This window comes from Amorphus sp. 3PC139-8, from assembly GCF_040750475.1.
Taxonomy (GTDB): Bacteria; Pseudomonadota; Alphaproteobacteria; order Rhizobiales; family Amorphaceae; genus Amorphus.
Genome location: NZ_JABJVY010000008.1, coordinates 114,927 through 195,994 on the forward strand (window position 1 = coordinate 114,927; position 81,068 = coordinate 195,994).

An 81,068-nucleotide genomic window follows, 5' to 3' on the forward strand; every position below is an offset into this window, starting at 1 on the left:
CTCGGAGCCTATGCCGCCGGTCTCTTCTCCATCCACGTCTCGGCGGAACCGGTCATCGGCCTTCTGGTTGCCGGGGCGGTGGCGGGTGTGCTCGGCTTCCTGTCGAGCTTCCTGGTGTTGCGCGGCAGCGACCTCACCCGGTTGATGATCACGCTCGGCGTCGCCCTGATGCTCTTGGAAGTCGCCAACCAGGCGCGCTCCATCACCGGCGGCGCCGACGGCCTGTCCGGCATGATGATGGACCCGATCCTGGGCTTGTTCCCGTTCGACCTGTGGGGCAAGACCGCCTACATCTACTCCCTCACCACGCTGTTCATTCTGTTCCTGATCGCCCGGCGCCTGGTCGGCTCGCCCTTCGGTCTGTCGCTGAAGGCGGTGAAGGGCAACTGGACCCGGGCGACGGCGGTCGGGGTGGCCGGCAATCGCCGGCTGATCGCGATCTACACGATCGCCGCCGTCTATGCCGGCATCGCCGGCGGCCTGCTTGCCCAGACCGCCCAGTTCGTTTCGCTGGACGTGCTCGCCTTCCAGCGTTCCGCCGACGGGCTGTTGGTGCTGGTCATCGGCGGCACCGGCTATCTCTATGGCGGACTGATCGGCGCGGTTGTTTTCAAGCTGATGCACGACATCGTTTCCGCGCTCACGCCGCAATATTGGCTGTTCTGGGTTGGCCTGCTCCTGGTGGTGATCGTCATGCTCGGCCGCGAGCGCATCTTTGCCGGACCGCGCCAGGTCGTCGTGTGGATCGGCAACCGGTTCGGCGCTGGACGGAGGGGCGAGCGATGACCGTGATCCTCGAAACCGTCTCGCTGGTGCGACGCTTCGGTGGACTGGTCGCCACCAACGACGTCTCCATGACGCTTACGGAAGGCGCCCGCCACGCGCTGATCGGCCCGAACGGCGCGGGCAAGACCACGTTCGTCAATCTGCTGACCGGCGTGATCAAGCCAACGTCCGGAACGATCCTCCTGGAAGGGGCCGACATCACGCGCGAGCCCGCCCACAAGCGCGCCGGCCGCGGCATGGCGCGCACCTTCCAGATCAATCAGCTCTTTTCCGATCTGACCCCGCTGGAGACCGTTACCTTCGCGATCCTGGAACGCGAAGGCCATGGCATCGATCCGGTCCGCTCCGTCGCCGGCCACCGCGCCGCCATCGAGGAGGCCGCCTCTATCCTGGAGCGGTTCCGCCTCGGCGACAGCATGGACCTGAAGACGTCCGATCTCGCCTACGGCAAGCAGCGGCTTTTGGAAATCGCGGTCGCGATCGCGGCCAAACCGAAGGTCCTGCTTCTGGACGAACCCGCCGCCGGCGTGCCGGAAGAAGAGCGTCACGAGATCCTGGACATCGTCAACGCGCTGCCGACCTCCGTCGCCGTGCTTTTGATCGAACACGACATGGACCTGGTGTTTTCCTTCGCCAATCGGATCTCCGTGCTGGTGGCCGGCGCGCTTCTGGTGGAGGGAACCGTCGCCGAGGTCTCGGAAGATCCGCGGGTCAGAACCGCCTACCTGGGGGAGGACGCCGATGGCTGAGCTCCTGCGCGTGGAAAACCTGGTCGCCGGCTATGGCGCGGCGGTGGTTCTTTCCGGAGTCTCGTTCAGCCTGGAGGAGGGCAAATCGCTCGCGCTTCTGGGCCGCAACGGCACCGGCAAGACGACGCTCATCAATAGCCTGGTGGGTGTGACCACCTACAAGTCCGGCCGGATCGTATTCGCCGGCAACGACATTGCCCGCACGGCGGTGGAAGCCCGGGCCAAGCTTGGGATCGGATGGGTCCCGCAGGAGCGCAACATCTTCCGCTCGCTGACGGTGGAGGAAAACCTGACCGCGACCGCGCGCCCCGGTGCCTGGACGCTGGAGCGCGTGTATACGCTGTTTCCGCGTCTTGCGGAGCGCAAGACCAACATGGGCAACCAGCTTTCGGGCGGCGAACAGCAAATGCTCGCCGTCGCCCGGGCGCTGATGCTGAACCCGCGACTTCTGCTGCTGGACGAGCCTTTGGAGGGGCTCGCGCCGATCATCGTCGATGAGCTGATGGGCGTGTTGCACCGTGTGGTGCGCGAAGAGGGCCTGTCGGCCATCATCGTGGAGCAGAAGGCGCGCAAGATCCTGACGGAGACCGACAAGGCGATCATCCTCGATCGCGGGACCGTGGTCTACGAAAGCACCAGCCAGGCGCTTTTGGAGGACGACGCCATCCTCTCCGCCCATCTCGGCGTCGCGCAGAAGTCTGCCGCGGAGGGTTAGGTGCGTTCCGGCCAAGCCGGGACCAGGTCGCCGAAACCGCTTTACCCCACGAAGCGGTAACCGATAAACCGCTTGGCATCGATCACGTCGTGGCCGAGCTGCAGGCGCAATTTCTTGCGCAGCTTGCTCATATGACCTTCGATGACGGTGTCGTCGAGATTTTCGTTGAAGACGCCGTAGATCGCGTTGAAGAGCTGCGACTTGGTCACCCGGCGCGTGTTGTTCTTCACCAGATATTCCAGGATGTGGCGCTCGCGGCGGGGAAGCTGCAGCGGCTCGCCGTCGATTTCCGGATCGCGGCCGTTGAAGAAGACCTGCAGGCGGCCGCTGGTGGCGGGCTTTTCGACCGCGTTGGAGCGGCGCCACACCGCGTCGGATCGGGCCACGATTTCGCGCACGTGCACCGGCTTGCGGACGACGTCGTCGATCCCGGCGGTGAACAGCTCGAGCGTCTGCTCCAGCGAGCGCTCCTCGCTCAGTGCGATGATCGGCGCCCGGGAATGATGACGGATGATGTCCGGATAACCTTGCCGGTGGTCGACATCCCCGATGATGAAACCCTGGACCGCATTGATATCCTGGTCCGAGGCGCCGGAAAGCCACTCCCGGAATTCACCGTCCGCAAGGCCAACCGCTGCGTATCCTTCCCGCGCGAAGCCAGCCGCATAACCAGTGGTAACAGTTTCTCGATGATCGACGACGACGTACACGGACCGACCCTCCGCGGAAGTTGATCTTAAAGGCTGGGATATTTTTTGCGTCGCGGATGTTCCCGGCGAGCAACTGTTGGTTACGAAGCAATTTACTTCCACTCAACGGCAACCCGTTCGGGTTTGAGAGTCGAATTCCGTCCAATTTGGAGTTATTCCGAAGGTCGAATCCGAGACGCAAAAATGCCCGACTGGAGCGGCGAGCTCGCAACCGGGCAGAAAAGCTGGGATTCGTAAATCACTGTGATTTTGGATCGAATCGATCCGAACGCTCAGGGATTGAGCTTTTCGCTCGATTCCCATCGCGAAAAGCAGACGCGAGGCCGACAGCCTGCTCGTTGCGCCCGCCTAGGGTCAGGACCTGTTCCGCTCTTCTCGGAAGAGGGAGCGGGTGTCAGTTATTATTTCGACGCGTTTCCGGATGCCCAACCGGTTTCCACTTGGCCTGGAAACGCTCCAGAGCCCTTTTCCGCGCAGACGGAAACCTCTCGGCGATAGGAAATGAGCCCGGATTCAAGTGCTTGAGCACGTCCTTATCGTTCGCATCGATTCAATTTGAACCGGGCATTCTCTTTAGGCAGGACCTCAACGAGGGCCGATCGGCCCGTGATCCAGCCCGTCGAGGGGAAACGGAAGGATCACCCGGGATGGGGGCGCCAGGGTCGATCTCATCTCGTTAGAGGTGCCGATGACGGTTGGACCTGGTGCGTTGACGGGTCCTGAAGAGGCGGGGCTTCCGGCCTCACTGATCCCGGAAGCCATGCCCCCGTACCCAGAAGCGCCCACCGGCGAACGCCGACCGACGGCTGGAGGGCCCGACACCGGAAGATCGCTCAGCGGTGGCGGGAGATCTTGCTCGGAAATCAGCGCATCCGGGCGATCGGCGACCCAGCCTCGTGCAAGATCCCAGCATCTTTGGCCGGAGACCGTCGCCGTTCCGCCGCTGGGAGCACGATAGAGATAGTCGAAGCGACGACAGTCCGCCCCATTGCGCCCGACGAGAATGCGGGACGCCGAAATATCGATCGACCCGCCCAAGGGCAGGTCGATGGTGACCCGGCGATCCGGAGGCGTCATCTCCATCACGTCAGCGACTTCCACATCGATTGCGAGTTGCACCCCCCGGTCGAACCGAGCGGGCGCGCCGGGCGAAGCCGGGCTCTCGGAGCGCGGGCCACCGGCCGCCGGCTGATGCCCTACGACCAAAGCCGCAACCACAACCGGAGCAAGACGCGCGCGCAAGGATCGGCTGGCAGGTGCCGACATGGCCGCCACCCACGCCACCGATCAGTTCTGAAAGACGGTCTCGATTTTACCCTTCAGCGTCTGCGCGTTGAACGGCTTCACGATGTAGTTCGAGACGCCGGCTTTCTTCGCGGCCACGACGTTTTCCGACTTGGCTTCGGCGGTGACCATGATGAACGGGATGCCGGAGAGCGCGGTGTCGCCCCGCACGTGCTGCAGAAGCTCGTAGCCGGTCATCGGCTGCATGTTCCAGTCGGAAATGACCAGACCGTAGGTGCGCTCCTTGAGCTTACCGAGCGCCTCGGTGCCGTCGGCAGCCTCGTCCACGTCTTCGAAGCCAAGCTGCTTCAAGAGGTTTTTGATGATGCGGATCATGGTCTTGTAGTCGTCCACCACCAGGACCGGCATCGAATAGTCGAGCGCCATCGTTAACTCCATTTGATCGGTCGTTCGAGATACGCCCGCTCGTTGGCGGCGCACCGGTTTCGATACATACCGTGTAAAGGAAGATAACTTGCGCGAAGCTTGCTGCATGAATGCCGAGGGCATTTACGAATTTCAAGATATCGGATTATAGAAACTTCGCGACAACTTGATTATGCCAAAGGAGACGTCAATGACGGCAGGCTGGCGACCATACCGGATCGAGCGCGTCGGGCGGGAGGAAACCGCAGCCCCCGCCGGATCCTCGACGACGCTGCTGACCCATTTCGATCGGATTCACCACGAGCTGGCCGATCTGAAAGACCTAATCGCGCGCCTGGAAGAGCGCGCCGTGGAGGGCTCCTCCCCCCAGGGCGGCGTCACGCTTCTAGCCGGCGTCGAGACCATTCAGGACGCCATTAAGAAGACGCGAGGCGAGCTTGGCGCCCTCACCCCCCACAACCCGAAAAAGGCGCAGTTCCACCGCGCCACGGACGAGCTCGACGCCGTCGTGTCGGACACCGAAGGGGCGACCGATTCCATTCTCGCCACCGCCGAACACATCGAAGCGCTGGCCGCGCGCCTTTTGAAGTCCGCCTCGTTGGAAGCGGCAGAGCGCGACATGGTGGAGGAAATCCGCGATCACACCATCCGGATCTTCGAGTCCTGTAACTTCCAGGACATTACTGGCCAACGCATCAGCAAGGTCGTGGGCCTCATGCACTTCATCGAGACCCGGCTTGCCACCATGGCCGACATCTGGCGGAGCTTTGGCGCGCTCACCGAGCCTTTGACCGGCGACGACATTCCGGAAAACGACAGCTTCAGCCGCACCTCCTCCGGGGTGGCGATGCACGGCCCCGTTCTCAACGGCGATGTCGACGTGGTGTCGCAGGACGACATCGACTCGCTGTTTCCGTAAGGCAAAGTCTGGGAAAAAGGCGCCCGTTTCGCGGGCGCACAAACGACGCGACCACGATGGCTCCGGGTCTCCGCAGACCCAAGGTCATCGTGGTCGCGTTCTTGTTTTGGAGAGAAAAAATCAGCCTGAACCGAAGGCGCGCAGAAGCCCTTGCTCAGGTCTAAAGCGTTTCCAGACCAAGTGGAAACCGGTTGGCCGTTCGGAACCGCGTTGAAACAACAACTGAGGCCCGCTTCGTGATTTCGAGAAAAGCGGAGCGGTCTAAGCGCAGAAGCGGCGCGCCTCGGGCGTCCAGGTTCCGAAATCGGTCGCGACCATGTTGCGGATCACCGCGCAGACATAACGCTTCTGGGCCGGATTGTTGTTGGGTCCGGCGTGATAGCGGGCGACCGCCATTGTCCAGCTTCCTTCCCGCCCCTTCAGCTCTTTCAAAAACCGCGCCGCATAATCGACGTTCGCCTTCGGCTCGAGCATCTCGGAGATCGAACGAAACTTGTCGGAATGGTAGTGGTGATTGATCTGCATGCAGCCCAGATCGATCAGCTTCTTGCCCTGGCTCTTGGCAAGCGCGAAGCGCTGCATGGCCTCGGCCTTGCTCTTTCCGAAATAGGGCTTGCCCTCGATATTCATGGCGTAGGGCTGTAACGAGCCCTTGCGACCCGTCTCCGTAAGGCCGACGGCATAAAGGATTCCCAGCGGCACGCCATAGGTGGCCGACGCTTGGGCCATTTCCTTTTCGCAGATATTGCCGGCGGCCGCCTGAGCGGCGGCGAAGAGGCTAAACGAACAGAGAGCCACGGCGAGCACGCTCGCCATCCGAAGCCGTTTGGGCATCGTCGTCCTTTCGATAAGTCGCGCCGGCGGCATTCTCGCCGCTGCGCCCCGAGCCCTCGCGGGCGTTGTGTCCGGCTCCGCCTTCGGATGAGCCCTGAGAACCTGCTCCCGCAAACGCGCTAGAGCCGGGATCGACGCGGGCGGCGGAGGAAATCTGCGGGCGGAAACCATCGCCCGACGTCTGGATCGACACGGTGTCGATGTCATAGCCAGCATCGCGGATCGTTTCGGCAAGCCGGCCGAGATCGGCCTTCAACAGCTCCGCCGTCTCCGCCTTGGCTGCGCTTACCTGCATCTCGATGCCGCTCGCGCCCATCCGCATGCGCACGCGCACCAGGCCGAGTTCGACCGGGGTGAGCTCCAGCTCCAGGATACGAACCGGCCCTTTGAGGGCGGCCGAAGAAGTCGGATCGGTCGGCGCAGCCGACTGAGCGGCAACCGCCGGCCCGCCGAGCTCGGCGGCCGCCGACAGCACGGTGCCGGCCAGGCGCTGCATCGTTACCGGCGGCAACGCTCCGGGCGCCGGCGCTGTTGTGTCCCGCGGCGCCGTGTTCGCCAGTCGGGCGGCGGTCGCGTCCTGCACCTTCTCCGGCTTCACGCTCGGCTCCGATAGGGCCGTTCGAGCCTTGCTTGGGGCGTCGGTGTCCGCGGGCGCGACATCGCGTTGGTCCACGGGAGGGCGGGCCACGCCCTCATCGGCCTGCGGTGTCACGATCGCGTCGCCGGATTGGGCGACACGGCGCGGAACAACGGGATCGACGGCCGCATCCGCCTCCGATCCCGGCATACCGGCGTCATCTATAGCGGCGGGGCCCGCGCCGGCCACGTGCAACGCCGGACGACCGTTGGCGGCCGGCCGCATCTGCGGTGCCACCGTCGCCGCCTCGGCAACGGAGGGTACGGCGGCGGCCGTTTCCATCGTTGGCGCTTTGGCCATCGACGCAGCGGACGGCTGGACCGGTGCAAAATGAGTTTGTCGGTCGACCACGCTCGCTGTCAGCGGTCGGGATTGCTCGACCGGGCCGGCATCCGGCTCCTGGGTCGGCGTAAACTTGTCCATCCCGATTGCGATCGGATCGTACGGCATGTCGATTGCGGGCACAGAGGCCGCCGCAGCGCCTCCGTCGCTTGCGTTGCGCAGTAAGAGTGCGTCGGGTGACGCAAGCTGCGCAGGGACTGCGCGCGCAACGGGGGTTTCCGTCGCGCTGATGACTGTGGTGTTCGAAGCCGGGAGCGGGCTCGCCGACATCAACAGAAGCTGCTGAAAGCCGTCCGCTTCCGCCGTCTCCGGCCCGGCGCCGGGTTGCCCGGCTCCCCGTTCCGGCGTCTCGCCGGGGGCGATCTCCCGCTCTCCCTCCACGGCACCGCGCTCGGAAGCGGCCTTGCGGTCGCGCGACGCACCGCCGAACGGGTCTTCGCGCAAGGCAGCGCCCGGCTCGCCGGCCGCGCGCTTCAAAAGATGCGCAAAGCTCGCCTCCTCGTCGCCGGAAAGCGCCTCCTTCGATCGGGTCGACGGACCGGCGACGCCTTTGGCCGTGGCTCCACGCGGGGAATCCTGCAGCGGGAATTCGATCGCGGGCATCACTCCACCTCGTTCAACAGAGCATCGACTTGGTCGACCATGCTGGTTGCCTTTGCGACCACCTCGGATTCGAAGACCGTTTCCAGCGTTTCCGTCGTCGTCGCTTCGACGACTTCGGTTCCGTCCGGGGCCGTCAGAATGAGGTCGGCCGTGGCGCTCGCGGCGTCGAACAACGCCGCATCAGACGGGGCGAGCAGAGTGCGATCGACCGCTCCGAGATCGTCGATCGCCGATTGCAGCCCTTCCGGCATCACCGCCAACGCCGCCCCGCGATATAGAAGCGCTCTGGCCTGGTCGCGAGATCCGGGCGCGGCATCGGAAAGCGCGCGCTCCGACGCCATGGCCGCAACCGCTGTCTTGCCATCGTTCACCGCCGCCCGGGCGACCAGCAAGTACAGCTCGCGCTGGGAGTCCGCATCAAGATCGGCAAGCAAGGCATGCAAGCGCTCGAACTGGATCGGATCGTCCACGAAGCTCATCCGGGTGAGCGCAGCGGCAAATCGCTGGCGAAAGTTGCCCGCATAGACGGAATGCTGAAAGCGACGCAGATATTGCCGCGACAGCGACTCGAACTTGTCGATGTCGTTGCGCTCGCTGACGACATAGATCTCGCGCCGCAGCGCGGCCTCTTCGATCAAGGTTCCCGGCGATAAAAGCCGCGCAAGGTCGAGCAGGCGAATCGCCTCTTCGGGATCGTTCGCGACCACCAGGGTCGACTTGGCGAGCGCAACCTGCCCGGCGAGGTTGACGGGAAGCGTGAGCGGATCGACATCACCCAGATACTTCCTTGCGTCGTCTTCCCGGCCCTGCACGTAGGCGAGCGCGCCACGCAGAAGCCGCTCGTCGACATTGGGAAGCGGATCGTGCTCCAGGAGCTGGCGGGTGACGGCCGGTCGGCCACCGCTTAAGGTATAGACGACCAGGGCTTCCGCATTGCGCTTTTCCTGCCAGACGGCGGGATCGGCGGCCAGGAGATCGCCATCCATGCGCGACAGCAGAACCTTCTGGGCCGTTAGCGCGCCGGTGGACCCGTGGGCGATGTCGTCCTGGAGCGCCTGCAATGTCCGCACGAGCTGGTAGGGCGGCGCGAGCGCGGAGCCGGCGTCCTCTGTCTGAGCCAGACGCGGGGCCTGCTCGATCGGTGCTGCCGGCGGGACGTCATCGCCGTGGCCGTCACCGCCGTGGTTTTCGCCCTTCGACGGCGTATCATGGCTCTCGGCCACAGCGCGCGAACCGTCGTCGGGTCCGGCGTCTTCCTTATGGCCCGTCTCAGTCGCGTGGGCGTCGTCGGTCGCAGCATGCGCCGTTTCGCCATGCGCGGCTTCGTCCGAAGCAGGCGCGCGGGACTCCGCCGTGGTCCCGTCCCCAGCCGCATGGTCGGTGGTCTGTGCAAGCTCTTCCGTCGCCGTTTCGGTAGCCGCATCCGCGTGCACGGAAACCGCCTCTGCCGCAGAAGGCATGTCCTTCTTGTCGGTCTCGACATCCGACACCGCGTGTTCGCTCGCATGCGCCACTTCGGCGGAGGAGGCCTCAGACACCTTCTCATCGGACGCAGCTTGCTCGTCCGGAACGCTATGGACGCCAGCACCGTCTACGACATGGGGATCGCCGATCGCCGACGGCGTATCCGATGCCGACGTCAGCTCCGCTGAATGATCCGGCTCAGCGTGATCGTCCACCGGCTTTTCGTCACCACGGTCCGCGTGATCGTCTCCTCCATCGGCATGGGCTTCGCTGGAGGCACCTGCCGGGACCGCTTGCGCCGCACCAGAGGGCTCGGCAGGGGCCTGAGGGCTGTCGCCAACGGGCTCATGCGTCGGACTGTGGTCGGCAGCCTCCACCATGGGGGCTGTTTCATTAAAAACTGCGATCGCCTCTTCACCGGAGACGCCGGGTTCGGCCATGACCGGGACCTCGGAAGCGGTTGTCGCTTCCGTGCCGTCCTTGTCGAGCTCAATGGTCTCTGGAACCGTCGGCTTCTCGCGCGGCAAAGGAACCTCCACCACGGCCCCGGATGCCGCCATCTGTGCGGATTGCGAGGGATCGGCAATCGCCGCCACAGGCTCGACGGCGGGATCTGCCGCAGGCTCGGACGCGTCGTCACGACTTCCATCAGAAGGTGTCGGTACCTTGCGGGCCGCTTCGGACGCGGCAGCCCTGACGGCCGCCTCATCAAGGGCGCGCTCGTTAGCGATCTCGACCGAAACGCCCGGTTGAGCCTCGACCTCCAACACAGAAGCTTCGGCAATCGGTGCAGCTTGGGGCGCAGCCCGCTGAACGGGCGCTGCCACACTCATCGGGCGCGTCGGCGGCAATGGCGCAATATCCGCCGTCGATGGAGGCGGCGCGACAGGCTCGCTTTCAGGGGCCGCCACCGACGGCGCGGTTTCACCACCGGGAAGCGGCGCGGTCGGAAGCGGAGCCGCCCGCCGCGCCTCGTTGCGGCGGAACGGAGCAAACAGGCCGAGCCCGCGCCGCTCCGGCTTCGCCGGTTCGGCTTCCGGCACGATCACCATTGGCTCTCCTGCCTGCGGCAGCGACACGGGCGTGACATCCGAAGACGACTGGGCGAACGCGACCGAACTCATGCTCGCCAGCACCACCAGCACAGAAGCCGCCCCACGGATCGGGAAAGCAAGCCGAGCGGTCACGGGCGCGTCCCCGTCGCCGGTTCGCGCAGCAGGATCTCGATGCGGCGATTTTCCGCCGCGTTCGGGTCAGCCGAATTCTTCGGGTCACGATCGGCGTGACCCTCGATGCTCTGGATTCGCTCCTCGTCGATGCCGCCGCGCACGAGCATGTACTGCGCCATGTGAGCGCGGGCACTGGACAATCGCCAGTTATCATAGGAATCGGATCGGAAAGGCCGGGCATCGGTGTAGCCGCGCACCACAATCTGGCCGGGTTGGCTCGTCAGCGCCTCCGCCACGCGTTCCATGACCTTAACGACCTTCGGATCCGGAATGGCGGAGCCGATGGGAAACATGGCGAAGTCGATGTCGTCGGTCAGGCTGACCAGAACGCCCTCGTCGGTGGCCATCACCTCCAGATGCGGACTTCCGGTTTCGTTGGTGGCGCCCGAAAGCGTGGCCTGCAGCTCTTCGGAAAGCGCAACGGCCGCTGCCGCATCCGCCGGCGAACCGCCGCTGTCCGGTCCCGTCTTGAGGATCGGCGCCGCCCCCGTAAGAGCCAGATCACGATCGGCGGCTGCCGACTTGGGTCCACCACTGCGCACGTCGGCCGACGCGCGCGCGATCGCCGCATTCGGGCGCTGCGTCTCGTCCGGTGCCTTCTCCATCGTGCCGGGCGTTCCGGGCGTCTCGGTGACGGCCGGCCGGGCGGCATCCGTCTGCCAGTAAACCGGATCGAACGGATCGCGAAGAATGTCGCCGCCGCTCTCGCCCGGATCACCTGCCTCGCCTTCCGGCGCATCCAAGGCGGTCGGCAGATCCGGATCGACCTGTGCCGCCAGCTTGGCCAGGATCGCATAGGGATCCTGGAATGCGGCTTTCTCGCGCGCGACGACTTCCGCCTCGGTCGGGACAGCGGCCTGCTCGCCGGCGCCATCTCCGGGCCCTTCGCCCTTATCCAGGTCCGCCGGCTCCAGCGGGGCATCCTCGGGATCTTCGACGCCCTTCTGCGGCGCCATGCTGGCGGCGAGATCGACGGGATTGAAATAGGCGGCAACCATTTTGCGCACCTCTTCATCCGTCACGTTGATCAGCCACATGATCAGAAAGAAGGCCATCATCGCCGTCATGAAGTCGGCGTGCGCGACCTTCCAGGCGCTCGAGTGATGCTCGTGCTCCTCGTCCTCGCCACGCTTGATGATGATCAGTTCGTGGTGCTCTTGGCCGGACATGTCTGGATCCTCAACTGAGGGCGGCGGCCAGGCGGTCAAGCCAGGCGCGCAATTGTGTCTCGATGACGGTGGCGTCCGCCGTCACGCGGACATCGGGAAGATTGGCCACCTCGAACTGCACCGCCGCGGCCCGCGACCCCAGCCGCGTGCCCAGCGCATCGAGAAGGTCCTGCGGCCCTTCAATCTTGAGAACGGAGGGGGCCTGCGCACCGAGGATCTGAGTCACGGTGTCGGCGAGGTCGCGCACGGCCTGCTCGCGAAGCGGCGCTTCCAGGAAAGGCAGAACCGAGCGCGCCGTCGTCTCGGATATCCGCGTCTCCAACGCCGACAGCCCCTCATCCAGTGCGGCCGCCAGACGGGCACCCTCACCTTCCACCCAGGCGGCGCGGGCAGCCTCCAACCCCTGTTCGTGCTGGCGCTGCATCGCGTCCGCCCGGTTCGACCACTCAGCGTCAGCCGCGGCGCGACCGGCACGGCGGCCACGTTCTTCGGCTTCCGCGAGAGCGGCTGCTTGATCCGGCACGGCTTCCGCGTTGGCGAACGGATTGCGGAGCGCATCCAGAGCTGCAGAGGCTGACTTAGACGTCCCACCGAAATGTGGAATGATCCGGCCAAGCGCGATCATGTCGGTCATGCGCGCGCCTCCTGGCTCAGCCACTGGCGCAGAACCGCGGCGGCGGTCTCTTCATCGAATTCGACGATCTGTTCCAGGCGCTTCTGCGGCGTACGGCTGCGCTTGGAGGTGAGGTCCTCGATCAGATTGACCTCACCATCGTGGATGATCGCTTCCGCCGTTTCTCCGAGCGCAAGGGCGGCGGGATCAGCAGCCTCGAGCAGCGTCGGTTCGGCAACGGCGTCCTCTTCGGTCTCCTCTTCCGAGCGGGCAAGGATCGCCCGCATCGCCGGCCGGAGACCGAACCAGATGAGGAGAACGGCAACGACCAGCATGGTGGCGGCGTTGATGAGGTTGCCCATCTGGCGCATCAAGAGGTCGACGATCGACAGCGGCGGCACCGGCTCCAACTCGCCCGCCCCAGCCGCAAACGATACGGCAGACACCTTCAACTGATCGCCGCGGTCCACGACGACACCCGCCGCCGAGGCGACCAGCGCCTCGATATCGGCGATCTGGGCATCGACCGGCACCGAGCCACCATTGGTTCCGGCATTTTCCAACAGGCGCGCCTGGTTCACGAGCACGGCGATCGACAGCCGATCCACGCGGAAGCCATCGCGCACGGTCTCCACGACCTTGGAGGAGATTTCGAAATTGGTGAGTTCTTCTCGGCGCTCGTTCTGCTCGTTGGACGAACCACCGGAGTCAGCCGGTAGCTGCTCCTGGGGAATGTTCTGCTGAACGGTGGTCGGCGTATCGCTGCCCGCGTTGCGCGATTGCTCGTTTTCCTTGACCACGCGCACGGACCGCTCGACGCGCGAATCCGGATCGTAGATCGTCTCGCTCACTCGCGTCTGGTCGGTGTCGAGCGTGGAGGCAACGCTGACCTCGAAATTGTTGAGGCCGAGATAGGGCGTCAGCGTTCGGCGGATCTTTTCCTCGATCTCGCTATTCACCTGCGCCTGCAGGCGCGCGAGTTTGCCGGCAGCGGCGTTGTCCCCGTCCTCACCAGAGGCGAGCACCGCTCCTTCGGTATTGAGAACCGTGACGCCATCGACCTTCATGCCGGGAATTGCCGAAGCAACGAGGTGGCGGATCGCCTGGGCGGCGGAGATATCGTCGGCACGCTCGGTCCGGATCACGACGGACGCCGACGCGACTTGCTGGTCGCGCCGGAACGATCCACGCTCAGGCAGCACGATGTGGACGCGCGCGGCCTTGATGCCCTTCATGCCCTGAATGGTGCGGGCAAGCTCGCCCTCCAAGGCACGAATGCGGGTAATCTCCTGCATGAAGGAGGTCAGGCCGAACGAGCCGAGCTCATTGAAGAGCTCGTAGCCTGAGTTCATGTCCTGGGGCAGGCCTTTTTCGGCCAGGAGCATTCGGGCGTTGGCGGTGTCGGCATGAGCGACCAGCACCGAGGTGCCATCCGCGGAGACATCGAAATCGATGCCGGCGTCCTTCAATGCGCCGCCGATGCGCGCAACATCCTCGCGCGACAAGTCGACATAAAGCGGCTCACGTTCGGGCTGGCTCAGATAATAGGCGCCAATGCCCACCACGAGCAGGACGGTGAGCCCGACAAGGCCCAGAGCAACGAGCCGGCGGGTGCCGAGCTCGCGAATGTTGGTCCACAGACGTTCTGCCTGTTCGCGGCCGCTCATCGACTGCTTCCATTCCTCGAAGGCCGCGCGAAGCGCGAAAGCCGGTGTTGCACGAAAGGCCGGCGGCTTGGCGGGAAACACATCTTCGGGTTTTTCCAGGCGTCCGCGGAAAATCGGCGCCATTCACGGCGCTCGTCTTCGCCGATCAAGCTTGCGCGGACGTTGCCCGTCCCGAAGCAGCACTCCGGCGCGCAAGAAGAAGGCCGCGCCTCGGAGAGGACACGGCCCAGAGAAGAAGAGCGACAGGTGATGCAGCTACTTGCCGGAGGCTCTATCCGCGAAACAGCGACAGCACATTCTGGCCGGAGGCATTTGCGACCGACAGCGACTGAACAGCCAGATCGCGCTGGACCTGCAAGGCCTTCAGCCGCGCCGACTCTTCTTCCATGTCGGCATCGACCAGCGTGCCAACCGTGCGGTCGTTGGCATCCATCAGTGCCGAGACGAAGGAATCTTGCGATTCGATCCTGTTTGCCAACGCACCCGCCTTTGCGTGGGCAGCGGTTAGGTCCTCCAGGGCTTGGTCGACGAAACCAATATAAACGATTATTTCCTCCCGTGAGGCTACCGACACGTCAATATCATTGACTGCGCAAAGATCTCTTTCAGATACGGTAGAAACAATGCCGCTTGCCAAGCCAAAATCCCTTGGCAATATATCTTTTTTTAAATTGTCAACAATAACTCTTAGTCTACTTATATTGAAATTATTTTCGCTAGAAATATAAGCTGTACTAAATCCAGTCCTTACAAAACTTAATTCATTTATGCCATTCCTCCTGAATGCCTCCTCAAGCAACGGCACCATTCGACTCGAGTGCCCTATCGCAACGCTTCCATTTCCATGGACGTCCCGAATTATATTCTGATCTATCAATATCGTTGACGTCACCCCACCCACGGTGACATCAAATTCCACCCGATCCTCAGGAGCGTCAAAGCTGACACCGCTAAATTTAAGATTTGCGTAATAAAATGGAACTGTCCTCTTCCGATCTATGATTCCCGTATTCATGCCCGCCTCATAAAGCGCGAAGTCGTCCATATTGACCGACATAGTGTCGAGCGACACCGAAGAATCGGAGCGGGAAAATGACGAGACGATGTCTTTCGTTTCACCCGCCTTGTCGACGGAAAGCCAGTTGTTGCCAGACGACACGGAGGAATCCGCAATCGTCTTGATGCCGTCCAGCAGGCTACGGATTTCGGTTTGGAGTTTGGCCCGGTCGGCTTCCGGTGCCACTGCGGTGATCAGCTTCTCCTTCACCTTCTGAAGCGACTCACGCGCCTTCTCGAGCCCGTTCATGGCCGTCTCGACCGACGCCGCGCCGAGCCCCAACGCATCACGCACGGCGCCAAGGGCGCCGGTGTCCGACTTGGTCGTCATGGCGATCGACCAATAGGCGACATTGTCCGCGGCAGAAGACACCCGCAGTCCGGTCGACACACGATTGTTGGTCGTGTCGAGCGCATTCGAGATCGAGCGCAGCGTTTGCAGCGCGACCATCGAAGAGGTGTTGGTGAGAATGCTAGACACTGGAATGTCCCGCAGCTTTCGGTGCGTTGATGGGGGACATACCGGATTGGTACCGATATGGCAGGACGGCGTCATGCCTTTGGATCAAGCCCCGACGTCCGCGTCGGAGCGGCTCTGCCTGCGTCGTCTGCAGACAGCCAACCTGTCATTAGCTTCAAGTCATCGCAGATCAAACTTGCGCGTGACTATCTTAAGCTCGATAAATACTACAAAATTTGATATTTTCCGCCCAAGAATCCACCTTTAAAAGAAAAAGCCACGCCCGTTGCGGGGCGTGGCGAGGTGCACCTTGAGAGGAAGGTGGAGAGATATTAGCCGCGGAACAGCGACAGGATGTTCTGGCTGGAGGAGTTCGCGATCGACAGCGACTGAACGGCGAGCTGCTGCTGGGTCTGCAGCGCCTTCAGACGGGTCGACTCCTCTTCCATATTGGCATCCACCAGCGTGCCGATGGCGCGATCGTTGGCATCCATCAGAGCCGACACGAAGTCTTCCTGCGAACCGATACGCGCGGTCAGCGCGCCGGCCTTGGTGGAAGCATCGGTCAGGTCCAGCAGGGCCGCGTCGACGACCTTCAGGTAGTTTTTGACGTCGGCAGTGGTCGCGCTGGAGATGTCGATGTCCTTCACCGCGACCTGGGCCGTGCCGGTGGTCACGGTCGCCGCAGCGGCGAGACCGAAGTCGGCAGCGCCGAGATCGGCGGTCGAGGCGTCGGTCACGACCGTGAGCGCGCTCACTTCGAAGCTCTCTGAGCTGTCGAGCGAGATGGTGCCGGCCGTGTTGTCCGCCGTCACTTCCAGGTCGATGATCCCGGCGTCCTTGAACGCCTGGTCCATAACGGCCTTGAAGTCACCCGCGTTGGTCAGAGCGGTGGTGCCGGTGCCGAGAGCGGCTTCGACAGTCGCCTGCGTGATGGAGACGGTGGTGGTATTGCCACCGACCTTCACGTTGAACTCGACCTCGTCCGTGGCATCGTCAAACGCGGTGGCCACGACCGAAAGGCTGGTCGAGTAGTTCGTCGCGGAGCGAGACTTGTCCATGATGCCGGTGTTGGTGCCGGCCTCGTAGAGGGCGTAGTTGTCGATGTCCACCGAGATGGTGTCCAACGAGATCGACGAACCCGAGCGCGAGAACGACACGACGACGTCCTTGGTCTCTCCGGCGGTCGCAACCGAAAGCCAGTTGTTGCCGGAGATGACGGAGGAGTCGGCGGTGTTCTTGATGCCGTCGAGCAGGCTCTTGATTTCGGTCTGGAGCTTCGACTTGTCGGCTTCGGGAGCAGCGGCCGTAACCAACTTCTCCTTCACCTTCTGAAGCGACTCGCGAACGGTGTCGAGACCGGTGTTGGCGGTGTCGACGGACGCGGCACCCAGGCCGAGGGCGTCCTTGACGGCCCCGAGGGCACCGTTGTCGGACTTCGTGGTCGTCGCGATCGACCAGTAGGCGGCGTTGTCGGCGGCGGAGGAAACCTTCAGGCCCGTCGACACGCGGTTGTTGGTCTCGTCAAGCGAGTTGTTGATGGAGCGCAGGGTCTGCAGCGCGACCATCGAAGAGGTGTTGGTGATAATGCTAGACATTGGGATGTCCCTCTACTTTTAGAAAGTGTTGCTCGGGGGACATACCGGGCTCGGTACCGGTATAGCAGGACGGCGTCATGCCTTTGGTTGCGCCTCCTGTGTTCCGTTTGGAGGAGCGTTTACTGCTTGCTTCGTTCGCGAGCAGCCAACCTGCCATGCAATAACCTTCGCTGATCAAGCTTGCCTGTAGCTTGCTGGCTGCGAAGTACGGTCGTCTCCGGTTTATTGCGGAGCCGACTATTCGAAGAGGCCCGGTCGGCCGGCCTCTGCAAATTTAAAATCCTCTCTTCAGAAGAAAGACTTGACGAGACTGCCGACCAGCAGATTCCAGCCGTCGATCAGCACGAAGAACAGGATTTTGAACGGCAGCGCGATCACCGTCGGCGGCATCATCATCATGCCCATGGACATGACGAGCGTCGCGACGATCATGTCGATCACCAGGAACGGCAGTGCGATCAAAAATCCGATTTCGAATCCGCGCCGAAGTTCGGAGATCATGTAGGCGGGCACCAGAATGCGCAGCTCGACCGTCTCGCCAGCCTCAACCGGCGGAACGCCGGCAAGATCGGCGAACAGCTTCAGGTCCTTCTCGCGCACTTGACTCAGCATGAACTCCCGAAACGGATCGGTGATCTTCGCATAAGCCTCCTGCTCGGTGATCCGGTTTTCCGTCAGCGGCTGGATCCCCTCCTGCCATGCGCGATCGAAGGTCGGCTGCATAACGAAGAAGGTCATGAACAAAGCGAGGCTGATCAGCACCAGGTTTGCCGGCGTAGTCTGCAGACCAAGACCGGAGCGCAGGAACGACAGGGCGACAACGAACCGGGTAAAGCTGGTCACCATGATCAACAGGCCGGGCGCAATCGACAACACGGTGATCAGCGCGATGAACTGGATCATGCGCGCGCTGGCCGATCCGGCCCCCTCCGGCAGCAGCGAACCGAGCGACGGGATCTCCTGGGCGACCGCCATCGACGGTACCAAGAGAAACGCCAGCGCCGGCAACGCCGCGACCATCATGGTCGGGCAGCCGACAGTAGAAAGGACGATCTTCATTGAACGACCATGGTCTCGATGATGAGCTCGCGGACCTGTCCGTCGGTGCGCAACACCGCGCGTTCGTTCAGGTCGTCGCGAAGATATTGCAGTGCCGTCGGGCCCTGGAGCTGGCTTAAGGACAACGTGCGTAGGTAAGCGATCATGTCCTGAGAGATCTGGGCCGCCGTTGCTTCCGGATTGGCCAGTGCTCCGTTTTCGAACACGATCGAACTCTCGATCCGCACCCAGGTGTTGGAGGGCGCGGCGAGATTGGCGATCACCGGCTCCAGCCGGACGAGCACCATGTCGCCGGAATATTTCAGCTCCGGCATCGTCTTTTCCGGCAGATCGGCTTCCCGCGCCGTCACGGCTTGTTCCACCGTCGAGGCAAGGTGCAGCCCGAGCCCGCCACCGGTGCCGAGCGCGATCAGCGTCAAAATCAGGAGTGCAATGAGCCCGCCGGCCTTTTTCTTGGGCGGAGCGTCCTGAGAGGCTTGGTCAGCCATGGTGGCGGGCCCTTAGAACGGGGCAACGGCGTCATAGACGCGCTGACCCCAGGCCGGTTGCTGAACGTCTGTCAGACGCCCGCGACCACCATAGGAAATTCGGGCTTCCGCGATCTTGTCGTAGGGCACGGTGTTTTTCTCGGAGATGTCGAGCGGCCGCACCACACCTGCGATATTCAACACCCGGACCTCATAGTTGACCCGGATCTCCTGAGAGCCGCTGATCAGGAGATTGCCGTTGGGCAGAACGTCGGTCACGACGGCGGCCACCGACAACCGCAGCTTTTCGGAGCGATCGATCGATCCCTTGCCGTTGCTCTGGGTTCCCGACTTGATGTCGAGATCGGCCGACAGATCGGCGGCGCTGGCGCCGAGCCCGAACCCTGCCGCCGCCAATGCGGCCGAAAGACCCATCTTGGCCTTTCCGTCACGCGAGCGATCGGTTTCATTGTCGAACTGCGCCTTGTCGTTGATCTGGATGGTGACGGTCAGAAGATCGCCGATCCGGCTTGCGCGAATGTCGCGGAAGAGATCGTAGCCCTGCCCACCCCATGTGGAGCCGAACGACTTCGGCTGCGCCGGAGCGTAGCTCGTTGGCAGCGGGGCGACCGCGACGGGTACGCCGGACCCGACCGGCGTCAACTCAGGTCCGGAGAACAGATTGTCGTTGGGCGTCTGGCAACCGGCGACGAGGAGCGCGCCGGCCATACCGAAGAAGGCTGCGCGGTTCATCCCGGCTTCCTCTGGTTGGTCGCGGGATTGGCAAGCCCCGCCATGATGTTGGTAAGTTGGGCGGCGCGCGAGGGATCCATCTCGTTCAAGATGGCGCTCGCCGTGCGGGGCGGCAGCTTGGCGAGGATCGCCGCGGCCGTGAAATCGTTCATAATCGCAAGCTGCTGCGACGCAGAGTCCGGGCGCATCTGGGTATAGATCGCGACCAGATTGTCTTCGGCATTTTTCAGGAAAGCTTCCCGGCGCTCCAACCAGTCCTGATATTCCGCACGCTTGGCCTCGAGCTGAGCGACCCGATCCTCGACCTTCTTCTCCAATGCACGCAGCGCTTCCACCTGGCGCTGAAACCGGGCATCGGCGGCCGCGTCGGCGATATTGGAGCAATATTCGGCTGCGTTCTGTTCGCTCGGCGTGCGGGCGGTTACGGCCGGCTGGGCCGAAGCCTCGGCGGTCGCCGCCTCGCTGGCGGAGGGTTCGGGCGCCGGCGCCTGTTCGTTGGACAACGCCGGATCGGCGAGGAACGCAGCCCCGGCAACGAGGCCGAGACGAGACAATCGCGTTAAATTTCGAAGCATCATGCTTCTCCTCCCGAGGGTCGGGGTCGGCCGAACCGGCCGGCAGTTGAAGTTATTGGACGATGAGTTCGGCCTGCAGCGCGCCGGCGGTCTTGATCGCCTGCAGGATCGAGATGATGTCGGACGGCTTCAGACCCATCCGGTTGAGACCATGAACCAGGGTCTGCAGATCGGTTCCGCCGACGATGGCCAAGTGAGCCGGCTGCTCCTGGGCATCGACCGTGGTGCGCGGCACGATGGCTGTCGCCCCATCGGAGAACGGGTTCGGCTGGGACACTACGGGCATTTCCGTCACCCGTACCGTCATGTTGCCGTGGGCCATTGCGACGGTGGAGATCTCCACATTCTGGCCGATCACCACCGTTCCGGTGCGCTGGTCGATCACCACCCGCGCCGGCGCATCGGTCTGGATCTGCAGTTCCCCGATCTCCGCCAAAAAGCGCGCGGTGGAGACATTGGCCGGCTTCGAAAGCACCACGGCGCGGAGATCGCGCTCGCTGGCCGCCTTCTTGCCGTAGCGGAGCCCCGTGTAGGCGTTGATCGCATCGGCTATCGACGCGGCCGTCTTGAAGTCCGGATTTTCCAGCTCCAGGACGAGCCGCGGCAGGGTGCGCAGCGTGCCCGGAACCTGTTTTTCGACAATTGCGCCGTTCGGAATGCGCCCGGCGGTGGGCACGCCTTGCGTATAGGTTTCCGCCGCCCCGCCGACGGCGAAGCCGGAGACGGCGATCGGCCCTTGGGCCACCGCATAAGTCTCGCCGTCGCCACCCATCAAAGGCGTCAGAACCAGCGTACCACCCTTTAAGGACGTGGAATCGCCGATCGAGGCGATGTTGACGTCGATGCGCGAGCCGACACCGGCAAAAGGCGGCAGATCGGCGATCACCGTGACGGCGGCCACGTTGCGGGCACGAAGCGAGGCGCCCTGAACGTTGACCCCCATCCGGTCGAGCATCGATTGCAACGCCTGCTCGGTATAGGGCGCATTGCGCAGCGTATCGCCGGTGCCCTGCAAGCCCATCACCAGGCCGTAGCCGATGAGCTGGTTGTCGCGCACGCCTTGAACGGTGGTGACGTCCTTGATGCGGGTTGCCGCCGCGGGGGCGGCACCCAGCAGGGCGAGGCCCGCGATCAAAAGCAAAAGCCGTTTCATAGCGTGCCCCCAACAAGCAGGCTGCCATCGGCCTGGACGATGCCGGTGATGACTTGCCCGGAATCGATGTTGCGGGCCTGGACCAGCGCGCCGAGCGCACCCGACTGCAACGGTAGGACCGTTGTCGAGATCGAGAGATTGCCGGCTTCGAACCGGGCTTCGACCGGCTTTCCACGAGTAATCAACGTCGGCTCGCCGACCGAGTTGTTCGGAATTGGCTTGCCCGCCACGAGCGTGCGTCGGGCCACCTTGCCGATCAGCGGTGCACCGTCCTCAACCACCGCCAACGGCCGATCCGGATCGTAGTAGAAGGCTTTCTCCGTCAGCATCTCCGGACCGATATGGTCGCCCGGATAGATCGTGACGGCAGGCACCGGCAGCAGGCCCTGAACCTGACCGGCACGCACGGCGACGACCGAGGCGGCGAGTGCGAGCGCAAGGAGCGCGCCCCGCAGACAAGTACGGACGAGTGCGGTGGCCATGACGATCTAGCGGATGCCCTTGGAGACGGTGCCGGCCATTTCGTCGGCCGCCTGGATCACCTTGGAGTTCATCTCATAGGCGCGCTGCGCGGAGATCAGTTCGGTGATTTCCTTGACCGGATCGACGTTGGAGCCTTCCAGATAGCCCTGATGGATCTTGCCGAGACCGTCTTCCGAGGCGATCCCTTCCAGCGGCTGCCCGGAAGCGGCGGTCTCGCGATAGAGGTTGTCGCCGAGCGGTTCCAGACCGGCCTCGTTCGCGAACGAGACCAGCGAGAGCTGACCGAGCAGCAGCGGGTCCTGCTGGGACGCGACCTGGGCGTACACTTCGCCGGATTCGTTGACGGTGATCCCGGTGGTGTCGGCCGGGAACACAATCGCCGGCTCCACGCCATATCCGTCAATGGTGACGAGCTCGCCGTTCGGCCCCTTGTTGAAGGCGCCGGCGCGGGTATAGAGCGCTTCGCCGTTGGGGCCGGTGATCTGGAACCAGCCACGGCCGTTGATGGCGAGGTCGAGCGGGTTGGACGTCTGCGCGAGCGCGCCCTGGATGTGCAGGTTGCGCACGCCGACGGTGCGCACACCAAGGCCGATGCGCGCGCCTTCCGGGACCGGGTTTTCGCCGCCCTGGTTCGGAACGCCCTGAACCCGCTCGAACTGGTAGAGCAGGTCTGAAAACTCCGCCCGGGCCCTCTTGAAGCCGGTGGTGTTGATGTTCGCGACGTTGTTCGCGATCACTTCGACGTTGGTCTGCTGCGCAGCCATGCCGGTTGCGGCGATCGATAGCGCTTTCATGCCATTGGCCTCTAGTGCGTTTCCAGGCGATGCGGAAACCGGGTCGCCGTTCGGAAATGCGTTAAATCAATGAGTTAGATCTGCATCCGGCTGATTTCTTGATAGGCTGAGACCACCTTGTCGCGGATTGCGACGGCGGCGTGCAGCGTCTGCTCGGCCGACATGATGGCCATGACCACCTCTTGGACCGACGACTTGCCCTCGACGCCGCTGATCGCGGCGGCCTCGCCGGTGCGCAGCGTTTCCACGGCTTCGCTCGACACTTTGGCAAGCACTTCGCCAAACTCCGCCGGCGGCGTACCGGCAGCGGAAGCGGGAGCGGCCGACCGGCCAACGGTGGACGTGGAGCCGATCGCTCCAAGCGAATTCACGATCATCGTCACGAGCTCCGCAACAGATCGATGGTCATGGAGATCATCGATCGGGCCTGCTTGATCATCTGGAGGTTGGCTTCGTAGGAACGGCTCGCCTCGCGAAGGTCGGCCATTTCAACGAGCATGTTCACGTTCGGAAGCTTGACGTTTCCGTCCTGGTCGGCCGCCGGGTGACCAGGATCGTGCTCGACCAGGAACGGGCTGTCGTCGGTGACGATGCCCTTCACCTTCACGCTTTCCGCACCGAGCGCGTCGTCGAAGCGGGCGTCGAACAGGATCGTCTTGCGCTGATACGGGTCGGCGCCTTCGACCGACCCGGTGGAGCGCGCGTTCGCGATATTTTCAGCCACGATGCGCAGACGGGCCGACTGGGCTTCCATGCCCGCGCCCGCAAGACGGCTCACGGCTGCCAAGGCATCGATCATCCGGAGGTCCTCACGCTGGTCAGGAACATGCGGTGAAAGGAGCGGGCGATCGAGGTGTCGAGCGAGTAGACCCGCTGGACCTCGGCCGCTTTGGCGAGCTCCTGGTCCATGCTCACGCTGTTGCCCGAATGGGTGATGTCCCAGCTTTCCGCCTTACCGGCCTCGCTGGTTCCGAGCGCGGTCGCTTCCACGCCGATATGGCCCGGCCGCGTCGCGGCCATGGTCAGGCGCGTCTTGTCGAGCGCCGCGGCAAACGGCTCGATATCCTTAGCCTTGAAGCCAGGGGTGTCGGCGTTCGCGATATTCGCACTGATCGTGGCCTGCCGCACCGAAGCCCATTCTGCATGGCTACGGACGAGGCCGAATAGATGAACAGGTTCCACGGGGAGCCTCCACAGCTTCATCGCCATGGAACCTAGGCCGGCAAACTTGCCCGAAGCTGGCGCAGGTGACTGCGGCGCCTATTTTACCGAACCGCTACTGTAGGTTCGCCGAACCGTAGAAAAGCGCGAACGCGTCGGCGTTCTTAATACTCTCCTCAGAGCCATCTTCGCCGTCGCACAGGATCCCGTCACCGAGTGCGGTGGAGAACCGGGTCCAGGTCTCCTCCTCCTCATCGCTAAGCTCGCGGGAGAACAGGATGCCGTGCAGATTCACGCCAACGAAATCGGACGCGAACACGAGACTGAAATAGGCGGTCAGTTCGGGATGGCAGATTTCCAACTCGATCGACGCGGTCGGGTTGCGGCCCCAGTCGCACACGGCGCTGGCGCTGCGGCCGTACCTGAGGAAGCCGGGCTTGAGCCAGACTTCGCTGGAGCTCTCGATCAGATGCTCCAGGTGGCGGTCTTTCTCACAGAGAATGTAACCGATCAGCACACCGGCATCGACGAGCTGCATTTCCACGATGAACGCCCGGATCGTCTTCGCCAGAAGCTTCTCGTAGCGAACATACTCGTAAGCGTCGGCGGCATCCGTCCTGAGATAATAGTTACCGGCTCGCATTTTTACCGCCCTCTTGCGTGTAGACATAGTAGATCACACGGGCCACCGCGCGATAGAATTCCGATGGAATCCACTGATCGACCTCGACCGCGCCGTAGAGGGAGCGGGCAAGGGGTTTATCCTCGACAATCGGAATGCCGTGCTTCGTCGCAATTTCTCTGATCTTGAGCGCGACGAGATCCGCTCCCTTGGCGACCACGAGCGGCGCGCCGCCGTCCTCCTGCCGATAGCGCAGGGCGATCGCATAATGGGTCGGATTGGTGATGATGACGGTTGCCGTCGGCACGGCCGTCAGCATGCGCCGACGCGCCCGGTCCTTGGCGAGCGAACGCAGACGGGCTTTGACGAACGGGTCGCCCTCCATCTGCTTCATCTCTTCCTTGACCTCCTGGCGGGTCATGCGCAGGTCCGCCCGCCACTTGAACCGGGACCACACAAGGTCCGCCGCGACCAGCACGATGGTCGCCACGCAGACGGCGGCCAGCAGCCGCGTCGCCATGGAGAGAAGTTGAGCGGGCAGCAGCGTCGGATCGGTGATGGCAGCGTTGATGACGCCGCTGATCTCGCTGCGTAAAAACAGGGCCGCAACGGCGCCCACCGCGGCAAACTTGAAGAGGGAGCGGCCGAACTCCACCAGGCCCTGAGAGCCGAAAATGCGCTTCCACCCGGCCTTGGGGGAAATCCGGTTCCACTGCGGCCGAATGCGCTCCGGCACCAGCCGGGGCGCGTTCTGGGCCAGCGAGGCAACCACGCCGAAGGCAGCAAGCAGCAGCACGATGGGCAGGATGAACAGGGCGATCGCCCGCCCGACATCGGAGAACAGCACGAGCGCGTCGCCACCGTCCTCCAGCGCGTAGCCGCCGGCATTGTCGATCAGGCGGGACAGGTCCGCCACCAGCGCCGGCACCTTTTCAGCGACAAGAAAGGTCAACGCCAGCAAAATCCCGAGCAAAGAGGCAAACACTGAGGCCTCCTTGGAAAAGGGGACATTGCCCTTCTCCAAAGCGTCGGAGATCTTTTTCTCCGAGGCGTCTTCGGTTTTGCTGTCCTTGTCCTGGTCTTCGGCCACGTCCCCGCCCGATCAGTTCATATAGCCGTCGTCGTCCGGGTCGCCGAGCTCGATCTCGCCCCGCCCCGCCATTTCCAGCGCAAGGTCGGTGATCAGGCGGCGGGCCTCGGCGATGTCGCGCTGGGAGGACGCCTCGCTGTTCTGGATTTCCTGCTCCACCATGCGGCGCACGCGCGAGGCGAGCGACTGCAGGATGATGTCGCGGAACTCCGGATTGGCGCCCTTGAGCGCAACCACGACCTTTTCGTTCGGCACCTGGTCGAACAGCGTGGTCCGTGCGCGGGGCGTGAGCCGGATGATATCGTCGAAGGTGAACAGGAGTCCCTTCAGGATCTCCGCCGACTTCGGCTTCGACTGGGCGAGGTCTTCCAGGACCTCTTCCATCTGGTCGCGCTCCATCTTGTTGATGATGTCGGCCATGCGCGCATGGGTGTCGGAACCGGCATTGCGCGAGAAGTTCATCATGAAGTCTTCGTGGATCGTTTTCTCGATGATCTGCATGGTCTCATCGACGATCGGCTTGAAGGTGAGCATGCGGCGCGTCAGATCGCTGCGCAGCTCCGAGGGAAGATGCGCCATGACCTTCGCCGCGCAGCCAGACTTTACCTTGGACAGGATTAGCGCAGCTGTCTGCGGATGCTCTTTGACCAGGTAGGAGGCGAGGGACTGCTCGGCGACCTGCGAGATCCGGTCCCAGATCGAATGGTTCTGGCTGCCCAGAACGTCATTCATGATCTGCCTGACCTCGTCGGGATCCAGAATCCCGCTCAGGAGCTTTTCGACCGCGTCCGCGTTGCCGACCAAGCTCGCGCCGGCACCGAATTGGGACGCGAAGTCCTCCACCAGCGCTTCCAGTTGGGTGGAATTGACCGGACGCAGCTCGGCGATCGACCGGGTCACCATCCGGATCTCGTCGGCGTTGAAATGGCGCATGACCCGCGCGGCCGCCGGCTTGCCCATCGCCATGAGCAAGGCGGCGACACGGTCCGGCCCCTTCAGCGGGCGCGGTCCTCTGGCGGTGGGTGCAACGGCGGCAGCGGTCATGGCGAAGGACCTAGCTGTTCATCTCGGAACCGGGCGGGCCGACGATCTCCGTCAGCGACACGCCGAAGCGAGAGTTGTCGTCTTCCACGACCACGACCTCGCCGCGGGCGATCACGCGACCATTGACGACCACGTCCACAGGCTCGCCGACGCGGTGGTCGAGCGGAACGATCGCGCCCCGACCGAGCTTCATCAGGTTGGCGACCGGCATCGTCGCCGAGCCGAGGACCACCTGCATCAAAACCGGAATGCGCAAAATGGAATCGAGATTGCGGGCGGTGCCGAAATTCCACTTTTCGGCGGCCTCCGCAGGCACCTCGTGGCTGGGGTCGGCGAAAGGGTCCACCATGGCATCTTCATCGTTCACGGACATGAAAGCGGTTCCTTAGAATGGTCGGCGCGGGGATCAGCGGGGGGTGTCCAGAGCGGATGCGCGGGTGCGGGCATCGATCGTGGCGACCAACGCCTCCGCCTGGTCGATGCGCACCGCGAGATCCAGTGCGGTCGCGCGCCCGTCGGCATTGAGGGCTTCGACGGCCGTCCGCGCGGCCGCTAGCGCGTCCTCGGTTTCGCAGAAGATGCGGCGATAGTCGCCAAGCGCGACGTCGAGCCGCCTCAGACGGCGATACATCAGCGCCGCGAACACGCTCGTGACGACAAGGGCCACCAGAAGCGTGGCGTCAACGAGGTAGGATGTCATCGATGAACTCCTGCTCCTGGTCGATCAAATCGTCGATCCGAAGTTGATAGCTGCCTTCCGCTTGGCCCAACTCGCACCAGAAGAGCTGCTCGCTTGAGCTCACCAGCTTGACGCGGGAGCGCGGCGTGGCGTTGAGATGCAGCACTTGGCCGACCTTGAGCCGGGAAATCTCGTCCAGCGAAATCTCCCGCGATTCCAGGATGGCGTTGAGCGTCACCTGGGTCTTCTGGATCTCCGTTCCGATCTGCTTGACCCAGGCGGGATCGCGCACCGAGGAATCCCCGGTGAATGCACGCGCCAGCGTTTGGCGCATCGGCGTCAGCGCCGATTGCGGGATCATCAGAAACATCTCGCCGCCGCGGTTGATCGCCTGCAGCAGGAACTTCGCCACCACCGACTGGTTGTTGCGCCGGCCCATGACAGCGAAGTCGAGACGGGTCTCCAGGCGCTCGAACCGAAAGCTGGTGTCGGAGACGAGCGAGAAGGATTCCTTCATCGCCTTCGCCACCAGCTCGAACAGCGTCTGGCAAATGCGCATTTCGATGTTGGTGAACGGCCGCTCATCGTCGATCGGCGGCTCGGAGCCGTCGGAGCCGAACAGGGCTTCCACCATGGTGAAGACGAAGTCGCGATCGAACCCCACCAGGACGTGCGAGTCCCATCCCGGAGCGTTGAAGACGCCGACGACCGCGTTGCCCTCATACTCCTCGAGCACGTCGCCAATGCGGCCACTCTCGATATGGCTCAGCGAATAGTAGCACTGCGAGGCTGCCAGGTGCCGCATGCTGTCGGCAACATGGGTGGTGACGCGATCGAAGATCACATGCAGCATTGGAAGCCGGTCGAGCGAAAGGCCGGCCGCGTCCAAAAGCATGTCGCGGATATCGCCCGCGGAAGGGCTGTGAGCGTTCATCGGTCTAGGCCGCCTGCTGGAGCGCCGCGCCGGAGCCGGGCGTGTTGGCGATAGCGTCGTTCTCAACGTCGTCGATGGACGGCCGCTCGGCGGCCGAGATCGTCTTGCGACCGTGCTCCAGCGCGATCTGCGGCAAGGCACCGTTCATGTAGGCGATCAGCGTCTGCTTGGTGATGATGTAGGGCTGACACTGCTTCTCGCGGGTGACCTTGATCTTGGTCGCCAGCGGCGAAAGCATCGCATAGGACGAGAAGATGCCGACGAAGGTGCCGATCAGGGCCGAGCCGATATAGTGGCCGAGGATCTCCGGCGACTGGTCGATCGCGCCCATCGCCTTCACGATGCCGAGCACGGCCGCGCAGATGCCGATCGCCGGCAACGCTTCGGCCACGGTGCTGACCGCGTTGTACGGCTTGGTCTTGTACTTCTTGATGGTGGAGATTTCCTGCTCCATCAGCGCCTCGATCTCGTGCGAGCGGGCGTTGCCGATTAGGATCAACCGGACATAGTCGCAGATATACTGCGTGAGATACTTATCTTTCTGGATCTTCGGGTAGTGCTGGAAGATCGGCGAATTGTCGGGATCGTCGATATGACCCTCGACCTCGTTGCGCGGCTTGGAGCGCAGCTCGCGCATGAGGGAGAACAGCAGGCCGAGAAGGGCGAGATAGTCGGCCTTCTTCGGTCCGGCGCCCTTGATCGCCTCCAGCATGCCCTTGCCGGTGTCTTTGATGACCGACATCGGGTTGGCGATGATGAAGGTGCCGAGCGCGATGCCGCCGATGATGACGTACTCGAACGGCTGCCAGATGACTTCGATGTGTCCGCCCATCGCCATGAAGCCTCCAGCCATGGAGGCAATACCGACGACAAGCCCGATGAGAACGCCCAAGGGTCCACTCCTTCCCGATAAGAGTGGCGCACTCTAGGCGTGGCTAGCTTGCGCGAGGCTGATCGTCCGCATGCCCTCGCGCGCGTGCGCTCCCATAAAGCCGCATGATCGCCGATCGGCGCCGCACCGGGCGTTTCGGGCGATCGGACTCGGTCTCGATCATCCCTGCGGCGGGCCGGCAGTTTCGCGCAAGCCTGGCCGGCGATCCTTGATCCAACCATCGAGGATGGACCATGATCTCGACCTACACGTCCTATCGTCTCGCAACGCGCGATCTCGACCGTACGCTGGCCATGAAAGCGGCGGAGAAACCGGTCGCGCTGGAGACAAAGTACTATCTGGAGAATATCTCCAAGGTGAAGTCGGTCGACGACTTCCTCGGCGACACGCGCCTGTTCCGCTACGCGATGAACGCGTTCGGACTTCAGGATATGGCCCACGCCAAGGGCTATATGCGCAAGATCCTCAGCGAGAGCCTCGCCGACGAGAAGAGCCTGGTCAATCGTGTAAACGACGACCGTTTCAAGTCGTTCGCGGAGACCTTCAACTTCGTCGACAAGGGCGAAGAGGCCATCCAGGCGGACGCCGCCCGCCAGGGCGTCGTCGACCGGTTCGTGCGCCAGACCCTGGAGGTCGATCTCGGCACGGAGAACGAAGCGGTCCGGCTCGCGCTCTACTTCCAGCGTTCGGTGGGCGACATCAAGTCCGGTTACTCCATTCTGGCCGATAACGCGCTGATGGAGGTCGTCTACACCGCGCTCGGCTTTCCCGACGAGATGAAGGGCGCCGACATCGACAAGCAGGCTGCCTCGATCGAGAAGCGTCTCGATCTGGACAAGCTGAAGGACCCGAAAGAGCTGGAGAAGTTCTTGGTCCGCTTCTCCTCCATGTGGGACCTGAAACAGGGCACCCCGGCCTCCCCGATCCTGTCGCTGTTTTCCAATCAGTCGATGCCGTCGATCGGCCTCGACCTCGCCATGACCTTACAGCAGTTCAAGCGCGGAGGCTGACCGACTATGTCATCCGGAATCTATGTCGGCCTGTCCGCCCAGATCGCGCTCGATCGCCGCTTGGCGACGGTCGCCAACAACGTCGCCAATATGAACACCACCGGCTTTCGCGCCGAAGAGGTCCGGTTCGACACCGTTCTCTCCAAGCTCGGCACGCGCGAGGTCGCCTACTCCTCTCCCGGTGAAACCTATATCTCGCGCCAACCCGGCCAGGTCACCTACACCGGCAACACCCTGGACGTGGCGATCGACGGCGACGGATGGTTCGCGATCGACACCGCCGCCGGCCCCGCCTACACCCGCGACGGCCGCATGCAGTTGTCGGAGTCCGGCGACCTCCTCTCCGTGGAAGGCCACGCCATCCTGGATTCCGGCGGCGCCCCGATTGCGCTCGATCCACGCGGCGGCGAAGTCACCATCGGACGCGACGGCATGCTCACCCAGGACGGTCGCCAGATGGGGTCCCTGGGCGTGTTCCTGCTGCCGGACACCGCTAAGCTCTCGCGCTACGGCGATACCGCCATCCTCTCCGATCAGGAAGGTTTGCCGGTGGAGGACCGCGTCGCCAACGGCGTCAAGCAGGGTTACGTCGAGGGCGCCAACGTCAATCCCGTCCTGGAAATGACCAAGCTCATCATGATCTCGCGCACCTTCGACAGTGCGGCCTCGGCCGTCGCGGAAAGCGAGGACACGCAGAAACAGGCAATCCAGGCTCTCGGACCGACCTCGTAAACCGCTCCGAGTTGAACCGACGTGGAACCTCAAAAAATGAACCCGCTCACGCGCCTCGCCGCGACCGTGGAAGAGGCGCTCGCGGAGCTCCCCGTCGTGCGCGTCGGGGGCACCGTCACCGACGTGTCGCCGACCGCCTACCGGGTTGCCGGATTGTCGTCGTTCGTGAAGCTCGGCGACCGGGTCGGTGTACGCGACGGCAACCGGCTCATCGCCGGCGAAGCGATCCGGATCGATCGTGACACCGTCTCCGTCAAGCCTTTCGAGGATCGCATTGCCGTCGGCGTCGGCGCCACCGCGTTTCGGATGGGCGCCATGGGCCTCAGGCCGCATCCCGACTGGATCGGCCGAGTTGTGAACGCGCTCGGTGATCCGCTCGACGGCGGCGGCCCGCTTGCCCGTGGCGATCGGACCATGCCAGCCGACCGAGAGCCGCCTGCGGCGATGACGCGCGCGCGCATCGATAAGCCGCTGCGCACCGGCATCAAGGTGATCGATCTCTTCACCCCGATCTGCGAGGGCCAGCGCATCGGCATCTTCGCCGGCTCCGGTGTCGGCAAGTCGACCATGCTGGCCATGATAGCCCGCGCCGAAAGCTTCGATGTGGTGGTGGTCGGCCTGGTGGGCGAACGCGGCCGCGAGGTGCGGGAGTTTCTGGAAGGTCCGCTGAAGGATAACCGCGCCAAATCGGTGGTGATCGTCTCCACCGGCGACGAAAGCCCGATGATGCGCCGGCTTGCGCCCCAGTCGGCGACGGCGGTGGCGGAATATTTCCGCGACCTGGGCAAATCGGTGCTGCTGATCATCGATTCGGTGACGCGTTACGCCCATGCCGCCCGCGACGTGGCGCTTGCCGCCGGCGAGCCGGCAGTGGCGCGCGGCTATGCGCCGAGCACCTTTTCCGAGCTGCCCCGCCTTCTGGAGCGGGCCGGACCAGGCGCGGAAGGGGCCGGCACCATCACCGGCATCTTTTCGGTGCTGGTGGACGGCGACGACCACAACGATCCAGTCGCCGATTCCATTCGCGGCACCCTCGACGGCCATGTCGTTCTCGACCGCGCGATCGCCGACCAGGGCCGCTTTCCGGCCGTCAACGTGCTGGGCTCGATCTCGCGTCTGGCCGAACTGGTCTGGAGCAAGGAGCAGCGGGAGCTGGTGCGTCGTCTGCGCGGCATGATCGCCCGCTTCGAGGACACGCGCGATCTCAGGCTGATGGGCGGCTATCACGCCGGCAGCGATCCCGACCTGGACCAGGCGGTCGCGCTGGTTCCGAAAGTCTACGAGGCGCTGCGCCAGAGCCCCGACACCGGCCTGGTGCGCGACGCCTTCTCCGATCTCGCCCAACTCATGCGCGGCTGAGCCCGACAGCGCCTGCGCGCACCAGCCTCGCACAAGCCAACCCCTTTCTAGTGTCGACGACCTAAGCGGGAGACCAGCTCATGTCCCTTTACGGGCTACTTCGCACCAGCGTGTCGGGCATGAACGCCCAGTCCACCAAGCTATCCACCATTGGCGACAACGTCGCGAACTCCGATACAGCCGGCTACAAGCGCGCTTCTACGGAGTTCTCGTCGCTTCTCATGGCGAATTCCAAGACCAACTACAATTCCGGCTCCGTGGTCTCCAGCATTCGCTACGCGATCAACGAGCAGGGTGCGCTGTCCTACACCACCTCTTCCACCGATCTTGCGGTGCAGGGCGACGGCTTCTTCGTGGTGAACGACCCGACCGGCATGCCGTTTCTGACCCGCGCCGGCTCGTTCACCCGCGACGGCAACACCGGCAACCTGGTGAACGCCGCCGGCTTCACGCTGATGGGCTACGACATCAGCGAGGGGGACGCCCAGGGCACGCTCAACGGCTACGCCAATCTGGTACCGATCGACATCTCCGCCATGAACATGCAGGCGAGCGCGTCGACCACCGGCATCTTCACGGCCAACCTGCCGTCCGATGCCGGCATCGTTGCCGCCGCCGACCTGCCCAGCACCAACGCGGCGACGGCGGATTACACCGCCAAGTCGTCCATCGTCGTCTACGACGATCTCGGCAGCGAAGTCGTTCTGGACATCTACTTCTCGAAGTCCGCCGACAGCACCTGGGAGGCCGCCGTCTACGACCAGGCCGACGCCACTCCCGGCTCAAGCTTCCCATACAGCTCCGCCGCCCTGGCCACGCAGACCATGACCTTCGATGCCAACGGCAACCTCACGAGTGCCGGCACCATGACGATCCCCGTGCCGGGCGGCCAGAATGTCACCGTCGACATCTCCAAGATGACCCAGCTCGCGACCGACTACACCCCGCTAACGGCGACCGTCGACGGCTCGGCGCCGTCCACCGTCACCGACGTCGAGATCGGCGAGAACGGCATCGTCCAGGCAATCTACGAGAACGGCTCCAAGGCGGCAGCCTACCGGATCCCGCTCGCCGACGTGCCGAGCCCGGACAAGCTGCAGCCGATGGCCGGCAACATCTTCTCCACGACGCTGGAATCCGGCGACGTCACCGTCGGCTTCCCGACCGAATCCGGTCTCGGTTCGCTGGTCTCCGGTGCGCTGGAACAGTCCAACGTCGATCTCGCTACCGAGTTCACCGAGATGATCGTCGCCCAGCGCAGCTACACCGGCAACTCGAAGGTCTTCCAGACCGGCAACGAGCTGCTCGACACGCTGATGAACCTCAAGCGCTAACCAATAAATCGATCGCGATGAGGCTTGGTCTGATCCGACCAAAGCCGATCGTGATTATCCCGACAAAGGGGAGACGAGAACGTGAGCCTGTCGGTTGCGTTGAACACGGCGCGGTCGTCGATTCAGGCGACGTCCACCCAGATCGCGACGTCAGGCAAGAACGTCGCGGGGGCGGACGATCCGACCTATTCGCGCAAGATCGCCTCAAAGACCACGACGGCGGACGGCAGCGCGCGTCTCGTTTCGATCGGGCGCGCGACCGATGTGGCGCTCTACACTCGGATGCTCGGTGCCACTTCCGCGACCACCGGCGCGACCGCGCGGCTTGAGGGCATCGAGCGGCTAGCCGAGACCGTTGGCGATCCGGAGCTTGAGACTTCGCCGGCCGCGAAGATCGGCGCGCTGTCGTCCGCGCTTCTGGAATATGCCAACACGCCAGACGACCCGCTGTTCGGTCAGAACGTGGTGACGGCGGCTTCGGATCTCACCCGCACCATGAATGCGGCTGCGGAAACGGTTCTGACCGTCCGCAAGGACGCCGACGCCGACATCGCCGCCTCGGTCGACCGCCTGAACGGCCTGCTCGGCCGGTTCGAGGAGATGAACCAGGCGGTGGTGGCCGGCAGCGGAACCGGTCGCGACATTACCCAGCTCATGGATCAGCGCGACGCGCTGCTCTCCCAGATCTCAGAGGAGATCGGGATCTCGGTCGTCAACCGCGGCCAAAACAACGACTTGGTTCTCTACACCGACAGCGGCGTGACCCTGTTTGAGACGCGGGCCCGGGTCGTGGCGTTCACGCCGGCCTCGATCCTGACCGCTGGTATGACCGGCAACGCGGTGACCATCGACGGCGTCCCGGTGACCGGATCCAATGCCAGCATGCCGCTGCAGTCCGGCCGCCTGGTCGGCCTGACGGAGGTGCGCGATGAGGTCGCCATGACCTATCAGCGCCAGCTCGACGAAATGGCGCGCGGCCTGGTGACCGCGTTCGCCGAAGCGGACCAGACCGCCGGCGGAGCCCCCGACCTGCCCGGGCTGTTCACCTTCCCCAGCGCGACCGGCGTGCCCGGAGTGGTGACCGCGAACCTGTCGGTCGTCCTGCAGGTGAATCCCGCCGTCGACCCCGCCCAGGGCGGCGCCGTCGCCCGTCTGCGCGACGGCATCAACGGCGGGGTCTACACCTACAACACGGGCGGCGGTGCAAGCTTCTCAGTTCGTCTGCGCGGGCTGGTGGATGGATTGGCGGGCAACCAGTCGTTCGATGCCGGCACCGGCCTTTCCCCCGTGTCCAGCCTTCAGGAATTCGCGGCCGGATCGGTGAGCTGGATAGAGGCGCTTCGGGCAGGCGCGACCCGTTCCGCCGACTATGAAACCGCACTCCTGTCGCGAGCTTCGGAAGCGCTCTCCAACGCCACCGGCGTCAATCTCGACGAAGAGTACGCCATCCAGCTTCAACTCGAACAGAGTTTCGGCGCCTCTTCGAGGCTGATCTCGGTGATCGACGATCTGTTCAAGACCCTTCTGGGGATCGTGAGGTAGGCCATGCGCACCAGCCTGATTTCCACCATGTCGCTCAACAGCGCGCCGCGCACGGGTCTTGCCGAAATGCAGGAGCGGCTGGCCGCGGCGACCAAGGAAGTCGCCACCGGACGACATGCCGATACTGGTCTGGTCCTGGCCGACCGTACGGGGCGCACCGTATCGCTGCGCCAGGAGATGGGCAGCCTCGATTCTATGATCACGTCGAACAGCGTGGCCAGAAGCCGGATCGAGAAAACCCATCTCGCGTTGGAAGACATCGGCGGCTCCATCCAGTCTCTACAGAACAACCTGACCGGGCTGCCGGATTCGACCCAGGAAATCGCCATCCTGCGGCGCCAGGCGAACGACGCGCTCGACAAGTTCGTGTCGACCATGAATACCGCCGACGGCCGCGTTCATTTGTTCGCCGGCACCAACTCCGAAACGCCGCCGCTGGCCGAGTATGACAGTGGACCGAAGGCCGCGCTGGATGCCGCGTTGATTGCGAAATTCGGGCTGACCTCCCCGCCGCAGGAGGACACCGCCGGACTGGCCGCGATTACGCCGGCCGACATGTCGGATTTCCTCGACAACGAATTCGCGGCGATGTTCTCCGATCCGGACTGGACATCGGTCTGGTCATCGGCTGCGGACGAGCCGCTGCAAAGCCGGATTTCGCCGACCGAGACAGTCGCGACGTCGATCAGCGCCAACGGTACCGCAACGCGCGATCTCGCCAAGGCCCTGACGGCGCTGGCCGATTTCGGCATCGATCATTTGGCGCCCGAGACGCGCGCTGTCGTGTTCCACCGCTCGCTTTCGACCATGAACGCCGGCCTGACCCAGACCGTGACCGACCGGGCCATGCTTGGGGTCTCCCAACAACGCCTCGACGCCGCCGACACCCGCATGCGCAACGCCCGCGACATCGTCGAGCAGCGCATTGCCGCGTTCGAAGCTGTCAACCCGGTCGAGAAGAAAGCCGAGATCGACCAGCTCTCGGTCCAAATCGAAATGTCTTACTCGCTGACCGCCAAGCTTCTGCGCCTCAGCATCATGAACTATGCTTAATCGGGAGATCCGAAAGACATGTACAAGTTCTCCTACGCCGAAGTCCTTGACGACGCGAGCGACGAACGACGGGGGCGCGAAGTGATGGCGCTCGAGCACGGTATCGAGCTCCTGCAGAAAGCCAAAGCCGGCGACCCCTCGGCCCCGACGACCATCGAGGCCATTCGCTTCATCCAGCAGCTCTGGGGTTTCCTGATCCGCGACCTGTCCGACGACACCAACGGCCTGGCCGAACAGTTGCGCGCGGACCTGATCTCGATCGGGCTTTGGGTGATCCGCGAGGCCGACCGTGTGCTGAGCGGCGCCTCCACCAACATCGCCGGGCTGATCGAGGTCAACCGGAGCATCCGGGACGGTCTCAAATGACCAAACCGATTCAGATATCGCTGCGTGCCGGCGAACGCATCTACATCAATGGTGCGGTCCTCCGCGTCGGCCGCAAGGTCACGCTGGAACTCCTCAACGACGTGACCTTCCTCCTGGAAAGCCATGTGATGCAAGTCGAGGACACCGGTACGCCGCTGCGTCAGCTCTATTTCGTCGTCCAGACCATGCTGATCGATCCGCGCAACGCCGAGGCCACTCGGGCGCTGTTCCGCAACCTGCATCACGCCTTGATGATCGCAACGGAGAACGAGCAGATCCTGGAAGGCCTGGTGGATGTGGAACGCCTGGTTGCCGCCGGTCGGCCGTTCGAGGGGCTCCGCACCATCCGCCGGATGTTCCCGATCGAGGACATGATCCTCGGACGCGACGTGTCCGCACCAAGCGCTCAGGCGCCGATTCCCGGCAAGCAGGTCGAGGCCTGCTCCGCCGGCGCCGCACTCTAGACCGGAGGAACCACGACATGACCGGTGTCTCCGGCCTGTCCAGCAACGCCACGTTCGCCCAGGATCAGACTCAGGCGAAGTCCCAGAGCAAGACGCCGGACTACGACGCCTTTCTCATGCTCCTGGTCACCCAGTTGAAGAACCAGGATCCGACCGCTCCGGTCGAGGGCACGGAATATATGTCCCAGCTCGCGACCTTCTCCCAGGTCGAGCAGGCGATGCAGACCAACACCAAGCTCGACACGCTCTTGACCTCGTCCGCCATGGACATCGGCACCAGCATGATCGGGCGCCAGGTGACGGCCGCCGACGGATCGAAGTCGGGCGAGGTCGCATCGGTACGGCTGACCTCGGACGGCCCGCTGGCGACCTTGACCGACGGCTCCACCTTGATGGTCGGGCCGGGCGTGACGGTCAGTTGACGCCATGAACGAAGTCGACGCCATCGACCTCGTGCAGTATGCGATCGGCACGGTGATCCTCGCCGGCGCACCGGCGATCGGCGCCGCCATGCTGGTCGGGCTCGCGGTCGCGCTGTTTCAAGCGCTCACCCAGGTGCAGGAAATGACCCTCACCTTCATCCCGAAGATCCTGACGATCCTCGCCGTGTCCGCCCTGTCGGCGACTTTCATCGGCGGCACGATCTACACCTTCACCGAGGAGGTGTATGGGCGGATCGTGACCGGCTTCTGATCGATCTCGCCCGCCGGGCCGGCACGCAAGCCTCCCGAAAGCATCGCCGCGCACTCTCTCCCCATAGCTTGGGCATATGCCTCGGTCCGGTCGGTTTCATCCGGCCGCCGGGAGTGCGCTCGAGCGTCTTTATCCAGAGCCATGTGTTTGCAGCTGGCGCGGTCGCCCGTTTGCAAGAGGCTCTAAGGGGGATGTGACCTGTGAGCGACGTTGCGGCGGCCGCGGCTGGCGGCGAACGAAAGTCCATGCGCGATATCGGCTTTGCCGTCGGTGTCGTTGCGATCCTGGCCGTTCTCTTTCTTCCGATCCCGACCTTCCTGATCGATATCGGCCTGGCAATGTCGATCGCGCTATCCGTCCTGATCCTGATGGTGGCGCTATGGATCGAGAAGCCGCTGGAATTCTCCTCCTTTCCCACGGTGCTCCTGATCGCCACGCTGACGCGGCTGTCGCTGTCGGTCGCGACCACACGCCTGATTCTCGCGAACGGAAATCAGGGCGTCGATGCGGCCGGCCACGTCATCCAGGGCTTTTCCCAGTTCGTGATGGGCGGCGATTTCGTCATCGGAATCGTGGTTTTCCTGATCCTCGTCACCGTCAATTTCCTGGTCATCACAAAGGGCGCGACCCGTATCGCGGAAGTGGGCGCGCGCTTCACCCTGGATGCCATCCCCGGCAAGCAGATGGCGATCGACGCCGACCTTGCCGCCGGGCTGATCGACGACAAGCAGGCCCAGGCGCGCCGGCGCGAACTGGAAGAGGAAAGCGCCTTCTTCGGCTCCATGGACGGCGCCTCTAAGTTCGTGCGCGGCGAAGCGATCGCGAGCTTGATCACCATCGCCGTCAATATCTTCGGCGGGATCGTCATCGCCACAACCCGCTACGGAATGCCGCTGTCGGACGCTGCCGACGTGTTCACCCGCCTGTCGGTCGGCGACGGCCTCGTCGCTCAGATCCCGGCGCTGATCGTGTCGCTCGCCGCCGGCCTGCTGGTCTCCAAGGGCGGCACCCGCGGCACGGCGGAGCAAGCGGTGCTGGGCCAGCTCGGCGCCTATCCGCGCGCCCTGTTCGTGGCCTCGGGCCTGCTGGCCATCTTCGCCGTGATGCCGGGCTTGCCCACGCTCCCTTTCATCGCGCTGTCCGGGATGATGGCGTTCATCGGCTACACCATCCCGAAACAGCTCGCCGCAAAGGAAGCGCTGGAAGCCGCAAAGACCCGGGAGCTGGAGGAGCAGAAGCAGCGGGAAGTGAAGGAATCCGTCAAGGAGTCCCTCAAGGTCTCCGAGATCGAGCTCGCCGTCGGCAAGCAGCTCGCGACCACCGTCTTGAGAGCGCCGAACGAGCTTGCGCAGCGGGTCGGCAAGATGCGCCGCAAGTTCGCGCAGCAGTACGGCTTCGTAATTCCGGAGATCAAAGTCTCCGAAAGCCTGTCGGTCCCCAACAAGAACTATCACATCCTCCTGCACGGAACCGTGGTCGCGAGCCAGGAGCTGCGCATCGGCGAGCTTCTGGTCGTCACCGGCGAAGGGCCGAAACCCAACGTCCCCGGCGACGAGGTGCGCGAGCCCGCTTTCGGCATGAAGGCGATGTGGGTATCCGATGCGTTCTCCGCCGAGACCCGGCGGGAGGGCTTCTCGCCCATCGACAACATGTCGGTGGTGCTGACCCATGTGGCGGAAGTGGTGCGCAACAACCTGCCCCAGCTTCTGTCCTACAAGGACATGCGGGCGCTGATCGACCGGATCGACCCGGAATATAAGAAGCTGATCGAGGACATCTGTCCCGCCCAGATCTCCTTTTCCGGCCTCCAGGCCGTGCTCAAGCTCTTGCTGGCCGAGCGGGTCTCGATCCGCAATCTGCACCTGATCCTGGAAGCGATCGCAGAGATCGTGCCCCATGTGCGCCGCACCGAGCAAGTCGTGGAGCACGTCCGCATGCGCATGGCGCAGCAGATCTGCGGCGACCTCTCGGAAGGCGGCGTGCTGCACGTGCTCCGGCTCGGCAATCGCTGGGACCTGGCCTTCCACCAGGCCTTGAAGCGCGACCCGAAGGGCGAAGTCGTCGAGTTCGACATCGACCCCCGCCTCGTGGAGCAATTCGGAACCGAAGCGTCGGACGCGATCCGTGCGCGGCTGGCGGAAGGAAAGACCTTCGTCATCGTCACCGCGCCCGACGCGCGCCCCTATGTGCGGATGATCATTGAGCGCATGTTCCCTGCGCTGCCGGTGCTCTCCCATGTCGAGATTGCGCGCGGCGCGGAAATCAAGCTGCTCGGCACGATCTCGTGACCGACATCACCTCCGAGACCGTGCTCGGCGCGTTTCTCGTGTTCTGCCGCATCGGCGGCTGCCTGTTAATCGTGCCGGGCTTTTCCAGCATGCGGATTCCGGTGCAGATCCGGCTGTTTCTGGCCGTCGCGGTCTCGCTGTCGCTCACGCCCGTGCTGCTGCCGTTCGTGACCCCCGTCTCCAAACCCGCAGATCCGGCACGCCTGTTCGCGGCGATCGGCTCGGAAGCCGCGATCGGCTTCACCATCGGCCTGCTTGCCCGGTTGATGTTCATGGCGCTTCAGACCATGGCCGTGGCCGTGGCCCAGGCCGTCGGCCTTGGCGGCATGATCGCCGGCGTTGCCGACAACGGCGAACAGCAACCCGCCGTCGCGACGCTCTTCACCATGACTGCGACGATGATGATTTTCGCTGCCGACCAGCATTGGGAGCTGCTGCGGGGTCTGAAAGACTCCTACTCGGTGCTTTCTCCCGCCGGCGGCTTCTCCGCGCGGCTTGCTTTGGTCGACGTTACCGACCAGTTGACCGACGCCTTCCTGCTCACGCTCAGGATCACGAGCCCGTTCCTGATCTATTCGGTGATCGTCAACCTGGCTGTCGGCATCACCAACAAGCTAACGCCACAGATCCCGATCTACTTCATCGCCATGCCGTTCGTGACCGCCGGCGGTTTGCTGCTGCTCTACTTCTCCATCGCCGAGGTGCTGACGATCTTTTCCGCCGCCTTCGGCACTTGGCTGCAACAGGGATAATTATGGACGAGCGCTTGCGCCGAATGAAACGCGTCGCGGTCGTGCAGGAACAAATGCACCGCCTGGCCGAACAGCGTCTGACCCGCCTGGTGAGCGAAGAAAAGGAGCTGAGGGCCAACGAAGTCGCCCTGGTGACAGCGCTCGACGAAGCGACGCTGCTCCACGGCTTTTTCGTCGAACAGATGGCGAAACGGGTGCGACGGATCGCCGGCCAAGCCAACGAAACCGCCCGTCAGGCCGAGTTGCAACGCGAAAAACTTCTGGAAGAAAAGCGCAAGCTGAAACAGGTCGAAGAGGCCGCAAAACGGCTGGAGCGCGATTATCTGCGCCTGATGGAGCGCAAACGACTAGAAGAAACCGTCCGACCCGTGCGGCGGATCGGTGATGCAAGCCTCCCGTAAGCTAACGCGCGCAACGTGCGACCGTTCGTTCTCTACCGACGAAGGTCGCTCAATGGCAATCAGCCCTCCCTCCGACATCGTCTTCGACGTTGCCAAAGCAGCCGATCCGCTGGGCTATGCGGAGGCCGCAGCACGCCTGCGTCGCGGCGCTGGAGCCGCAACCGACATGGCGGCAGGCGGGGCAGGCTTCGAACGCACGTTCGACGGGCTCGTGCGATCCGATCTGCGGGTCCTGTCCGACGGCCAGGCGGGCCTCACCGCCCGCGCGAACAACCAGATCCTGTTCGCCGGCGCCTCCCTGCCCGACGCCCGGGATCGGACCTACCGGAATTTCGAGGCGATGGCCCTCACCTCCTTCGTGGAAACGATGCTGCCCGGCGACGCGGAGAGCGTATTTGGCTCCGGCACGGCCGGCAACGTCTGGCGTTCCATGTTGGCCCAACACATCGCCGACGAGGTCGCCGATGCCGGCGGTATCGGCATTGCCGACAGCCTGCGCTCGGCAGCCGAGCTGCGCGGGCGCGAGACCACCGTTGCCGGCGGCGATCCGATGCCGCTCGTCGACGCCGCGCCGGCGATCGGATCGGAGGCTTCCGCAGTGCTGGGATCGTCGAAGCTGACCAACGTTCTTAGCCGGCTCGGCGGCGCATTCGGCGGCATTTCGCTTGCCTCGGTGGAGTGAGATCCCGTGACCCACTCGCACAACCGGTCCGGCTACACCTCGGCAGTCGCCAGCGTTCTCGATCGCCTGGATCAGATCCTGGACGTCGAAATCGCGGCCTTGTCCCATCCCGACACGGCAGATCTTTCGCTGGTCTGCCGGCAGAAGAGCCGACTGCTCTTGGAGCTGTCGCGCCTGGTGCGGGAAGACGAGCCCGTGCGCAGTGACACAGCTCTCGCCGCCCGTCTTACCGAGGTGCGCGAGAAGCTTGTCCGCGACCAGTCGCTCCTCAGCGTTCATCTGGCCGCGACCGAAGAGATTTCCGAGCTAATCGCCCAGGCAATGCGCGAAGCGGAGTCGGACGGCACCTATACCGCGCCGCTCGCCGCCACCGAGGCGCGCCCATGATCAAGCTTTTGATGTTCGGCGTGTGGGTCTGCATCGCGACGCTCGGATCGAGCTACGCTGCCGCCTACTGGGCTTCCGGCCGGACCGCGACGGAAGAAGAACCGTATCTGGAGGGGCTGGAGTACCGCAAGTTGGAGGTCATCACCGTTCCGATGGTCTCCAACGGCATCATCCAGGGCTACGTCGTGGCCAAGCTGGTCTACACGGCCGACGCCGCGCACCTTCGGGAAATGAACATCGAGCCCGACCCGTTCGTCATCGATGAAGCATTCCGCGAGATCTACACCAATGGTCAGATCGAGTTCGGCAAAATGTCAAAGTACAATCTGCCGCAGATCACCGCCGCAATCAAAGAAAACACCAACAAACGGCTCAACTACGAGCTGATCGAAGACATTCTCTTGGAAGGGTTGAACTACATCGACCGGAAGGACGTCGGGCGGGTCGTAGCGACCGCGGACAGCGGCAACGACGAAAAAGGCAAAGGCGGCGGCGGACATGACGCCCCGGCGCACTAAGCCGGGCCTGCATTCCGATTGAACCCACACACGAAGATGAGCGGCACCAATGCGGTCCGCGTCACCTGACGAACGACGCTCCCGAGTAAGAAAGACAGTCACTATGAAGATCAGCGGGAAGATCTACTCAATCGTCGCCGTCCTGGGCGTCACCATTCTCTGCGTCGCCGGCATCGGCCTCTACGCGGTCACCGAAATGCACCGCGTCGCGTCCGACTTCGACCAGACGTCCGAGCGGGCGCTGCTGATGCAGAAGATCGCCACCGGCGTGATTGAGGCCAGCAAGTCGTCGAGCGGCATCTACCTGGCGGAAGACCGAGCGACGGTCGAGAAAAACGGGACCGCCATTGCCGCGAACCTGGATCAGATCGACCAGGACTTCGCGCGGCTGCGCTCCCTGACGCCGGCGAGCGACATGGAGATGGCGTCTGAGCTCGGGACCGAGCTGGCCCTCTATCGCCAGCAACGTGAAGAGCTGGTCCGGCGGGGCCTCGAGATGGGTGGACCGGTCGCGCGGGAATACGGCTCGAGCGATGAAGTCCGCGGCGGTCGCAAGGCCCTGCAGGCCGTGCTCGATCGCAATGTCGAGCGGGTTCGCGAGTCTCTGGATCCGCTGCGCACCTACATGCTCACGCTCAACGAGCGCATGTTCCAGTTGATCATCTTGATCGTCGCGGTGGGCCTCATCATCGGCGTCAGCATCGCGGTCTGGATCGGACGGTTCCATATCGCCGCTCCTCTGATGCGGGCAAGTGGCGCGCTGCGCCGCATGGCCGACGGCGACCTGACGGTCGCGGTCGACCAGAAGCGTGGCAACGACGAGATCGGCGAGATCTGGAACGCCACCGACAAACTCCTCGTCGAGCTGCGTGCTGCGGAAACCCTTCGCTCCGAACAGGAGGCCATGAAGGAGCGTGCCGAGACCGAGAAGCGCGCCGCCATGCAGGCGCTCGCCGATCAGTTCGACCTCGACGTCTCCTCCGTCGTCCGCACCGTCGCCGCCGCCGTCAACCAGCTCGAGCAGTCCGCCGGCCTGATGAGCTCGTCCGCCGACGAAACCTCCCGCCAGTCGACCGTCGTCGCCGCCGCCGCCGAGCAGGCCACCTCCAACGTCCAGACGGTCGCCTCCGCCGCAGAAGAGCTCGCCGCCTCCGTCCGCGAGATCTCCAGCCAGGTTGCCACCGCCGCGTCCGTTGCCGGCGAAGCCACCGGTCAGGCCTCCGATACCGCCGAACTGGTTCGTGGGCTCGCCGCATCGGCCCAGCGCATCGGCGACGTGGTGAACCTGATCACCGACATCGCCGCCCAGACCAACTTGCTCGCCCTCAACGCCACCATAGAGGCCGCACGTGCCGGCGAGGCCGGCAAGGGCTTCGCCGTCGTCGCCATGGAGGTGAAGTCCCTCGCCGAGCAGACCTCAAAGGCCACCGGCGACATCACCTCCCAAATCTCCGCCGTCCAGACCGCCACAAGCGAGGTCGTCAAGGCGATCGAGGACATCTCCGGCACCATCCGCAAGGTCGACGAGATCTCGTCCGCCATCGCCACCTCCGTGGAGGAGCAAGGCGCGGCCACCGGCGAAATCGCCCAGAACGTCGCCCAGGCCGCCCAGGGCACCCAAGAGGTTTCCACCAACATCGTCGCGGTCTCCTCCGCAGCCAACGACACCGGCCGTGTTTCCGGCGAAATCGTCCATGCCGCCGCCGACCTCAACCAGCAGGCCAACACCCTGCGAACCCAGGTCGACGCATTCATCAAACGCGTCCGTGCCGCATGACACTGAAATTCCCAATCCCGGTGGCGCACTGCCGCCGGCCCTCACCCCGACCGCAACAACTCGCTGGATACTGAGCCATGGATGACCTGCTGAGCGAGTTCCTCACCGAAACCAACGAGAATCTCGATGTCGCCGACAGCGAGCTCGTGAAATTCGAGCAGGACCCGAACAACGCCGAGATCCTGAACAACATCTTCCGGCTCGTGCACACCATCAAAGGAACCTGCGGGTTCATCGGATTGCCCCGGCTGGCAACGCTGACGCACGCCGCCGAGACCCTGATGGACCGGTTCCGTGAAGGCATGGCGGTGACGCCCGAAGCCGTGAGCCTCGTGCTGACCACCATCGACCGGGTCAAGGAGATCCTGGCCGCGATCGAAGCCAACGAAGGCCAGGAGCCGGAAGGCTCCGACGAAGACCTGATCAGCCAGCTCGAAACGCTGGCCGCAGGTGGCACGCTGGTCGACGATCCGTTCGACGACCTCGCCCTCCAGGAGGAGCCGGCCGCTGAGCCGGAAGTTGCCGAGACGGCGGAGGCCGAGCCTGAGGAAGAGCTCGACGAGCTGGAACGCCTGTTCCGCGAGACCGAGGTCGAACCGCCAAAGCCGATGCCGCCGCTTGCAACCGCCAGGGCGGACGCCGAAGCAAAGCCGGTTCCGGCTGCCGAACCCAAGCCCGCCCCAGTGGCCGAAGCCAAGCCGGCGGCCGCGAAGGAACAGGCAGAACCGGCTGCGAAAGCCGCTCGCGCAGCAGCGGCCGCCGGAGCCGAAGAGCATCATCAGGCCCAGTCGAACGTCTCCTCCCAGTCGATCCGGGTGAGCGTGGAAACGCTGGAAAACCTGATGACCACCGTCTCGGAGCTGGTGCTAACCCGCAACCAGCTCATGGAGATCGCACGGCGGTCGGAGGATGCGGACTATAAAGTCTCGCTGCAGCGCCTCACGACCGTGACGGGCGAGCTCCAGGAAGCGGTGATGCGCACCCGGATGCAGCCGATCGGCAATGCCTGGCAGAAGCTGCCCCGGATCGTCCGCGATCTGGCGCGCGAGCTCGGCAAGACCATCGAGCTGGAGATGACCGGTGCCGACACCGAGCTCGATCGCCAGGTGCTCGACCTGATCAAGGATCCGCTGACCCACATGATCCGCAACTCCGCGGATCACGGGCTGGAGATGCCGGCCGACCGACGCGCCAAGGGTAAGTCGGAGAAGGGCATGATCCGCCTGTCCGCCTATCATGAGGGCGGCCACATCGTCATCGAGATCGCCGACGATGGTCGCGGTCTCGACATCGAGCGGATCAAGGCCAAGGCGATCGAGAACGGCCTGACCACCGAGGCCGACGTCGCCAAGCTGACCGACGCGCAGATCTATCGGTTCATCTTCGCCGCCGGCTTTTCCACCGCCGCGAAGGTGACAAGCGTCTCCGGCCGCGGTGTCGGAATGGACGTCGTCCGCTCCAACATCGAGCTGATCGGCGGCAGCGTGGAGGTGCGCTCCAAGCCGGGCGAGGGATCAACCTTCCTGATCAAGATTCCGCTGACCCTGGCCATCGTGCCGGCCCTGATCGTTGCGGCAGCAGGCGAACGCTTCGCCATCCCGCAGCTCTCCGTGGTCGAGCTCGTGCGCATTCAGGCGAACTCGGAGCACACAATCGAGCGACTCAAGGGCGCCAACGTCCTGCGGCTGCGCGACAAGCTGCTTCCGATTTTCCCGCTCGCCGATCTCCTGAACGTGGGAAGGCAGACGGAAACCAACCTGGAAGACAGTTTCATTGCCGTCATTCAGGTGGGCAGCCAGACCTTCGGCATCGTCGTCGACGCGGTGTTCCACACCGAAGAGATCGTGGTGAAGCCGATGACGTCGCGGCTCCGGCACATCTCCATGTTCTCCGGCAGCACGATCCTGGGCGACGGCCGCGTGATCATGATCATCGACCCGAACGGCATCGCCCAGTCGGCCGCGACCACCATCGACGTCGGCCAGGCCAACGCGGCGGCCCAGACCGAGGCGGCCAACGACGACGAGGCCGAGGCGGTGTCGCTGCTCCTGTTCCGTGCGGGCACGAAAGAGCCGAAGGCGGTCCCGCTTTCGCTCATCACCCGACTGGAGGAAATCGAGCACGACCGCATCGAACACTCCAATGGCCAGGCGATGGTGCAGTATCGCGGCACGCTGATCCCACTGGTGTTTGCCCACGAGTCGACCAAGGAGCGCGAGGAGGGTACCTTCCCGGTCCTGATCTTCTCCGACGACAACCGCTCTGCCGGACTTGTGGTCGACGAGATCGTGGACATCGTTGAGGACCATCTCGACGTCCAGCTCCCCTCCGAGGAGCCCGGCGCGCTGGGCGCCGCGATCATCCACGGCCAGGCAACGGCGGTGCTGGATGTCGGCCACTTCCTCTCGATCGCGTTCAAGGACTGGTTCGCCCGTTCCAAGGAGGCCAGCACTGCGCCGCGCGGCGAACTCGTCCTGGTCGACGACAGCACCTTCTTCCGCAACCTGATCAAACCGGTTCTGGAAGGTGTCGGCTACGACGTCAAAGGCTTCGCCGCCGCCGCCGACGCCATCGAGTATCTGCGCAGCGGCACCGATGTCGACGTCGTGGTGAGCGACATCGACATGCCGGAGATCGATGGGTTCGAGTTTGCGGAAGTGATCCGCGGCGAACTCGGTCACCGCGATCTTCCGATCATCGCCGTGTCCGGCGGCACCTGCACTCCGCAATCTCTGGAGCGGGCACGCGCGGCCGGATTCACCGACTACATCGCCAAGTTCGACCGGGCAGGTCTGATCGCCGCGTTGACGGAGTTCGACCGCCATGTCCGCGGAGAAGCAGCATGAGCAATACCACTTTGGAAGTCCTGACCTCCGACCGGCAGTTCGTCACGGCTCGCATCGCGGGCAAGCTGTTCGGCTTGCCGATCGAGGCGGTCCACGAGGTGTTCTCGCCGGAAGGCATCACCTTGGTCCCGCTGTCGCCGTCGGAAATCGAAGGCGTTCTCAATCTGCGTGGCCGCATCGTCACGATGATCAACCTGCGCCGCGTACTCGGGCTGGAGGACCGCAGCGAAGAGACCCGCATGGCGATCGGGCTGGAGGATCGCAACGAGACCTTCGGCCTGATCATCGACGAGGTCGGGGAAGTGCTCACGCTGGATACCGGCGCGCATGAACCGCCGCCCTCCAACCTGGACAAGCGCTGGGCAGACATCGTGTCCGGCGTGCACCGCCTTTCCGGCGAGCTGCTCTTGATCCTCGACGTGAAGCGCGTTCTCGGCGGCATCGCGACCGCCGAGGCCGCCTGATGTCTCCGCCAAGCTCCAAGTACGAGACCGACCATGACCAAGACTTGCCTCGTCGTCGACGACTCTCGTGCCGTGCGCCGCGTGGTGCGCCGCATCCTTGAGGATCTCTCCTTCACCGTGAGTGAGGCGGAAAACGGCCAAGTGGCGCTGGAGGTCTGCTCCAGCGCCATGCCGGACGCCATTCTCCTGGACTGGAATATGCCGCTGTCCGACGGCCCCTCGTTCCTGAAGGCGCTGCGCTCGCGTCCCGACGGCTCGACGCCCAAGGTAATCTTCTGCACCTCCCAGTCCGAGCTCGACAACATTACCCGAGCGATCGACTACGGCGCCAACGAATACATCATGAAGCCGTTCGATTCCGACTTAATCAAAGAAAAGCTCTGCGAAGTCGGGCTGATCACAACCAACTGACGACCATCCGACAACAACGACACGGGACAACCGGGATGACCGCCCTTGCTGCAAACCTGAAATCTTCGGAAGCGCTTTCCAGTCCCATTCGGGTCATGATCGTCGACGATTCCACCGTCATCCGGTCCGTCTTGAAGAGCTGGATCTCCGAGACCTCGGACCTGACGGTCGTGGCGACCCACATCAACGGCCTCAGGGCCGTCGAGGATGTGGCGCGCTCCCAGCCGGACGTGGTCATCCTCGATCTCGAAATGCCCGAGATGGATGGCATGACGGCGTTGCCGCTGATCCTGGAGCGCAAGCCCGGAACGATCGTCCTGGTGGCTTCCACACTCACACGGCGCGGCGCGGAAATCAGCCTCCGTGCCCTCACCCGAGGCGCGGCGGACTATATCGCCAAGCCGGATGGTGTGATCGGACTGAAGTCGGCGGAAGAATTTCGCCGCGATCTTCTGAACAAGGTGAAGCAGCTCGGCCTGCGTGCCCGAGGCATCCGCACACGCCCGGCGGAGATCGCCGCGCCCGCCTCTGTCTCCACGGCACCGGCTGCGCCGGCAGCAGAAACCGCCGCACCGAAATCGGCGCTACTGCCGCGGCTTCGCAACTATGCGCGGGGCAGCATTCCGGCCCTCGTGATCGGCAGCTCGACCGGCGGCCCCCAGGCGCTCAACCGCGTGTTCGCCTCCATCGGGCCGGCAATGGCCAGTGTGCCGGTCCTCGTTACCCAGCACATGCCGCCCACCTTCACCGCCATCCTGGCCGAACACATGACCCGGGCCGCCGGCCGGCCGGCCAAGGAGGGCGAAAACGACGAGCCGATCAAGCCGGGGCACATCTACATCGCCCCCGGCGGCCGGCACATGATCGTCGCCAAGTCCGGAGGCCGGATCGTGATCCGGCTGACCGACGACCCGCCGGTCAACTTTTGCCGGCCCGCCGTCGACACTCTGTTTTTCTCCGCTGCCACCGTCTTCGGTCCCGGACTTCTAGGTGTCGTTCTGACGGGAATGGGGGCCGACGGAGCGAAAGGGTCCGTGGCCATCGCAGACCAGGGCGGCAACATCATCGCCCAGGACGAGGCCACCAGCGTCGTCTGGGGCATGCCCGGCGCCACCGTCGCCGCCGGTGCTGCGTGCGACGTACTGCCCCTCGACGAAGTCGGCCGCAAGGTCGCGCGCATGCTTTCTGGAGGACGCCTATGATCTCGCCTTCCGACTACGATTTCTTGCAGAAATTCCTTAGGACCCGTTCCGGCCTCGCGCTGTCCAGCGACAAGCAATATCTCCTGGAAAGCCGGCTCGGGCCGATCGCCCGCCAATTCGGTTGCGCAGGCGTCGCCGAGCTCACACAGCTTTTGCGCCGGCGCGGCAGCGAAGCGGCCGCGGAAAAGGTCGTCGACGCCATGACGACCAACGAGTCGCTGTTCTTCCGGGACAAGCATCCCTTCGAGGCCTTCACCTCGCGCATGTTGCCGACGGTTCTGGCCAATCGACCGGTGCATCAGCCGGTGCGGATCTGGTGTGCCGCGGCCTCGTCCGGGCAGGAGCCCTATTCGCTCGCCATGCTGATCACCGAGAACCCGGCGATCACCGCCGGGCGGCGCTTCGAAATCCTTGCCACGGATATTTCCAACGACATCCTGACCAAGGCGACGCGGGGCGTCTATTCGCAGTTCGAGGTGCAGCGCGGCCTGCCGATGCACTATCTCGCGCGCTACTTCTCCAAGGTCGGCGACGACTGGCAAGTCTCCGACAAGATCCGCAGCATGGTCACCTTCCGCAAGATGAACCTGCTCGACCCTTATACGGGCATCGGCATGTTCGACATCGTATTCTGCCGGAACGTGCTGATCTATTTCGACAACACCCACAAGACCGAAGTCCTGAATCGCATGGCCAAAATCATGCATCCGGACAGCTTTCTGGTTCTGGGAGGGGCCGAAAGCGTGATCGGTCTGACGGAGCAATTCCAGCCCGATAGCCACCGCTGCCTGTTCCGGCCGCAAACCACGGCATCGGCAATGGCCTTCGCCCGGTAGAGCCCCAACCGGGCGGATCGAAGCCATCTGATCGAAATAGCTGCTACGTGAAGGTCTCGGGTTCGAACGAGACCGATTTCACCAGCGCGACGACAGACATGCCGTCGCGCAGCCCCAGCTCCGCCACCGCCTCTCGGGTGAGCTGCGCCCGGAGACCGACTCCGCCGACGTCCAAGTGAAGATCGGCGAACGCGCTGTCGGGATCGGCCTCCAACCCGACGATGGTCGCGTCGAGCATATTGCGGATGCTGATGCCGACCGGCCGCTTGAGCGCGATCGCGACGTCGCGAGCCCGGATCCGCAACCGGACCTCACGCCCTTCGGCAAGACCGGCGAACGGGATCACCACGGTCTGACCGGCGAGATCTAGCCGCGTGATCTGGTAGGCGGCATCCTCGCCGGCGACCCGGGCCGTGACCACCGTTCCGGCTTCCGCCCGACCGCCTGTCAGGTCGACATCGAAGCTCTCGAAAACCTCGACGCCACCCTGAAGCCCGATCCGGCCCGCCGAAATCGCGATCACGCGATCGGCAAGCCGCGCGACCTCGGCCACGTCGTGGCTGACATAGACAATTGGGATATTCCGCTCGCGATTGAGCCGCTCCAGATAGGGCAGGATCTCCGCCTTGCTCGCCCGGTCGAGGGCTGCGAGCGGTTCGTCCATCAAGAGAATTTTCGGCTTCGTCAAAAGCGCGCGCCCGACCGCGACACGCTGACGCTCGCCGCCGGACAGCCGCGCCGTCGCTCGCTCCACCAGCGGCGCGATGCCGAGAAGATCCACCACTTCGTCGAAGTCGGCACCCGAAGGCCGTTCCCCGGCGCGCCGGCGACCATAGCCGAGATTGCCGCGCACGGAGAGATGCGGAAACAGGCTCGCCTCCTGGAAGACATAGCCGACGGCCCGGCGATGGGGTTTGAGGAAGCGACCCGTCGCATCGTCCTGCCAGATCTCGTCCCCAACGGCGACCCGGCCCGACAGACGCGAAAGGCCGGCCACCGCGCGGAGCACGGTCGTCTTGCCCGATCCCGACGGCCCGTACAGCGCCGTCACGCCGGAGGCGGGCGCGGTGAAGGCAACATTGAGGCCGAAGCCGCCGAGAGCGCCGGAAAGCCGGACGTCCAGACCCGTATCCACGCTCATTGGCCGACGCGGCCGAGCCGCTTTTCCAGAAGCATCATCGACAAAATGACCAGGAAGGCGAACACGACCAGCCCGGCGGAGAGCAGATGCGCCGTGCCCCATTGCAGGGTTTCGACATAGTCGTAGATCGCAACGGAAAGCACCTTGGTTTCACCGGGAATGTTGCCGCCGATCATCAACACCACGCCGAATTCTCCAACCGTGTGCGCAAAACCGAGCACAGCGCCGGTCAATAGCCCGGGGCGGGCGAGCGGAAGCGCGACCGACCAGAAGGTGTCCCACGGGCTTGCCCGCAAGGTCGCCGCCACCTCGAGCGGTCGCTCGCCGATGGAGGCAAAGGCGTTTCGGATCGGCTGGACCACGAACGGCATCGAATAGATCACCGAGCCGAACACCAGCCCTTCGAAGGTGAAGGCGAGCGAGCGGAGACCAAACAAGCCGCCGACCAGGCCGCCCGGTCCGTTCGGGCCGAGCAGGATCAATAGATAGAAGCCGAGCACGGTCGGCGGCAGCACAAGCGGCAAGGCCACGATTGCCGCCACGGCTTCCTTCCAGCGCGCATTGGAGCGCGCGAGCCACCAGGCAATCGGCGTGCCGACGACCAGCAGTGCCACGGTCGTGAAGCTTGCGAGTTCTAGAGTGAGGCGGATCGGTGTCCAGATGCCAGGATCGATCATGGCCGCCGTCCGTCTCCGTTCGAGTGCTTCCAGGCGAGGTGGAAACCGGTTTCCACATTTTCGCCGGCGCTTTAGAGGCTGCAGTGAACTTCGCAGCCTCTATTCCAAGTCCATAACAGACCCTAGTTGCCGCGACCGTAGCCGTAGCGATCGATGATCTGGCCCGCTTGATCGCCGCGCAGGAACGACAGAAAGTCCTTGGCCGTCTCATTGTCGGCAGCCGATGTCAGAAGTACGGCGTCCTGGGCGATGGGATCATACAACGACTGGGGTACGGGCCAACGCGACCCGCCGTCCTGATCGATGATCTGGGACAGAGCGACGAAGCCGAGCTCGGCCGACCCGCTCGCGACGAACTGGTAGGTCTGAGCGATGCTGTTGCCCTGAACCAGCTTCGGCTCCAACGCATCGTAGACCTTGAGCGCACGCATGGTCTGGACGGCGGCGGCGCCATAGGGCGCGGTTTCCGGGTTGGCGATCGCAAGCTTCTCGAACTGCCCGTCGGAAAGCGTCTCCTCGCCGGTGACCAGGTTCGGATCGAGGCTATAGAGCACGATCTTGCCGGTCGCGTAGGTAAAGACGCTGCCCACCGCCGCAAACCCCTCCTGAACCGCCTTCTCCGGCCGCGCCTGATCGGCCGCAAGGAACACGTCAAACGGCGCCCCCTGGGAAATCTGGGTGTAGAGCTGGCCCGTCGACCCGAACGACAGCACCGCGCGATCGCCGGTCACCTCCTCGAACTTGGCCGCGATGTCCTTGGCGGCAGCCGTGAAATTCGCGGCGACGGCGACCCGGATCTCATTCGCGTCGGCGCTCGCGCCCTGACCGATCAGCATGCTCGCCGCGATCGCGACGGCGGCTCCCAGACGACCCAACTTCATTGCCATGATCCACCCCACAAATTCGAATCGCTATATCCGCTTGAATATAGCGATCGTAGTCGGCATCCGCGTCGTAACGCAAGAGGCCGGCCCACCGGCCCCAGCCGGCCAGCTCCGAATTTACTTTTGCAACTCATTCGCACTTGCAAAGATGGCAAAGGCGAGTACAGTGGCTGGAGTTGCAACTTAGTCGCAATAAAGGGGTACACTGTGCGAGTTCGACCGCAGTCCTGGATACCGTCCGCCGCCGTCGGCGCAGCGCTTTCGCTCGCGCTCAGCCTTCTCCCCGCCCATGCGGAAGAGAAATTCAAAGCGGTCACCACCTTCACCGTGATCGCCGACATGGCACGGAACGTTGCCGGCGATACCGCGATCGTGGAATCCATCACCAAGCCGGGCGCTGAGATCCATGGCTATGAGCCGACTCCGCGCGACATGGTGCGCGCCCAGGATGCCGACCTCGTGTTGTGGAACGGTCTCAATCTGGAGCTTTGGTTCGAACAGTTCGTCGCCAATATCGGCGACGTGCCCTCTGTGGTTCTCACCGATGGAATCGATCCGATTCCGATCGCGGAAGGGGCCTACGAAGGCAAGTCCAACCCCCATGCCTGGATGGGCGTCGACAACGCCATGATCTATGTCGACAACATCGTCGACGCCTTCTCCACCTACGATCCCGACAACGCCGTCACCTACAAGACGAACGGCGAAGCCTACAAAGCGAAGATCCGAGAGACGATCGAGCCGCTGCGCGTCGAAATCTCTGCGATCCCGGAGGAAAAGCGCTGGCTGGTCACCTGCGAGGGTGCGTTCTCCTATCTCGCCCGCGATTTCGGGCTGAAGGAGCTCTACCTCTGGCCGATGAACGCCGATCAGGTCGGGACCCCGCAACAGGTCCGAAAGGTCATCGACGGCGTAAAGGACCACGAGATCCCGGTGGTGTTCTGCGAAAGCACGGTCAACACCGGCCCGGCCAAGCAGGTCGCGCGCGAGACCGGTGCCCGCTATGGCGGCGAACTCTACGTGGATTCCCTTTCGCAAGCGGATGGGCCGGTTCCGACCTATCTCGATCTCTTGCGCGTGACTTCCGAAACCGTGGCCACCGGCCTCTCCGGCGCCACTAACTGACGGAAGTTTGGAACAAAACCAAAGAAGACCTATCGTTTTCTGAGGGCGCCGGGCGACGCCGACCATGTGCCTGGTGCTCCAAACCGGACAGGATCGCTCGGCCGCTGACGGCCGGGCGACGACGGTTCGAAAGGACACGCGCAATGCTTGATACCCGGCGCGCCTTGGATGGCACGGCGCCTGACGACAACCTGGACGCCGGCATTCTGGCGCGGCATGTGACCGTCACCTATCGCAACGGCCACACCGCCCTGTTCGATGCAAGCTTCGAGGTCCCCAAGGGCACCGTCACCGCGCTGGTGGGCGTCAACGGCGCCGGCAAATCGACCCTTTTCAAGGCGATCATGGGCTTCGTGCCGGCCGCGCGCGGCGAGATCCTGCTGCTGGGGCGCACCGTGAAACAAGCGCTTAGGGAGAACCTGGTCGCTTATGTGCCCCAATCGGAAGAGGTCGACTGGGCCTTTCCCGTCCTGGTGGAAGACGTGGTGATGATGGGGCGCTACGGCCACATGGGGTTTCTGCGCCGGCCGTCCGCCGCCGATCGCGCCGCCGTCGATGCCGCACTTGGTCGGGTCAACATGACCGACTACCGCCATCGCCAGATCGGCGAACTCTCCGGCGGCCAGCGCAAGCGCGTGTTCCTGGCGCGTGCGCTCGCCCAGGATGGTCAGGTGATCCTGCTGGACGAACCGTTCACCGGCGTCGACGTCAAGACCGAGGAGCAGATCGTCGCACTCCTGCGCGAGCTGCGCGACGAAGGCCGCGTCATGCTGGTTTCCACCCACAATCTCGGTTCGGTGCCGGAATTCTGCGACCGCACCGTGCTGATCAAGGGGACCGTCATCGCCTCCGGCCCGACCGAGACGACCTTCACGCGCGAAAATCTCGAGCGCGCGTTCGGCGGCGTGCTGCGCCACTTCACTCTTGGCGGCGCGGACCTGCACGACGACTACCACGACGACCGGCGCGAAGTTTCGATCCTGACCGACGACGAGCGCCCGCTGGTGCAGTATGGCAATCGCACCCGGACAGTCGGAGATCCGGAATGATCGCAACGTTTCTGGAGCCGTTCGGCTACGGCTACATGACCAACGCCATGTGGGTCTCCGCCCTGGTCGGCGGGGTCTGCGCCTTTCTCTCCGCCTATCTCATGCTGAAGGGCTGGAGCCTGATCGGCGATGCGCTCTCCCATTCCGTCGTTCCCGGCGTGGCCGGCGCCTACATTCTCGGACTGCCGTTCTCGCTGGGCGCGTTCGTCGCCGGCGGGCTCGCGGCCGGCGCGATGCTGTTCCTCAGCGAACGGTCCGGGCTGAAGATCGACGTCATCATCGGCCTGATCTTCACCTCCTTCTTCGGCCTCGGCCTGTTCCTGGTTTCCATCAACCCGATGTCGGTCAGCATCCAGACCATTGTCATGGGCAACATCCTGGCGATCACGCCGTCCGACACGTTTCAGCTTGCGTTGATCGGGCTGGTCTCGCTTGCGGTCCTTCTCGCCAAGTGGAAGGACCTGATGGTGACCTTCTTCGACGAGAACCACGCCCGCTCGATCGGGCTGCGGCCGGGCCTCCTGAAGGCAATCTTCTTCGTCCTTCTCTCCGCGTGCGTGGTTGCCGCCATGCAGACGGTCGGCGCCTTCCTGGTGATCGCGATGGTGGTCACGCCCGGCGCCACGGCCTATCTCCTGACCGACCGCTTTCCGCGCCTGATCGCGCTGTCCGTCGCCATCGGCGCGGCGACCGGTTTCGTCGGGGCCTATGCGAGCTACTTCCTGAACGGGGCGACCGGCGCCGTCATCGTCTGCCTGCAGACGGTGCTGTTCCTGATTGCCTTCGTGCTCGCCCCGAAACACGGCCTTCTGGCGGCGCGTCGCAAGGCCGCGCAGGCGCTCCAATCCGCCTCGATGCCAACAGAACCCGCCGTGCGGAAGGCAGGAGAATGACCCTCGAAACCCTGCTCCTCCCGTTTCAATTCCCCTTCATGCAGAAGGCATTCCTGATTGCCGCCCTGGTGGCGGTTCCGACCGCGCTGTTGTCGTGCTTTCTGGTGCTGAAGGGCTGGGCCTTGATGGGCGATGCCGTCAGCCACGCCATCCTGCCGGGCGTGGTCCTCGCCTGGATCACCGGCCTGCCCCTGATTTTGGGGGCGTTCGCCGCCGGCATGCTCTGCGCCACGCTCACCGGCTATCTCAGCCACAACAGCCGGGTGAAGCAGGACACCGTCATGGGTGTCGTCTTCTCCGGCATGTTCGCGGTCGGACTGATCCTCTACACCTCGATCCACACCAACGAGCATCTGGATCACGTCCTGTTCGGCAATCTGCTTGGTGTCGGCAGCGACGACCTTTGGACGGCGGGCCTGATTGCCGCCGGGGTGTCGGCGGTGCTGCTTCTGAAATGGAAGGACTTTCTGCTGCACGCTTTCGACCCGGCCCAGGCCCGGGCGAGCGGCTTGCCGGTGCAGTTCCTTCACTACGGACTGTTGTCGATCCTGTCGCTGACCATCGTCGCGACGTTGACCTCGACCGGCCTGATCCTGGCCGTCGGCCTGTTGATCGCGCCCGGTGCCATCGCGTTCCTGTTGGTGCGAAGCTTCGGGTGGATGCTGGTGACCGCCGTGGCGGTCTGCCTGGCGGCGATGCTGGGAGGCACCTATGCGAGCTTCTTTCTGGACAGCTCGCCGTCCGCCACCGTGATCCTCACCTTGAGCACCATCTTCGTGGTGGTCTTCGTCCGCCGCATCCGGCTCACCGCCAAGGCGTCGCGTCAGGCGATCGCGGCGGAAACGGCAACCAACCCCTGATATCGCCGGACGGAGCGCTTCCAGGCCGAGTGGAAACAGGTTCGCCGTTCGGAAGCCCGTCGAAACAATAACTGAGACCCGCTCCGTGAATCCGAGAAAAGCGGAACGGGTCTATTGCCGCGCGCCGGGCCGGGCGGCTCCCCCTCTTTCAGAAGCGCACACCGCTCCAGGCGAAAACTCAGCGCACGACGATCTCTAGGTCGCCCTAAAAACTAAATGAAATCAATAGGATAAGCGGGGAAATGGTGCCCAGGGGCGGAATCGAACCACCGACACTGCGATTTTCAGTCGCATGCTCTACCAACTGAGCTACCTGGGCGACCGGGAGGGGCGGGCGAGCCGCAAACCCCCGTGTTGGAGCGACGGGTTATAGAAAGTCGAAGCCGGCCTGTCCAGCCCGTTCCAACCGGTTTTGGTGATGAAATCATCGTCACCCTAGAGACCCCTCGCACACGGGTTCACGCCTCGTCGATGGGACCTCCGAGCGAAAAGCTTTCCCGAAAGCTGACACGAAGGCGACGGAGAACGAGAGCACCGGACGATGCGGATCATTCGCCCGGTGCCGTTTGAGGATCGCAGCGAGGTAGAAATCGGGGTGCCGTCGAAACGCACACCGATCCATAACCCGAAGCGCCCACTGCGGCGGCTCAGTCCTTCGCGCGGCCCGGAGAGCGCCAATGCATCAGCGCCGTGAGCCTGCGGGCAAGGCGGTCTTCTTCGTCCTCGTCCTCGAAGCCGGCGACCGGCCGGCGATCCGTTATCGGCTCGATCGATCCGACCTCCGGATGTCCACCGTCCCGGTTGGACTGATTACGCGCCTCCGCGACACGCTCCACCTCTTTGCCGATTTCCGGGTAGCGCTTGATCAGCGCCTTGAAAGCCTCGCCCTCCAGAACCAGGATCTGGCAATAGCCGAGGGCATTGACGTCGGCATTGCGCCGGACGCCATAAAGCAAAGCAAGCTCGCCGATGAAATCGCCGCGACCGAGCCGCACCCGCCGCTCGCCGGTAATCACCTCCACCGCGCCCGACGAGATGAAGTAGACGGAATCGCCGCGCTCGCCCTTGCGGATCAGCCGCTCGCCGGGCACGGCAAAGCGCGGCCGAAGCAGGCGAACCACCCGGTCGATCTGCTCGGCCGTAAGGTTGGCGAACAGCGGGAACTGCGCAACCAGATCGCGGGTGCGCATGCCGAGATCGAGCCGGGTGCCGCGATCAAGCGTGGTGCGAGTGTGTTCGATGCCGCGCTCCAGATCGGAATAGAGTTCCGCCCCGATCAGATGGTCATGATAGAGGGCGCGATATTCCCGTTCCTCCTGCTGGGTCGCGATGCGGAGCAGAAAGCGGCGCTCCAGATCGTTGGCGTAGTCGGGATATTGCAGCCGCAGCGCATCCAACGCCTTGGCGACGGCCTCCCGGCGCAAGGAGAGAATCTCTTCGACGATGTCGCCGACCCGCTCGCCTAGGAGAGGCGCAAGCCGGTTGCGCACATAGGGCAGCAGCTCGCCAAGCACGATCCGGCTGACCAGGAGACGCTCGAACCGGTCGGAGAGCTCGCGGATCAGCCAGCGATCGTAGCCGGTGAAGCGATGGACCCGCAGCGCCATCCGGAAGGCGAGCGAATAGTCCAAGGCGCGGCGCGCGGCCCGACGATAGCCGACGCGGCCATTGGAGCGAGAAAATTCCCGCATGCGCTCCGCATCCACGACCAGCATGGAGACGATGCCGGTGGAAACGGTGCGCTCGTTGACGTGCTCCAGCAGGATGGAGCGCTCCTGGTCGGCGAGCGCCACCAGGCCGAGCGTGACGCGGTCGCGGTCGAGAATGTCCTCCGCCTTTTCGCCGGCCGTCTTGGCAGAGGCGATCCGCGCCTCGTAGGGCCGGCCCGCGGCACGAGCGACCGCCGGAGCGATGTCGTAGTCGTCCGCCGCCTGGGCGACCGCGTCGCGCACGTTGCCCAGCGCCAGCGCCAGCACCTCTTCGCGCAGAGCCCGGTCGAACGGCGAAAGCTGGTCGAGCTTCAAGATCCGCATCAAGGGACGCAGCGTCAGCCCGTGGACCAGAATGGTGTAGAGCGTGAAGCCTGTGGCAAGCACCGCGATGAAGCGCTTGGCGTCCTGATCGATCACCGTGCTTTCGGTGACGGCCAGCGCCAGCGCGAGCGTCGCCGCGCCACGCAGACCACCCCAGAGCACGACCGCCTTGATCGGGTTGGGCACGCGTTCCGACAGCCGCAGGAACGTCAACAACGGCGCCAACAAGAACAAGACGACGGCGCGGGCGAGGAAAGCGGCGAGAATCAGAACGACCAGGCTCGCAAGGTCGCCGAAATCCACCCCGCCGAGCAGCTTGGGCACCAACAGCGAGGCAAGCACGAAGATGAGCGAGCTCGCCCAGAACGCGATCTGGTCCCAGATTTCCGACACGTGGCGCCAGGCGTCCGGCGGCACACGGGTGGGCCCGCCGGAGGCGACCACCAGGGCCGCCGTCACCACCGCGCTGACGCCCGACGCGTCCAGCGCCAGCTCGCAGACGACGTAGACGAGATAGGGCAGCGCCAGCGAGATCGTCATCAAGGCGGCGGGTATGTCGCGCACCAGGCGAAACAGGACGAGCGCGCACCAGCCGCCCACCAGCCCGACCAGGATGCCGCCGGCCGCCGAAGCCGCCAACGTTTCCGCCGCGCTTCCGATAGTGATCGGCGTGTCGTTGGTCAGCGCTTCCAAAAGCAGCACGAACAGCGCGATCGCGGCGGCGTCGTTGAACAGGCTTTCGCCTTCCACCAGACGGGTCAGCCGGGCCGGTGCACCGAGATCGCGGAAGATCGCGATCACCGCCACCGGATCGGTGGTGGCGACGATGGCACCCAACAGCAGACAAACCACCAGCGGTTGGCCGGAGACCGGCGTCAGGGCGTAGCCGATCGCGAAAGTGGCCACGATGACGGCGACGACCGCGAGCAGGAAGATCGGCGCGGCATCCTCCAAGAGCCTTCGCACATCCAGCGACAGCGAGGCCTGGAACAGAAGGGCCGGCAGAAAGACGTAAAGGAAGACCTCCGAATTCAACGGCGGAAACACGAACACCGCCGCCACCGGATCGAGCGCGCTTGGGACCGAGGAGAACAGGAGCAGCGACGCGCCGGAGCCGATCAGGATGCCCACCATGGCGAGCAGCACCGACGGCGGCAGCTTCAACCGCTTGGCGACCAGTTCCATCAATCCGATCACAACCAGAAGACATGCGACCGCGGCAAGAACGTATGGCAGGCTCATTCGGTGGGGCCCCACTCGCGCCGGAGAATCGACCGCGATCTGATGCCGGCAAAAAGCGGCTTTTCTGGATCACGGTTGTAAAAGGTTTATCCGAGCGAGAATGATAAAAGCTAATCGGGTGGCGTCGACCGGCCGTCCCGCATGGGACCGGCGGAGGCCGGTCATATCCCGCGTTTGCGGGCTTGCGCGAGGCCTGCCTGCCACGCAGTAGGGCATGACAAAAATACGGTCAGGCTTGAGTTTCCTCTTGCGTCGGTGGCCGAACCCCCTTATTTCACGCCTTGCCCAATTTCGCACGTGCCTGTGGTCGCGTGCCGGTCAGTCGATAACAAGACAGGGCAAGACCGGTCTTCCGGAGCATACCGGACCCTGCGAGCGGATCGCCGCACGCAGCGCGACTTGAAGCAACGACGTAGAGGGCTTTTTTGGTCTCTGCCGGCTCTCCAAAGGCCGGGGTTACTGAAGAGGCGACTACATCCTTGCCAGGCGTGCGGTTCGGGTTCTCCCGTTCCAATCGGCGGCATTTCGTTTGGCAGATCTGCGTCCGTGACGGCATTCGCCCGATCGGTGGGTCGGCCAACGCAATGAACATAGCCGGCCTTAGAAGGTCGGTTTCGGACTCTCAAGGTGGTCCGGCCGTCTCCATCGCGGCCGTGAGTGCCGGCGGAAGTCCGGTTGGAGCAACCTCGTAGAGAGGGGGAGAGGCGACGATGACCGATCGCATCCTCGACTTTCTGCGCACGCGTCGCCCCGACGGCCCGTGCCTCGTTGTCGACCTTGATGTCGTGCGCAACAACTATCTCGGCTTCGCCCACGCGATGCCGGACACCCGCATCTTCTACGCCGTGAAGGCCAACCCCGCGCCGGAAATCCTGTCGCTGTTGGAAGAGCTCGGCTCGAACTTCGACTGCGCCTCGATCGTCGAGATCGACCAGGTGCTGGCGACGGGTGCCGGCCCGGAGCGGATCTCCTTCGGCAACACCATCAAGAAGGAGCGCGACGTCGCGCGCGCCTATGCCCTCGGCGTCGACCTGTTCGCAGTCGACTCGATCGCCGAAGTGGAGAAGGTCGCCCGCGCGGCCCCCGGCGCCCGCGTGTTCTGCCGCATCCTGTGCGATGGCGAAGGCGCCGAGTGGCCGCTGTCGCGCAAGTTCGGTTGTGAGCCCTCGATGGCGACGGACGTGCTGACCCACGCCCGCGCAGTCGGCCTGACGCCCTACGGGATCTCGTTCCATGTCGGCTCCCAGCAGCGCGACACCGAGGCCTGGGACCGGGCGCTGACGGTTGCGGCCGAGCTGTTCCGCGATCTCGCGGAGCGCGGCGTCGAGCTGAAGATGGTCAACCTGGGCGGCGGCTTCGCGGCCAAGTACCTGAAGGACATCCCGACCGCGGAGACCTACGGCCGCGCCATCATGGGCGCCGTGCGTCGTCACTTCGGCAACCGGATTCCGGAGACCATCATCGAACCCGGCCGCGGCATGGTCGGTGGCGCCGGGGTGATCAAGGCCGAGGTCGTGCTGATCTCCAGGAAGAGCGCGGCCGATGACGAGACCCGCTGGGTCTATCTCGACATCGGCAAGTTCGGCGGTCTCGCCGAGACGATGGACGAGGCGATCCGCTACCCGATCCGCACCCGTCATGACGGCGGCGAGGCCACGCCTTGCATCATCGCCGGACCGACCTGCGATTCCGCGGATGTGCTCTACGAGCAGACGCCTTATCCGCTGCCGATCTCGCTGGAGATCGGCGACGAGGTCCTGATCGAGGGGACCGGCGCCTATACGACGACCTATTCGTCGATGGGCTTCAACGGTTTCCCGCCGCTTCAGTCCTACGTCATCTGACACCCCCGCCGCGCTTCAAACGCGGCGGAAGACGCGGCAGCCCGCAGCGCCAGCGCGTGCATCTGGTCGTAAAGGCCGGAGCGAATGCGTTTGCGCCACAGCGCGCGGGCTGCCGCCCTTCACCCTTTTCTTCGTCTTCTTCGCCGGCCGCCTGCGTGCGGGCCGGAAGGGGGGATGGCACCATGCTGCATCTGCGCGATGAGGGACCGGCCGACTGGACCGCCCGCGAAACCCTGCTGGACACCGTGTTCGGAGCGGACCGCTTTCTGAAGACGAGCGAAGCGCTGCGTGCTGGCCGCATGCCGGCTGCCGGTCTTGCGCTGACCGCCGAGGCCGACGGGCGCCTGGTGGGATCGATCCGGCTCTGGCATGTGGCCGCCGGTGGTGTATCCGCCCTGCTTCTGGGCCCGCTCGCCGTCGATCCGACCGCTCAAGGCCTGGGCGTCGGCTCCGCCTTGATGCGCCGGGCGCTCAACCGCGCCGGCACGCTCGGCCATGGCGCCGTGCTCCTGGTCGGCGATCCGGCCTATTATGACCGCTTCGGCTTTTCCGCGTCGCTGACCGCACAGCTCGACCTGCCAGGCCCGGTGGAGCGGCCGCGCTTCTTGGGCCTGGAGCTTCGGGACGGCCATCTGGGCGGGGCGTGCGGCCTGGTGGTCGCAACCGGAGCCTTCGTCCATGCCGATCGGCCCGATTTCGTCCCCGCGCTGCCGGCGTTCGTCCCGGCGGCCGCCTGATCGCGAAGAAATGGCTTCAGATTCAATAATTTGAGCAATTCCTTTTCGTTCAGATCGGTTCGATCTGAATGGGAAATGCTCTGGACGTCATGACGACTTGGCCAGTCCCGCGGTTCCGCGTAGATGACGTTCAGACATCATGGCGTGTGTGCGATGCACCACCGTCAGGCGGCCCGAACGCTCGGCCCCAATACGCCTTCGTAGTTGACAAGCGCCGCATCGCCCTGTCCTACGATCGTTTCGATCACCCGTCCGATCAACACAGTGTGGCTCGCAACTTCGTACTGGGCGTGGCGGGCGCAGACGACGCTGTGATGGGCGGTGGTGAGGATCGGCGCGTTCTCAATGCCTTCGCGCCATTCTTCGTCGAACCGGTCGGCGCCGTGCGCACCTTTTTGGCCGGCGAACAGCAACGCAACGTCCTTCTGCGTCGCACCAAGGATATTGATGCTGTAGGTCGATGCGCCGGTCAGACAGGCATGGGCCGAAGACCCGCGGTTGAGGCAGACCAGAACCATTGGCGGATCCGCCGAAACGGAGGTGAAGGCCGAGACCGTCATCCCGCAGCGCGCGTCCCCTTCCCCCGCTGCCACGACGCAGACGCCGGAGGCAAACCGGCGCATGGCATGGCGAAACGCATCTGCACCGACGGCCGGCGGGGTTCCCGCCACTTCGATGTGTGCGCGAATGCGGCCCTCAGCGTCGACCCAACCGTGCTTTGCCGCGAACGAAACCATCGCGGCAAAGCCCTCTTCCCATTCGGCCCGGTCGCCGAGCGGCGACATCGCCCGCACGGTATCCGGCCGGACCCAGGCATGGTCGGCGTCATCGAGTTCGGCCACCGAAGCGACGGCCGCCTGCCGATCCGCGTCGAGGGCGGGATCGAGCATCAGCGAGAAGTGCTTGAAATCCGAGGCGCCTTCGAGCCGCGGCACCGCTCCGGCAGCGAGCACGATGCGCATCCGGTCACTCCGCCGCCGAGAGCGTCGCAGTCTTGCCGCCGACCGCTTTCTGAACCGCCGGGATGATCGTCTCGCCCCAGAGTTCCATCTGCTTCAGCATCGTCTTCTGGTCGAAATCGCCGAGCTGGGTCTGCAGTGCGATGTGATCGGGCCGCAGGATCTCAATCTCTTCGATCAGTCGCTCGATGACCCGGTTGACATTGCCGACGGGGAGGTTGGCGCGGAGGCTTTCCAGCGTCGGATCGCTGTCGGTCGGAACCTCCTTCATGAGGTATCCGTCATCGGTCTGTTGGGTCCGGGCCTTGAGGCTGAACGACAACCGCCGCTGGAACAGCGCGTTTTCGAGGTAGGAGTCGATTTCCGCATCGTTGTCGCTGGCGTATCCGCAGCGCAGAAAGCCGATCCGGGTGTTGGAGCCATCGACCCCGGCACCATCGCGTGCTTCGTCTATCTTCCCGCGAAGGTCTCCGATCGCGTCCGTTCCGTTCAACAACGCGGTCACGAAGAGATTATGGCCGTCCCGGAACGCGCGCTCGCGCAGCTTCGGATTGCCGGTGGTGATCCAGACCGGCGGCATCGGCTCCTGCAGCGGCCGCGTCGCGATCGAGCTCGGAGGAATGTCCAGATAGTCGCTGTGATGCTCGAAAATCTTCTGACCGAGCGCATTCGGGATCACGTCGAGATATTCCTCGAAGATCTTGCCCGACTCTTCCAGCGAGGTGTTGAAGCGCTCGAACTCGAACTGCTGGTAGCCGGAGCCGATCCCCAACTCCAACCGCCCGCCGGAGAGCGAATCCACGAGCCCAACCTCCGCCAGGAAGCGCGGTGCATGATAGAGCGGCAGGATGCACACGGCCGAGCCGAGACGGATCGTGCTGGTCTTGCCCGCGCAATGCGCCACCATCATCAGCGGCGAAGGCGAAAGTGAATAGTTGTTGAAATGGTGCTCTGCGTACCAGGCATTGGAGAAGCCGGCCTGCTCGGCCAGGACGGTCTGCTCCACCGAGTTCGCAATCACCTGATGCGAGGACTGGTGATAACCGCGCTGCTGAGCGAGAATGAAGGCACCAAAGTCCATCGTCTTCCTCCTTGTTTCCTCTGCCGGATTGTTACGACCAGGGTAGGTTATTGCGTTTTCCGCGATAACCGACGAAGATTGCGCGTCAGTTTTTCACATTTCAAAAAGACCGGGCATGGACAAACTCAGGGCGATGGAACTCTTCGTCGCCACGGCGGACAACGGCAGCTTCTCTGCCGCGGGGCGACTTTACGGCCTGTCTCCCGCCAGCGTATCGCGACACATTAATGACCTGGAGGACAGCCTGGGCGTAACGCTTATCCGCCGTTCGACCAGAGCTCTGAGCCTGACCGAAAGCGGCGAGAGCTATATGCGCGATGCGCGCGACATTCTCGCGAGCATCAAGATCGCCGAGACGGCCGTCACCGAACAAAACGAAAAGCCGCGCGGCCTGCTGCGCGTGCATTCGCGCACAATGTTCGGCATTTCCGTGTTGTCGCGGCTGCAGCCCGCCTTCTGCGACCTCTATCCCGAGTTGGTCATCGACCTGCACCTTTCGGAACGCCCCGTCCGGCTTCGCGAAGATGGCTTCGATCTCGATTTCCGCATTGCGCCGCCAGCCGAGCAAGGGCTCGTTCGGCGTAAGCTGTTCCTCAGCCGTCGCATCCTCGTCGCGTCCCCCGATTACCTTGCCCAGCACCCGCCCATCGAGACGCCGGACGACCTGATGCGTCACGCCTGCCTGACCTACTGGATCAGTCATGATCGGGTCTATTGGCGCTTCCGCGACGGCGACAGCGAACAAGAACAATCGATCCCGGCGGCCTTCACGAGCAACAACGGGCTCGTGCTTCTCAATATGGCTTTGGCTGGCAAGGGCATCGCGTTGCTCGACGATTACACCGTCGCCGATCACGTTGCCGCCGGCACGCTCGTAGAAGTCCTGCCCCACCTGCGAGTAACGAACACAACGTTCGAAGAGGGCATCTTCGTCACCTATACGGAGACGCCCTTCATGCCGGCAAAAATGCGGCTCTACATCGATTTCGTCGTACAGCATTGGGGCGATGCGTTGCGCGAACGCCGGATATCCGGCCGCGTGGCTTGACCGATCGGTCAGTCGACGGCAGGTTGGCAGCATCTTAGAGTGAAACAGGCGGAAGGAATGAACCGAGTGGAAAGTGAGGTAGCGGCGTTGGAAGAGGAAACCAGCGAACGCGTTCGCGATCTTCTCAATGTCGGAGCGCAGATCTTTGCAGAAAAGGGCTACGACGCCACCTCAATGCGCGACATCGCGACCGCAGCAGGCGTGTCCAAGTCGTTGCTCTATCACCATTTCGCCAGCAAAGACGACATTTACGCACGTATTTCCTTCAATTCCACACGACACCTCTATGATTTCGTCGAAGCGCGTATCCCGGCCGATGGCACACCTTCGGAAAAGGTTCGCGCGTTCATGCTCGCTGCAGCCACCTTCTTTTCCGAACATCGCTCAGCCTGGATTGCAGCAAGCAATGCCTTCTGGTCCGATCCCGACCGTCATCGCATGGAGCAACGGCTCGCCCGAAGACGCCAGTTTGAATTGACGCTGCGCGCTCTTATTCGCGACGGGATCGAAGCTGGAGAGTTTCGGGACGTCGATCCCGCCAATGCCGGGCGATTGATCCTGTCCGGCATCAACTGGATGACCCGCTGGTTCGATCCCGCCAAGACCTACACGGCCGAAGAGATCGTCGATCAGTACGCCGACATCATATTGAGCGGCATCGTCCGCCGTTAGGCTATCGCGGCGACTTCAGGACAAGTCGAGCCCGGATTTCCGCCAATAAAAAAGCCCCGTCCGGAGACGGGGCTTATGAGCTGCCAAGACGGCAAATTCCATAGGTCGAACAAGTCCGTCCCGTCAAAATTGCTTTCGATCCAGGCGGAATGGACTGTAGCCGGGCTCAGTCGAGAGAGATGTTGTTTTTCTCGATCACGTCGCCCCAGAACTTCTGGTCCCAGTCGAGCTGCTCCTGCATCGCCTCGGGCCCGCCCACCTGCGGCTCCATACCGACGTTGACCATCTTCTCCTGCAGCGCCTCGTCGCTCATGGCTTTCTGAAGCGCCGCACTCACCCGCTGCTTTTCCGCGTCAGGCGTACCCGCAGGAGCGAGAAGCCCGAACCAGAATGAGGAGACCAGTTCGGGATAGCCGAGCTCGGTCGTCGTCGGCAGGTCGGGGAAGCGCGGATGGCGCTCCTCCGTCGAAATGGCCAGCATCTTCACGTCTCCGGACTCCTCGTACTTCACCAGCGAGATGGGGGTCGAGAAGTTCAGGTCGTTCTGGCCGCCGATCAGGTCCACGATAGCGGAAGGATTGTTCCGGTAGGCCACGTCGACCATCGGCACGTCCAGCTGATCCTGCAGGACCATACCGAACAGATGGGTCACGCTGCCCGGGCCGAGCGTGGCGTAGCGCAGCGGCTGGCCGGTCTTCTCCGCGTAGGCCTTCAGCTCGTCGATGTTGTTCACACCCAACGAGGTGGGAACCGTGATGGTCAACGGCCCGGTCATCATCGTGCCGACCGGCTCGAAGCTGCTCATATCGTACGTCAGATTGTCGCGCAGAAGCACGTTCAGCGACAACGGACCGGTCGCCCCGACAAAATAGGTCAGCCCGTCCGGCTTAGCCGCCGCGGCATAGGTCGCGCCGATGATGCCGTTCGATCCCGGCTTATTCTCGACGATGACCGGTTGGCCCAGATCCTTCGACATCGAGTCGGCGATCTCACGAACGAGACCATCGATCAGACCGCCGCCACCGTACGGCACAATCAGGCTGATCGGATCATCGGATTGCGCGGATGCACCGATCGGCGAGAGCGCCGCGGCAACTGCAAGGCCCGCCGTCGCGAGAATTTTCCAGCGATTCTTTTGGCTCATGTTCAAGCTTCCTCCCTGAGATCTTAGCCAAAGTTATTCCTAGCTTTCGCAGAAGCTATCGCCTGACTGATCGGTCGGTCAAGATCGACGCAGGGGAAAGAAAGGGCATTGCCGCGAGCGCATGGGATTGTTATCCAATCGCAGTGACTGACCGTTCGGTCAGGGTGCTAAGAAAGGGAGGATGGCGTGTTCGACAAGAAAAATGTTCGCGTCGAAATGCACGGACTGGTGGCGCTGGTGACGCTCGACAGACCCCCCGTCAACGCGCTGGACCGGCTGACGCGCTACGAGTTGATCGAGGTGTTCGACGAGATTTCGCAGCGCGACGACGTCCGGGCCGCGGTGCTGACCGGCGCGGGCAAGTCGTTCTGCGCGGGGGCGGATCTGAAGGATCGGCCCGATGCGGACAAACCCGGCGACTTCCTCCAGCACAATCGCGCCACGCGCGAGACCGGTAACGCCATCAAGGAATGCGCCAAGCCGGTAGTCGCCGCAGTAAACGGCGCCGCTCTTGGGGCTGGGCTCGGCCTGATGGCGGCCTGCGACATTTACTATGCCTCGGAAAATGCCGTGTTCGGCATGCCGGAGATCAATGTCGGTCTGGCCGGCGGCGCCTCCATGCTGCATGCGCTCTTCGGGCGCTCCACCACGCGGCGGATGTTCTTCACCGGTGTCCGCCTCAGTGCGGCGGAGCTGAAAGAGCGCTCGGTCATCGAAGAGGTAACGACCGCGGACGCCCTGATCCCGACCGCAATGGAAGTGGCCCAGGAGATCGCCCAGAAGGCGCCGCTTGCCATCGCTTACGCCAAGCAGGCCGCCACCATGGTGGAAAACATGCCTCAGCGCGACGCCTACCGGCTGGAGCAGAACTACACGATGGCATTGTCAAAGACCGAAGATGCGCAGGAAGCCCGCCGTGCCTTCCTGGAAAAGCGTGCACCGGTCTTCAAGGGGCGCTGACATGAGCGGGAAGCAACGGCTCGGCGGGCTGAACGCTCTGTTCTCGCCGCGCTCCATTGCCGTGGTTGGCGCCTCAGCGGACCCGACAAAGACCGGCGGACGTCCTGTGCATTTGTTGCTGAAGCACGGCTATGGCGGGGTGATCTATCCGGTCAATCCCAAGGCCGGTGAAGTGCAAGGCCTCACCGCCTACGCATCCCTGGACGCGCTGCCTGAAACTCCCGATCTGGTGCTCGTCGCCGTCCCAGGGGCTGCCGCAGTGTCGACGCTGGAAGTCGCCGCGAGCCGTGGCACCGGCGCGGCTATCGTTCTGAGCGCCGGTTTTGCGGAAAGCGGAGCGGAAGGTGCGGCGCTTCAGGCGCGTGTTTCGGAAATCGCGCAGGCCAGCGGCATGCGGATTCTCGGGCCTAACTGCCTCGGCGCGGTCGGCGTGCGCGAACGTGCCATCGGCACTTTCTCTGTCGCGCTCGAAACCGAGATGCCGCGCGAAGGCAGCGTCTCGATCGTCTCCCAGAGCGGAAATGTCGGCAGCGCGGCCCTGCGCCTTCTGGGCGACAGCGGCGCCGGGCTCGCGCGCTTTATCGCGATGGGCAACGAGGCCGACCTGCAGGCCGGCGATGCGATCGGCTGGCTCGCCGACGATCCCGACACAAAAGTCATCCTGTGTTGCCTCGAAACCTGTCGCGACGCTAAGCGCTTGATCGATGCGCTCGAACGCGCACGGCAGCGGAAAAAGCCGGTCGTCGTGCTCAAGATCGGGACTTCGGAGGCCGGCCAGAAGGCCGCCCAGTCGCACACCGGCGGGCTCGCCGGCAGCGACCGCGTCTTCGATGCCGTGTTCCGCCGTTACGGGGTCGTCCGGGTGCACGCGCTGGAGGAGCTCGTGCAGGTAGGCGCCGCGCTGGAAACGCTGCACGGCCGCCGTATCGGCGCCTCCCCTTCCGCCGCGATGATCGCCGCTTCCGGCGGGTTCGGCGTGATGATGGCCGATGCCGCAGCCGTGCGCGGAGTGGGCGTCAACCCGCTGGGCCGAGCGGCCCAGGACCGCATCCATGCTGCATTGCCTCTCGCAAGCACTGCCAATCCGATCGATGCGACCGCGCAAATGTCGGCCAATCCAGAAATTCTGGAAGAACTGGTCGAGGCTGCGCTGGAGGACGAAGCCAACACCACCACGTGCCTGATGCTCGCGCTTGGCATGGAGGTGCCTCGCCTGCGCCAAGTCTTCACCAAGGCGCTCGCCCAGGTTGCCCCGCGGCACACGGACAGGGCGCTTGTGGCGTGCGTCTCCGGACCGAAGGACGCTGTCCGCGACCTGCACGACCTCGGGATCGCCTGCTTTCCGACCATCGACAGCGCCATGGCGGGGATCGCCGCGCTCGGCCGCTTCGAAGCGTTGCGCAATCCGGCCAACGCGCCGGCCGCGCCGGAACCCCGAGCGCCGCTTCCCGCCGAGGCGACGCGCAACGAGGCCACCGCGAAAGCCGCGCTGGCGGCTGCCGGCCTGCCCTTCCCCAAGGAAGTAACCGCGACAAGCGCGGACGAGGCGGCCGCAGCGGCGGAAGAGATTGGCGTGCCGGTCGCCCTAAAAATCCTCTCCCACGATATCCAGCACAAAAGCGATATCGGGGGCGTCGAGCTCGCCGTTTCCGGTGGAGATCAGGCCCGCGCCGCGTTCGACCGGATCATGGCTGCGGCCGCGGAGCATGCGCCCCAGGCGGCGATCGACGGCGTGCTGGTCGCGCCCATGACCACAGGCGGCACCGAGCTGATCCTCGGCACCGTGACGGACCCGACCTTCGGGCCCGCCGTGATGGTCGGGCTGGGCGGTGTGTTTGCGGAGATCTTCGAGGACACCGCGCTGCGGCTTGCCCCGGTGACCGAGGCGGAGGCGGCCGAAATGCTGCGCGAACTGCGCGCCTTCCCGCTTCTGAACGGCGCACGCGGCCGCCCGCGTGCGGATTTCCCAGCGCTTTGCCAAGCCATTTCACAGCTCTCGCGCTTCGCGGCACGCCATGCCGACGAGGTCGACGAGATCGACATCAACCCGCTGCTGGTGCGGCCTGAGGGAGAGGGCGTCGTCGCGCTCGATGCCTTGATCGTGGCGCGGCAAGCGGATCGACCGGAGGCCTCCCGATGACGTCCCAAGCGGCCATCGACACGTCCGCGCCGGCCGAGGCGGGCTCCTACGCCGACCACGCCCGCGCCTGGCTGACCCAGAACCTGACCGACCGTCTGCGCACCGACCGGGCGCACGAGCCGGCGGCGACCCTCGACGAGCTGATCGCCTTCGAGGCGGCGCTGCATGAGGCCGGGCTTGCCGGCATCACCTGGCCGAAAGCCTATGCCGGCCACGGCCTCACCCTGCACGAGCACCTGGAGGCCAACCGCGAAATCGGGCTCGCCCCGATGCCGAATGCGGTGAACTCGATCGGCAAGGAGCTGGCCGGACCGATCCTCCTGGCCGTCGGCAACGAAAGCCAGAAAGCCCGCTTCCTGCCGGCGATCCTGAAGATGCAGCACATCTGGTGCCAGGGCTTTTCCGAACCCGGCGCCGGGTCGGACCTCGCCGCGCTGCGCACCAAAGCGGAGCGCACCGCAGACGGCTGGCGCATCAACGGGCAGAAGATCTGGACCAGCGGCGCCTCCAAGTCGCAGCGCTGCCTGCTGCTTGCCCGCACCGGCGCGCCGCAGGAGCGCCACAAGGGGCTCGTGTTGTTCGCCGTTCCGATGAACGCGCCCGGCATCGACGTCCGCGAAATCGTGTCGATCGACGGCCAGCGCTCGTTCTGCGAGGTCTTCTTCAACGACGTCATCGTCGACGAGGCCGACATGCTGGGTGCGCCTGACGAAGGCTGGGCGGCCGCCTCGCGTGTGCTCTCCATCGAGCGCGCCACCAACCGCATGTACCGCGCCTGGCGCTTCCAGAGCGAGCTGGACCATCTGATCACGGCCTGCCGCAGCGATCGGCGCGCCTTCGCCATTCTCCAGACCTATGCTCGCGAGCTGGCCCAGATCCGGGTCAAGACCGAGATGATCAAGGGCCTGGTGGAGACGCTGGTCGAGACCCTTCTGGCCGGCGAGCAGATCGGCCCGCGCGGTAGCTTCCCCAAGCTCTACTGGTCCGAAGCGCACCAGAGTTTCGCACGGATCGCATGGGAGATCGTCTCGCGGTTTCCGGCCGATGCAAACGGCCCATTGCTCGACCTGCGCAAACGCGTGGAAGGGATCTATCTGAGCAGCCGCGCCGAAACGATCTATGCCGGCACGACGGAGATCCAGCTCGACATCATCGCCAAGCGCATCCTGAACTTGAAGAAGACGGCCTGATCCATGTTCGACGATCTTGATCCGAAAGAGTTCGAGGAGACCGCCGCTGCGGTGATCGAATCATGCGCCGAAGCAGCCGATATTGCCGACCGCGCGACGCTCTTGGCCGAAGCCGGACTTTTGGGGGTCACTGCTCCTGAAGCCGTCGGCGGGCTCGGCCTGCCGATCCGCTTCGCCGTTCCGATCGCAAGCGCGGCCGGCGCCGGTCTGCTGGCCTTCCCGGTGATCGAGGCCCTGCTCCTGACCCGGGCGCTGGCCAAGACCGCGCCGGAGATGGCCACCGCCATCGGCGCCGGCGAGGTGGTCGCGACCATCGCCTGGAGCGGCACGGCCGAAGACGGCGTGGTGGGGGCGGCCCCGCTCGCCGCCGAGGCGGACCGGATCCTGGTGTTCCGGGCCGACGGCGGCGCCGTCCTGATCGCCGCGAAGGCGGCAACCGTCGTCGACGCAGCGCCCTCGCTCGATCTGGAAGCGCCGGACGCCACGATCCGGCTCGCCGGCGCCCCAGATGGGATCGCGCTCGACGCGGCCACCGTGCACGCGCTGCGCGAGGAGGCAAAGCTCCTGCGCACGGCCTTCGTGATGGGATCGGCCGCGCGCTGCCTCACGCTCGCAGCCGACTATGCCCAGGAGCGCTCCCAGTTCGGCAAGCCGCTGTCGGCCAACCAGGTGCTGCGCCACAGGCTGTCGCGCGACGCGCTCGCGATCGAAACCATGCGCAGCGCCCTGCACCGGGCGCTGGCCGAACCGGCGGAAGGCCCGGAGATGGCGCGCGACGCCGCCTGGCTGACCGCCGCGCAGGACGGGCCGGTGGTCGCCGAAAGCGCGATCCAGCTCTTCGGCGGCATGGGCTTCACCTGGGAAGTCCCGCTGCATCGCCACCTGCGCCAGATCCGGACGCAGACCGTCCACGGCGCCGCGGCGGATGCACTGGACGACCTGGGCGCCGCGCTTTTGTCCGGCACGAACAACACTTGGTACGGGGAGATCGCCAATGCCGTCTGATCGCAGATCGGTCCTGATCACCGGCGCCGGCAACGGCATCGGCCGCGCGACCGCAGCGCTCATGGCCGAGCGTGGCTGGGTCGTGGGGGTCAATGACCTCAAGGAAGAGTTTGCGGCCGAGACCGTCCGGCGCATCCGCGAGGCCGGCGGCGAAGCGTTTCCGGTGGTCCAGAACGTCTCCAGCCGCGAGGGGATCGAGGCGGCAATCGCAGCCGTGGTGGACGAAACCGGCCGGCTCGACGGGCTGGTGAACAATGCCGCCTGGGTCCGGTATCAGGCGATCCCGGAGATCGCGCCGGAGACCGTCGAGCGGATGCTGAATGTCGGCTTCACCGGCATCATCTGGGCGATCCAGGCGGCAGCCGCGGCGATGGACGACACCTGCGGCGGCACGATCGTGAACGTGGCGTCGGCGGCCGGCTTCCGCTCCGCCCCGCGCTCGTTGGTCTACAGCGGCATCAAGGCCGGCGTAATGGGCATGACCCGGGCCGCCGCTGTGGAACTCGGGCCGCGCAACATCCGCGTCAACGCCGTCGCGCCGTCCGCCATCCCCACCGAGGGCACGGAGAAGCACCGCTCGGCCGAACGCGACGCCAAGCGCATCGCCGCGACCCCGCTGCAGCGGCTTGGAACCGTCGACGATATCGCGCGGGCAATCGGCTACCTGCTAGGCGAAGAAAGCGACTTCATCACCGGACAGGTGCTGTCCGCCGACGGCGGCATCGGGATCGCGATTAACTAGAGCAGACGGTCACCATGTCTCTCGACGCGACATCCCCCGGCACACAGCGCGCCCTGGTCACCGGCGCCACAGGCGGCATCGGCTGGGCGATCTGCCAGACCCTTGCCGCGCAAGGGGTCCGGATCGCGCTCGCCGATCTCGACGCGGCGACTGTCCAGGCGCGTGCGGCTGCGCTCGGCCCGGAGCATGTCGCGCTTGCCGCAGACCTGACGGATCCGACCACCGCCGCCCGGTTGCCGGCGCGCGCGGCGGAGGCGCTCGGCGGCTTGGACTTCGTGGTGAACAATGCCGGCGTGACCGACAGTTCAGGCCGGTCCCTGATCGATCTGCCGGCGGACGCCTTCGACCGGCTGGTGGCGCTGAACCTGACGGCCGTGGAGGCGATCTGCGAAGCGGCAGCCGGGCTGCTGCCGCGCGGCGGGCGGATCGTGAATCTGGCCTCCGGCGCGTCCTGGAAACCGCTCGCCAAGCGCGGCCCCTACAGCGCGACCAAGGCCGGCATCGTGGCGCTGACCCGCGCGCTTGCCGAAACCCTCGCGCCGCACGGCATCGTCGCCAGCGCCGTCGCGCCGGGCTACACGCGCACGCCGCTGGTGGACGAGCTGCAGCGGACGGGCCGCGTCGATTTGGAGGCGGTGGCCCGGAGCATCCCGCTCGGCCGGATCGCCTTGCCCGACGACATTGCCAAGGCCGTGGCCTTCTGTGCCGGTCCCGACAGCACCGCACTTGCCGGCGAGACGATCCTGGTCGACGGTGGCGGCTCCGCCGGGCCCGCACCGTCCGACACGGCCCCGCCGGCGGGAACCTCCGAGGGCGGCGCGCTGGCCGTGCTCGGGCCGCTTAAGATCGACAGCGCCTCCGCGATCGCCACGGACCGCGACCGGCTGGGCGAACAGGCCGGGCTTGCTGCCGTGATCGACGCGACCGCCTTTCTCGGGTCCCTTTCGCCGGCCGAAGTTCTCGACGGCGCCCGCCGCACCGCGCTCGCCTGCGCCACACACGACGGCCGCGCGCGTGATTTTTCACTGCTGTTCGTCGCGCCGGAAGGACAGACCCCGGCGCAACAGGCGGCCTGCGCCGCATTGGCCATGCTTGCGCGGACGCTGGCGCTCGAATGGGCCGGTGCCGGCCTTCGCGTGAATGCCCTGACTTGGCGAGGACGCTCACGTGGGGGGCTAGGCGCCATCTGCGGCTTTTTGACGGACCCCCGCTCCGGCTTCATTACAGCGCAGAGCCTGCGAGCGGGTGATCCGCACTAACGAGATGGGTTCAAAGCCCACCAAACACGGCGCGCTCCACGGGAGGAAGTGACATGCGATATGTCGCCGAGAGACTGGAAGACATGATTGCTGGCCTCGTCACCGGCGGGATCGGTTTGTTCATTGTCATAGAGGCCAGCGGTTATCAGCTGGGGACCTTGCACAGCATGGGCCCGGGCTATTTCCCGACCATCCTGGGCTCCATCATGGTCGCCCTCGGGGCCATCATGATCGTCACGGCGCAGCCCGGCCGGGTGCAGCTGACGGCAGAGCGCGGCCAGTTGCGCGGCATGATTTTCGTCGCCGCCGCCTTTTCCGCCTTCGCCCTGACGATCGAAAGCCTCGGGACCATCGTGGCCGTATCGCTGGCGGTCTTTCTCTCCGCTTTGGGCAACCGCCGAACACCGCTGCTCGTCGCCCTGGTTTTGGCCGTCGCCACCGCCGTCGTGTCGGTGCTGATCTTCCGCGTGGGCCTCGGCCTGCAGTTCAAGGCGTTTTGACGTGTCGACCCTCTATTCCGATCTCGCCCTCGGGCTCAGCGTCGCCGGCTCGTTCCACGGGCTGCTCTACTGTTTTCTCGGCGTGTTTCTGGGCACCTTCATCGGCGTCCTGCCGGGCATCGGCATCATGGCCACGCTGGCGATGCTCATGCCGATCACCTTTCATCTCGATCCGAACTACGCGCTCATCATGCTAGGCGGGATCTACTACGGCGCCTCCTATGGCGGCTCCACCGCGTCGATCCTGATGAACCTGCCCGGCACCGCCACCAGCGCCGTGACCGGTCTCGACGGCTACCCTATGGCCCAGAAGGGGCGCGCCGGCCAGGCGCTGTTCATGACCGCGATCGCCTCGTTCGTCGGCAGCCTGTTCGGCGTCGTCCTGCTCGCCGGCTTCTCGGTGCCGCTTGCCCGTGTGGCGCTGAAGTTCGGCCCGCAGGAATATGTCGCCCTGATGACGCTGGGCCTCGTCGCCGCCTCGGTGATCGGCGCCGGGCGCTCGATCCGTTCGCTCGCCTCAGTCTCGCTCGGGCTGGCACTGGGACTGATCGGCCTCGACCTCAACTCCGGCGTGGCCCGCTTCACGTTCGGACAGACCGTGCTCTATGACGGGCTGCCGCTGGTCGCAGTCGCGATCGGCCTGTTCGGCCTGCCGGAAATCATCGCCAACGCCGGCCGTCACAACCTGCCCAGCGTCAGCAAGCGCACCATCAGCATGAAGAGCATGATGCCGACCCGCGAAGACTGGCGCCGCTCGGCGATGCCAATGCTGCGCGGATCGGGCATCGGCGGCTTCTTCGGCGCGCTGCCGGGCACCGGCGGGCTGGTGGCGACCTTCGTCTCCTATGCCGTGGAGCGCCGGGTCAGCAAACATCCCGAAGAGTTCGGCAAGGGCGCCATCGAGGGCATCGCAGCCCCGGAAGCGGCCAACAACTCCGCGGTCCAGTCGGCCTTCATCCCGACGCTCAGCCTGGGCATTCCCGGCGACCCGGTCATGGCGATCATGCTGGGCGTGATGATGGTGCACGGCATCATTCCGGGCCCGAACGTGATCCAGTCCTCCCCCGACCTGTTCTGGGGCCTGGTGGTCAGCTTCATCGTCGGCAACTTCATGCTGCTGGTGCTCAACCTGCCGCTGGTCGGCATGTGGGTGAAGCTCCTGCAGATCCCGTACAACCTGCTGTTCCCGGTGATCGTCGCCTTCACCTGCATCGGCATCTACAGCGTGAACTATCAGATCGTGGACGTGTTCGTGCTGTTGGCCTTCGGCTTCCTCGGGCTCGGGATGAAAGCCTTGAATTTCGAGGTGGCGCCGCTGCTCCTGGGCTTCGTGCTCGGGCCGATGATCGAGGAATATTTCCGCCGTTCGCTGATCGTGGCACGCGGCGACCTCGGCACCTTCATCGACCAGCCGATCTCCGCGTCGATCATGGCGATTACGGCCGCGATCCTGATCTGGGCCGTCGGCTCGGCGCTCTGGCGCCAGATCGAACGTCGCCGGCAGGTGAAGAATGCCTGAGACGACGACAGTGACGGCGCGGGGTGACGGCTTGATCGTCACCCGCCTCAGTGCGCATCCGGCGGCGCTGGGCGAAAGCCCGCTCTGGGACCCGGAGACGGCACGCCTGTGGTGGATCGACGGCGTGGCCGGCCAGATCCACGGCTTCGGGAGCGACGGAGCCGAGATCGCGCCCGTCCAGGTTGGCCGCCACATCGGCGGGATTGCGCTCGCAACGGACGGCAGGCTGGCTGCCGCGCGCGATCACGACTTCCTGCTCTGCGATCCGGCGAGCGGGGACATCGAGATCCTCCTGACGCTCGGCGACACCGACCCGAAAATGCGGCTCAACGACGTCAAACTCGATCGGCAAGGCCGGCTTCTGTGCGCCGGGATGGGGCGCGGAGGCGACCCGTTGGGTGCCCTGCATCAGCTCGACGGAGCGGGACGCCATCGCATTCTTGCGACCGGGCTGAGGATCGGCAACGGGATCTGTTTCAGCCCCGAAGGCGACACGCTCTATTTTTCCGACACGCCGGCACGCAGGCTATTCGCCTGCGACTATAATCCCGCTACGGGCCAGGCTTCGGAACCGCGCCTGCATATCGACACGTCGGCATGGGGATCGGGCGTCGACGGGGCGACTGTCGACCGCGACGGCAATCTCTGGGCCGCCATGATCCATAGCGCCGAGATTGGCTGTTTCGCGTCAGACGGCACACTCAGCCGTCGCTTCCCGGCCCCTGTCGACCTACCGAGCAGCCTCGCCTTCGGCGGGACAAACCTGTCCAGGTTGTTCGTCACCTCGATTCGCGATTCCGGGACCGGGCGCGCCGTCTCCACCCACCCCGACGGGGGACACCTGTTCGCTGTCGACGGCATAGGCGCCACTGGCCTGCCGGAAGCCCGTTTTTCCCCGGAAGACCCATCTGCGAGGCCTCCCGCATGACACAAACCGGTTCCACCACCGCCTTCGGCCCCCTGGCCGGCCTGAAAGTGATCGACATCGCCACGATCATCGCGGCCCCGTTCGCTGCATCGTTGCTCGCCGACTTCGGTGCCGATGTCACCAAGCTGGAGATCCCGGGACGCGGGGACGGCCTTCGCTACTTCCCCCCCTTCAAGGACGACAAACCGCTGTGGTGGAAGGTCACCAACCGCGGCAAGCGCTACGGCACGCTCGATCTTCGTCGCCCGGAAGGGCTGGAGATCATGAAGCGAATGATCGCGGAAACCGATGTGCTGGTGGAAAATTTCCGTCCCGGTACGCTGGCGAAATGGGGACTCGACCGCGAGACGCTGTGGCAGATCAATCCCAAGCTGGTGATCCTGCGCGTCTCGGCCTTCGGCCAGACCGGACCCAAAGCCAGTCAAGGCGGCTTCGCTCGCATCTTCGAGGCGATGGGTGGGCTCACACACATCACCGGCATGAAGGACAGCGCCCCGGTTCATCCCGGCTATCCGATTGCGGATGCCATAGGCGGCCTTTTCGGTGCGTTTTCGATCCTCGCCGCGCTCTACGGCATCGTGAAGAATGGCACGAAGGGCGAGGAGATCGACCTCGCCCTGACCGAGGCGACCTTCCGCCTCCTGGAAAATCTTGCCATCGAGTACGACCAGCTCGGCCAGGTGCGCGAGCGCGATGGCAACAACAACCAGTACACCGCACCCGCCAACGTCTTCCAGACTGCGGACGGACGCTTCGTCACCGTCACCGGATCGACCGATAGCATGTTCGCCGCCAACATGCGGGCCATCGACCAGGCCGATCTGATCACCGATCCGCGCTTCGCCGACAACCGTCATCGGATGGAGTACCGCGACGAACTCGACGCCATTTTCCGGGCCTTCATGGAAGCCCACACGCTGCAAGAGGTGCTGGACGCCTTTGCCTGCGAGAATGGCGCCATCGGCCCGATCTACTCGGTGGAGCAGATCTTCAACGACGCCCAGGTTCAGGACCGCGAGGTCATCACCGCCGTCCCGGACGACGATTTCGGAGCAGTCCGCATGCAGAATGTGGTGCCCCGATTGACACGCAATCCCGGCCTAGTTCGCTGGGCTGCGAAAGACCTCGGCAGCGATACCGACACCATCCTCGCGCAGCTGGGCTTTTCACCCGACGACGTCGCCAAACTGCGCACCGCCGGCATCATTTGAAGGCGGTACCGTCCCCGCCCGAGAAGGAAAAAGATCCATGAGCAGTGCCACCATCGTGCGCAGCGAAACCAGGGTGGAGGACGGGATCCGCATCCTGACCCTCGATGGTCCCGAGACGCGCAACTCCATCGGTCCTGCGCAGTATGATGCACTGCGCGCGGCGATCGTCGACGCAGGCGCGGACGTCTCCCTGCGTGCCATCGTTCTGCACGGCGTGGGCGGCTTCTTCAGTTCCGGCGGCAACGTGCATGCGCTGACGGAAAGCCGTGCAAAACCGCGCTCCGAAGCCTTCCGCAACACCGACTTGCTCGGCGGTCTCATCCTCGCCATCCGCGCCTGTCCGATCCCAGTCATTGCTGCAGTCGAGGGGGGAGCGGCCGGGCTCGGCCTAGCCCTCGCCCTGTCCTGCGACATGATCGCGGCCTCGGCGGAAGCGAAATTCACTGCCGCCTATGTCCGGATCGGCCTGACTCCGGATGGCGGTACCACCTATTTTCTCCGCGAAGCGCTCCCCCGGCAGCTCGTTTCGGAGATGTGCATGCTGGGCCGTACATTGAGCGCCGAACGTCTCTACGCTGCGGGCGTTGTCAACGTGCTGACCGCCGAAGGCGGCGCTCAGGCAGCCGCGCTGGAGCTTGCTTCCGCCTGTGCGGGCGGGGCGCCCGAGGCCATTGCCGTAATCAAACACGAGATCGAAGCCGTGCCCGCAAACTCCCTCGCCTCCCAACTCGAGCTCGAGGCGCACGGCATCAACACCGCACGTTTCGGCGAGGAAGCCGGCGAAGGATTGCAGGCCTTTCTCGAAAAACGCCGTCCGCGATTTCCCGGCCGGACCGACTGACAGGGACCGCCTCCAATGATCCGAAATCGCGCGGAGCTCGACGCGCTACTCGCCAACGTCCACGACTGGGTTCGCGCGGTCGCGCATCCTGTTGAGGAGCGCGTGGCCGCCGAAAATGAAGTGCCAGACGAGATCGTGCGGGACATGGCCGCACGCGGCTATTTCGGCTGGTCGATTCCGGAAGCCTATGGCGGCTTGGGGCTCACGACCGAGGAACTGGTGCTGGGCGCGCTGGAGCTGTCGCAGTGCGCCGTAGCCTTCCGCGCGCGGGTCGGCACCAATACCGGGATTGGGTCGGAGGGACTGGTTGCCGACGGGACGGAGGACCAGAAAGCGGAGTATCTGCCGCGCCTCGCGTCCGGCGAGATCACCGGCAGCTTCGCCCTGACGGAAGCGGAGGCCGGATCGGATGCCAGCGCCCTTGTCACCTCCGCCCGACGCGACGGCGACGACTACGTCCTCGATGGTCGCAAGTGCTACATCACGAACGCCCCGATCGCCGATCTCTTCACCGTCATGGCCCGCACCGATCCCGACACGCCCGGTGCGCACGGCGTGTCGGCCTTTCTGGTGGAGCGACACATGCCCGGGGTTTCCACCTCCGCACCCTACCGGATGATGGGACAGGCCGGCTCACCCGTCGGCGAGGTGATCCTCGACCAGGTCCGCGTCCCTGCGCGCAACCTGATCGGCGGCGTCGAGGGACAGGGTTTCCGCACCGCCATGAAGGTGCTCAACAAGCAGCGTATCCATCTGGCCGCTCTGTGCGTCGGCCCGTCGATCCGCATGCTCGATCTCGCCATGGCCCATGCGGAGAGCCGCAAACAGTCGGGCCGTCCGATCATCGATTTCCAACTCGTCGCCGCCCTGCTCGCCGATTGCCGCACCGAGATCGAGGCCGCCCGCGCCTTGATACTGGAGACAGCCCGAGCCCGCGACGACGGCAGGGACATCTCTCTCGAAGCGTCGATCTGCAAATATTTCGCGTCCGAGGCCAGTGGCCGCATCGCGGACCGCTGTGTTCAGGTTTTCGGTGGAGCAGGCTACGTCGCCGATCACTCGCCGATTGAACGCTACTACCGCGACGTCCGCCTGTTCCGGCTCTACGAGGGCACGAGCCAGATCCATCAGCTCAACATCGTGAAGCAGATGCGCAAGGCCGCAAGTCGCGTTTCAAGAACGAACTGAAGTCAACGCCCCACCGAGACGCAATGGAGAGACCAGCTCCGCGGCTAGAGCGTGTCATTTTGTGACGGAAGCGTATCCTGCGTTTTGGAAGTAGTTGGCGCATTCGTCGGATGGGATGGTCTGGACGAGATGCCCGACGTGACGCCATGTG

At 64.5% G+C, this 81,068-nt stretch carries 81 protein-coding genes and 1 tRNA gene (1 of these 82 only partly in view); 46 read left to right on the forward strand and 36 right to left on the reverse strand.

The window, feature by feature from the left end:
• The 3 genes in view from HNS03_RS09850 to HNS03_RS09860 are tightly spaced (each overlapping or abutting the next) and all read left to right on the forward strand, a layout consistent with a single transcriptional unit that may run on beyond the window.
• Positions 1 to 786 carry the 3' portion of a branched-chain amino acid ABC transporter permease gene (locus HNS03_RS09850; RefSeq protein ID WP_367195064.1) on the forward strand. 195 nt of this gene lie to the left of the window's left edge, so 786 of the gene's 981 nt are visible here — the last part of the coding sequence; the start codon falls outside the window, past its left edge; the stop codon is at positions 784 to 786.
• Positions 783 to 1,535, forward strand: coding sequence for an ABC transporter ATP-binding protein (locus HNS03_RS09855; protein WP_367194928.1), 753 nt, complete (start codon positions 783 to 785; stop codon positions 1,533 to 1,535). Before HNS03_RS09850 ends, HNS03_RS09855 begins: the two co-directional genes overlap by 4 nt.
• On the forward strand, positions 1,528 to 2,250 hold the full coding sequence (locus HNS03_RS09860) for an ABC transporter ATP-binding protein (RefSeq protein ID WP_367194930.1): 723 nt from the start codon (positions 1,528 to 1,530) through the stop codon (positions 2,248 to 2,250). Before HNS03_RS09855 ends, HNS03_RS09860 begins: the two co-directional genes overlap by 8 nt.
• A gap of 41 nt (positions 2,251 to 2,291) precedes the next feature.
• On the opposite strand, the gene HNS03_RS09865 is transcribed toward HNS03_RS09860, so the two are convergent.
• The 3 genes from HNS03_RS09865 to HNS03_RS09875 all read right to left on the reverse strand — a co-directional run bounded on the left by HNS03_RS09865 (position 2,292) and on the right by HNS03_RS09875 (position 4,631).
• Positions 2,292 to 2,960: a response regulator transcription factor gene (locus HNS03_RS09865; RefSeq protein ID WP_367194931.1), complete on the reverse strand. Its 669-nt coding sequence runs from the start codon at positions 2,958 to 2,960 to the stop codon at positions 2,292 to 2,294.
• Between the two features lie 585 nt (positions 2,961 to 3,545).
• Positions 3,546 to 4,226, reverse strand: a complete 681-nt coding sequence (locus HNS03_RS09870) for a hypothetical protein (protein ID WP_367194933.1) — start codon at positions 4,224 to 4,226, stop codon at positions 3,546 to 3,548.
• Positions 4,227 to 4,247: 21 nt separating this feature from the next.
• Positions 4,248 to 4,631: a response regulator gene (locus HNS03_RS09875; RefSeq protein ID WP_367194934.1), complete on the reverse strand. Its 384-nt coding sequence runs from the start codon at positions 4,629 to 4,631 to the stop codon at positions 4,248 to 4,250.
• A 190-nt stretch (positions 4,632 to 4,821) separates the two neighbouring features.
• Here HNS03_RS09875 and HNS03_RS09880 point away from each other — a divergent pair, with 190 nt between their 5' ends.
• Entirely contained in the window at positions 4,822 to 5,550 is a 729-nt protein-coding gene (locus tag HNS03_RS09880; RefSeq protein WP_367194936.1) for a protein phosphatase CheZ, read from the forward strand.
• Positions 5,551 to 5,811: 261 nt separating this feature from the next.
• Here the strand turns inward: HNS03_RS09880 and HNS03_RS09885 are convergent, their stop codons facing one another.
• The 25 genes from HNS03_RS09885 to motA all read right to left on the reverse strand — a co-directional run bounded on the left by HNS03_RS09885 (position 5,812) and on the right by motA (position 28,928).
• Positions 5,812 to 6,366 (reverse strand): transglycosylase SLT domain-containing protein, encoded by a 555-nt coding sequence (locus tag HNS03_RS09885; protein ID WP_367195065.1) that lies wholly within the window; start codon positions 6,364 to 6,366, stop codon positions 5,812 to 5,814.
• The gene (locus HNS03_RS09890; RefSeq protein ID WP_367194938.1) at positions 6,329 to 7,966 is read right to left on the reverse strand and encodes a flagellar hook-length control protein FliK; all 1,638 of its coding nucleotides are present in this window, start codon (positions 7,964 to 7,966) and stop codon (positions 6,329 to 6,331) included. The genes HNS03_RS09885 and HNS03_RS09890 overlap by 38 nt, the downstream gene beginning before the upstream one ends.
• Positions 7,966 to 10,617, reverse strand: coding sequence for a hypothetical protein (locus HNS03_RS09895; RefSeq protein ID WP_367194939.1), 2,652 nt, complete (start codon positions 10,615 to 10,617; stop codon positions 7,966 to 7,968). Before HNS03_RS09895 ends, HNS03_RS09890 begins: the two co-directional genes overlap by 1 nt.
• Positions 10,614 to 11,828 carry a MotB family protein gene (locus HNS03_RS09900; RefSeq protein WP_367194941.1) on the reverse strand — a complete coding sequence of 405 codons (1,215 nt, stop codon included), beginning with the start codon at positions 11,826 to 11,828 and terminating at the stop codon, positions 10,614 to 10,616. Before HNS03_RS09900 ends, HNS03_RS09895 begins: the two co-directional genes overlap by 4 nt.
• 10 nt (positions 11,829 to 11,838) lie before the next feature.
• Positions 11,839 to 12,462, reverse strand: coding sequence for a hypothetical protein (locus HNS03_RS09905; protein ID WP_367194942.1), 624 nt, complete (start codon positions 12,460 to 12,462; stop codon positions 11,839 to 11,841).
• The gene (gene fliF, locus HNS03_RS09910; protein ID WP_367195067.1) at positions 12,459 to 14,108 is read right to left on the reverse strand and encodes a flagellar basal-body MS-ring/collar protein FliF; all 1,650 of its coding nucleotides are present in this window, start codon (positions 14,106 to 14,108) and stop codon (positions 12,459 to 12,461) included. The genes HNS03_RS09905 and fliF overlap by 4 nt, the downstream gene beginning before the upstream one ends.
• A 271-nt stretch (positions 14,109 to 14,379) precedes the next feature.
• Positions 14,380 to 15,645, reverse strand: coding sequence for a flagellin (locus HNS03_RS09915; RefSeq protein WP_367194944.1), 1,266 nt, complete (start codon positions 15,643 to 15,645; stop codon positions 14,380 to 14,382).
• Between the two features lie 311 nt (positions 15,646 to 15,956).
• Positions 15,957 to 17,222: a flagellin gene (locus HNS03_RS09920; protein ID WP_367194945.1), complete on the reverse strand. Its 1,266-nt coding sequence runs from the start codon at positions 17,220 to 17,222 to the stop codon at positions 15,957 to 15,959.
• Positions 17,223 to 17,510: 288 nt separating this feature from the next.
• Complete coding sequence (fliP, locus tag HNS03_RS09925; RefSeq protein ID WP_367195069.1) at positions 17,511 to 18,242, reverse strand: flagellar type III secretion system pore protein FliP; 732 nt, start codon at positions 18,240 to 18,242, stop codon at positions 17,511 to 17,513.
• A gap of 35 nt (positions 18,243 to 18,277) precedes the next feature.
• Positions 18,278 to 18,769 carry a flagellar basal body-associated FliL family protein gene (locus HNS03_RS09930; protein ID WP_367194947.1) on the reverse strand — a complete coding sequence of 164 codons (492 nt, stop codon included), beginning with the start codon at positions 18,767 to 18,769 and terminating at the stop codon, positions 18,278 to 18,280.
• Positions 18,770 to 18,781: 12 nt separating this feature from the next.
• Complete coding sequence (gene flgH, locus HNS03_RS09935) at positions 18,782 to 19,501, reverse strand: flagellar basal body L-ring protein FlgH (protein ID WP_367194949.1); 720 nt, start codon at positions 19,499 to 19,501, stop codon at positions 18,782 to 18,784.
• Positions 19,498 to 20,076 (reverse strand): MotE family protein, encoded by a 579-nt coding sequence (locus HNS03_RS09940; protein WP_367194951.1) that lies wholly within the window; start codon positions 20,074 to 20,076, stop codon positions 19,498 to 19,500. Before HNS03_RS09940 ends, flgH begins: the two co-directional genes overlap by 4 nt.
• 52 nt (positions 20,077 to 20,128) lie before the next feature.
• Positions 20,129 to 21,229, reverse strand: coding sequence for a flagellar basal body P-ring protein FlgI (gene flgI / locus HNS03_RS09945; protein WP_367194953.1), 1,101 nt, complete (start codon positions 21,227 to 21,229; stop codon positions 20,129 to 20,131).
• Entirely contained in the window at positions 21,226 to 21,711 is a 486-nt protein-coding gene (gene flgA, locus HNS03_RS09950) for a flagellar basal body P-ring formation chaperone FlgA (protein WP_367194955.1), read from the reverse strand. The genes flgI and flgA overlap by 4 nt, the downstream gene beginning before the upstream one ends.
• A gap of 6 nt (positions 21,712 to 21,717) precedes the next feature.
• Positions 21,718 to 22,506 (reverse strand): flagellar basal-body rod protein FlgG, encoded by a 789-nt coding sequence (flgG, locus tag HNS03_RS09955; protein ID WP_367194956.1) that lies wholly within the window; start codon positions 22,504 to 22,506, stop codon positions 21,718 to 21,720.
• 74 nt (positions 22,507 to 22,580) lie between these two features.
• Positions 22,581 to 22,883: a flagellar hook-basal body complex protein FliE gene (locus tag HNS03_RS09960; protein ID WP_367194957.1), complete on the reverse strand. Its 303-nt coding sequence runs from the start codon at positions 22,881 to 22,883 to the stop codon at positions 22,581 to 22,583.
• Positions 22,884 to 22,885: 2 nt separating this feature from the next.
• A complete protein-coding gene (gene flgC / locus HNS03_RS09965; RefSeq protein ID WP_367194958.1) occupies positions 22,886 to 23,305 on the reverse strand; it encodes a flagellar basal body rod protein FlgC in 420 nt (139 codons plus the stop codon).
• Complete coding sequence (gene flgB / locus HNS03_RS09970) at positions 23,302 to 23,688, reverse strand: flagellar basal body rod protein FlgB (protein ID WP_367194959.1); 387 nt, start codon at positions 23,686 to 23,688, stop codon at positions 23,302 to 23,304. The genes flgC and flgB overlap by 4 nt, the downstream gene beginning before the upstream one ends.
• Positions 23,689 to 23,782: 94 nt before the next feature.
• Positions 23,783 to 24,310: a hypothetical protein gene (locus tag HNS03_RS09975; protein WP_367194960.1), complete on the reverse strand. Its 528-nt coding sequence runs from the start codon at positions 24,308 to 24,310 to the stop codon at positions 23,783 to 23,785.
• Entirely contained in the window at positions 24,297 to 25,379 is a 1,083-nt protein-coding gene (gene flhB, locus HNS03_RS09980) for a flagellar biosynthesis protein FlhB (protein ID WP_367194962.1), read from the reverse strand. Before flhB ends, HNS03_RS09975 begins: the two co-directional genes overlap by 14 nt.
• A gap of 12 nt (positions 25,380 to 25,391) precedes the next feature.
• Complete coding sequence (locus HNS03_RS09985) at positions 25,392 to 26,423, reverse strand: flagellar motor switch protein FliG (RefSeq protein WP_367194963.1); 1,032 nt, start codon at positions 26,421 to 26,423, stop codon at positions 25,392 to 25,394.
• A gap of 10 nt (positions 26,424 to 26,433) precedes the next feature.
• Positions 26,434 to 26,796: a flagellar motor switch protein FliN gene (gene fliN, locus HNS03_RS09990; protein WP_367194965.1), complete on the reverse strand. Its 363-nt coding sequence runs from the start codon at positions 26,794 to 26,796 to the stop codon at positions 26,434 to 26,436.
• A 33-nt stretch (positions 26,797 to 26,829) separates the two neighbouring features.
• The gene (locus HNS03_RS09995) at positions 26,830 to 27,123 is read right to left on the reverse strand and encodes a hypothetical protein (protein ID WP_367194967.1); all 294 of its coding nucleotides are present in this window, start codon (positions 27,121 to 27,123) and stop codon (positions 26,830 to 26,832) included.
• Positions 27,104 to 28,036: a flagellar motor switch protein FliM gene (locus tag HNS03_RS10000; protein WP_367194968.1), complete on the reverse strand. Its 933-nt coding sequence runs from the start codon at positions 28,034 to 28,036 to the stop codon at positions 27,104 to 27,106. Before HNS03_RS10000 ends, HNS03_RS09995 begins: the two co-directional genes overlap by 20 nt.
• Before the next feature lie 4 nt (positions 28,037 to 28,040).
• Entirely contained in the window at positions 28,041 to 28,928 is an 888-nt protein-coding gene (motA, locus tag HNS03_RS10005; protein WP_367194970.1) for a flagellar motor stator protein MotA, read from the reverse strand.
• 233 nt (positions 28,929 to 29,161) lie between these two features.
• Between motA and HNS03_RS10010 the strand changes: the two genes are divergently transcribed.
• The 22 genes from HNS03_RS10010 to HNS03_RS10115 all read left to right on the forward strand — a co-directional run bounded on the left by HNS03_RS10010 (position 29,162) and on the right by HNS03_RS10115 (position 50,045).
• Positions 29,162 to 29,938, forward strand: coding sequence for a DUF1217 domain-containing protein (locus HNS03_RS10010; RefSeq protein ID WP_367194972.1), 777 nt, complete (start codon positions 29,162 to 29,164; stop codon positions 29,936 to 29,938).
• Between the two features lie 6 nt (positions 29,939 to 29,944).
• On the forward strand, positions 29,945 to 30,670 hold the full coding sequence (gene flgF / locus HNS03_RS10015; RefSeq protein ID WP_367194974.1) for a flagellar basal-body rod protein FlgF: 726 nt from the start codon (positions 29,945 to 29,947) through the stop codon (positions 30,668 to 30,670).
• Positions 30,671 to 30,706: 36 nt separating this feature from the next.
• Positions 30,707 to 32,029 carry a flagellar protein export ATPase FliI gene (gene fliI, locus HNS03_RS10020; RefSeq protein ID WP_367194976.1) on the forward strand — a complete coding sequence of 441 codons (1,323 nt, stop codon included), beginning with the start codon at positions 30,707 to 30,709 and terminating at the stop codon, positions 32,027 to 32,029.
• An 80-nt stretch (positions 32,030 to 32,109) separates the two neighbouring features.
• A complete protein-coding gene (locus HNS03_RS10025; RefSeq protein WP_367194978.1) occupies positions 32,110 to 33,363 on the forward strand; it encodes a flagellar hook protein FlgE in 1,254 nt (417 codons plus the stop codon).
• Between the two features lie 81 nt (positions 33,364 to 33,444).
• Positions 33,445 to 34,905, forward strand: coding sequence for a flagellar hook-associated protein FlgK (gene flgK, locus HNS03_RS10030; RefSeq protein ID WP_367194980.1), 1,461 nt, complete (start codon positions 33,445 to 33,447; stop codon positions 34,903 to 34,905).
• A 3-nt stretch (positions 34,906 to 34,908) separates the two neighbouring features.
• On the forward strand, positions 34,909 to 35,958 hold the full coding sequence (locus HNS03_RS10035) for a flagellar hook-associated family protein (protein WP_367194982.1): 1,050 nt from the start codon (positions 34,909 to 34,911) through the stop codon (positions 35,956 to 35,958).
• Between the two features lie 18 nt (positions 35,959 to 35,976).
• Positions 35,977 to 36,324, forward strand: coding sequence for a flagellar biosynthesis regulator FlaF (gene flaF / locus HNS03_RS10040; RefSeq protein WP_367194984.1), 348 nt, complete (start codon positions 35,977 to 35,979; stop codon positions 36,322 to 36,324).
• The gene (gene flbT, locus HNS03_RS10045) at positions 36,321 to 36,788 is read left to right on the forward strand and encodes a flagellar biosynthesis repressor FlbT (RefSeq protein ID WP_367194986.1); all 468 of its coding nucleotides are present in this window, start codon (positions 36,321 to 36,323) and stop codon (positions 36,786 to 36,788) included. The genes flaF and flbT overlap by 4 nt, the downstream gene beginning before the upstream one ends.
• Before the next feature lie 17 nt (positions 36,789 to 36,805).
• Positions 36,806 to 37,210 carry a flagellar hook assembly protein FlgD gene (gene flgD, locus HNS03_RS10050; RefSeq protein ID WP_367194988.1) on the forward strand — a complete coding sequence of 135 codons (405 nt, stop codon included), beginning with the start codon at positions 36,806 to 36,808 and terminating at the stop codon, positions 37,208 to 37,210.
• A 4-nt stretch (positions 37,211 to 37,214) separates the two neighbouring features.
• The gene (locus HNS03_RS10055; RefSeq protein ID WP_367194990.1) at positions 37,215 to 37,481 is read left to right on the forward strand and encodes a flagellar biosynthetic protein FliQ; all 267 of its coding nucleotides are present in this window, start codon (positions 37,215 to 37,217) and stop codon (positions 37,479 to 37,481) included.
• A 245-nt stretch (positions 37,482 to 37,726) separates the two neighbouring features.
• Positions 37,727 to 39,769, forward strand: a complete 2,043-nt coding sequence (flhA, locus tag HNS03_RS10060; protein ID WP_367195070.1) for a flagellar biosynthesis protein FlhA — start codon at positions 37,727 to 37,729, stop codon at positions 39,767 to 39,769.
• On the forward strand, positions 39,766 to 40,521 hold the full coding sequence (gene fliR / locus HNS03_RS10065; RefSeq protein WP_367194992.1) for a flagellar biosynthesis protein FliR: 756 nt from the start codon (positions 39,766 to 39,768) through the stop codon (positions 40,519 to 40,521). The genes flhA and fliR overlap by 4 nt, the downstream gene beginning before the upstream one ends.
• A 2-nt stretch (positions 40,522 to 40,523) precedes the next feature.
• Positions 40,524 to 40,922, forward strand: coding sequence for a hypothetical protein (locus tag HNS03_RS10070; protein ID WP_367194994.1), 399 nt, complete (start codon positions 40,524 to 40,526; stop codon positions 40,920 to 40,922).
• A 52-nt stretch (positions 40,923 to 40,974) separates the two neighbouring features.
• Complete coding sequence (locus tag HNS03_RS10075) at positions 40,975 to 41,604, forward strand: rod-binding protein (protein WP_367194996.1); 630 nt, start codon at positions 40,975 to 40,977, stop codon at positions 41,602 to 41,604.
• Positions 41,605 to 41,610: 6 nt separating this feature from the next.
• Positions 41,611 to 41,991, forward strand: a complete 381-nt coding sequence (locus HNS03_RS10080; protein WP_367194997.1) for a flagellar protein FlgN — start codon at positions 41,611 to 41,613, stop codon at positions 41,989 to 41,991.
• Positions 41,988 to 42,509, forward strand: a complete 522-nt coding sequence (locus HNS03_RS10085; RefSeq protein WP_367194999.1) for a hypothetical protein — start codon at positions 41,988 to 41,990, stop codon at positions 42,507 to 42,509. Before HNS03_RS10080 ends, HNS03_RS10085 begins: the two co-directional genes overlap by 4 nt.
• 103 nt (positions 42,510 to 42,612) lie before the next feature.
• Positions 42,613 to 44,286, forward strand: a complete 1,674-nt coding sequence (locus HNS03_RS10090) for a methyl-accepting chemotaxis protein (RefSeq protein WP_367195001.1) — start codon at positions 42,613 to 42,615, stop codon at positions 44,284 to 44,286.
• Positions 44,287 to 44,363: 77 nt separating this feature from the next.
• Positions 44,364 to 47,132 carry a chemotaxis protein CheW gene (locus tag HNS03_RS10095; RefSeq protein WP_367195002.1) on the forward strand — a complete coding sequence of 923 codons (2,769 nt, stop codon included), beginning with the start codon at positions 44,364 to 44,366 and terminating at the stop codon, positions 47,130 to 47,132.
• Entirely contained in the window at positions 47,129 to 47,596 is a 468-nt protein-coding gene (locus tag HNS03_RS10100; RefSeq protein WP_367195004.1) for a chemotaxis protein CheW, read from the forward strand. The genes HNS03_RS10095 and HNS03_RS10100 overlap by 4 nt, the downstream gene beginning before the upstream one ends.
• Positions 47,597 to 47,629: 33 nt before the next feature.
• Positions 47,630 to 48,007, forward strand: coding sequence for a response regulator (locus HNS03_RS10105; protein WP_367195005.1), 378 nt, complete (start codon positions 47,630 to 47,632; stop codon positions 48,005 to 48,007).
• A 35-nt stretch (positions 48,008 to 48,042) separates the two neighbouring features.
• Entirely contained in the window at positions 48,043 to 49,209 is a 1,167-nt protein-coding gene (locus HNS03_RS10110; protein ID WP_367195007.1) for a chemotaxis response regulator protein-glutamate methylesterase, read from the forward strand.
• Positions 49,206 to 50,045, forward strand: coding sequence for a protein-glutamate O-methyltransferase CheR (locus HNS03_RS10115; RefSeq protein WP_367195009.1), 840 nt, complete (start codon positions 49,206 to 49,208; stop codon positions 50,043 to 50,045). Before HNS03_RS10110 ends, HNS03_RS10115 begins: the two co-directional genes overlap by 4 nt.
• A 43-nt stretch (positions 50,046 to 50,088) precedes the next feature.
• On the opposite strand, the gene modC is transcribed toward HNS03_RS10115, so the two are convergent.
• The 3 genes from modC to modA form a co-directional block, all read right to left on the reverse strand.
• Positions 50,089 to 51,186, reverse strand: coding sequence for a molybdenum ABC transporter ATP-binding protein (modC, locus tag HNS03_RS10120; RefSeq protein ID WP_367195010.1), 1,098 nt, complete (start codon positions 51,184 to 51,186; stop codon positions 50,089 to 50,091).
• Positions 51,183 to 51,863, reverse strand: coding sequence for a molybdate ABC transporter permease subunit (gene modB, locus HNS03_RS10125; RefSeq protein ID WP_367195011.1), 681 nt, complete (start codon positions 51,861 to 51,863; stop codon positions 51,183 to 51,185). The genes modC and modB overlap by 4 nt, the downstream gene beginning before the upstream one ends.
• A gap of 122 nt (positions 51,864 to 51,985) precedes the next feature.
• Positions 51,986 to 52,744, reverse strand: a complete 759-nt coding sequence (gene modA, locus HNS03_RS10130) for a molybdate ABC transporter substrate-binding protein (RefSeq protein WP_367195013.1) — start codon at positions 52,742 to 52,744, stop codon at positions 51,986 to 51,988.
• Between the two features lie 234 nt (positions 52,745 to 52,978).
• Here modA and HNS03_RS10135 point away from each other — a divergent pair, with 234 nt between their 5' ends.
• The 4 genes from HNS03_RS10135 to HNS03_RS10150 all read left to right on the forward strand — a co-directional run bounded on the left by HNS03_RS10135 (position 52,979) and on the right by HNS03_RS10150 (position 56,674).
• The gene (locus tag HNS03_RS10135) at positions 52,979 to 53,872 is read left to right on the forward strand and encodes a metal ABC transporter substrate-binding protein (protein WP_367195071.1); all 894 of its coding nucleotides are present in this window, start codon (positions 52,979 to 52,981) and stop codon (positions 53,870 to 53,872) included.
• Positions 53,873 to 54,015: 143 nt separating this feature from the next.
• Positions 54,016 to 54,921, forward strand: coding sequence for a manganese/iron ABC transporter ATP-binding protein (locus HNS03_RS10140; protein ID WP_367195015.1), 906 nt, complete (start codon positions 54,016 to 54,018; stop codon positions 54,919 to 54,921).
• The gene (locus tag HNS03_RS10145) at positions 54,918 to 55,814 is read left to right on the forward strand and encodes a metal ABC transporter permease (RefSeq protein WP_367195017.1); all 897 of its coding nucleotides are present in this window, start codon (positions 54,918 to 54,920) and stop codon (positions 55,812 to 55,814) included. The genes HNS03_RS10140 and HNS03_RS10145 overlap by 4 nt, the downstream gene beginning before the upstream one ends.
• On the forward strand, positions 55,811 to 56,674 hold the full coding sequence (locus HNS03_RS10150; protein ID WP_367195018.1) for a metal ABC transporter permease: 864 nt from the start codon (positions 55,811 to 55,813) through the stop codon (positions 56,672 to 56,674). The genes HNS03_RS10145 and HNS03_RS10150 overlap by 4 nt, the downstream gene beginning before the upstream one ends.
• A 243-nt stretch (positions 56,675 to 56,917) precedes the next feature.
• Here the strand turns inward: HNS03_RS10150 and HNS03_RS10155 are convergent.
• Both HNS03_RS10155 and HNS03_RS10160 read right to left on the reverse strand, forming a co-directional pair.
• A tRNA-Phe gene (locus HNS03_RS10155) sits at positions 56,918 to 56,993 on the reverse strand.
• Positions 56,994 to 57,321: 328 nt separating this feature from the next.
• On the reverse strand, positions 57,322 to 59,949 hold the full coding sequence (locus HNS03_RS10160) for a cation:proton antiporter (protein ID WP_367195020.1): 2,628 nt from the start codon (positions 59,947 to 59,949) through the stop codon (positions 57,322 to 57,324).
• A 710-nt stretch (positions 59,950 to 60,659) separates the two neighbouring features.
• On the opposite strand from HNS03_RS10160, the gene HNS03_RS10165 reads away from it, so the two are divergent.
• Entirely contained in the window at positions 60,660 to 61,793 is a 1,134-nt protein-coding gene (locus tag HNS03_RS10165; protein WP_367195022.1) for a type III PLP-dependent enzyme, read from the forward strand.
• A gap of 182 nt (positions 61,794 to 61,975) precedes the next feature.
• The gene (locus tag HNS03_RS10170; RefSeq protein ID WP_367195024.1) at positions 61,976 to 62,530 is read left to right on the forward strand and encodes a GNAT family N-acetyltransferase; all 555 of its coding nucleotides are present in this window, start codon (positions 61,976 to 61,978) and stop codon (positions 62,528 to 62,530) included.
• A 164-nt stretch (positions 62,531 to 62,694) separates the two neighbouring features.
• On the opposite strand, the gene HNS03_RS10175 is transcribed toward HNS03_RS10170, so the two are convergent.
• Complete coding sequence (locus HNS03_RS10175; protein ID WP_367195025.1) at positions 62,695 to 63,492, reverse strand: flavin reductase family protein; 798 nt, start codon at positions 63,490 to 63,492, stop codon at positions 62,695 to 62,697.
• Positions 63,493 to 63,496: 4 nt separating this feature from the next.
• Positions 63,497 to 64,570: an LLM class flavin-dependent oxidoreductase gene (locus HNS03_RS10180; RefSeq protein ID WP_367195027.1), complete on the reverse strand. Its 1,074-nt coding sequence runs from the start codon at positions 64,568 to 64,570 to the stop codon at positions 63,497 to 63,499.
• Between the two features lie 115 nt (positions 64,571 to 64,685).
• Between HNS03_RS10180 and HNS03_RS10185 the strand changes: the two genes are divergently transcribed.
• A complete protein-coding gene (locus HNS03_RS10185; RefSeq protein WP_367195028.1) occupies positions 64,686 to 65,618 on the forward strand; it encodes a LysR family transcriptional regulator in 933 nt (310 codons plus the stop codon).
• A 57-nt stretch (positions 65,619 to 65,675) separates the two neighbouring features.
• The gene (locus HNS03_RS10190) at positions 65,676 to 66,290 is read left to right on the forward strand and encodes a TetR/AcrR family transcriptional regulator (RefSeq protein WP_367195030.1); all 615 of its coding nucleotides are present in this window, start codon (positions 65,676 to 65,678) and stop codon (positions 66,288 to 66,290) included.
• Positions 66,291 to 66,456: 166 nt separating this feature from the next.
• Here HNS03_RS10190 and HNS03_RS10195 read toward each other — a convergent pair whose 3' ends face one another.
• Positions 66,457 to 67,434: a tripartite tricarboxylate transporter substrate binding protein gene (locus HNS03_RS10195; RefSeq protein ID WP_367195032.1), complete on the reverse strand. Its 978-nt coding sequence runs from the start codon at positions 67,432 to 67,434 to the stop codon at positions 66,457 to 66,459.
• A gap of 186 nt (positions 67,435 to 67,620) precedes the next feature.
• Between HNS03_RS10195 and HNS03_RS10200 the strand changes: the two genes are divergently transcribed.
• The 12 genes from HNS03_RS10200 to HNS03_RS10255 are packed head-to-tail and all read left to right on the forward strand — an operon-like array spanning position 67,621 to position 80,917.
• Positions 67,621 to 68,394 carry an enoyl-CoA hydratase/isomerase family protein gene (locus tag HNS03_RS10200; RefSeq protein WP_367195034.1) on the forward strand — a complete coding sequence of 258 codons (774 nt, stop codon included), beginning with the start codon at positions 67,621 to 67,623 and terminating at the stop codon, positions 68,392 to 68,394.
• Position 68,395: 1 nt separating this feature from the next.
• Complete coding sequence (locus HNS03_RS10205; protein WP_367195036.1) at positions 68,396 to 70,534, forward strand: acetate--CoA ligase family protein; 2,139 nt, start codon at positions 68,396 to 68,398, stop codon at positions 70,532 to 70,534.
• Positions 70,531 to 71,724 (forward strand): acyl-CoA dehydrogenase family protein, encoded by a 1,194-nt coding sequence (locus HNS03_RS10210; protein ID WP_367195038.1) that lies wholly within the window; start codon positions 70,531 to 70,533, stop codon positions 71,722 to 71,724. Before HNS03_RS10205 ends, HNS03_RS10210 begins: the two co-directional genes overlap by 4 nt.
• Positions 71,725 to 71,727: 3 nt before the next feature.
• A complete protein-coding gene (locus HNS03_RS10215) occupies positions 71,728 to 72,729 on the forward strand; it encodes an acyl-CoA dehydrogenase family protein (protein ID WP_367195040.1) in 1,002 nt (333 codons plus the stop codon).
• A complete protein-coding gene (locus tag HNS03_RS10220; protein ID WP_367195042.1) occupies positions 72,719 to 73,471 on the forward strand; it encodes an SDR family NAD(P)-dependent oxidoreductase in 753 nt (250 codons plus the stop codon). Before HNS03_RS10215 ends, HNS03_RS10220 begins: the two co-directional genes overlap by 11 nt.
• A gap of 14 nt (positions 73,472 to 73,485) precedes the next feature.
• Positions 73,486 to 74,730, forward strand: coding sequence for an SDR family NAD(P)-dependent oxidoreductase (locus HNS03_RS10225; protein ID WP_367195044.1), 1,245 nt, complete (start codon positions 73,486 to 73,488; stop codon positions 74,728 to 74,730).
• Positions 74,731 to 74,783: 53 nt separating this feature from the next.
• The gene (locus HNS03_RS10230) at positions 74,784 to 75,230 is read left to right on the forward strand and encodes a tripartite tricarboxylate transporter TctB family protein (protein ID WP_367195045.1); all 447 of its coding nucleotides are present in this window, start codon (positions 74,784 to 74,786) and stop codon (positions 75,228 to 75,230) included.
• 1 nt (position 75,231) lies between these two features.
• Positions 75,232 to 76,749, forward strand: coding sequence for a tripartite tricarboxylate transporter permease (locus tag HNS03_RS10235; protein WP_367195047.1), 1,518 nt, complete (start codon positions 75,232 to 75,234; stop codon positions 76,747 to 76,749).
• On the forward strand, positions 76,742 to 77,677 hold the full coding sequence (locus HNS03_RS10240; RefSeq protein WP_367195049.1) for an SMP-30/gluconolactonase/LRE family protein: 936 nt from the start codon (positions 76,742 to 76,744) through the stop codon (positions 77,675 to 77,677). Before HNS03_RS10235 ends, HNS03_RS10240 begins: the two co-directional genes overlap by 8 nt.
• Positions 77,674 to 78,888, forward strand: a complete 1,215-nt coding sequence (locus tag HNS03_RS10245; RefSeq protein ID WP_367195051.1) for a CaiB/BaiF CoA transferase family protein — start codon at positions 77,674 to 77,676, stop codon at positions 78,886 to 78,888. Before HNS03_RS10240 ends, HNS03_RS10245 begins: the two co-directional genes overlap by 4 nt.
• Before the next feature lie 37 nt (positions 78,889 to 78,925).
• A complete protein-coding gene (locus HNS03_RS10250) occupies positions 78,926 to 79,729 on the forward strand; it encodes an oxepin-CoA hydrolase, alternative type (RefSeq protein ID WP_367195053.1) in 804 nt (267 codons plus the stop codon).
• Between the two features lie 15 nt (positions 79,730 to 79,744).
• Positions 79,745 to 80,917, forward strand: a complete 1,173-nt coding sequence (locus tag HNS03_RS10255) for an acyl-CoA dehydrogenase family protein (RefSeq protein WP_367195055.1) — start codon at positions 79,745 to 79,747, stop codon at positions 80,915 to 80,917.
• Positions 80,918 to 81,068 lie beyond the last annotated feature (151 nt).

Bases quoted from the DNA above. Each gene is read 5' to 3' on its own strand.
- HNS03_RS09855 (WP_367194928.1), top strand. From the start codon at position 783: ATGACCGTGATCCTCGAAACCGTCTCGCTGGTGCGACGCTTCGGTGGA.
- HNS03_RS09860 (WP_367194930.1), top strand. From the start codon at position 1,528: ATGGCTGAGCTCCTGCGCGTGGAAAACCTGGTCGCCGGCTATGGCGCG.
- HNS03_RS09870 (WP_367194933.1), bottom strand. From the start codon at position 4,226: ATGTCGGCACCTGCCAGCCGATCCTTGCGCGCGCGTCTTGCTCCGGTT.
- HNS03_RS09875 (WP_367194934.1), bottom strand. From the start codon at position 4,631: ATGGCGCTCGACTATTCGATGCCGGTCCTGGTGGTGGACGACTACAAG.
- HNS03_RS09880 (WP_367194936.1), top strand. From the start codon at position 4,822: ATGACGGCAGGCTGGCGACCATACCGGATCGAGCGCGTCGGGCGGGAG.
- HNS03_RS09885 (WP_367195065.1), bottom strand. From the start codon at position 6,366: ATGGCGAGCGTGCTCGCCGTGGCTCTCTGTTCGTTTAGCCTCTTCGCC.
- HNS03_RS09890 (WP_367194938.1), bottom strand. From the start codon at position 7,966: ATGCCCGCGATCGAATTCCCGCTGCAGGATTCCCCGCGTGGAGCCACG.
- HNS03_RS09900 (WP_367194941.1), bottom strand. From the start codon at position 11,828: ATGTCCGGCCAAGAGCACCACGAACTGATCATCATCAAGCGTGGCGAG.
- HNS03_RS09905 (WP_367194942.1), bottom strand. From the start codon at position 12,462: ATGACCGACATGATCGCGCTTGGCCGGATCATTCCACATTTCGGTGGG.
- fliF (WP_367195067.1), bottom strand. From the start codon at position 14,108: ATGAGCGGCCGCGAACAGGCAGAACGTCTGTGGACCAACATTCGCGAG.
- HNS03_RS09920 (WP_367194945.1), bottom strand. From the start codon at position 17,222: ATGTCTAGCATTATCACCAACACCTCTTCGATGGTCGCGCTGCAGACC.
- fliP (WP_367195069.1), bottom strand. From the start codon at position 18,242: ATGGTCGCGGCGTTGCCGGCGCTGGCGTTTCTCTTGGTACCGTCGATG.
- HNS03_RS09930 (WP_367194947.1), bottom strand. From the start codon at position 18,769: ATGGCTGACCAAGCCTCTCAGGACGCTCCGCCCAAGAAAAAGGCCGGC.
- flgH (WP_367194949.1), bottom strand. From the start codon at position 19,501: ATGAACCGCGCAGCCTTCTTCGGTATGGCCGGCGCGCTCCTCGTCGCC.
- HNS03_RS09940 (WP_367194951.1), bottom strand. From the start codon at position 20,076: ATGCTTCGAAATTTAACGCGATTGTCTCGTCTCGGCCTCGTTGCCGGG.
- flgI (WP_367194953.1), bottom strand. From the start codon at position 21,229: ATGAAACGGCTTTTGCTTTTGATCGCGGGCCTCGCCCTGCTGGGTGCC.
- flgA (WP_367194955.1), bottom strand. From the start codon at position 21,711: ATGGCCACCGCACTCGTCCGTACTTGTCTGCGGGGCGCGCTCCTTGCG.
- flgG (WP_367194956.1), bottom strand. From the start codon at position 22,506: ATGAAAGCGCTATCGATCGCCGCAACCGGCATGGCTGCGCAGCAGACC.
- HNS03_RS09960 (WP_367194957.1), bottom strand. From the start codon at position 22,883: ATGATCGTGAATTCGCTTGGAGCGATCGGCTCCACGTCCACCGTTGGC.
- flgC (WP_367194958.1), bottom strand. From the start codon at position 23,305: ATGATCGATGCCTTGGCAGCCGTGAGCCGTCTTGCGGGCGCGGGCATG.
- HNS03_RS09975 (WP_367194960.1), bottom strand. From the start codon at position 24,310: ATGCGAGCCGGTAACTATTATCTCAGGACGGATGCCGCCGACGCTTAC.
- HNS03_RS09985 (WP_367194963.1), bottom strand. From the start codon at position 26,423: ATGACCGCTGCCGCCGTTGCACCCACCGCCAGAGGACCGCGCCCGCTG.
- fliN (WP_367194965.1), bottom strand. From the start codon at position 26,796: ATGTCCGTGAACGATGAAGATGCCATGGTGGACCCTTTCGCCGACCCC.
- HNS03_RS09995 (WP_367194967.1), bottom strand. From the start codon at position 27,123: ATGACATCCTACCTCGTTGACGCCACGCTTCTGGTGGCCCTTGTCGTC.
- HNS03_RS10000 (WP_367194968.1), bottom strand. From the start codon at position 28,036: ATGAACGCTCACAGCCCTTCCGCGGGCGATATCCGCGACATGCTTTTG.
- HNS03_RS10010 (WP_367194972.1), top strand. From the start codon at position 29,162: ATGATCTCGACCTACACGTCCTATCGTCTCGCAACGCGCGATCTCGAC.
- flgF (WP_367194974.1), top strand. From the start codon at position 29,945: ATGTCATCCGGAATCTATGTCGGCCTGTCCGCCCAGATCGCGCTCGAT.
- fliI (WP_367194976.1), top strand. From the start codon at position 30,707: ATGAACCCGCTCACGCGCCTCGCCGCGACCGTGGAAGAGGCGCTCGCG.
- HNS03_RS10025 (WP_367194978.1), top strand. From the start codon at position 32,110: ATGTCCCTTTACGGGCTACTTCGCACCAGCGTGTCGGGCATGAACGCC.
- HNS03_RS10035 (WP_367194982.1), top strand. From the start codon at position 34,909: ATGCGCACCAGCCTGATTTCCACCATGTCGCTCAACAGCGCGCCGCGC.
- flaF (WP_367194984.1), top strand. From the start codon at position 35,977: ATGTACAAGTTCTCCTACGCCGAAGTCCTTGACGACGCGAGCGACGAA.
- flbT (WP_367194986.1), top strand. From the start codon at position 36,321: ATGACCAAACCGATTCAGATATCGCTGCGTGCCGGCGAACGCATCTAC.
- flgD (WP_367194988.1), top strand. From the start codon at position 36,806: ATGACCGGTGTCTCCGGCCTGTCCAGCAACGCCACGTTCGCCCAGGAT.
- HNS03_RS10055 (WP_367194990.1), top strand. From the start codon at position 37,215: ATGAACGAAGTCGACGCCATCGACCTCGTGCAGTATGCGATCGGCACG.
- flhA (WP_367195070.1), top strand. From the start codon at position 37,727: ATGCGCGATATCGGCTTTGCCGTCGGTGTCGTTGCGATCCTGGCCGTT.
- HNS03_RS10070 (WP_367194994.1), top strand. From the start codon at position 40,524: ATGGACGAGCGCTTGCGCCGAATGAAACGCGTCGCGGTCGTGCAGGAA.
- HNS03_RS10075 (WP_367194996.1), top strand. From the start codon at position 40,975: ATGGCAATCAGCCCTCCCTCCGACATCGTCTTCGACGTTGCCAAAGCA.
- HNS03_RS10085 (WP_367194999.1), top strand. From the start codon at position 41,988: ATGATCAAGCTTTTGATGTTCGGCGTGTGGGTCTGCATCGCGACGCTC.
- HNS03_RS10090 (WP_367195001.1), top strand. From the start codon at position 42,613: ATGAAGATCAGCGGGAAGATCTACTCAATCGTCGCCGTCCTGGGCGTC.
- HNS03_RS10095 (WP_367195002.1), top strand. From the start codon at position 44,364: ATGGATGACCTGCTGAGCGAGTTCCTCACCGAAACCAACGAGAATCTC.
- HNS03_RS10100 (WP_367195004.1), top strand. From the start codon at position 47,129: ATGAGCAATACCACTTTGGAAGTCCTGACCTCCGACCGGCAGTTCGTC.
- HNS03_RS10105 (WP_367195005.1), top strand. From the start codon at position 47,630: ATGACCAAGACTTGCCTCGTCGTCGACGACTCTCGTGCCGTGCGCCGC.
- HNS03_RS10110 (WP_367195007.1), top strand. From the start codon at position 48,043: ATGACCGCCCTTGCTGCAAACCTGAAATCTTCGGAAGCGCTTTCCAGT.
- HNS03_RS10115 (WP_367195009.1), top strand. From the start codon at position 49,206: ATGATCTCGCCTTCCGACTACGATTTCTTGCAGAAATTCCTTAGGACC.
- modC (WP_367195010.1), bottom strand. From the start codon at position 51,186: ATGAGCGTGGATACGGGTCTGGACGTCCGGCTTTCCGGCGCTCTCGGC.
- modB (WP_367195011.1), bottom strand. From the start codon at position 51,863: ATGATCGATCCTGGCATCTGGACACCGATCCGCCTCACTCTAGAACTC.
- modA (WP_367195013.1), bottom strand. From the start codon at position 52,744: ATGAAGTTGGGTCGTCTGGGAGCCGCCGTCGCGATCGCGGCGAGCATG.
- HNS03_RS10140 (WP_367195015.1), top strand. From the start codon at position 54,016: ATGCTTGATACCCGGCGCGCCTTGGATGGCACGGCGCCTGACGACAAC.
- HNS03_RS10145 (WP_367195017.1), top strand. From the start codon at position 54,918: ATGATCGCAACGTTTCTGGAGCCGTTCGGCTACGGCTACATGACCAAC.
- HNS03_RS10150 (WP_367195018.1), top strand. From the start codon at position 55,811: ATGACCCTCGAAACCCTGCTCCTCCCGTTTCAATTCCCCTTCATGCAG.
- HNS03_RS10160 (WP_367195020.1), bottom strand. From the start codon at position 59,949: ATGAGCCTGCCATACGTTCTTGCCGCGGTCGCATGTCTTCTGGTTGTG.
- HNS03_RS10165 (WP_367195022.1), top strand. From the start codon at position 60,660: ATGACCGATCGCATCCTCGACTTTCTGCGCACGCGTCGCCCCGACGGC.
- HNS03_RS10170 (WP_367195024.1), top strand. From the start codon at position 61,976: ATGCTGCATCTGCGCGATGAGGGACCGGCCGACTGGACCGCCCGCGAA.
- HNS03_RS10175 (WP_367195025.1), bottom strand. From the start codon at position 63,492: ATGCGCATCGTGCTCGCTGCCGGAGCGGTGCCGCGGCTCGAAGGCGCC.
- HNS03_RS10180 (WP_367195027.1), bottom strand. From the start codon at position 64,570: ATGGACTTTGGTGCCTTCATTCTCGCTCAGCAGCGCGGTTATCACCAG.
- HNS03_RS10185 (WP_367195028.1), top strand. From the start codon at position 64,686: ATGGACAAACTCAGGGCGATGGAACTCTTCGTCGCCACGGCGGACAAC.
- HNS03_RS10190 (WP_367195030.1), top strand. From the start codon at position 65,676: ATGAACCGAGTGGAAAGTGAGGTAGCGGCGTTGGAAGAGGAAACCAGC.
- HNS03_RS10195 (WP_367195032.1), bottom strand. From the start codon at position 67,434: ATGAGCCAAAAGAATCGCTGGAAAATTCTCGCGACGGCGGGCCTTGCA.
- HNS03_RS10205 (WP_367195036.1), top strand. From the start codon at position 68,396: ATGAGCGGGAAGCAACGGCTCGGCGGGCTGAACGCTCTGTTCTCGCCG.
- HNS03_RS10210 (WP_367195038.1), top strand. From the start codon at position 70,531: ATGACGTCCCAAGCGGCCATCGACACGTCCGCGCCGGCCGAGGCGGGC.
- HNS03_RS10215 (WP_367195040.1), top strand. From the start codon at position 71,728: ATGTTCGACGATCTTGATCCGAAAGAGTTCGAGGAGACCGCCGCTGCG.
- HNS03_RS10220 (WP_367195042.1), top strand. From the start codon at position 72,719: ATGCCGTCTGATCGCAGATCGGTCCTGATCACCGGCGCCGGCAACGGC.
- HNS03_RS10225 (WP_367195044.1), top strand. From the start codon at position 73,486: ATGTCTCTCGACGCGACATCCCCCGGCACACAGCGCGCCCTGGTCACC.
- HNS03_RS10230 (WP_367195045.1), top strand. From the start codon at position 74,784: ATGCGATATGTCGCCGAGAGACTGGAAGACATGATTGCTGGCCTCGTC.
- HNS03_RS10240 (WP_367195049.1), top strand. From the start codon at position 76,742: ATGCCTGAGACGACGACAGTGACGGCGCGGGGTGACGGCTTGATCGTC.
- HNS03_RS10245 (WP_367195051.1), top strand. From the start codon at position 77,674: ATGACACAAACCGGTTCCACCACCGCCTTCGGCCCCCTGGCCGGCCTG.
- HNS03_RS10250 (WP_367195053.1), top strand. From the start codon at position 78,926: ATGAGCAGTGCCACCATCGTGCGCAGCGAAACCAGGGTGGAGGACGGG.
- HNS03_RS10255 (WP_367195055.1), top strand. From the start codon at position 79,745: ATGATCCGAAATCGCGCGGAGCTCGACGCGCTACTCGCCAACGTCCAC.